We start from the raw sequence: 115,343 nt of genomic DNA, 5'->3' as shown, positions 1-115,343 counted from the left end.
CGGGAATCTTTGGGATGTTGAAATGGGTCCCAGAGGTGGAGATGAAATTAATCTTATTGAGCCTGGAAAAAATTATGGTTGGGGAGATGTAACCTATGGGATTGAATATTCCGGAGATAAAGTAGGACAAGGGATTACTCAGAAAAAAGGTACGGAGCAACCGGTTTATTACTGGGATCCTGTAATATCTCCTAGCGGGGTTACTTTCTACACCGGAAATATTGATGAATGGAAAGGAAATCTTTTCATTGGCTGCTTAAGCGGTGAGCATATTAACAGAATCGTAATGAAAGATAATAAGGTTGTAGGTGAGGAACGTCTTCTGACAGATCAAAATGAGCGCTTTAGGGATGTACTGAACGGATTGGATGGTAATTTATACGCTGTTACAGACAGTGGAAAATTGTATAGAATTTCAAAAAAATAAAAACAAAAACTCCTGAAAATATCTTCGGGAGTTTTTTGTAGAGATGTGGGAAAGAGAATGATCTTTCCATTTGATTAAAATTTAAAATTAAGTCTGGCAAAGACTTGTCTTCCTGCAAATCCCATTTGTACAGGATCGAAAATTCCTCCGGATTCTGTGTTTCCAGTAGTTACCTGTGTTGTCTGCAGTGTTGGGTATCTGTTAAATACATTTTTGCTTCCAAGTGTTAAGTTAAGATTCTTTGAAAACTCATATCCAAAAGAGATGTCGGTGGTTACTTTTGGGTTGTAGATCTGTTCTGCATCGTCGTATCCAATCAGTGTAACTTTGTCAAACCTCACAAGTTGCAGATTGACATTGAATCTGCTGATCTTGTAATTAAGATTTAGATTGATCTTTGTCTTAGGAGCAGATGCAAGAATAAATCCTCTTTCTCTTTGGCTTAAATATATATTTTCTTTTCCGGCCAATTGTTCTGAAGTATTCACTTTTGTGATCTCCATATCATTGTAATTTCCAGCTAAAGTGGCGGTCAGTTTTCCAGAGCCTAAAGTCTCATTGTAGCTTAGGATAACATCAATTCCCTTTGTTCGGGTGTCGATGGCATTGGAAAAGAACTGTGCCTGATCAATGTATGGATAATCAGCTTGAACACCAAGAGGAAGTTCATCCCTTGAAAAATTTCCTGTGAGTACAATCCTGTTTTTTACACTGATATAATATCCATCTATTGTCGCTGTAAATTTTCCTGTATTAAAAGTGAATCCTGCACTTCCGTTGACGGATGTTTCCTGTTTTAGCTGATCAATTCCCACTCTTTTTGCCAGATCACTGTCATTAGAAGCTAATTGAATGGTTACCAGCTGGCCGCCCTGGAAATTGGTAAATTGCTGAGCGTAATATTTCTGAGCAAGAGAAGGGGCCCTAAAGCCGGTAGAAACAGATCCGCGGAAAGCCAATTGTGGAGTAATGGCATATCGCGTGGCAAACTTACCATTTAAGGTGCTTCCAAAATCATTGTAATTTTCAAACCTTCCTGCTATACTGATCATCCATTTTTTTGTAATATCCAGTTCGGTATCTACATAAGCTGCAAAATTATTTCTGCTCTTACCAATATCTGTAGAATAGCCCGGGAATCCCTGGGAGCCTCCCGGTCTTACTTCGCCACTTAAAGGATTTTTAACTAATAGGCTTTCCGGTGTGCCAGGTGTTACCGGGTTTCCATTGATGTCATACATGGTATAAGAAGCTTCTTCTCCTTTGATAATTTCAAATTTTTCATATCTGAATTCTGAACCAAAGGCAACATTAAGCCCCTCCAGGACTTTAAATTGTCTGACAGCATTAAAGCCTGTTGTATTTTGAAGCAAGCTGTGTCCTCCTGCATAGAAGTTAGTAGGAGATTTTGTTCCTAGAGTGGCATTGACTGTGTTATTAATATCATAGGTAAATCTATTATTACCAAATGCATTGTAAAAATCAACATCCCAATTGGCAACCTTAAACTTCAAGCCATTGTCAAAGGTAAAATCTGTAATGCTCGTGTCCTCAATGGGATTGAAACCTGTAGGATAGATTTCGGGGATATTTCCATCTGCGTCAGCTGTTCTGGTCCACGCATAGGCTTTGGTATTTCTATGGGAGAACCCTTGACGGGAATAGAAAGTAAGCCCATCAGACAATGGCAACTCAATATTTCCGAAAAAGTAAACATTTTGAGCTTTTGCATCTCCAAAGCGTTGTCTGGGGCCTAATGTCGGCTGATTGTAAATATCAGGATTAGCATTTCTTATCGCATAATCTTTATTAATAAATTCTGCAGTGAAGTTTCCGAATCCTCCTTTTGATCCTATTTTTGTTCCCAGATTTCCATTGAAGTTAAAGGTCATCCCGTCTACTTTATGATCAGATACAATATCATTGTTTCCTGGACTTTTAAAAAGGTTCATTCCATAAAAAGCATTTCCCTCAAAGCCTTTATCCCGATCATTAAGAATAACATTGATTACCCCGGCTATGGCATCAGACCCATATTGAGCAGAGGCTCCATCACGCAGAACTTCCACCCTTTTAATGGCCCCAATCGGAATGGTATTCATGTCGTAACCTGTATTCCCTCTTCCTTTGGTGCCAAAGAGGTTAATTAATGAAGATTGATGGTATCTTTTTCCGTTAAGTAAAAGCAGGGTTTGATCCGGCCCTAATCCTCGTAATGTAGCTGGATCTACAGCGTCAGCACCATCTGATCCCGACTGTTTATTAGAATTAAAAGAAGGGGCGGCAAACTGCAAGAGCTGGTTTACTTCCACTTGTCCGGTTGCCTGGCTTACCTGCTTGATGTCAATAACATCAATAGGTACGGGAGTGTTGATAACCGTTCTTTTTTTGTTCCTGCTTCCGGTAATGGCGACTTCCTCTATTTTTGATTCTTTTGCAAGGGTATCCTTTACCTGTTGTGCATACGATAGAGTAGAAACGCCAAGGAAAATGATGCTTATGTATTTTACCTTCATATTGATAATTTTGTGTGGTGGTTAACTCAAAATTATCAATATTTATTCTTAAATCATCATTAAAATTAATTAATTGTTATGGATATCTTAATTTTATATCATTTTTAATGAATGAAAGAAAAATAATAATCAATCATCATATTTTAATGAAAATTATAAATTTAAAAGCTGGTAATGATTCTGTTAAGGCCTTCCTCTAAAATTTCCTGTGAAGTAGAGAAGCAGATTCTGATATGTCCCTCGGCCCCTTTTCCGAACCATCTTTCTGACCCGGGAACAATGGCCACTTTTCCTTGCTGTAAAACATGCTGTGTAAATTGGTCGCTAGACATTCCGTTTTCAATCTTCGGGAATAATACGAAGGTGGCTTCTGGGAGATTGGGAGTTACTATTTCTGAGCGGCTCAGTATTTTAAAGGCAAGATCACGGTTATGCTGCAGATGATTCAAAAACTCTTTATACCATGGTTTTGCTTTTTCCAATGCTACACTTCCTGCAATCTGTGATAAGGTAGAAACTCCCTCTATGGTAGAATTGAAATTTGATTTCTCTATAAAGTCCTCAAGGATTTCCTGGTCATTACACAGAACGGCACCAATCCTCAATCCTGCAATTCCAAATGATTTTGAAAATCCGTAGACGGTAAAGCTCTTTTTCTTTGCTTCATCAGAAACAGATGAATAGGTATAAAAATCTTTGTTATCATAAATAATATCACTCCATATCTCATCACTCATCACCCATAAATCATGAGTAGAAGCAATTTCAGAGACCTTTTTCAGTGTTTCTTTAGAATAAACCTTGCCGAGTGGATTATGTGGATTGCATATGCTGATAAGTTTGGTTTTTGGAGTAATTAACGAAACCAGTTTTTCAAAATCAATCTCTCCTGTTGTAGTATCAACAGGGCATAACCTTACTGTACCACCAGCCGTTTCCACAGACTTTTTAAACAAGAAATCTACAGGATCAAGAATAATGGCTTCGTCACCAGGTTGTAAAACATAGGATGCAATCAGAAACATTCCTTGTGCTGCGCTATTCACGGCAAGGACATTGTCAGGAGAAAAGGTTCCCTGTTTTTCCTTATTGAAATAGTCTGAAACACTTTTTTTAAATTCCGGAAGACCGGAAAATGGCCCGTAGCTTAAATAGCCGTCTTTAATATATTCAATGATTCCCTGTTCTATCTCCGGAGCTGTCCTGAAATCCGGATCGGCGGCAGTTAAGGGAATAATGCCGTCTTCAAGTGTAGCCCATCTTCCATTGTAGGCTTTTCTTTTTAATGCTTCAAAGTTGATATCGTTATTGGTGAACATTTTATTTATAAGATATGGGTAAAATATTATCTGTATGTTGATCCATCGGGAGCAAAAACTGTTTCAGTAATGCTCTGCCATTTTTGATGTGAGTTTCAATTTCCGGTTTTCTTTCTGCCTCATATTTTTTGAAAGCTTCCGTTGTATTATCTTCTTCAACTAAATATTTAGTTAGTGTATAAGAGTCCTTTAGCGCTGAGGTTACACCCTGGCTTGTAAATGGTATAAGAGGGTGTGCTGCATCACCAATGAATACAATGTTATCTATATGAAATGGATTGAGTTCTTCCAATTCATATACACACCATAAATGTACGTTTTCGTAACTGGATTTTTGTATGATTGATGATACTAATGGATGCCAATCTTCAAAAATATCAAGCATGTATTTCTTTAAATTATCGGAAGAGCATTCATTGACCTTGTATTTTTCATTATCAAATTGAGAATACCAGAGAATGGTGTCATGAGAAAGTTTAAGGATTCCAAAAGTAAGTCCTCCTTGATCATGATGGAATTTCATAAAGTCATTCTCTATGCTGTCTGCTATTTCCTTATCCTGAATAATGTTGACAACCTCGTTTTCTCTTACTGTTCTCATCTTTTCATCTTTAAAGAGGCTTCTTCTGATCCTGCTTCTGGAACCATCAGAAATAATAGCAATGTCAACTTCAATATAAGTTCCGTCAGACTGCTTCAGACTTCCTTTTTGTCGATCGCAGAGAATTACTGTTTTTTCATATGTTATTTTTTCTGGCGAGATCTTCCGGGATAAAAGATTAATTAATGAATGTCTTGAAATTGCAAAAACATTGTTGAGGTCTTTTTCTGCGAGTTTCTTTCCTTTATGAGAGTATTGTATATACTTTTTCAGAAAACTTCCATGTTCAAAAAGAAGGGCACGGTCAATAATCTGGGTTAGATATTCTATTCCCTCTTGTGGAATGAGAAAACCATGACCTGCAAGATCTTCCTTTTTTCTTCTTTCGTAGATGTGGTAGTCCATCTTATGTTTTTCGAGATAATTCGCTATGCTTAAGCCGGAAATACCAGCGCCTACGACAGCAACTTTGTTCATTTTCAGAATAATAGTTTTTTTCAGGTTAGTGTTTAAGTTATTTTTTAATCTGCATTTAGATCGGCACAAAATTAAAGTAAAAACATTCACTATTTTGAAAAAATAAATTATTTTGATTGCGGATTTTTGAAATGTTGGATAAAAAGCATAAGATGCAAAAAAAAAAATAAAGTAATATTTTGAAGATGATAACTATTCAGAAGATGAGGTCATGAGAATCTATTTATCATAAAGCTTTAATATAAAAAAACCGGAAAAAATTCCGGTTTTGCTTTATCATTATGCTTTTTCAAGCTGAACAGTAAAGTGTCTTAAAATCTCTGGCTCCCAAGTGATTTTATAACCTTTAGCTATTTCTTCGCGTCTTTCATATACGTTCTTTATGGCTGCTGCAATATAGTCCATATGGTTATTGGTATACGTTCTTCTAGGAATAGCAAGGCGTACCAATTCTAGCTTCGGATAACGGTTTTGTCTTGTTTCCGGGTCCCTGTCTGCTAATAATGTTCCGATTTCAACAGTTCTGATTCCTGCTTCTTTATAAATTTCAAGACCCAAAGTCTGAGCAGGATATTCCTCGCGTGAAACATTTGGAAGGAAATTTAATGAATCAATGAAAACAGCATGTCCTCCAATTGGTTTTTGAACAGGAATTCCATATTCAATCAATTTGTTACCAAGATATTCAACCTGGGAGATTCTGCTTTCAAGATAAGCGAATTCAGTTGCCTCATCAAGTCCTACAGCCAATGCTGCCATATCTCTTCCTGCCATTCCGCCATAGGTAATAAACCCTTCGTAGATGATCGTGAAATTAGATGCTTTTCTAAAGATTTCCTCACTGTTTAGAGCGATAAATCCACCGATATTTACCAATCCATCCTTTTTAGAACTCATAGTCATCCCGTCACCATAGGAGAAGATTTCCTTGCAAATTTCCTTGATAGTTCTGTTCTCCTGACCCTTTTCTCTTTTTTTAATGAAATAGGCATTTTCTGCAAATCTTGCTGAATCAAAGAATACAGGAATTCCATATTGATCAGAAAGTTCTTTTACGGCTTTCATGTTCTCTAAAGAAACAGGCTGGCCTCCTGAAGAATTACAGGTAATGGTAATCAGACAGAAAGGGATGTTTTCCTTAGGATGACTTTTATAAACCTCCTCCAGCTTTTCAAGGTTGATATTTCCTTTGAATGGATGCAAATCATTAATATCAAAAGCTTCGTCTATTGTACAGTCGATGGCATGTGCCTTTCTGATTTCAATGTGTCCCTTTGTGGTATCGAAGTGAGAGTTACCCGGAACTACACTTCCTTCTTTTACCAATACAGAGAAAAGAACATTTTCAGCAGCTCTTCCCTGATGGGTTGGTAATAGGTATTTGAATCCGGTAATTCTTTCAACTGTATTCTGTAATTGTTCAAAAGAGCGTGATCCCGCATAGCTTTCATCTCCGGTCATCAAGGCACCCCATTGTCTGTCAGACATTGCTCCGGTTCCTGAATCTGTCAGCAGATCAATATATACGTGTGAAGATTTTAAATTGAAGAGATTATAATTGGCTTCTTTAAGCCATTGTTCTCTTTCTTCTCTGGTGGATTGATAGATTTCTTCCACCATTTTAATGCGGAAAGGCTCCGCGTACGGTAATTTCATGAGTTAATTATGTTTTAAATTGTTTGTAAAGAAAATGTGTTTGAAAATAATTTTCAAATTCATCAAAGTATAGATAAGGTAATAGAGTTTACTCCGGAGCCTTAAATATATTTTCATCAGAATGGAATCCTGCTACACCACCGCTTACTGCAAACTTCATTGCAGAGGCAGCTGTCATTCCCACTACAGGTTTGATGTTTTTTTCTTCCGTAACAATTACCCACCCCGAAATTGCGTACGAGTGGGGTAAATATACCGCAACGTAATTATGTTTGTCAACGTCCGACATTTCTTTTTGGGTTAAAAAACCAATCCTCCAGATCTCCGGATTTTCGTTGGTTTTTACCCATACAGGATCGTTGAATTTTTTCTTGTCACCCACAAATGAAGACATGACGTCTTTAGTAGGAGTATAAATGTGTTTTACTCCGGGAGTCTTTTCCAATAAACTATCCATAGTGTCGAAGAAAAATCTTCCCACCACAAATTTATTTCCAAGAAACCCTAAAATAGCAGTAAATAATATGGTTGATACGAAAACAAGCCCAGGAACCTGTTTTGCAAGCGAAGGAACAAGATTGTCAATAGCGCTGACAATATACCAGATTACAAAAATGGTCAGCCCAATAGGTCCAATAATAACCAGTCCCTGAAAAAAGTTTTTCAGAAAAAAATTGGTAATGCTTTCAAAGCTTGGTTTCTTCAACGTTTATTTTTTACTATTTATATATTAACCGTGTATAGTTTCTTTATTACCGTAGGATTTAATGATACTGGCTTCATATTCCAGCCATTCTTCCCAACGCTTGTTTACCTTTTCAATATCGCCCAACTGTCTTGCGAAACCAATGAAAGTCGTATAGTGATTAGCTTCTGAGATCATTAATTCTTTATAAAAAATTTTAAGTTCTTCATCCTTAATATTTTCGGTAAGAACTTTGAACCTTTCACAACTTCTTGCTTCAATCATGGCTGCGAAAAGCAGTTTGTCAACAATCAGATCTTCTCTGCTTCCCTGAACAACAAACTTAGCCAGTTCATTGACGTAATCATCTTTTCTGGCTTTTCCGAAAACAAATCCCCTCTTTTTGATAATCTCATGAACCTGGCTGAAATGGTCAAGTTCTTCCTGCGCAATGGCAATAAGTTCTGTGATGATTTCCGGGTGTTCGGGGAGCATATTGATTAAACTGATGGCATTTGTAGTAGCTTTCTGTTCACACCACGCATGATCCGTTAAAATTTCTCCTATGTTTCCTTCTGCAATATTTGCCCACCTGGGATCGGTAGGAAGTTTCAACTTAAACATGTTTTGAATTTTTTGTAAAAATAAAATAAATTGCGATAATAAAGATCATTTTATTTCAATTTGACCGGTAAAATATCAAGAAGCGGTCTTTCTTCTTAGGAATTCCAAAATATTCCATCCCAGACTGTCTACTTTTTTCAATCCTGTAGAAATGATGAATGCCAGAATGATATTAATACCATAAATAAGCACCATCAAAAGCCACCAAGGCATATTTTCCTTTAGTGGGACAACTAGAAAATAAACCAATGAAGAGCTTATTCCCTGTGCAAAATAGAAGAAAATAGCATTTTTACCGATGTAGGTGATAAAGTTTTCTTTCGTGACCTTTAATCTGTTGTATAGAACAAATAGAGTTACCAATGAGAACTGAGCCCAGATGATATAAGGGATTTTGGGTGGAAATTTATTCTTGTTGATCTTGTAGAAAATTTCATTTCCATAGTACCAGAACATCCACGTTAAGGCTATGGCAACAATCGCATATAAAGCAGGAATTACTTTGGTGGGAATTCTTCTTCCACGCATTTTGTTTCCTACTAAAAATACAGCAAGATAGAATGCTACATAACCTACCTGTCCTGCCGGATAGTATTCGGGGAATAAATTGAATAATAAGGTTAAGGCAATACAAAGGCCAATGAACCAGTTAATGTGCCTTGGAAAAAACCTTAGGATTAATACACCAAAAACGGTTAGAATAAAATACACCTTCAGGTACCAAAAGCTTCCCATGACCACCGGAAATGTATCTGCGTTGGTATATTGATGGAGATACCAGTTACCAAGATTTTGCCATTGAGGGATTGCTGATATTTCAGTAGCAGAATATTTTGATCCAAAGGTTGAATAAAAACTCTGTAACCATTCCAGGGAAAAGAAAGTAAGTCCAAAAACCTTAAATAAATAATCTAACAAGAAAAGAAACGTTACAAAGATCATATAGGTGATCTGTAGTTTCAATAATCTGTAAAAGGTTTTCTCAATATTTGCACCTGATGTGATTCCGCTTAATGCATAGAAGAGGGCTACATCAAAAACAAGGGAAAATACCCTTACTTCTGCAGGAATATAAAACTGCCCCGACCAAAAAGCTGTATGGATAAAGATAATGGATAGGGTAGCCAGTCCTTTCGCGAAGTCAATGTAGAGATCTCTGTTCATTATTATGGGATATGGCTCAAAAGTAAATAAACTTCTGTTATTTTTCAAATCAAATAAAAAGAGGCAGAACATGATCGTCTACCTCCTTTCTTAAATATGCTAAAATGAATGTTTCGATTATTGAAGGTGCTTAAATTCTTCTGCAGAAATTTCACCAGACTGAATTTTTCTCAACTCATCTATATACTGACTCATGTAAGCGTCAATTTCAGGATTAACAGTGTTTTTTGCTAATTTATAAGTTCCGTTCAGAACTCCCTGATAATAATAGAAGAAGTTATAGTCAAAATTTGAAGCATTAAGGTCATACTGTCCTAAAAGAAATCCTAAACGAACTGCAGATCTTCTTTGTGCAGGTGTTCCGTGGTGTCCCGGGCTTGATGTTTGGTAATCTCCAATACTTTGTGCGAACTCATAGGCTGCTGCGATCTCAGAGAAGTTGGTTTTGTTGTAGCCGTTTGGTCTTCTTAGATAATATCCTGCAAATCCATCTGCTTCCAATTCATTAGGTCGTGCTGTGTTTTCTGTTACAGACGGAAGTCCAAAGATGTATTGTAGCTGGTGGCCATATTCATGGGCTAGGATCATTGCATTAACGATATCTCCGCCTTTGGCCTTTGCATCATAGTAGATCGCATAGCCATAATAGATCTTTCCTGTAGAATAAGAAATCGCATTATACGTTGAATTGAAATTGGATGGATCATTCACAAATCTCAACGTAGGATTGCTTCTTCCCCATAAGCTTGCAATTTTAGTCATTTGAGAATTCATAAAATTAGTGTCTGTTGAGTTTTGAAGTCCAGTCACTAATACTGAATTGTTACTCCAGTAGTTGTCTACATAGTAACATACTTTTTCAAGTTCACTAGGTTGTTCAACCTTTGCGCTAAGTGTTTCTTGCTGTGGCAGAGCGGTGTCTTCCATTTTGTCATCACTACATGCTGTCAGGAATGATCCAGCAATGGCGCCTGCTAATAAGCAGAGATTAAAGTTTCTTTTCATATAATAATTTAGTTGGTGAAACGAAGTTATAAAATTATCTCTTATGTATGAGCATATTATTATGAAAAATTATTCAAAACATAGTGAATTTGTTTTTTATTTAAAAAACATTGCTTTGATTGTAAGCTATTTAGAAATTTAATTGTATATTTGCACCTCGAAATAACTAAAAATTTTATAAACAATGTTTGCAATTGTAGAAATAGCAGGGCTTCAATACAAAGTTGAGCAAGACCAGAAGTTGTTTGTAAACCGTTTAAAAGGAGATAAAGGAGGAAAAGTTTCTTTCGATAAAGTTCTTCTTACTGTAAACGGAGCAATCACTGTAGGCGCCCCAGCTGTAAGCGGTATCACTGTGGAAGCAGAGATCCTAGACCACGTAAAAGCTGATAAAGTAATCGTTTTCAAAAAGAAAAGAAGAAAAGGTTACAAAGTGAAAAACGGTCACAGACAATCTTTAACTCAAATCGTAATCACTGGTATTACTGGTTTTGAAGGTGGAGCTAAGAAAGCTGCTAAAAAAGAAACTGTGAAAGCAGAGGTTCTTTCTGACCACGCAACTGTTAACTTTGGTGAAGATCACGAGTTGAACTACCACTTAAAGAAAAACAACTTGTCTCAGTCTAAAGAGAACAGAGAAACTTTGATTACTTTAGGTAAAGCAGTTAAAGTTGAATTAGAAAAGAATATTCTTACTCATGAAGAAGTAGATGCTGCTATCATTAAGAATATCGATCAATTTAAAGCACTTAATAAATAATCCAGTAATAAAATGGCACACAAGAAAGGAGTCGGTAGTTCCAAGAACGGTAGAGAGTCTCACTCTAAAAGATTAGGTGTGAAGATTTTCGGAGGACAAGCAGCTATTGCCGGAAATATTATTGTTAGACAAAGAGGTACTCAACATCACCCAGGTGATAACGTTGGTATCGGTAAAGACCACACTTTGTTTGCATTAGTAGATGGTAAAGTAGTTTTCAGAAAGAAAGCAAACAACAGATCTTTCGTATCTGTAGAACCAAACGCATAATTTTAAGCGTTTTATAAAGATTAAAGCCTCGGTAAATACCGAGGCTTTTTTTGTTTTCAATAGAAAGACAACCCATTTTTCATTCATTAGTGAAAAATGTATATATTTGTTAACTATCAAATAAAAAATCACCAAAAAAACAGTTGAAATCAATTAAAGCAGGAAAATGATTATAGATGTCCTGACTTTCTGCAACGACATGTATAGAATGATGTTGATTGACCGCATGGCAGCAGCAACACTGCTTAAATGCTGTTGTTGATCCTATGCCTTGTAATTGTTAAGATTTATAATATTTTCCAACGATTAGTATAATATCCGAAAGTTCTAATATTAGGATAGGTGTTGGTTGAGATTAGAAAATAGAATGGGCGGCTTCAAAGAAGCCGCCCATTATCATATCTTATATTTATTTAGAATCCTACTTGAATTCCAGCTTTAACACCAAACTTTGAAATGTCAGGTCTGTCCAGATAATTACCTCGCCAGTTGAAATCCACCCTAAATAATCTAAGATTACCAATACCTATGTTTTCGATTCCGAATCCATATTCATAGTAGATATGCTCGTTAGGAGCGGAATACTTAAATCCTTCTACATTGATGGCCTTAGAGGCGTCACTTAATGTTCCATATGCCGCTCTGATAAAGGCAACTTCTCTAAACTTTAATTTTTTTATCAATGGGATATAAGAAAGTATCTTACCATTAAAATGATGCTCTAAATGAAGTGTAGTATAGGCATCCGTTACAAACTCATAATAGTTAAGCTGAGAGAATGAATTTGGAACTAAGCCATAGGAAAGGTTTGCCGGAATGATATTCTGTAACGCCAGAGGAACTGTATTAAAGTTCTTTCCAGCTTCAAAGTTTACAACTGTCTTACCAATGGTTCCAATTAAGAATGGCTTAGAGAACATAAACTGAAGCTTGTTGTAGTTGAAGTCTGCGTTGAAAAGCCCCTCAATACCTCTGGTATATCTTAAAACAATCGTAGGGGCCAAATTTCGGGCTTGGTATCTGTCTATACCAGTTTGAGAGAATTTTGCTCCCGGTTTTGCTATTAAGCTTATGGTAACATGCGAATCATTAACTGTTTTTCTCAATTGACCATCCTGATAATACATAAGGTTGAATTTCTCGGGGATAGCAGATTTAATACTCTGCATCACTCCATCTACCCTTATCTGGATGTTCTTCCAAGGTTCAATGGCAGCAAAAACACTAGTTTGATTTACAGAACTTAAAGAAATGTTTTCTCCTCTTGCAAAAAATGTACTTGAAGATAGAGAGCGGGATGCAACCCCATCACCTGAAGTAAGCTGCCCTCCAAGCTGAACAATATCCCTACTTGTTCCGGCACCAATCATAAATCTGTTGAGCCTATTGAACATATATCTTGCTTCAACACCATATTTTACCTGCTGATCCTTAAATCCATAAGCGGTATAAAACTGAACTCTCCAAGGGTCATTTAAGCCAAAATAGGTTCTTGCTCCTAATCTTATTCTGTCTCCTTCTACATCGTTTCTTCCATATATTGAGAATATAGGGCCAATATCTATACCTTTAAAGGCGTTATAGTAACGTGAACCAAGGGTTTCAAACAGTTTTACCATTCTATTGAATTTAGGGGTCTGTTGTAGCTGATCCAGCATTTGATAAACTCCTTGTTCTGATTTGGATAAGGTGTCAGGTCTTGCCTTAGTCCAATAAGCATCGTCTTTATCAGTAAACTTATCCTCGTATTCCTCTTCTTTTCTTTTAAAGACACTTGGGTCCAGAGGTTTGTTGAATTCATAATTAGAATAATCAACAGATCTCTTGGCTATAATGCTTTTAGATCCTTTCTTTTTCGAAAAAGGACTTATTTCAAACTCGGTAACGAGTTTTTTAGGCAAGAATGTTGTCTCATCAGGGTTATCATATTCCAATTGAGTATAAACACTATTAATAAAGTTAACATTGATTTTTTGTGTTGACTTTAAGGTGGCCCCTATAACAGCATAGGTATCTGTGTCTATATAAAGGTTCCCCTGGAATGCCAGTACATCTTTTCTTTTGGGTTGGTATCTTATCTGAAAGGCTTTTTCTCCTCGAATAGAAATAGTATCTACTAAATTATAATCATAAGTTCCAAACCCATCAGTTCCTGCGGGACTTTGAAACCCTATATCAAAGTAATTTAGGGTGTTGTCGTAAATATTGATATCCCGATACAGGTTCTTGGCTGAAACAGTAATTACTTGGTTATCCTGAAAACCTGAAGTTTTTTGAGCAATCAGAGTTCTTTTGCTGTCTGTACTCGGTTTGTTTTTACCATAGTTTTCATAAACGGCTTCATTTAAGAAGATCGGGAGTCCAAGTCTTCCGCTTGCGGTAGAATCTGCATAACTGAATATGAAGTCAAGCTTATTAAAGATCTTTTTCTTCATAAACGCACTGTCTATGTTGTTGAGGTCATATTGAATCTTCTCGTATTCTTTGTACGAATACGTGTCAAATTTTTCTAGCCCGTTATTCCTTTTCTGTGCCCATACTTTTTGCATGATGGCATACGCAGGATTTTCCTTTTTGTTTTTGTATTTGGTCTTCCCTGCCTGAATAACTACCTCCTGAATACTGCTTACCTTAGCCTGAGACAGTTGAACGAAAATATTCTCTGCATTTTCAGGGGTAATCTCTAGGGTCTCCGCAGTATAGTTTTTTCTGGAAAACTTTAGTTTGTGAATAAGGCTGTCAGACTGAACAGTAAAGCTTCCAGAGGTTGTAGTAAGGGTAGGGGTTTTGTCATCGTTGATGAAAATATCAACTTTGCTGAGTTCTTTATTATTTTTTTCATCAACTATTTTACCGCTGGCCTTGTTTTGGGCACATACGAAACTGGTAAGAGTCAAGAAAAAAAATAAAAAATAGTGTTTTTTGGAGTTATTGTTTAACATCATTCGTTTCTTCAGGCAATTAGCACAAACAAAAAGTATGCAGTTTTTTAAAAAATATATAAAAAAGTAAAATATTTTTACTGTTCTACATAAAACAGCAAATTTAATGAAAATAGTACTATGGTATGCTAAAAAATTCAGGGTAAATATTTAGGCTTAAATTCTAAAGAATCAGGGATTTAATAAAGAAGCGAAAAGTCATTATATTGATGAAATATTTTGCTCATAAAATACTGTTTTTACAGTAAAATGAAATAGAGAATCGATAAGCATCTCTATCAAAAAATGTATTATTTCAAATATGTAGGGTTCAGATAGAACTGATTGTTTTCTAACAGATAATATTTTAATGGAAGCAGGGAATACATCAGCAGCTTTAAAATGAAAAAGACTTACATTTCTGTAAGTCTTTTTGCTCCTCCTGCTGGGCTCGAACCAGCGACCCTCTGATTAACAGTCAGATGCTCTAACCAACTGAGCTAAGGAGGAATGTCCTTTGTTTTAAGTGGTGCAAATATAATATGAATATCCGTACCAAGCAAGTTTTTGCCTCTTAATATTTAATGAAAATTGCTATCGATTTATTTTTCAATAAATTAAAATTACATAAATTTTCATAATGATTAAAAGGTAGGATGGGAAAATCACTTTTTTATCCTTTTGAGAAGCTTTTTTTGAGCATTCTCTCCTCTTGTGACAAGGGTTTTCTAACTAAATAAAATAGAATTGCTCGACTTCTTAATGGATATAATATAATTAAAATCCTGCGATATGTTTGTTGGCTTAAATTTATTCGGGTGATTTATGGGGCCTGTGTTTCTGAGACGAGGGTCTTTAATAATCCATCTTAACTTTTCATATCATTAAACAAAATAATAGCACTCATTGGGCCGTCAATTTTGATTCAGAATCCCGCATTTCGTTGTGCTATTGTATACGGGAAATTTACTGCTATTGTCGTTATGGTAGGGGGTAAATGTTTCTTCTTAGAAAAAGAGCAAAATAAATGACCCGCTTGCGATTTAATGCAAAAAAGAGAGGCTGTAGAGTGTGTGCATAAAAAAAGACCTACATTTCTGTAAGTCTTTTTTGGCTCCTCCTGCTGGGCTCGAACCAGCGACCCTCTGATTAACAGTCAGATGCTCTAACCAACTGAGCTAAGGAGGAATGTCCTTTGTTTTAAGTGGTGCAAATATAGGACGAATATTTATACCCTACAAATATTTTTAAGAAAAATTTTCAAAAAAATTATAAAGTTCCTGAAAGCCACTTAAATATATCGCTTCCGAAGATCAGTAACATTAAACCTAATAGGAAAAGTACCCCAACCATTTGAGCATTTTCCAATACTTTTTGAGGGACAGGTTTTCCTACAATCATCTCATACAGCGTAAATAAAACGTGCCCACCATCAAGTCCTGGAATTGGAATAAGATTTAGGAATGCCAACCATACGGAGAACATTGCCGTAAAGCCCCAGAACGCCGTCCAGTCAATTGAAACATGACCTGCAGCATCTTTATTTACAGGCATATTCTTTACGATGGCAATAGGCCCACCTACTTTTTTGTATCCCTGAACTTTCTTGTTGAAAATTAATTTAAACTGCTTAATCTGATAGGTTAAACTCTCAATAGTAAGGGTAAATCCTCTCTTAATAGAGCTAAAGAAACCATAGTCACTATGAACCATGTATTTTTGAATTTCCTTAAAAGAAAGAATTCCGATGGTTCCCTCTTTGGAAACAGGAATCTTTAGGTCTTCAATCTGGTTGTTTCTTGATACTTTAAAGTCAACTACTTTCCCAGCATTAGGAACTACCAAAGGCTTCAGTTCGTCATAATAACTAATAGGCGTTCCGTTGATAGCTAGTATTTTATCACCAACCTCTAATCCTGCGTCAAGAGTTGACTTTGTAACAATAGTATCAACAATTGGAGTCATTCTTGGTGTTAAGAATGATCTTGGTTCAGGATCATGAAATGCCATTACCTTTCCATCATCATTGGTAGGGAAAGTAACTTCTTTTCCGTTTCTTGAAACCGTAATTTCGTCACTTAATAAAACGTCTAATGCTAGTTTCTTAAAGTCCTTTTGAACTTTTCCGTCAACTTTTAGTATTTTGTCTCCATCCTGGAAGCCCATTTTCTTAGCGGCTTCAGTATAATGAAGTGGAGTTGTTATTTTATCTGCTTCAAAGATGGTTTCTCCATTCTTGCCAACTAATGCAGAGAAGATTAACCATGCAAGGAAAAAGTTTACCGTAACACCACCCAACATGATGATTAGTCTTTGCCAAGCGGGCTTAGATCTGAATTCCCATGATTCAGCCGGTTTTTTCATTTGAGCAATATCCATGCTTTCATCTACCATTCCGGCAATTTTCACATAACCTCCGAAAGGAAGCCATCCAATTCCGTATTTGGTTTGTTCAGGATACTTTCTCCAGTCAGTATCTGGAAGTTTAGATATATCGATAGGAACTTCTTCCTTCTTTCCGTTTACCTCTGTGACTTCAGTATCCGGAAGGTTTTGAGAGAAGAATTTATACTTCCACTTTCCGTTGATTTTCTTCATTGAGAAAATTGAAAAATAAGGATCAAAGAAGAGGAAGAATTTTTCGGCTCTTGTTTTAAACCATATGGCCGGTAAGAAGTGCCCAAGCTCATGAAGAACTACCAGTATAGAGATACTCAGAATGAACTGAAAGAGTTTGATTGCTATTTCCATTAATAGATTTTAGATTTTAATTTGCAAAGGTAACAATTATCAAAACTATGCCAAACAAAAAAGCCCCCCGAAACGAGAAGCTTTGTCATATTTAAGGACTATTTGATTATAAATTGAATGAAACGCCGAGACTTCCATTGTTTCCTACCTCTGCAAATACACCAATTCTTTCCGTAAAGAAGTAGCGCGCACCAATATGGGCGCCTATTCCAAAATCTTTACCAACCACTCCTACGTCAACACCGGGGTAGATATCCAATTTAGCCGGTAAGCTTAGAGCTTCTTGAAGATGAAAGTTTAGCCTTCCAAAAACAAACACACGATTGTCCTTATCATTGTTTTTATAATTGCTAAAATAACCGTTAAGACCGGCTCCTACTGATATAAGTTTATTAAGCCCGTAGTCGTAGGTCCCCGTTATACCGGTTCCATACCCCCATGCACTTAAACCCAACTGAACCTTTTGATCTCCTTTTCCTGTCCATGCCTGAGCATTAGCTGTGGCCCCGAAAAAGAATATCATCATCATAAAAACCAATTTCTTCATAAATTTTTTAATGTTTAATGATATTAATAAAAAATAGCTGTATCAAAAATGAAACCGAAAGATATTGAATACTATGAAAATAGCAGACTTTAATAAATATTAAGAAATAGGATTCCTCTTTCCATGGTAATTATAAAAGCTGTATTTTTATAAAGGAGATATTGAAATAATTTAAAAATAAAGAAATGAAGATTGTAGCACTCAATTTGGATATTGTATGGAAAAATAAAGCTGAAAATTTTAAAATAATAGAGAAAGAACTTCAAAGCCTTGAAGCCGATCTGTTTCTTCTTCCTGAAATGTTTTCAACAGGTTTCTGCATGGATGCGGCAGAAGTCTCTGACAGAAATGAAGAATCCCTGGATTTTTTAAAAAAAATGTCAAAAGAGAAAAATGCTGCATTCTGTGGAAGTGCTCCGGTGGAGGAAAATGGTAATTTCTATAATAGGATGTACTTTGTAAAACCGGATGGTGAAGTATCTTTTTATGATAAAAGACATTTGTTTTCCTTTTCTGGTGAAGATAAAGTATATACTCCTGGTAAAAAGAGAAAAATCGTTGAATATAATGGCGTAAGATTCTTGCTTCAGATCTGCTATGATCTTCGATTTCCGGTGTTTGCAAGAAATAATGATGATTATGATGCTATTTTATATGTTGCAAACTGGCCTGAGAAAAGAGTAGGGGCATGGGAACACCTTTTAAAAGCAAGGGCTATTGAAAACCTGTCTTTTGTATTTGGCTTAAACAGGATAGGAACTGATGGAAATAGTCTGTTGTATCAGGAAAGTTCTCATTGTTTCTTTGCTGATGGAAAAGAAATCTCACATAAAAACGGAAATATTGTTTCAGCAGAACTGGATATGAATGAACTGAAAGATTTTAGAACGCACTTTCAGTTTTTAAATGATCGGGATAGTTTTTCAATCCACTGATAAAATTACTAAAATAAGGCTGGGTTTTACGAAAACCCAGCCTTATTTTTAATCTTAAGTATATTGTTGTAGAAGTTGAGTCAATGTATTGACATCATGCACACCGCTTTCTTTCCAAAGAAGTTCTCCATCTTTAAAGATTGCTAAAGTTGGAACTCCTCGAACTCCATATTGTGCTGCCAGAGCAGGGTATTGGTCTACATCTACCTTTATAATTCTAGCTCCCTCACCAATATTTTCCTTTACAGTATTTAAAACTGACGATTGAACCTTACAAGGTTGGCACCATGTGGCAAAAAAGTCAATAAGTACAGGCCTATCGGAATTGATGATTTCCTGAAATTTTTGTGACATAATCTTGGGTTATTAATTTACTTTTTATCAGCTTGATCCTGGATACCTTTTACATTCTTCCAACTCGTTCCATCATAGGCTTCCACTCCATTTTTCTTTAAAATTTCCATCGCCTGATCTGCCTGTACTCCCTTATTACAGAAAACAACAACTTTTTTACCTTTAAGAGTTTCAATGTTGTTCTGAATTTCAGCTAAAGGAATATTGATGGCATTCTTCGCCGTTCCCGCAGCATATTGTTCTGGAATTCTCACGTCTACCAATGTTACCTCTGAACTGGTTACCACTTCCTTGATGTTAGCTTTGGAAACTCCTGCTGTGTGAGCTGTTTTACAAGCGCTTAGCATTAAAATAGATGTCAGAGCAAATCCAAAAAAATTAATCTTCATAAGGCTAAGATGTTTTGGATTGACATACAAAATCCGTAGTGGGAAGTTTTTCAGTTTTTTTGATCCCATTAAAACCACCTTCAATTTCAGTAAAGTTTCTGATTCCGTGTGAATTAAGGATGCTTGCAGCAATCATGCTTCTATATCCTCCAGCACAGTGAAGAAAGAAATGTTCAGAACTATCAAGATTACGAGCCCAGTCGCTTATCGAGTCCAAAGGTTTGTTGTACGCGTTATCGATATGTTCGGCAGAATATTCTGTCAGTTTTCTTACATCAATTACTGTTGAAGCTGCTGTAAACTGCTCTGCAAACTCAGCAGGAGAAATTCTTTTTACTTCATCTATTTCCTTGCCTGCATTTTTCCATGCTTCAAAACCTCCTTTCAGATATCCAACCACATTATCAAAGCCTACTCTGCTTAATCTGATAATCACTTCCTCTTCAGTACCCTCATCTGTGATCAGTAATAGAGGATGCTTTACATCCACAATCAGAGTTCCTACCCAAGGGGCAAAATCACCTTTTAATCCAATATTAATGGCATTGGGAACAAAACCTTTATGAAATTCTGCAGCACCTCTAGTGTCCAGAATTAAGGCTCCGGTTTCTTCTGCCAATGCCTCGAAATCTTTAGGAGAAACAGGTTGTAATCCTTTATTCATGACTACATCCAGACTTTCGTAACCGTTTTTGTTCATGGCCACATTCATTCCGAAGTATTTAGGAGGAGCAGTTAATCCGTCAAGTACTTCCTTAACGAAAGATTCTTTATCAGGTTGGTTAAGTGCGTAATTTGTTCTTTTTTGATTTCCTAAAATATCTACTGTTTCCTTTTGCATATTTTTTCCACATGCAGAACCTGCACCATGGGCAGGATAAACGGTAATGCTGTCATCCAGTGGCATGATTTTGCTCTGAAGACTATCATAAAGAATGCCTGCAAGATCTTCCTGAGTAAGGTTTGTAGCCTTTTGAGCAAGATCTGGTCTTCCCACATCCCCTAAAAATAAGGTGTCTCCTGTGAAAATTGCAGTTTCGATACCGTTTTCGTCAATTAATAGATAGGTGCTGCTTTCCATGGTGTGACCAGGAGTGTGCAATACTTTGATTTTTATTTTTCCAATCTCAAAAACCTGATGGTCTTCTGCAATAATGGCCTCAAATTCAGGTGCTGCAGTGGGGCCATACACAATAGGAGCTCCGGTTTTCTTACTCAGATCCAAATGTCCCGATACAAAATCTGCATGGAAATGAGTTTCAAAAATATATTTTAAAGTAACATTGTCCTTTTCCAGACGATCCAGGTAGGGTTTTACCTCTCTTAGCGGATCGATAATGACAGCTTCATTTTCTGATACAATATAATAGGCACCCTGAGCCAGACAGCCCGTATATATTTGTTCAATTTTCATTGGGTATTTTTTTAATAGTTAAAGATACAAAGTATTAGATAAATTCTAAATGAAATGTTAAATCCCATTGATAGTTTCTTTCAATACCAAGTTAAACGATTGTTTAAAGTTGTCTGTTTTTCAGCAAAAAGAATGCCTTATATAAGGTTAATGTGTAAATGCTGTTTTTTATCATGTTTGATTTATAAAATAACTATGTGATCCGGATAATTTATATTTTTTTTCGTCGTGGTTTGAAATTTGCTTAAATTGAGGCAAAGCTGTTTCCCTAGGCGGTTAATGGAAGTTTGGTGGGAAATATCATTAAATATTTTATAAAAACTTTTATATTTATAAGTTTAAAAAAGTGATCAAATGGCAGACAAAGCACAATTTATTGAAGAATTAAATACTAAATACACTCCCAAGGGAGAGCATATTATATTAGGAAAAGGAATGCTGGATGGTGAAGTCGTTTCTGAAGTGAATGTAACCATTCCTTTGAAAACAATCAACCGCCATGGTCTTATTGCCGGAGCAACCGGAACTGGTAAGACCAAAACATTGCAAGTATTTGCAGAGCAGCTTTCTCATGCAGGAATCCCATCTTTGGTATTGGATATCAAAGGAGATTTCTCCGGAATTGCAGAAGCCGGCCAGATGAATTCTATTATTGAGGAGAGATATGCGAAAACCCAGCTTCCTTACACTCCACAGGGGTTTCCTGTAGAATTGATGAGCATTTCAGGAGGAAAAGGAGTGAAGCTAAGAGCAACAGTAACAGAATTTGGACCCGTTTTATTAAGTAAGATCCTTGAACTTAATGACACTCAGCAAAGTATCATGTCTATTGTTTTCAAGTATTGTGATGATAAAGGACTGCCATTGATTGACCTGAATGATCTGAAGAAAGTATTGCAATATGTAACAGATAATGCTCAGGGAAAAGCTGAACTTGCAGCCAATTACGGTTCAATAGCACCGGCTTCTTTAGGTGCAATTTTAAGATCTATTGTTGCTTTGGAGCAGCAAGGAGCCGCAGATTTCTTCGGAGAATTAAGCTTTGATGTTCAGGACCTACTGGAAACCAGAGATGGAAAAGGAGTAGTGAATATATTAAGGGTTGCTGATATACAGAATAAGCCACAATTATTTTCCACATTTATGCTTTCACTTTTTGCGGAAATTTATATGACATTCCCTGAAGAGGGTGATAGCGGAAAGCCAAAATTAGTGTTATTTATAGATGAAGCTCACTTACTTTTTGATGAAGCATCAAAGGCTCTTCTTTCGCAGATTGAAACCATGGTAAAGCTGATTCGTTCCAAAGGAGTGGGGATCTATTTTATTACACAGATTCCGGGTGATGTCCCAGAAAATGTGCTTTCTCAGTTAGGTTTGAAGATTCAGCACGCCCTTAGAGGGTTTACCGCAAAAGATAAAAAAGAAATTTCCAAGGCAGTAGAGAACTATCCTATTACGGAGTACTACAATGCCTCCAGCCTTATTCAGAATCTGGGAATTGGAGAAGCTTTTGTAACCGCTTTGGATGAAAAGGGGATTCCAACACCTTTGGTTCACACCTATCTTATCTCACCGGAATCCAGAATGGATGTCCTTAGTGAGGCTGAGATTTCAGAACTGACTGCACAGTCGGCCTTGGTAGCTAAGTATGAAGAGCCAATAGATAGAGAGTCAGCTTATGAAATATTAACCAACAGAATGGAACAGGCTGCCCAAAATCCAACATCTACTCAAAGAACAAGACCCGTAAAAGAAGAGCCGGGAATGTTTGAACAGGTATTACAGAGCTCAGCAGGAAGAACTTTTACAAATACCTTAATGCGTGAAGGGGCAAAAGCAATTCTTGGAATGTTTGGCTTGGGAGGCAGAAGAAGATAGTTCTGACGTATAATCTATGATGACCTGCTATGATTTGATATATTTTTTGTTATTTTAGCAGGTTATCTTCACCTATGAGAAAATATTGTCAGGGTAAAGAAATTAGCATTTTAATAAATTAGAAATAGCAGTTAAAGGGAAAAACAATGTATTCGATTATAGATATAGAAAGTAATGGTGCAGGTTATAGACATGAATGCATTATAGATATTGCCATCTACAGATACGATGGTCAGAAAATTACTGACCAGTTTATATCCCTTGTCAATCCTGAGGGTGATATTACTCCCTTTGTACAGAAACTGACCAATATTACCCCTAAAATGGTAAAAACGGCCCCAAAGTTTCACGAAATAGCAAAAAGAGTAATCGAAATCACGGAAAATACAACCCTTGTAGGACATAACATCGATTTTGATTACAGGATGCTTCGGCAATCGTTCAATCGATTGGGTTATGATTTTAAAATCAATACTTTAGATACAATTCCATTGGCGAAAAAGCTGATACCTGATGAAGTAAGCTACTCATTGGGAAAGCTTGTAAAATCATTGGGGATTCCATTGACTAATCACCACCGTGCTGATGGAGATGCCAGAGCGACTCTGGAATTGTTTAAGCTTTTGATATCGAAAGACATCGAAAACGAAATTATTCAGAAGCAGCATGATGAAACCAATGCCAAAACATACATCAATAAGATTAAACAACTGACACAGGATCTTCCTAACGATAAAGGTTTTGTCTATTTCCAGGATGAGGCGGGAAGAATTATCTTCTCTGATTATGCACAGGATATCAATAAATTTTCAAAAAAGGTTTTCAATTCCAAATCAAAAAAATGGGAACAGATCCAGAAAAGTGTAGAACAAATCAATTTTGAGCTTACCGGAACGGATATTATTGCAAAACTGATTCTTAATTCCAAGAATATTAAGAAAAAAGAAGTTTTACCTTTTGGTCTGTATTTTAGAAACAATAAATATGTTGTTGAGAAGAATATACTCAATAAAACGGAAAAGCCTATTCTCAAATTCAGGTCATTTACTCAGGGAACAAAAGCCGTTCAGTTTATGGATGCCATAGAAGAATATAATGATGTAGCTGTATTAAAGCAAAAAATAGAATTTAGAAAAAGAAATGAACTCTGGCTGGGTACAGGAAGAAAACTAGGAGAAAAATTATTTTTAATTATTGAAAACGGAAAGGTGATGTCCTTTGGTTTTTATGATTTATTTACGCAGATTCAGACACTAAGTAAACTTGCTAAACTGAAAATTGATCTCCCTTTGTCTTCTGCTGATTTGAACAATGAATTGCAGCTAGCACTTCTCCGTGGAGATTTTGAGACCTTACCGTTACCAAAATAATAGAGAAATTTATACTTTACAAGTTTTTATTAGAAAGAAGGTGCTTTTCAAATCATTTTTCTTAAAATAAAAAATAAATAGTATTTTTGCACAAATAAAAATAAAGCAATGCAAAATTTTAAACAAATAAAAACTGGAAAAAAGGGAGCTGTAAAGTTCTCTAAGGTTTGGAATATTTAAAAGACTTGTCTTGCATAAAAATAATTAATGTGGCAGGCTCTTTTTTCGAAGGATCTGCCTTTTTTTATGTTAAAATGAAATTATGAATTCAAAAGAATTATTAAAGATTGCCAATGAGTTTGGCACCCCGGTGTATGTTTATGATGCTGAGTCCATCAAAGTTCAATACGAAAAGCTTACATCTTCTTTTTTAAAACACACAAAGTTTTTCTATGCAGCAAAGGCGTTGACAAACATCAATATCCTTAAGTATGTCAAGAACTTGGGTGCTTCTTTGGATTGTGTATCTATTAATGAAGTTAAACTTGGATTAAAGGCAGGGTTTTCGAAAGAAAAAATATTGTTTACTCCAAATTGTGTTGACCTAGCAGAAATAGAGGAAGCCATGGCTTTTGGAGTTCATATAAACATTGATAACATTTCTATTCTTGAGCAATTCGGGAATAAATACGGAAATACCTATCCAATCTTAGTAAGAATCAATCCTCATATTTTCGCCGGAGGGAACTATAAAATTTCAACGGGGCATATCGACAGTAAATTCGGTATTTCTATTCATCAGGTTCGTCATATTGAAAGAGTGATGAAAAGCACAAACCTGAATGTAGAAGGACTTCATATGCATACAGGAAGTGAAATCAAAGACCCGGATGTGTTTCTACAGGCTTTGGATATTATGCTGGAACTTTCTGAACATTTTCCTAATCTGAAATATCTGGATATGGGAAGCGGTTTCAAAATCCCTTACCAGGACAGTGAAGAAGAGACTGATGTTAGAACATTGGGTAAAAAAGTAGAAAAAGTAATTTCTGAGTTTTCAAAAACAACAGGAAAGAAATTCGAACTGTGGTTCGAGCCAGGGAAATTTTTGGTTGGAAAAAGTGGATATTTATTGGTGAAAGCTAATGTGATCAAGCAGACTACAGCTACTGTTTTCGTTGGGGTAAATTCTGGATTTAATCATTTGATTCGTCCAATGTTTTATGATTCTTACCATATGATTGAGAATTTATCTAATCCAAAAGGAGCGGAAAGAATTTATACCGTTGTGGGAAATATCTGCGAAACAGATACCTTTGCTTGGGATAGAAAATTAAATGAAGTAAGAGAAGGAGATATCCTTGCATTCCATAATGCCGGAGCCTATGGTTTTGAAATGAGTTCAAATTTTAACTCAAGATTAAAGCCGGCAGAAGTTTTATTCCTGGATGGGAAAGCCCATTTGATCCGTAAAAGAGATGAGTTTGAAGATTTACTGAGAAACCAGATTGAAGTGGTTGTCTAAGCCAGATCAAATAATATTGAATCGGTCGCCCATAAGGGCGGCCGATTTGTTTTTAGAACGCATACCATAGACTGCTGTAAACTTTTAAAACCAGCTGGATTTCAATAAAAATAACAAAGTTTTAATACTCAAACTGTCTGGAAGTTCCAATTAATTGGCTAAATTTGATAGGGTTAGGAGGATTTATATCCTGTCATTACCATTCTTCACAAAGAGAAAATAACTACCAAATCTATTAATTATGGCCAAAAATATAGCAGAGCAAATTGTTGAAATGCTCGAAAATGCCAATGTAAAAAGAATTTATGCAGTAACAGGAGACAGCCTTAATCATCTCAATATTGCAGTCAAGAAAAGCAACATCCAGTGGATTCATGTGCGGCATGAAGAAGTAGGAGCCTACGCTGCCGCCGCTGAAGCAGAACTTGATGGCTTTGCGGTATGTGCTGGAAGTTGTGGGCCGGGGCATGTTCATCTTATCAATGGAGTGTATGAAGCACACAGATCCCATATTCCCATGTTAGTTATTGCTTCCACTATTCCCAGTGACGAAATGGGAATGGATTATTTTCAGGAAACAAATACCATAAAGCTGTTCGATGACTGTAGCTATTACAATCAGATGATTACGAGACCTGAACAGGTGCAAAGAACAATGCAGACTGCCATTCAGCATGCCATTTCAAAGAAAGGTGTTGCTGTAATAGGGCTTCCGGGTGATGTTTCCGAGCTCAATGCAGAAGAAGCTCCTACTTCAACTCAAATATTTAAGACCAATCCCATTATCAGACCATCGGATGATGAGTTAAAAGATCTGGCAACACTTATCAATGAAAATAAGAAAGTAACCCTTTACTGTGGGATAGGCGCCTCGGAAGCCAGTGCAGAGGTTATAGAATTATCCAAGCTCCTAAAAGCACCAGTGGGATATTCATTTCGTGGGAAAATGGCCATTCAGCCTAATAATCCCAATGAAATTGGACTTACAGGGTTGTTAGGCTTTCCGTCTGCTTATCATGCCATGCACGAAGCTGACCTGGTTATTCTTCTTGGAACCGATTTCCCGTACCAAAAATTCATGCCTGTAAAAAATAAAATTGTTCAGGTAGATGAAAGCCCTGAAAGATTAGGAAGACGAGCTAAGCTTGAATTGGGACTTGCCGGAGATATTAAACAAACCATTATGGCTTTGCTGCCAATGCTGAAAGAAAAAACAGATGCTGACTTCCTGAATGAACAGTTGGCATTTTATGAAAAAGTAAAGGAAAACCAGCTCGAATATGTCAAAGACTTTGGTAAAGAAGATGCTATACAGCCGGAATATGTAGCACATACCTTAGACCGATTGGCCCAAAAAGATGCTATTTTTACTGTAGATACAGGAATGTGTTGTGTTTGGGGTGCCAGATTTATTACAGGAACCGGAGAAAGAAAGATGTTGGGTTCTTTTAATCATGGATCTATGGCTAATGCAATGCCAATGGCCATCGGAGCTTCCTTGGCACATCCAGATAAACAGATTATTGCGATGTGTGGAGATGGAGGTCTGTCTATGCTATTAGGAGATATGGCTACAATTTTTCAGTATAAATTACCCATAAAGTTGATTGTCTTTAATAACAGAACCCTGGGAATGGTAAAATTGGAAATGGAAGTAGGAGGGATGCCGGATAATGAAACCGACATGATTAATCCTGATTTTGGATTAGTCGCTCAGGCAATGGGGTATCCTGGGAAAAACGTACATAAACCAGAAGATGTGGAAAATGCTATTAAGGAATGCTTCAATCATAATGGTCCTTACCTGTTGAATATTTTTACCAACCCTAACGCCCTGGCACTTCCTCCAAAAATTGAATTTGATCAGGTGCTGGGAATGACAAAATCTATGGCACAGCTCATGCTCGGCGGAAAAATGGATGAGGTTCTTGAAACAGTGAAATCCAATTATAAGCATATCAAAGGAATGTTATAGCCAGATTATAACCCTATTTTGAGAGGGAATACTTTTAAAACTTCATATTCGTATGAAGTTTTTGTTTTTTATAAGACCTCTAAATATTTACCTTTGCTTAATAATTTAAGAATAAAATCCGCTATGAAAACGATACTTGTATTTTTTGCTCTTTGTGTTGCAAACTTTGCATTTGCACAGGAACTTGAAGATAGAGATGATTCATTTATTGTAGAAAACAATAAAAATCTTTTTAAAATAGATATAAAAGAGCCATTCCTACAGGTTGCTGCGAAGTGTAATGATTTTAAGCCAGCGTCTTTCGAGGGAGGTGCTTCAGCCTACAAGAACATATTGAGTAAATATATGTATACTTATCTGAATGCAGACTTTTATACGTTGAGTGGAGATTTTATATTTTCATTGATTATAGATGATAAGGGAAAAGTTATTGATGCGCTTGGTTCACCAAAAGTTCTTCACAGTGAGGCTTTCTTTGATGATATGCAGTATGTGGTAAGACGAATCAAGAAAACCTGGAGCCCTGCAACCTGCAATGGCCAGCCGGTAAAATCTGAAATGAGAGTAAGAATGAACTTCTCGTCCTTATCTGTGGATATGTAATGTACATTATGATGAAAAAATATTTTTTACTCCTGTTTCTGTTCTTTAGCTTTATGGGATACTCACAAAAATCCCAGACTAATAATGAAAATGCAGAAACTTATCAAAATGCAGAATTCCTTGGTGGTGATGGAGCCTTCACCAAAGAATTTTTTACAAATGATATACTCTTATATTGATCTTAAAAAGTACGCTGTCAATGGAAAGTTTGTTCTTGTATTTGATGTAAATACAGCCGGTAAGGTTGAAAATCTTGATGTTTTACCAAAAGTAAAGAATAGCGAAATGTTTATTGATGATATGCGTTTCGCGATGAAGAAGGTAAAAAAGAAATGGATGCCAGCTATGAAAGACGGAAGCCCTGTGGTTTCCAAGAAAATCATTAAAATAAATTTTACATCAGATCATTTTGATCATGGAGATTAAAAAAAGTCTTTTGATTGTAAAATAAGCCATACAAAAAAGCCCTGGAATCCCATAGAGATATAATTTTCTAGAAAATAAGGATTGTACTTCCTTTATATTTTTCAATAATTTTTACTGAAAGATAGCCCTGACATTCTGTCACAATATTTTGTATCTTTGCAAACTTATCTGTTCGTAGATTAAAATTCACGGAATAATTCCCTTGGATTTTAAATACAGAACCTTAAATAGATTATCGTGCAGGAAAAATATATAGACGAGACAAAACAGGGTGAAGCTTTTGCAATTGCTGAAAGACCCGAGAATTCTAAAAAATTGTTTTTAGAAAGCTATGGTTGTCAGATGAATTTCTCTGACTCTGAGATTGTTGCATCCATCCTTAATGAACAGGGGTATAATACGACGATGAAAGTTGAAGAAGCAGATTTGATCCTGTTGAATACATGCTCCATTCGTGAAAAGGCAGAACAAACAGTAAGAATGCGTCTTTCCCAGTTCAAAAACCTTAAGAAAGAAAAACCTAACATGACAGTAGGAGTTCTGGGTTGTATGGCGGAAAGATTAAAAACCAAATTCTTAGAAGAAGAACAATTGGTAGATCTTGTTGTAGGCCCGGATGCTTATAGAGACTTGCCTAATCTGTTGAAAGAAACAGATGATGGAAGAGATGCTATCAATGTAATTCTTTCAAAAGAAGAGACCTATGCAGATATCAATCCGGTACGCTTAGGTGGAAATGGAGTTACAGCTTTTGTTACCATCACCAGAGGTTGTGATAATATGTGTACATTCTGTGTAGTTCCTTTTACCAGAGGAAGAGAAAGAAGCCGTGATCCGTACTCCATTATAGATGAATGTAAAGACCTTGCCAATAACGGATATAAGGAAATTACCCTTTTAGGTCAGAATGTAGACTCTTACCTGTGGTATGGTGGAGGTCCTAAAAAAGACTTTGCCAAAGCATCTGAAATGCAGAAAGCTACAGCAGTTAACTTTGCTCAATTGCTTGATCTGGTAGCCAAGGCTATTCCTGAAATGAGAATCAGATTTTCTACATCTAACCCGCAGGATATGAGTCTGGATGTATTCAAGATGATGGCAAAACACGATAATATCTGTAAATATGTACACCTTCCTGTACAGAGCGGAAGCAATAATATGCTTGAAGCCATGAACAGACAGCATACCCGTGAAGAATATCTTGAGCTCATTAAAAAAGCCAAGGAAATTGTTCCTGAAGTAGCTTTCTCTCAGGATATGATTGTAGGATTCTGTAACGAAACAGAGGAAGATCACCAGGATACACTAAGCCTGATGAAAGAAGTGGAATATGACTACGGTTATATGTTTGCCTATTCAGAAAGACCGGGAACGCCTGCGCACAAAAAAATGGAAGATAATATTCCTGCTGATGTTAAGCAGAGACGTCTTGCTGAGGTTATTGACCTACAGAGAGAACTTTCCAGACAAAGAATGAAATCTTATGTGGGAAGAGAGCATCAAATTCTGATCGAAGGAATTTCCAGAAAGAACGAAAACCAATGGAAAGGAAGGAACTCCCAAAATGCAGTATGTGTCTTTGATAAGACGGAAGGACAGAAAATAGGTGACATTGTGGATGTTTTTGTTTACGATAACACCCAGGGCACGCTTTTAGGAAGAATCACAGAATAAATTTAGGTTTTGATAAAAGCGGTTTACCTTTTTACTCTATTTTCCTTTGCCCTGATCTCCTGTCAGGCAGAGAAAAATACCGGTAAATATCCGGATACCGTTGGTGATGTTATATTTGATGAAAAACTGGATGACGCAGGTTTTAAAAAATGCGGAGCAGGTAAAAATAGACCTTTCAGTTTTCAGTATTATCACGGTCAACAGCCTGTTGATTATAAAGGAGAAAAGATCGCTATTGTTGAGAAACTAAAAAAAGAAAATATATACGCTGAAAAAGAGATTAATGGTTATGTGACCGTTAGATTTTTAGTAAATTGTGAGGGAAAGACAGGATGGTTCAGGCTGAAGCACATGGATTCAGAATTGAAAGATGCTGTCTTGGATGAAGCATTAGAAAATAAGCTTTTAAAATTCACAAAATCACTCAATGGCTGGATGCCCAAAGAGGTACAAGGTTTAAAAATAGACTATTATCAGTATTTAACCTATAAAATTGAAAATGGACAAGTTTCAGAGGTATTACCTTAGCTTTTTGTTACTTATAGTGTACACCAATACTATTGCACAGGTCAACTGTAATGCAGTAGAGGGTGAGGACTGCAAAAAAGCGTGCGAGTTATACAACTGGGCTTCAGATTTACAAGGTTCCTGGGAGTCTCAGGAAGGATTTGATAAAGCCATTGAACTTTGTCCGAGTTTCTCCAATGCCTATATGGAGAAAGCGGTTCCTTATCTTAAGAATGGAGACTTTGCAACCTGGAAAATCTTAATTGATAAAGCCGTTGCTTTAGACCCTAAAATGCATCTTGGATACAGAGGCTGGTGCAAATTCCAGTTTTTGAGAGATTATAAAGGCGCTATTCGGGATCTGGAGGAGTTAAAAAAATATTATCCTGAAGATTTAGGAAGATCCTTAAACGGAGATTATAATCTGGATGTAGTGAAAGCTATGTCCTACAGTGCTTTAGGGCAGAAAGAAAAGGCTGCTGGGATTATAGAAAGATTGCTGGCCACAAGAGGTTACATGAAAGGAATGTTTGATCATTACCAATTGGGAGTAACCTATTTCGAGCTGGGAAGATATGACAAAGCACTGGAGAATTTTGAAAAACAAAGCAAGGAAAACGACTTTGCTGAGAACATATACTTTAAAAGTAAAGTTTCTAAGATTAGAAACAAGGATTATTTGGATTTGAAAATGTTAGCATTAAAAACGTATGATGATGGAAAGACGATGAAAGACGTCTACACTCAGCATTTCAACAAAGTCTACAGAACACAGATAGAAGAACTGTAGAAGATTAACATTGAATCAATAATCAAAAATTTACTTATGAGCAACGAGTTACAAAACATAAAAAACCGCTTTGGAATTATCGGGAATTTTCCGGCACTTAATAGGGCCTTGGAAAAGTCTATCCAGGTTGCCCCTACAGACATCTCCGTTCTTGTTATTGGAGAAAGCGGGGTAGGGAAAGAATTCATTCCAAAGATTATCCATTCAGAATCCAAAAGAAAACATCAGCCTTATATCGTAGTAAACTGTGGGGCAATTCCTGAGGGAACCATAGATTCCGAATTATTCGGACATGAAAAGGGAGCTTTTACAGGAGCTACGGCAACCAGAAAAGGATACTTTGAGGTAGCTGATGGTGGAACGATTTTTTTGGATGAGGTGGGAGAGCTTCCCCTACAGACGCAGGTTCGTCTTTTGAGAGTCCTGGAAAGCGGTGAATTTATGAAAGTAGGATCTTCACAGGTTCAAAAAACCAATGTGAGGATCGTAGCTGCTACTAACGTCAACATGATGAAGGCCATTCATGACGGGAGATTCCGTGAGGATTTATACTACCGTTTGAATACCGTTCAGATCGATATGCCACCTTTAAGAGAGAGAAAAGGCGATATCCATTTGCTATTCAGGAAGTTTGCTATAGATTTTGCAGAAAAATACAGAATGCCTGAACTGGAGTTGGAACCTAATGCCGTTCATTATATAGACAACTACTCTTTTCCGGGAAATATCCGTCAGCTCAGAAATCTTGTAGAGCAGATGACCGTTGTGGAGAGAAACAGAAATATAACGGCAGAAAAGCTTGCAGAATACATTCCAATGGAGACCCATCTTCCAATGGTGGTTAATAATCAGAGTACACCAAAGCAAAATGATTTTGGAAGTGAAAGAGAAATTATGTATAAAATTCTCTTTGATATGAGGAATGATATTAATGATTTAAAATCCTTAACTTCGGAATTGATAAAGAACAGAGGAACGACAGACTTAAGTAATCATGAAAAAAATCTGATCAATAGAATTTATACTCCGGAAAGTCAACCACAAATTAACTCTGGATCTTTATTGTATTTTGAAAATAATAAAGATACGCCAACTGTTCAGACGCCAACCATTATTTCAAGTCCTGAAGATAGCTATGAAGACTTTGAAGACATTGAAGTAGAGGAGAATAGGCCAGAATCGCTTTCTCTTCAAAACAATGAAAAAGATTTAATTATCAAGGCATTGGAGAAGCATAAAGGACGACGAAACAGAGCTGCAGATGAGCTGGGAATTTCACAGAGAACTTTATACAGAAAAATAAAACAATATAACCTGGAAGATTAAACACAATATAAATAATGAAAGTAATTTTAACACCTAAACCAATTAATTTTAAGCTCGGAGAATATATTAATAAAGGGTTTGAACTTTTAAAGAAAGACTTCGGTAATATTTTTGTAGCATTTTTAGTATGCTGTATCATGTCAATTATTCCTTTTTGTGGCCTATTAGCAATGGGTAATTTATATAAATACCTTCAAAAGCTTAATAGAAATCAGGCAGCAAGTCCTGGAGATATTTTTGACTTTAAAGACTTTATGCCTTATTTTATTTTGCAGTTAATTGTTTTTGGAGGTGTTCTGCTACTTTACATTCCTTTGATTATTGTGATGGCCATAACCGGTGGAATGTCAAATAATAATGAAAACCCGGTTGCCGTGATTTTTATGATTCCTTATATGTTTTTAATAATAGTGGCTATCTATTACTTTGTATTGAGAGGCTTCTATATTATCCCGTTAGTCAGTCTTAAAGGAATTAAAGAGATAAAAGAAGCTTGGAATATTTCAAAAGTAATGAGTAAAGGAAATTTAATGTCAATTTTTCTTTTCTCAATAGTAGTGGGTATTTTAGCTCAGATTGGTATTATTGCTTGTGGAATAGGAGTTTTTCTTACGATGCCATTCTTATACACTGCAAATTATTTTGCCTATGAAGATGCTATTCAACAAATTGAGCATGATGAAATTACTGAAATTGGATCTAAAAATGAATTTTAAAAATAAAAATATTAGTCTGAAACAGCCAATACTGGTTGGAGTTCTTTTTGCTTTGCTGGGAGTACTAAATTCTTGCTACAGCTTTACAGGATCATCCCTTACAGATGAAAAGACTGTTCAGATCAATGAGTTTCCCAACAATGCAACCCTTGTAAACCCTGCATTATCACAGCAGTTCTCAACAGATATTCAGAATAGATTTGTGCAGAGAACAACCCTGAAAGGGACTAAAGAGAATCCTGATATCTTGATTGAAGGAGAAATTACAGATTATACCATTACGCCAACTACGATCAGCTCTACCACATCGCAAACTCCAGCGGGCGGAGTGATACAGCAGGCACAGAATAAGCTTACAATTACCGTAAAGGTACATTATGAAAATAAAGTACACCCGGATTCTAGTTTTGATAGAACTTATACTGATGAAGCAGCTTTTAACAGCAACTTGTCACAATCCGATATCGAAGCTTCACAGGTGAAAATTGTAACAGAGAGAATTATTAACAAGATTTTTAACGACATTGTAGCGAATTGGTAAGATGAATCCCAGAGTTTTAGAATTAATAAAAAATCCGAAAAATATTCAATCAGAAGACCTTGGTCTTTTGAAAGAAGAGATTCACACTTTTCCCTATATTCAAAATATAAGGGCGCTTCATTTATATGGAGTACACCTGTATGAAAAAGAAAATTATCAGAGAGAGCTTTCCACAACAGCGGCTTATACTACTGATAAAAAAATTCTTTATCAACTGATCAATGGGAAGATTCAACAGGAACCTAAATCTCCGGTTGTAGAAGAAAAGCAGTCCACCAAGATTGTTGAGAAATCTCGATATGCCTATAAAGAAAAAGGCTTTCCAATAAAAAGAGAAGATGCTGTTCCTGAGAAGAATGAAGAAGAGGTAAAAGAGTCATGCATATTGCAGACCCCACAAGAAGTCAATCATATCTTCGTTAATGGAGAAAGAAACAGGATTTTATTTGAAGGAGAAGAAAATTTTCTTAATGAAGAGAATACTGAAACCATTGATCTTGAATCTACATTAGAATCAGGAACCCTGGTTACTCAAAAGCTAGAAGCCATATCAGAAGAAACGGCTCACAATAAAGAAGAGGAAGTACAGGCTGAAATTGAAGAAAATGCAGGTGAAAATTTCACTCCAACAGCAGTTATTGATGAAGATGTGATCACCTCAGAAACTGAAGAAGAAAAAGTTGAAGAAGAGGAAAATCTAAGCTTTGAAGAAACAGAAAGCTTATTGCCGGCAGAAAATAAAGAGGTAGAATCGGTAGAACCTGAAGCTATTATTGAAAACGAAAATAGTTCAGTTTCTATATCCGAAGATGAGCCAAAAGAATCAGGAGCTGAACTAAGCTTCCACGGAACTGAAGCGTTTATGCCTGATGTAAAAATACAGGCAAATAATGAAGAAGTAACAGAAATTGCTGATATTTCCCAGCCCCATGTAAATAAGCATGAAGAGGAAATGAGACGTCTGATCGAGGAGGTAGAGAAAAAAATGAAAGAGACAAAGTCGGCTCCACAACCTGAGAAAGAAGAGCTGGCGGCTACTGAAGATCACGAGATCAGCTTTGCAGAAACTCAGAATTTCCATTTTTGGTCTACAAATCAAGACAATCCAGAATCGGAAGAAATAAAATCAGAACCTATACAACAAGACGAAATTGTAGAAAATACAAAACCTGTTGAAGTTGTTGCCCAGGAAGAGATTATAGAAGAAAAAGAAGACGAAACCCCTGAAGTTCAAACCTCTTGGAGGCCAATGAGCCTTGAATCTAATATGCTGGATTCTCTAATCAAGAAGCCAGTAGAAACAGCAGCCCCTGTAAAGGAAGAGTTGCCTGTTACAGAGTCTGAAAAAATTGAAAGTACAGAACTTATTAATAAGCCGGAGCCCGTAAATGAAGAGGTTGTGCCGGTTGTAGAAGAAATTTCTGAGCTAATAGAAGATCAGCAAGAAAGCAAGGAGGATTCAAAAGAAATTGAAAGTAAAGTAACTCCAAAAGAAGAAGCACCTGTAATGAATGTTTCATTCTTTGGATCAGATATTTCAAGTTTAAGTGTGGAAGAAGCACAGAAAGGAAATAAAGAAAGATCTATAAACGAAGAAACAATGCAGAAGGCTGTGGTAGAGAATACCCCTCAATCTTCTATCAATAGTAATGTCCCAGGGTTTATCAATACCTGGCAAAGTTGGCTGAAAATAGATAGACCAGAAGAGGCAGAAAAGGAAAAAGTTGAGGTCAAAGAGAAAGCAATTGAAGCTTTTATTGAAAATAATCCTAGAATCAGTCAGCTAAGAGAAGAAAGCTCCTACGTTGTGAAAGAAAAGAATGATGATATCTCACATTTGATGACAGAAACGTTAGCGAACCTTTATTTTGAACAAAAGCTATATACTAAGGCGATAAAAGCATTTGAAATATTAATCAAGAAGAATCCTGATAAGAAAGAGTATTTTCAAACCAAAATCAAGGACATAAAAGATTTTAGAAGTAAAAACTAAATAAAAAAAGTACAGCTGTAAAGGCTGTACTTTTTTGTATATTAATTTTCAGATGCGCTTTTACTGCCCCGCAATTTTTTCCAGGCCCTTCGTCCAAAGATAATCACAACAATTAATAAGATAATCGCTAAAATAGCTGCAATAATAGGGGCTGCCATGGCGAGAACAGACATAATGCCCGCGCCAGCCGTTTCTGTGGTTCCTACAACAGAATTTCCCAGTCCTCCTGTAGTGGCGGTAGAAGTGGCCCGTATTCCCGCAAAACCGGAACTGATCGTGGCCGCAGTTCCTCCACCCGCAATTAAAGCCAATGCCCATTGTGGAAATGTTCCAAGCTCAGCAAACTGACTGGCAAATAAAATAGAACCAGCAACGGTAGCCATAGGAATAGTGACCGTATCCAATAGGTGATCAATAAAGGGGATATAATACGCAAGAATCTCAGCAACCGTTGCAATTCCTGTTGTAATAAGCGTTGGTAGGCCCGCAAGCCACTCAAATTGCTCATTCATTGGGATCCAGTGGAAGTAGGAGGCCAAGCTCACAATAAACATAGGCAGAAAGACTCTGAAGCCCGTAGCAGCAGCCAATCCAATGCCGATAAAGGCACTGATTACATAGGAAAGGTAGGGAATATTGTCTAACATATTCGTTTTCAGATTTAATGTTTTCTATAAAATTACAAAAACTATCTGAGATTTGATATGTTATGAAATTTGGGTTACTACAGGAAAAAATGAAAATTTGTAAAATCTGTGAACGAAAAATCACAGATATTCATAAATCTCTATATGGGATTAGCCATTGAGAAGCTATGATAGCATCATATTGTTACGGTAAAGAGTATTACTTTTTCTGTGCCTCACACAATTTTATAAACTGTGCTTCTACGTCCTGAAACTTTTGAGGCATTTCGGAAGAAACCCAAAATAACATCGCAATAGTTTTTTCTCCAAAAGCATTCTTAAATAAATCCTTATTCAGGCGGTAACATTCTCGGAGAAGCCTTTTAATACGATTTCTATGGACAGCTCTTTTGAAATATCTCTTTGAAACAGAAACGCCAAACCTGGTAGTTTCTACCGAAAGAGTAGGCTTGTCTTTCAAAATGATAATTCTTAGATTTCCAGAAGTTCTCCATTTACCCTTTTCAAAGAGTAAACCGATCTCTGTATTCATTTTGAGCTTTTCTGCTCTGGGATATTTGGTGTTCTGCATTAATCTTGTTTCACTAAATGGTTGATGACTTCAGCAGCAGTATACAAACCGAAAATTGCTGGCATATAGCTTATTGTTCCGTAAAAAGATCTTTTATAGTTGGTTCCGTCAGTCATTTTCAAACTTTCTTCATCCTGAATATCATTGGCAAAAACACAACGAACTCCTTTGTCTATTTTTACTTTTTTCAGTCTTTTTCTTACTTGTCTTGCGAGGTGGCAATGTTCGGTTTTACTAATGTCTCTAACCAATACTTTGCTTGGATCGGTTTTTCCGCCGGCTCCCATTGAACTTACAATTTTTATCCTTCTTCTTTTGGCGGCGATAATCAAACAAAGTTTTGGAGTAACGCTGTCGATGCAGTCCAAAACATAATCAAATTTTGCAGAATCCAAAACTTCATCCATCCTTTCAGGGTTTAGAAACTCATTGATTTTGATTAAATTAAGATCAGGGTTAATATCTAAAAGTCTTTCTGCAACAACTTCTACCTTATGTTTTCCAACAGTAGAACGTAAAGCTGGTAACTGTCTGTTGATATTGGTAATATCCACTGTGTCACCATCCACGATCGTCATATTTCCTACTCCGGCTCTTGCAAGAAATTCAGCAGCGAAAGAACCAACCCCGCCTAAACCAACAACCAAAACAGTAGCTTTATTCAATTTTTCCAAACCTTCCTCTTTTACCAGAAGTTCCGTTCTTTCCAACCAGTATTTATCCATTTCTTATCGTGTGTAAATTTTCTAAAATTTGTTCGTTGAGTTGTTCCAAAGAAATTTCTTTTATCTCCGAAACTTTTAGGTACAATTCTTCGATCTTAAAATCCTCATTGTCAGTCTCTAAAAAAAGTTTGTCCAATGGGGTGTTTTTTAAAATATTCTGCAAAGATAAATTATACAAAACAGCTTTTCCAAAACTCAGGTAAAAATTATTGGTAAGAAGATCCGTAGCAATTTGCTGTTTCTTATTAAAACCATGAATGATCATGGCCTGACTGGACTTTTTCCTAAAAGAGATTACCTCATAGAATTTTCTCACGCAGTGAATAATAATAGGTTTTTTTACCTCATTGGCTATTTTTATCTGCTTTAAAAAAACATCCTCCTGTATGTTTTGATCAATCGGAACCCTGGAATCCAGGCCACATTCACCAATTGCAAAGCAATTTGGGAACATCATGTTTTTCATCCTGCTAAGTTGTAGGTTGATATTAATAACATCAATGTCATTGGGATGAATACCTATTGAATAAGGAAAATCAGGCGGAATCCCTTCAATGTCCAAATTGTAAATTCCGTCTCTAATGTTTTTTTTATGATGGTGAAAATCAAAAAATTCCATTTTCAAAAATACTATTATTTAGATTTAATGAAAAATTATTAAACAATCGTTTATAAATGTGTTAAAAATTTCTTAACTTTACTCAAAGTACACTTCATGAAAAAAAAATTTACAGAAAAACAGATTCACATACTGGATATTGCAGAAGAGCTGATTGCAAAAAAAGGATACGAGGGAACTTCTGTGAGAGATATCTGTTCTAAGGCAAATATAAACGTCGCCATGATCTCTTATTACTTTGGTTCCAAGGAGAAAATGATGTCTTATCTCTATCAGTACAGAGTATTGAAGACCCGGGAAAATTTCTCAGAATTTGCAGACACCATCAAGGAAGGAAAACCTGAAATGCAGATGCGTGAAATGATAAAATATATCGTTTCCCAACTATTTAAATACAATTATTTTCATGGGTTTGTTACCCAGGAGCTTCGTCATACGGAGAACTTAAAAGATGAATTACTGGACTTCTACCAGCTTTTTGTAAAGAAACTGGATGAAGTGATTAAAAAAGGAGTCGCTTCAGGGGTTTTTACTTTTACTCCAAAGCCAGAAGATATTCTTACCATGATTATTGGTTCTACATTGTTCGTGATCCGAAACAAAAATTTTTATGAACTTTATGTGCCAAGCAAAAATGAAGAAGCCTACGCAAAAGAGGCCGAGAAAAAGGTGAGAATGAATCTTTTATTGAGCGTTTTTGCTATTTTGGGATACGCTGCAGACTAAATTTACGTTAAATATTCATAAAAAAAAATCTATTGACAAAAAAGTTATATTTTTGCAAATTAGTAAATCGGCTGTGTAATCCGAAAACTGTTGAATTTTTTATATGAAAAAATATATTTTAGGTCTTTTTGCTGTAGCAGTAATTGCCTCATGTGTAAGCCAGCAGGAAAGAGCAATGAAAAGCGCTGATAAAGAGTTTATCTTAAAGGCGGCTAATGAAAACTTCGCGAAGAAAAAGTGGAAAAATGCATTGGCTCTTTACGACAGACTTGCCAATCTTGTGGCAGGAACAGATGACTTTCCTAACGTAGGTTTCAATACAGCTTATGCTAACTACTATGACAAGAGTTATAAGCTGGCAGGTCATCAGTTTAAAAACTTTGCAATCAACTTTCCAAAAGATCCAAGAGCAGAAGAAGCAGCTTACATGTCTGCATTGTGCTACTATGAGGGGTCTATGGATTATAACCTGGATCAATCGAGTACAGAATTGGCAATCAACGAGCTTCAGGATTTCCTGAACAATTATCCAAATTCTGAAAGATCAAAAAATATTTCTCAGCTTATTGATGAGCTGTCTTACAAATTGGAGTTCAAAGCTTATGAAAACGGAAGGCAGTATTTCAAAATGGGACAGTATAAAGCTGCCAATGTAGCATTGGAAAACGTATTGGAGGATTTCCCAAGTACAAAGCTTCGTTCAAAAATTTATGATTATATCATGAAGTCACGTTATGAATTAGCAACAAAATCCGTTTATGATCTTAAGGATGAGCGTATTGAAAGTGCTTTAACGTATGCGAAAATGGTAGAAAAAGAACTTCCTAATACAGAATATTCCAAAACCGCAGCTGATCTTAGAGCAAAGCTGGAGAAGGAAAAACAAAATTTTGTTGTTGTTAAAAAGCAAACTGAAGAAAGAATAGCAGTTTTAACAGCAAGACAGAAAAAAGAAGCAGATAAGCTGGCTAACCAAAATAAAGCTGACCAGCAAATTAAAGATCAGATTAGCAATGAAAAGCAAGCAAAGCAGATGCAGAGGGACAGTGCAGCCCTTCAGACCCCTCCGCCTGCAGCGACTTTCAAAATTCAAAGATAATTCGTAAATTTGCCATCTTAAAATAAAAATAATTTTCTCAAAATGAGTGTAAAAGATACAAAAGCAGAAGTAAATACTATCACTTACGATAAGGATAAGATTGAAGATAAAGTAGGTTCAATCTATGAAGCTATTGTTATCATGGGAAAGAGAGCAGAGCAAATCAATGCGGAGATCCGTACGGAGCTTCACAACAAATTAGATGAATTTGCTGTTCACAATTCTACATTAGAAGAGGTTTTCGAAAACAGAGAACAAATTGAGATCTCTAAGCATTACGAAAAGCTTCCAAAGCCAACTTCAATTGCTATTGAAGAATGGTTAAATGACGATGTGTATTTCAGAAAAACAGAAGAGAGAAAATAATCATCTGTGTTTTTTATAAACGAAGGTCATAAAAGAATTCTGTTCTTTTATGACCTTTATTGTTTTAAACCCTTATTATGGGAAAAAATAAGTATTTTAGTGTTTCAAAAAAAATTAAAGCTAAATGAGTGTTTCCGGTAAAAAGATACTTATCGCCGTTTCAGGAGGAATTGCAGCTTATAAAGTTCATTTTCTGATAAGGGACTTTATAAAGAAAGGGGCTGAAGTACAGGTAATAATGACTCCCGATGCAGAGCATTTCGTCACCAAATTAAGTCTGTCAACATTATCCAAGAAACCTGTTTATTCTGATTTTTATAGTGATAACGGAACCTGGAATAGTCATGTGGAATTAGCCTTATGGGCAGATGTCATGATTGTGGCTCCCTGTACAGCAAATACATTAGCTAAAATGACTCATGGGATGTGTGATAATCTAGTTATTGCAACTTACATGTCGGCAAAATGTCCGGTGTTTATTGCTCCTGCAATGGATTTGGATATGTACATCCACCCATCCACGAAGAAAAATTTGGAACTCGCTGAAAGCTTTGGTCATACAATCATTCCTGCAGAAAATGGTGAACTGGCGAGCGGGTTGATAGGACAGGGGAGAATGGCGGAGCCCGGTACTGTTTTTAATGCTATTGAAGATTATTTTACAATCAATACGACGTCAAACAGTCTTGAGGGAAAAACAGTCCTGATTACTGCCGGACCTACTTATGAAGCCCTTGATCCGGTAAGGTTTATAGGCAATCACTCTTCAGGGAAAATGGGATTCTCTCTGGCTGAAGAAGCTTCAAGAAGAGGAGCAAGGGTAATCCTGATCTCTGGTCCAAGCTCTCAAACTCTTCATGATAAAAAGGTAGAACTCCATAAAGTAACTTCAGCCAAGGAAATGTTGGCTAAGGTATTTGAGTTCTATGATAAAATAGACATTGGTATTGCAAGTGCTGCAGTTGCAGATTATGCTCCAAAAGAGATTGCCAAGGAGAAAATCAAGAAAAATGATGAAAATCTCACCATTGAGCTGGTTAAAAATCCGGATATCCTTAAAACAATGGGAGAAAAGAAAACCCACCAGTTTTTGGTAGGCTTTGCCTTGGAGACTCAAAATGAAGAAGAGAATGCAAAAGGAAAGCTGGAAAAGAAAAACCTTGATATGATTGTTTTGAACTCTCTGCGTGATGAGGGAGCCGGCTTTAAGAATGATACCAATAAAATCAAGATATTTACCAAGACAGAGAAAAGAGAATTTGACCTGAAGTCGAAAGGGGAAGTTGCAAAGGATATTCTCAACTTTATGGAATCTCAGCTTTTAAAATAATTTTAATAAATTTCCGTTCTCAATTTTTAATAGACAATGAAAAAAATTATAAGTTTATTTTTTCTGTTTTTTATATGTAACCTTGGTTTTTCTCAGGAATTACTCGCTACGGTTCAGGTAAATTCCCAACAGATAGGAGGAAGTAACCAGCAGGCATTTAAGTCACTGGAAAAAAGCCTTAGAGACTTTATTAATAATACCAGCTGGACAGGAAAGAAGCTGCAGAATTTTGAAAAGATTAAATGTGGCTTTGCCATTGTGATTTCAGAAAGAGATGTAAATAAATTCAAGGGAACGATTGTAGTGCAGGCTGTACGTCCGGTTTATAACACAACCTATGAATCTCCTTTACTCAATCTTCAGGATCAAAGATTCGGTTTTGAATATATTGAGAATGAAAATCTTATTTTTAATGAAAGACAGTTTTCCGGCAAAAACCTTACAGATGTCATCAGTTTCTATATTTACCTTATTTTGGGATATGATGCAGACAGCTTTCAGTCAATGGGAGGAAACCCATGGTTTGCAAAAGCTCAGCAGATTGCTCAAAATTCTCAAAACAGGAACTATGACGGATGGAATACCATTAATGAACCAAGAAGCCGTACAATACTAATCAATGAAATTATCAATCCTAACTGGAGCCAGTTGCGTTCTACAATGTATACGTATCACAGATCAGGAATGGATAACCTGTTCAACCAGGATCAAACCGCAGGCAAGAAAGTGATTTTCGATGCCCTGATGCAGCTTAAAAGATACGAAAACTCATTCCAGCAGGGGTTTTACTTCAACCTGTTTATGGATACTAAAAGTGATGAGATCTTCAATATTTTCAATTCCGGAAATAATGGTGGGCTTATTCTGAATGATTTAAAACAAAACATGATTATTCTTTCACCGAAAAATGCTGATAATAAGTGGAATAAGTGGAAATAATGGGCAATCGGGGAAAGATTGAAGATATTATTGACAAAACACTTAATCTTTGGATTGAGAATGGTCTCAATATGCTTCCTTGTAATATTGAAGAAGAAATGCTTGCCCCAGACAGTCTGATGAAGAATGGAAATCATGGCTTCCTGTTAAAAGTTCCATTACTGAAACTGAACTTCAGGAATTTGAAGCTGAGAACAGATTTATTTTTTCCGAAGATTTTAGAGTATTTATAAAACATAAACATTTTTACGAGCTTCATATTTCAGAAGTTTCGTTTTGTTCACTACCGATCAATAGCTGGAGAACTTCTCTCCGTGAAATGATGTTTGATACCTATCCAAGAGAATTTCTTTTTGACAAAGGATACGCACCCTTTGCCGTCTTCAGTGATTGGGGGCTTTTGAGTATCAATACAAAAACTTCTATGAACTGCTTATTGAAATTTCAAAAAGTATAAGTACACATATTAATCGACATTTGCCATTTCTGCTTTCATTAAAAAAACTTATTTTTACCATTCAAACTCCAATTGGATTATAACCGGATTATCAATGCTTTCGAGAATTTACATTAAAAACTTTGCCTTAATTGATACCTTAGAAGTATCATTGAAAAATGGTTTACAGGTAATAACCGGTGAAACAGGAGCTGGGAAATCCATTATTCTGGGAGCGCTGCGACTTATTTTGGGAGAAAGGGCGGATGTAAAATCCATTGCCAAGACCGAAGAGAAAAGTATTGTAGAAACAGAGTTTGATCTTAACAATCAGTTTAAAAAGTTTTTCATTGAAAATGATCTGGATTATGAACATCAGACCATTATCAGAAGAGAAATTCTTCCATCTGGAAAATCCCGTGCATTTATCAATGACGTCCCCGTGACGCTGGATGTCCTTAAGGGGCTTTCTTCCCAACTGATTGATATTCATTCCCAGTTTGAAACATCCAATCTTTTTACGTCAGAATATCAATTTAAAATTATCGATGGACTTTCTGAAAACAAAAAGATGATAGAAGAATATCAGCAGGAGTTTTTGGATTTTCAGAATCTGAAGATGCTGCTTAAAAAATTGAAGACACGGCTTTCAGAATCTACCAAAGAAAGTGATTATAAAGAGTTCTTACTTAACGAACTGGAAGAATTAAAATTGGATGATGTAGACTTTGAAGATGTTCAGAATCAGTTGTCTATTCAGGAAAATGCAGGGATGATTTCTGAAAATGTGGGACAGATTCTATCAAGGTTTCATCAGGAGGAAATTGGGATTCTGTCTTTCTTTAATGAAGCAAAAGCGAAGCTTTCCAGAATCGCTGAAGTCTCTACAGGTTTTGCAGAGCTTGACCAAAGACTTGAAACATCTTTTGTAGAGCTGAAAGATATTATTTCTGAGCTTGAGCATGAGGCAGAGAAAGTAGAAATCAATCCTGAAAATCTTGTATCCCTTACAGAACTGAACAATAAGATCAATGCGTTATTCCTTAAGCATAATGTTTCAGATCTTAATGAACTGATAGAAATAAGAAACGAATTAGCAGGGGACCAGAAAGGAGCTTCAGAATTGGAGTCACAGATTGCTGAAACGGAGGAAAATATTTCTAAAAAAGAAAAAACACTTCAGACACTTGCTGAAAAACTTTCTAAGAATAGAAAAAAAAATGTTCCTGTCTTTATTAAAAAAGCAGAAAGTCTTCTTAAAAAATTGGGTCTTGAAAAAGCAAAAGTTGATATAGAATTGCAGGATGCTATAGAATTTAATCAATTTGGAAAAGAAAATATCCAGCTTCTATTTCAGGCCAACTCAGGTTTTCCATTAAAGCCGATCCAAACAGCAATTTCAGGAGGTGAAAGATCAAGGGTAATGCTTGCTGTGAAGAAAATTATTGCAGAAAGTGACGAATTACCTACCTTGATCTTAGACGAGATTGATACCGGAGTTTCAGGAAAAGTAGCTGAGGAAATCGGAAATCTTATGCGTGAAATGTCTGAAGATATGCAGCTGATCGTGATCTCCCACCTTGCACAGGTTGCTGCTAAAGGAAATGATAACTATAAGGTCGTAAAGCAGGATATTGCCGGAAAAACCCAGTCTACCATTATCCCTTTAAGTGATGAAGATAAACTGAACGAAATTGCTCAATTGCTTTCAGGAAGCAAGATTACAGAGGCAGCCCTTGCACAGGCAAAAGAGCTGATTGGCTAATGATGTAATATTCTCTGTCCAAAATTATTCTGAGAGTCATTTTAAAATTTAAAAATCTACGGAAGAAAGCATACTCTTTAGCTCCCGAAATACATTTACGTTTTGGAAGCAGCCCTATTTTTAAGCATTAAAAATTAAAGTTTTTTTATCGTACACCCTTGAATTCTCTGATAAGTTTAAATAACTTTACTACAAAAAGATAGATGAGTACGATAGAATCACAAAATGTAACTGATTATCCTAACAGTAATACCATCTTTATGGTCTGGAAACTTCATGATAGCCTCCAGCTAAAAGATGCTTTTCAGAATCTATGTGCTTTGGTGCTAAACCTTAATAATTCGGGTTTCAACAGATTTCCGGACAGCAGGGTAAGTTGTGTGATGGGAATAGGCGCTGAAGCCTGGAAAAAACTGGAACTTCCGACGCCATTACCGAAAGAGCTGGTAAATTTTGAAGAAATAAAAGGCGAAAAACATACTGCTGTTTCCACATCGGGAGATCTTCATTTTCATTTAAGAGCAGACAACAAAAGCCTGATCTTTGATATGGCCATTGAAATATCAAAGGTATTGGGTTCAGTGGCGGAAAGTATCTTGGAAATTCATGGATTTAAATATTGGGATGCAAGATCTATCCTTGGTTTTGTGGATGGTACAGAAAACCCCCACGGAGATGATCGTGATTATTTTGCAAAGATCGGAGACGAGGATCTTCCATATAAAGGAGGAAGCTATCTGTTCGTTCAGAAATATCTTCACAATATGGACGCCTGGAAAAGCCTTTCCACAGAAGATCAGGAAAAAGTAATAGGAAGATCCAAGGAAAATGATATTGAAATGTCTGATGGTGTAAAACCATCCAATTCCCACATTGCCTTGGCTAATATTGAAGGTGAAAATGGGGAAGAGTTAAAGATTGTAAGAGACAATATGCCTTTTGGAAATCCTTCCACCAATGAGTTTGGCACTTATTTTATCTCCTATGCAAGTACGTTTACCACTACAAACAAAATGCTGACGAATATGTTTATTGGAAATCCTCCTGGAAACTATGACAGAATATTGGATTTCAGTACAGCAGTTACAGGATCACTTTTCTTTGTTCCTACCAGAAATATGCTGGATGATTTCTCAGGATAAATATAAATGATAAAATAGAGGTACTGTTACATCATTCTAGAAACTCTGACTGATATAAAAAGCCCCGAAACTTTCGGGGCTTTCTACTATTTAATCTATATTCTAAAATTATTTTAAACTCCCAACCATATCTTCCGGTTTTACCCATTCATCAAATTGTTCAGCTGTTAAAAGCCCCAGATTGATGGCTTCTTCTTTTAACGTTGTACCGTTTTTATGGGCTGTTTTTGCAATTTTTGCAGCATTTTCATATCCAATGTGAGGATTTAAAGCTGTTACAAGCATTAATGATTTGTCAACAAGCTCTTTAATTCTCTCATGGTTTGGTTCAATACCTACTGCACAGTGGTCGTTAAATGAAATACACGCATCAGCAATTAATTGTGCAGATTGCAGGAAGTTATAAGCCATTACCGGTTTGAAGACATTCAATTCGTAATTTCCTTGAGTTCCTGCAAATGAAATGGTAGTATCATTTCCCAGAACCTGAGCACAAACCATTGTTAAGGCCTCATTTTGAGTAGGATTTACTTTTCCGGGCATAATGGAAGATCCCGGTTCATTTTCAGGAATATGAATTTCTCCGATTCCGGAACGTGGTCCTGATGCCAGCAATCTGATATCCTGAGCAATTTTAAATAACGAAACAGCAAGTTGCTTTAATGCACCATGACTTTCAACAATGGCATCATGCGCTGCCAATGCCTCAAATTTATTCTCTGCTGTTATAAACGGATGATTGGTAAATTGGGCAATATATTCAGCCACCTTTACATCATAACCATTGGGAGTATTTAATCCTGTCCCCACAGCCGTGCCTCCAAGAGCAAGTTCAGCAAGGTGCGGCAAGGTATTTCTTAAGGCTCTTAAGCCAAATTCCAATTGAGCTACGTAACCCGAAAACTCTTGTCCCAATGTAAGCGGAGTCGCATCCATTAGGTGGGTTCTTCCGATTTTTACCACATCCTTGAACGCTTTGGATTTTTCAGAAAGGGTATTTTTCAATTTCTCAACCGCAGGAATGGTTGTCTCCACTACTTTTTTGTAGGCAGCAATATGCATTGCAGTAGGATAAGTATCATTAGATGACTGAGATTTATTGACATCATCGTTGGGATGAATTTCAGATTTATCACCTAACGTTCCCCCATTATTAACGTGTGCTCTGTTGGAAACAACTTCATTAACGTTCATGTTTGACTGCGTTCCGGAACCCGTCTGCCAGATCACCAAAGGAAATTGATCGTTAAGTTTTCCCTCCAGGATTTCATCACAAACCTTGGCGATCATATCCCTTTTTTCAGGAGGAAGTACACCCAGGTCAGCATTGGTATAAGCTGCTGCTTTTTTTAGAAAGGCAAAAGCTTCAATGATTTCATGAGGCATTGATCCCTCAGGGCCAATTTTAAAATTGTTTCTTGAACGCTCTGTTTGTGCACCCCAAAGCTTGTCTGCAGGTACTTGCACCTCTCCCATGGTGTCTTTTTCTATTCTGTAATTCATTGTGATTGAAATTTTTATAAAGTTACTGATAACCGAAGAAATTCACAATTTATAATCATTATAAATATCAATCTTAATGACTGATTTTGCTCATATTTTTTAAGAGGAGCCGTATTTTTGTACAAACAAAAAATTGAATGGATTTTAGATATCAGGATCCGTATCCGATTCAGAAGGATGATACGGTGTATAAAAAACTTACATCAGATTATGTAAAGGTTGAAAAACTGGGTGACAGAGAAATTTTGACAGTTGACCCAAAAGGATTGGAATTATTGGCTGAAGAAGCTATGGCAGACGTTTCCTTTATGTTACGTTCTTCACACTTGGAGAGCCTTAAAAGAATCATTGATGATCCTGAAGCTACAGATAACGATAGATTTGTTGCCTACAATTTACTACAGAATGCTGCCGTAGCCGCAGAAGGAGCTCTTCCTTCTTGCCAGGATACTGGAACAGCTATTGTAATGGGTAAGAAAGGTGAAAACGTATACACCGGAGTAGATGATGGTGAATTCTTAAGCCGTGGGATCTTTAATACATACCAGAAAAGAAATCTAAGATATTCTCAGGTAGTGCCTTTAACAATGTTTGACGAGAAGAATTCAGGATCAAACCTTCCGGCACAGATCGATATTTATGCTAAAAAAGGAGATTATTATGAATTCCTTTTCCTTACAAAAGGAGGAGGTTCTGCGAATAAAACATTCCTATACCAAAAGACAAAATCCTTATTGAATGAAAAATCTCTTGAAGAATTTATCAAAGAGAAAATTTCAGATTTAGGTACTGCAGCTTGTCCGCCTTATCACTTAGCATTGGTGATCGGAGGTACTTCAGCAGAAGCCAACCTTGCTGCAGTGAAGAAAGCTTCAGCAAAATATTATGATAACCTTCCTACAGAAGGAAATGAAGCGGGGCAGGCTTTCAGAGATCTTGAATGGGAAGCTAAAGTTCAGAAAATATGTCAGGAAAGTGCCATCGGAGCACAATTTGGAGGAAAATATCTTACTCATGACGTAAGAGTAATCAGACTTCCGAGACATGCTGCTTCTTGTCCTGTAGGAATGGGTGTTTCTTGTTCGGCAGATAGAAATATCAAAGGAAAAATTACAAAAGAAGGAATTTTCCTTGAGCAATTGGAACAAGATCCAAAGAGATTCTTACCTGCTACGCCACCACATTTGGAAGAAGCTGTTGAAGTTAACCTGAATAAGCCAATGCCTGAGATTTTGGCTGAGCTTTCAAAATACCCAATCAAAACAAGATTAAAACTAAACGGAACATTGATCGTAGCAAGAGATATTGCTCACGCTAAGATCAAGGAAATTATTGATAGCGGTCAACCAATGCCGGAATATTTCAAAAATCACCCAATCTATTATGCAGGACCTGCAAAAACACCGGAGGGGATGGCTTCAGGAAGTTTCGGACCTACCACAGCAGGAAGAATGGACGTTTATGTTGATGAGTTCCAGAGCCACGGTGGAAGTATGATTATGCTGGCGAAAGGAAACAGAAGCAAAGACGTTGCTGATGCTTGCAATAAATACGGAGGTTTCTACCTTGGATCAATCGGAGGACCGGCTGCCATTCTTGCGAAAGACAATATAGTGTCTGTAGATGTAGTAGATTTCCCGGAATTAGGAATGGAAGCCGTAAGAAAAATTGAGGTAAAAGACTTCCCTGCATTCATCATTACCGATGATAAAGGAAACGATTTCTTTGCCAATCTTGCCCACTAATTAGTTTAAAATTAAAATAAATTAGAAAATAGAGTCTCTATCTTTTGTGTAAACAGGAAAAAAGTTCTATTTTTGCCTAAAATCTTTAAGAGATATGATAACGATTTTATCAGCATTTTGGCCGTTTTACCAGTTCCTATGGACTGTATTCTTCATTACTATGTTCTTAGTGGGGTTCTGGTGTATTTTTATGTTCTTCGGATTAGTAATTCCAATGTGGCTAACTGAAGGTTTGAAAGAGTACTTCGGAAAAGTGAAGCCTTTCGATCCTGAAGATATCAGAAGAAAACTTGTTTCTGAGCAGGAGGGGGTAGAAGTAATCTACAGCCAGCCTAAAGGAAACGGACCTTTCATTCACGATCACGGACATCATCATTAATTGATTGTCATTGCTTTTTCACCTTAATTCTGAAAAAGTAATATCAAAGCAAAACAACATATATAAACCGCTTAATTTTTTAGGCGGTTTTTCTATTTATTATTTCTCAAGTGTTCCAGAGATACTCCAAACTTCTTTTTAAATGCGCGGGTAAAGTTTTGGATGTACTCATAGCCGCATTCAATGGCAATTTCCTTAATCATAATCTTCTTGTCGGTGATTAATTTTTTTGCCCTCAGCATTCTGAGTTCTGAAATATAGTGGGAAATGGTGGTGTGATATTCTGCCTTAAACTCCTTTCTGATCATATTCTGATTAACCCCCATGAGCTTCCCAATTTCTTCTGCCTTAATATTTCTGTGGTAATTTTCATCAATAAACTTTTTAACCATTTCAGGATTCTTAGAAGTTGATTCCATGATGTTTTTTTCATTGAACTGTTCGAAAATAAGAATCAGAAGTTTGATGATCTTGGCCTCAATAAATAATTTCTGCATCACTCCTTTTTTAGTATAACCTAATATTTCCTTTAATATCATATGCATTTCTACAGTCATATTCGGGGGAGTGGCTTTTTGGAGGAAAACAAAATTATTATGGATCATACTTTTCAATATTTCAGCTCCTTCGTCATTGGATTCAGAGTGAATTAGATTTGAAACATACCGATAGTTGAGCTGAATGTGTAAATATTTTAAGCTTTCCTGGTCCTCAGTCCATAGTTCGAAATTCCTTTGCAGAGCTGAATAATGAAGAATATATTGATTTTTTTTAAATATTAATTGTGTACCACAGTCATTAGCTTTCATATTGATGTTCGAACTCAATAAAAAAAGAAGATTAAAGCTAGATTGATCTTCATGAATAGATGATCTCGAAATCCTTTCAGAATCGGGGTCTTCCTGTATTACAATCTCGATGTTATCGGATTTGAACACTACTACACTTCTCATACAAGAAAATTTACGGTTACGGTACAACTTAAAGCAAATCCTCAATAGGATAACTAAAAGTTGGGAAATGATAACCCGGAATTAATTACGAGGAGTACTTTTGCGCAAAATTAAATTAAATTTAGAATAATTAAAAATAATATTTATGATCGGAGATTTATATTTTGCAGTAAGAAAACTGGGAGCAGGGATAATATTAATACTCATCACAGGAAGTACACTATATGCACAGCAGGGATCGGGAGTTCCCCAGAGCTGTAATAATACAGATCCTGGAAGTAATACCGGAGATGTTGGTTGTGTTACATTTACATATCAGGGTCAGCCCGTAACTTATACTACGGTACGTGGAGGAGACGGAAAAGTTTGGCTTAGACAAAACCTTGGAAGCTCAAGGGTTGCCAATGCAATCAATGATGCCGAAGCCTATGGAGACCTATTTCAATGGGGAAGATGGGATGACGGACATCAGTTGAGAAATTCATCTACAACATCATCTCCCATTATTAATAATCCAAAAGGGCTACAGGGAATAAATTCTTATATTACTGGTACTCCTGCTTGGTGGGAAACAAATGGAGCTGGAGATAAATGGATAGGATCCAACTCAACAGATGTGTCAGAGACCGTTGGTATTGATCCCTGCAAGGCAATAGACCCAGAATGGATATTACCCACACAGGCTGATTGGGCAAATATTCTCCCAATTGAGGGGATTACCAATCCTACAAAAGCTTTTGAAGGAAGTCTAAAATTGCCGATGGGAGGATTTAGAGGTTCTGAGGGAGGATTTACATTTGTAGGACAAAGAGGCTATTTTTGGAGCTCTAATGCTACAGGAACAGGTGGCAAATATCTATATATAGGAGCCACAATTACCAATGCTGCCGCAGGTGCACCAAAAGGGCAGGGAGCGTCAGTAAGATGTATTAAAACAACTGCCGGATTAGGTACCTCAGAAACTCATGTCAATCGTTCAGCCACTGATGTTTACCCAAATCCTACCAATGGAATTCTTATGGTAAAGACTGATTCTGGAATTGAAGGAGTAAAGGTTGTAAGTGCCGTTGGGCAAAGAGTTGCGGTATTGTTTTCAGATAATCAAATCAATATGAACGGACTTTCGCAAGGATTATATATGATTGAGCTAAAATTAAAGAATGGTCAATCTGTGTTTAAAAAAATCATGAAGAAATAATATTTTTTCAGGATCAAAATCAATAGTCTTTAGAATTTTCGTTCATACAAGATAGTTCATTACAATTACTTTTATTGAAAGGCTCATGAAATTTTTCATGGGCCTTTTTTCTTATCAGGCTGCACGTGCCTTTTTTGGATATTTAAAAAAATAGTCTACCTTTGCAGTAGATTTATCAAGAAAGGTGGAGGGATTTGGCCCAAAGAAACCTTAGCAACCAACACGATTCCAGAAGTGTAAAGGTGCTAATTCCAACCCGATGGGGGAGATAAGTGAAGTCAATATTCTTAATATGAATTCCATTTCTTGAAGTCTTGTGTATCTGCAGAATGTTCTGTGGAGAATAGTATTAATTGGCAAGAATAAAGATGAAAAAACTAAGTATAGCTGTAGTACTGCTTGGGACAATTTTAGTTGCAGCCCAGGAGCAGGAAGAAAAAGGAAAACAAATTGAGGATATTATTATCGTAGGAAACCGTAGTGCTAAAAGAACAAAACTGGATACTCCGGTTCCCGTAGATGTTATCAATATAGATAAAATTCAAAAATCATCACCGCAAATGACAGCTCAGGATCTCCTGAATTATGTTATTCCTTCCTTTAATTCTGTAAGACAGTCTGCTTCCGATGGTACAGAGCATATTGATCCTGTGACCTTAAGAGGAATGGGGCCAGATCAGGTTTTGGTATTGCTTAATGGGAAAAGAAGACATACCACCTCTTTGGTGAACTACCAGAATACAGTTGGGAACGGTTCTGTAGGAACAGACTTAAGTACTATTCCTATTATTGGCATTGAAAAAATTGAAGTTTTAAGGGATGGGGCTGCGGCACAATATGGTTCAGATGCCATTGCAGGAGTTATCAATATCATCCTTAAAAAAAATACCGGAGCTTCAGCAAGCTTAACCTATGGATTAAGTGGAAGAAATGATGGAGATACCTATCAGGCAGGTATCAACTATGGCGCTTCTTTAGGGAAAAATGATGGTTTTGTGAACCTTTCATTACAGTTAAGCCACCGCGGAAAAACAACAAGAACTCAAAATCATGACCTTGATATTTTCGGAAACAATTTTGCGTATGAATTTGCTGATAACCCAGATGTTGCAAGAAAAAATGATGATGACATCATCAGAGAAAGAGGGTTGACACGAGATGATTTTAATTTTCAGGTTGGAGATGCACAAATCAGGCAGGGGCAGCTGTTTTTTAATTCAGAATACCCTTTGAATGATCAATTTAAATTGTATTCATTTGGAGGTTTCAGTATCAAGGAAGGAAATGGATATGGTTTCAGAAGACTTCCGAGTGAAACCTCTAATGTCGTTTCATCTATCTATCCCAATGGTTTTCAGGCAGTCTTGGGATCTCAGATCTATGATATTTCCTACGCTGTAGGGGCAAAATATAATGTGAACAATTGGCTGCTTGATCTGAGTAATACATTTGGCAGCAACACATTCAACTATAATATTAGTAATACCAATAATGCTTCCTTAGGAACAAAATCACCAACTCGTTTTTACGCTGGTGCACATAGTTTCCTGCAAAATACAGTTAATCTGGATGTTTCCAAAAATATAAAGAATTTCAATATAGCATTTGGTGGAGAATTCAGGTTTGAACAATACCAGATTAAGGCTGGAGATGAAGCTTCTTATGCCCAATATGATGTCAACGGAAACATTGCTGCGGATGGATCTACGGTGAGCGGAGTAGGAGGAGCACAATCTTTTATTGGCTTTTCTCCACGTAACGTATTGAAAAAGGACAGGCATTCAACAGCGGTATATGCTGATTTTTCATATGATGTAGATAAAAAATTAAATATAGATGTTGCTGGAAGATTTGAAAATTATTCAGACTTTGGAAATAGCCTGAACGGAAAACTGGCAATAAGATATGAATTTGTGAAAAACTATGCCGTAAGGGCTGCTGTAGGAACAGGATTTAGAGCACCATCACTTCAACAGCAGTATTTTAACAATTCCTATGCAGATATTTCTCCCACCGGATTGAAGATTGTTACCAAAGGAATTTTTAATAATGACAGTAGAGCTGCTGATGTTCTTAATTTTGATCGTTTGAAGCAGGAAACCTCACTTAACGGAAGCGCAGGATTTACATTAAAACCAGCAAAAGGACTATTCATTACAGTAGATGGGTATATTATTAAAGTAAAAGACCGAATCGTTATTACAGGGAATATTACAGATCCAATACTATCTGATCCGAATGTAGTAGGGAAGGGAAATGAGGTAGAAAGCGGACGATTTTTCGCCAATGCCATAGACACAGAAACCAAAGGGGTAGATGTTGTGGTTTCCTATGATTGGAAATTGGGTGGTGGAAATTTGAATGTAAACCTTGCCGGAAATTATACAGAAACAAAGATTACAGACTTCCATTTTCCTGAAAATATAAATACCCCAAGAGATCAATATTTTGGTCCAGATCAGATTAATATTATTGAAACCCTTTCCCCAAAGACCAAAGCATCATTAGGTTTGAACTACGGAATAGGAAAATTTAATTTTCTCGTGAGAAATACCTACTTTGGTAAAGTTATAAGAGATGGTTTCCCTTTTGGAGAAGTTCAGGAATTTTCCCCAAAGGTAGTTACTGATATTAGTGTGGGATATGATATCACAAAAAATATCAACTTTACCGTAGGGGCTAATAATGTATTGGATGTTTTTCCGGATCTTCAGGTCTATAAAAATTCATATTATGGAGTATTCAAATATGCGCCGGTACAAATGGGAACGTTGGGAAGCTATTTCTTCGGAAGACTTAATTTTAACTTTTAATCATTAAATGAGCACTGCTTCACATCAGATCGGCTGGAAAACAGCTGCAGCCATCGTAGTTTCCAATATGATAGGAACGGGAATCTTTACTACCTTGGGATTTCAGCTCTCCGATATTACCAATACCTACAGTATTTTTCTGTTATGGAGTATCGGGGGAATTCTCGCTTTGTTCGGAGCTTTTTGTTATGCGGAATTAGGCTCCCACTTTAAGGGAAATGGTGGAGATTTCATCTATCTTAAAGAAACATATCATCCTTTATTTGGATATTTAATAAGCTGGATTTCCCTGATCATTGGGTTTTCAGCACCCGTTGCGCTGGCGGCATTGGCAATGTCGAAATACCTCTCCGTATTTGATTTTTCCTTTGGAAACGGTTTTGCCATTGTAGCAATTTTTTTGGTAGCCATTTCCTTGTCATTCAGTTTAAAAACCTCAAGCCGATTTCATAATTTCTTCACGTTTATTAAAATAGCCTTTATTATTGTACTGGTTATTTTGGGGGTTGGGCTTTCAGAATCCCCTCAGATTGGAAACAGCCTGAATTTTAGTGATAGTTGGCAGAACGAAATCATGCTTCCTGCCTTTGCAACTTCGCTGGTTTTTGTTACCTATTCCTATACCGGCTGGAACTCTGCTTCTTATATTGCCGGAGAAATAAAAGATGTTCAAAAAAGCCTTCCTAAGTCCTTGATCATAGGAACCGTATTTGTGACAGGAAGCTATATCCTTGTCAATTATATTATGCTGAAACATGCGCCCATAAGCCAGTTGGCAGGAAAAGAAGATGTAATGGGAGAAGCGGCTGTGAATATGCTTGGACTTTCCTTTGGGAAAATTGTTAATATTTTCATTGCGTTACAGCTTATTGCCACCATCAGTGGTTACTTATGGGTAGGGTCAAGACTTACACAAGCCTTTGCAAGAGATACTTACCTTTGGAAGCCTCTTTCGGCAGGAAATAAAAAAGGAATTCCGGTAAGAGCTATTTTTGCCCATGCTGTGATTGCTGCCGTTATTATTTTAACAGGAAGCTTTAAAGAGATCTTTGTTTATACGGCATTTATTCTTCAGTTATTTGCAAGTCTGGCAATCTCTACAGTATATTTCCTTAAAAAGAAAGACCGAAAAATCTTTAAATCCAATGCCTTTTATATTTTTCCAACCGTTTTTTTACTGTTCAGTGGGTATATTCTCTATTTTACATTTATCCATAATCCAAAGGAAAGTTTAATAGGACTGGCCATTATAGCTGTAGGGATTATTTTATATTTAATAGATAGAAAGCTTTCCAGAGGAGGTAAAGAAGAAATTGATAACATCAAAAGTGAATAAGCTCCCTATTTTATACTTTTAGCCTATTGTTCAAAAATTTATACTTTAATTTTGAATTAATAATTCTTATCTTTGCCCCCACAAAAATTCCATAATGTCTAAATCATTAATTCCAAAATTAGAAGCTATAAAACAAAGATATAATGAGGTTGCAGATCTTATTATACAGCCTGATGTTATTTCAGACCAAAAAAGATATTCTTCTTTGAACAAAGAATATAGTGATTTGGGAAAAATTGTTAGAGTTTACGATCAGTACAAAGGTGCCTTAGACAGCATCGAAGAATCTGATGAAATCATTGCTGACGGATCAGACAGAGACTTGGTAGATTTGGCTAAAGAAGAAAAGCTGGAAGCACAATCCAAAATTCCAGGACTTGAAGAAGAGCTTAAAGTTCTTTTGATTCCTAAAGACCCTGCAGATGACAAAAACGTTATCGTAGAACTACGTGCCGGAACCGGAGGTGATGAAGCTGCAATTTTCGTGGAAGATGTTTACAGAATGTATACCATGTACTTTAAGACTAAAGGATGGAGACATGAAGTGACAGATTCCAATGAAGCTGCAAAAGGCTACAAGGAATTGATCATGAAAGTAGAAGGAGAAGGTGTTTATGGAGTCATGAAGTTTGAATCAGGAGTTCACCGTGTACAGCGTGTACCTGAAACAGAATCTCAAGGAAGAGTTCATACTTCAGCTATCACAATTGCCGTTCTTCCGGAAGCAGAAGAAGTAGACTTCGAACTGAATCCTGCAGATATTGAAATGCAGACTTCACGTTCAGGAGGAGCTGGTGGTCAGAACGTAAACAAGGTTGAAACTAAGGTTCAGCTTACTCACAAACCTTCAGGGCTTGTAGTAGTTTGTCAGCAGGCACGTTCTCAGTTAGCAAACCGTGAATTGGCAATGGAGATGCTAAGAACAAAACTATACGATATCGAATTACAAAAAGTACAGGGAGATATTGCTGCACAACGTAAATCGATGGTTTCTACAGGAGACCGTTCTGCAAAGATCAAAACCTACAATTATCCGCAAGGAAGAGTAACAGATCACAGAATCAATAAATCCATGTATAATCTGGATGCTTACATGAATGGGGATATTTCTGAAATGATTGACGCAGTGATCATGGCAGAGAATGCAGAAAAAATGAAAGGAGAAGAAGAAAACTACTAAAGTTTTTTAAAAATAAAAATAAAGCCTCTGATTCTTTCAGGGGCTTTTCTTTTAAACCACATCATAATTAATTAAAATATAAACTATGAAAAACTACAAAATTATTTTATTGTTGTTGCTTACCATGATGGGGCAGTACCTTACAGCACAAACAGAAGTCAAGAAGCCTAAAGAAGTTTTTGAACTGTTTTTTGGGTCTTTTTTGAATAATGATGAACCTACACATTTAAAACTTAATGATTACCTAAGACCAACAGTAGAGGGTAAAGATGCTTTTCAGGTAGATTTTAAAGAAACCTCTGAGAGCGTGATTAAAAGCAGTGCAGAAGCTTTCTTATCAATATTTCCCAAAGCTGCTGCTAATGCATGTAAAAAAGAAGCTGAAGACTATTTTACCGTTTTATTTTCAAACTTCAGAAATGGAAAACTTAATATTAAAGAGGTAAAGGTGGTTCCTAATGAATATGTTGAAGGTCAGAAAATTGCTGAGGTAACCTATTCTGTAAGCTTTAAGGTGCCCGCAAATATAACACCACAACCGGCAACAGATCCGAAAAAAGTAAAGGCCGATGAGCTGAAAAAATATCTGGAACAATTGACTCAGGATTTTAAAACTGCAGACAAAACAGTAACTGTAGATCAGGAATTTAGCTTATATGAATTGAAAGAGGGTGACAAAATATATTACTGGAATGGCAGCCCTGATCAGATTGTAACGAACCTTACCGATTTCTATTTCGATAATTTTTAATCAATAAACCGTTGATTAATATTCGATTAAATAATAAAAAGCTCTGATTTTTCAGGGCTTTTTTTATTTCACTTACTTTACGTATTTTTGAGAAAACCGTTCAGTATGAATTTTAAACCTATGTTATTAACTGCTGGAGTATTGTTTTCAGCATCTTTTTATTCTCAGACAATGAATTATCCAAAAGCATTAAAAGGGAGTCAATCCGATACCTATTTTGGAACTGCTGTTTCCGACCCGTTCAGGGATCTGGAACATGACTCTGATGCTACCAAAAAATGGGTAGATGAAGAAGTAGCTTATAGCCAGAATTATCTTTCAAAAATTCCTTTCAGGGATAAAATAAAAAATCAACTGAAGGATATTTGGAATTACGAGAAAATATCAGCTCCATTCAAGGAAGGAGACTATACGTATTACTATAAAAATGATGGCTTACAGGCACAATCTGTTTTGTACAGAACAAACAGTAAGACCAAGGCTACAGAAGTGTTTTTAGATCCGAATAAATTTTCAGAAAAAGGAACTACATCACTTTCTAATCTTTCATTCAACAAAAAAGGAAACCTTGCAGCTTACTCTATCTCTGAGGGTGGAAGTGACTGGAATAAAATTATCATCATTGATGCCATTACCAAAAAGCAGATTGATGAGACTTTACTGGATGTAAAATTCAGCGGAATTTCTTGGCAAGGAGATGAAGGTTTCTACTACTCAAGCTATGACAAGCCGAAAGAAGGAACTGTACTTTCCGGAATGACAGATAAGCATAAAGTTTATTTTCATAAGCTGGGAACAAAACAATCTGAAGATAAATTGATCTTTGGAGGAGAAAAAACACCAAGAAGATATCTGGGAGCTTACGTTTCAGAAGATCAGAGATACCTGATCGTTTCAGCGGCTAATGCAACCAATGGTAATGAGTTGTACATAAAGGATTTGAAAAAAGGAGGAGACTTTGTACAGATTGTAAAAGGATTTGATATCAATGCAGGAATTGTAGATACGGAAGGAGATGATCTTTTCATTTCTACCGATAAAGATGCTCCCAATATGCGTCTTGTAAAAACAACCATCAGTAATCCTACTCCTGAAACATGGAAAGACGTCATTCCACAAACGGAAAACGTATTGGGAATCTCTTCTGGAGGAGGATACTTCTTCGCAACGTATATGGTTGATGCAATAGACAAGGTGAAACAGTTCGACAAAACAGGAAAATTGATCAGAGAAATCAGCCTTCCTGGGAAAGGGAATGTTTCAGGGTTTGGAGGAAAGGAAAAAGAAAAAGATATTTATTATTCTTTCAGTAACTATATCACACCGGGAACTACCTATAAGTTTAATGTAGATTCCGGAAAATCAGAAGTATACCAAAAGCCAAAAGTGAAATTTAATCCGGATGATTATGTTTCTGAGCAGGTATTCTATACTTCAAAAGACGGAACAAAGGTTCCTATGATGATCAATTATAAAAAAGGGACTAAGCTTAATGGTAAAAACCCTACCATTCTTTACTCTTACGGAGGATTCAATATTAGCTTACAACCGTCTTTCTCAGTAGTCAATGCGATCTGGATGGAAAATGGCGGGATCTATGCCGTTCCAAACATCCGTGGAGGAGGTGAATATGGTAAAAAATGGCATGATGCAGGAACAAAAATGCAGAAAAGAAATGTTTTTGAAGACTTCATCGCGGCAGGGGAATATTTGCAAAGTAAAGGCTATACTTCAAAAGAATATATGGCACTTTCAGGAAGATCAAACGGGGGTCTATTGGTAGGAGCTACCATGACTTTACGTCCGGATTTGGCAAGAGTTGCTTTCCCAGGAGTTGGAGTATTGGATATGCTAAGATATAACAAGTTCACTGCAGGAGCAGGTTGGTCTTATGACTACGGAACAGCAGAAGACAGCAAGGAAATGTTTGAATACCTGAAATCATATTCTCCGGTACACAACGTAAAAGCAGGAACATGCTATCCATCCACAATGATCATTACCAGTGATCATGATGACAGGGTAGTTCCGGCTCACTCATTCAAATTTGGAGCAGAACTTCAGGAAAAACAAGCATGTAAAAATCCTATCTTATTAAGAATTGAGAAAAATGCAGGACACGGTGCCGGAAGAGCAACGGATCAGGTAATTGGTGAAAACGCAGATCTTCTGTCGTTTGCATTGTATGAAATGGGGGTAAAACTTTAAGCATAAAAGGTAAAAATCTGACTTGTCTAAAAAGATAAGCAGACCCAATAAATTGAATAAAGGCCGGGCATTTGTCCGGCCTTTTTCTTTTGCTAAAATTCAGAGAAACTGAATGTTAACAGAAGTTTCATGTTTCGTTCAAAAAAATTAACTTTACGGAGACAAAAATTATTGGAATGCGAAAGACAATTTCTGTGAAAAAGCCTGATTTTAATGTATTACCTCTGGAAAGAGAAATTTACAATTTTGAAAAAGACGGGCTGGAACTTAAATCATCTTATGAAAAAAAGGATGTAAAAGACGAATCATTAACACAGACTTCTCCAGGAATTGAACCCTACCTGAGAGGACCGTATTCCACCATGTATGTTCAAAAACCGTGGACGATCCGCCAGTATGCAGGTTTCTCCACAGCAGAAGAATCTAATGCCTTTTACAGAAGAAACCTTGCTGCAGGACAAAAAGGACTTTCAGTAGCATTTGACCTTGCCACGCACAGGGGATATGATTCTGACCACGCGAGGGTAATGGGTGACGTAGGAAAAGCCGGGGTTGCTATTGATTCTGTAGAAGACATGAAAATCCTGTTCAACGAAATACCGTTAGATCAGATCTCGGTTTCCATGACCATGAATGGGGCTGTACTTCCTATTTTGTCTTTCTATATCGTAGCAGCAGAAGAACAGGGTGTAAAGCAGGAATTGCTTTCAGGAACCATTCAAAATGATATTCTGAAAGAGTTTATGGTAAGAAATACCTACATCTATCCACCTGCACCATCCATGAAGATCATTGCAGATATTTTTGAATATACTTCACAGAACATTCCAAAATTTAACTCTATTTCCATTTCAGGATACCATATGCAGGAAGCGGGAGCTACTCCGGTACTGGAAATGGCTTATACCTTGGCAGACGGTTTAGAGTACGTAAGAACGGGAATTAAAGCAGGAATGAACGTAGATGACTTTGCCCCAAGATTATCATTTTTCTGGGCCATCGGAATGAATCACTTCATGGAAATTGCCAAAATGCGTGCGGCAAGATATATCTGGGCAACCCTTTTAAAGCAATTCAACCCACAGAATCAAAAATCTCTGGCATTAAGGACCCATTCTCAGACTTCGGGATGGTCATTAACAGAGCAGGAGCCTTTTAATAATATCACAAGGACTGCCATTGAAGCTTTGTCTTCAGCGCTAGGCGGAACACAATCACTGCACACCAATGCATTGGATGAAGCCATTGCACTTCCTACAGATTATTCAGCAAAAATTGCAAGGAATACACAGATCATTCTTCAGCAGGAAAGCGGAATATGTGATGTAGTAGATCCTATGGGAGGAAGTAACCTGGTAGAAAGCCTTACCCAGCAGATGATTGAAGAGGCGATGAGGTATATTGATGAGGTAGAGCAGGAAGGAGGAATGACTAAAGCCATTGAAGCGGGGATTCCAAAGATGAGAATAGAAGAAGCTGCCGCTAAAAAACAAGCTAAAATTGATAGTGGAGAAGAATTCATTATCGGAGTTAATTCATTCAAATCATCATTAAAACAGGATGCAATAGAGATCCTTGATATTGATAACACAGAAGTTCGCAGAAAGCAAATCGAAAGACTGAACCACATAAAGACCGAAAGAAATGGAGAAGCTGTAGAGCAAATCTTAAATGAGATCCGTGAAGGTGCAAAAACAGGAAAAGGAAACCTATTGGCATTATGCATAGAAGCTGCACGAAGAAGAGTGACCCTTGGGGAAATGAGTGATGCCATGGAAGAAACTTTCGGTAGATATAAAGCAAACATTAAAACAATCTCTGGTGTATATGCTATGAATGCAGGCAAAAATGAATACTTTGAAAAAGCCCTTAATCTTACTCAGAAATTTGAAGAAGAAGAAGGACGCCGCCCAAGAATCATGGTCGCCAAAATGGGGCAGGATGGGCACGACAGAGGCGCCAAAGTAGTAGCCACAGCATTTGCAGACATGGGATTTGACGTGGATGTAGCACCATTATTTCAAACTCCGGAAGAAGTTGCAAAACAGGCCGTTGAAAATGATATTCACATCTTGGGAGTATCTTCCCTTGCTGCGGGACACAAAACATTGGTTCCTCAGGTAGTGGAAGAATTGAAAAAACTAGGTGCAGATGACATTACGATTGTAGTAGGCGGAGTTATTCCACAACAGGATTATGAATTCCTTTATGCAAACGGAGCTGACTTTATTTTCGGTCCCGGAACCAATCTTCCAAAGTGTGCCGTGGAAATCTTAGAGAGATTTTTAGAAAACTAATCCCAAAAAGCTTTAATTTTCAGTAAAGAAACTAAAAGCTTATCCTATGGATTTTAAAAATATAATAAAGCCTACGAAGAAGAAGTTGATTCTTTTCGTAGGCTTATTTTTTATAGGTGTTTTTCTCTTTAGCTCAGGAAAAAAAGATGGACCTGTACAAAAATCTCCCGTTCCAGCTAATATAGAATTGGTAAAAAAGCACTTAACAGCGCTTACCCAAACTCCACAGTTCAGAAATCATAACAATGTAGATCAGCTGAATGCCGTTGCAGATTATATTCATCAAACCTTTACTACATACAGTGACAGTACAGCCTTTCAGGAGTATAAGGTAGATGGAAAAGTGTATAAAAACGTAATAACCTCTTTTGGTACAGAAAATAAGAAAAGAATTATCATAGGCGCCCATTATGACGTTTGTGGAGATCAGCAGGGAGCAGACGACAATGCCACCGGGGTCACAGCCCTTTTGGAGCTGGCAAGAATGTTTAAAGGTCAAAAACTGAACTACAGAATAGACCTTGTTGCCTACACATTGGAAGAACCACCCTATTTCAGGACCGAAAATATGGGCAGCTACATCCATGCAAAATATCTAAAGGATAACAATATTGATGTTTACGGTATGGCAAGTGTAGAAATGATCGGATATTTCAAGGACGAAAAAGGGTCTCAGGATTTTCCTATGGGTATTCTTTCCTGTATTTATGGTGATAAAGGAGACTTTATTACAATGGTTAAAAAATTAAGCGGAGCAGGACCGTTTGTGGGAGACTTTATAGATCATTTTAAAGACTCAAACCAGATAAAAACAGAAACATTTCCAGCACCGAAGTTTATAGGAGGTGTTGACTATTCCGATCATTTAAACTATTGGAAATTTGATTTCCCCGCTCTTATGATTACCGATACTTCCTTCTTTAGAAACAAAAATTATCATCAATCTACAGATACTTTAGAAACATTGGATATCCAACGGATGACAAAAGTTATTGATGCTGTTTTTCTAAGCATTATTCACCTCAAGTGAAAAAACAAAGGCTGTTTCAACTTCTGAAACAGCCTTTGCTTTATTTTTTCTGAACGATTTTACCATCATCCATAATTTGATAATGCGTTTTAGTTATCTTTTGGCTATTTCCATCAATCTTATGATCTGTTGTCACAATGATTTCTCCTGCTTTATTGATTTCATAGCTGCTGAACTCTTCCTTCTTATCCTCCTTTCCGGGATCAAACCAAATCCCTTCTACATAGGCTTCGCCAACGATGCTGTTATTCAGTACAGTAAGCAGATAATATCGGTAGTCAAAATCTCCGCAATCCATCGGAACAAGAATTAGTTCAACATCCTTATATCGAGCTAAAGGAAAATATCGGAATGTAGGTTCTCCACAGCTGTACTTTTCTGAACCTTCCACTGTAAAATCTGTTTCTATAAACTTTACATCTACCTGAGAAAGACTTTCAATAGGTAAGCTATAAAGCCCTGTTTTTAATAAAGATTCCATTGGGGTAGGAGTATCTTTATTTTTTCTCCACTCCTCAAGAGAAATATATTCTCCGGACGGAGGGTCTAAAATGGTTAAGGTATTACACTGATCACTTGATGCATGAAAAATATGATAGGTTTCAAAACGATCCGGACCATTATATCCAACAGAAATAGAATAATCCCAGCCATTATTTACTTTTGTACTGTCTACAAGAAAACCGATCTTACCTTTTCCTTTGGTCTCTGATTCGAGAAACTTAGCCTGGTTTTTCATTTCTTCCAAATCCAGAATTTTTTCCATGAAATGGGAAGAAAAACAACCTTTCTCTACTACTTTTACCTCTTCTTTTTTTACAGGTTCCTCTTTCTTACAATCTATTAAAAGTAATGGAAGTAAGGCCAATAAAAATTTATGCATAAAACTCTTTTTTCACAAAAATAAGATTTAAATAATAGATGATTAAAAAAATAATTCTATATTTGCACCTGAAAATCAAGTTTAACCAATAAAAAACAACGAAGCAATGTTCAGAACTAATCAGAATTCTACAGTTGGATTACCCCTTATGGTGGTAAGGCTTCGCGGTTTGGTACATTCTTAGAATAATAGTACAATACAATATCAAAACCCGAAGTCGTAGAGATTTCGGGTTTTTTATTGCGCAATATTTCAAACTCACGTTTTCCCGAAATCTTTTTTAGTGTCATTAAGGACAAAAAGTTCATAGGCTTTTTAAGTTTAAAAAACTATTTTGTCATTATTACCAACCCTTTCAACTATTGTTTTAGTTGATAAAGAAAATAGATAAAGAGCAAATTCCATTTTAGAATTTTGTATCTGATATCTTGTGTCTTACATGGAAAATGATAACCTCCTATTCTCACGTCTGAGAAGCGTTAGAAGCAGAAAAAGAATAATTAAAAAAGATGTAGAAAAGCAGATAAGAAAAAAGTATAAACGTAGTAAGGAGCTCTCAGAAATAAGAAGAACCCAACCGCTGATTCCTCTTGAAGAACCCTATCAATTAGGATTTGTAAGATTCTTTGTGGTAAGGGATGATGTGATGAGAAGCAGCGATGGAGAATTCTTTAAGGGAATTTTGAAGAAAATAAATAGCTATATGTATTCCCCAAGCCGACAGTTTCTGAAAAAGAAAAGAAAATTCGGACGGAAAATATATGTAGAAAAAGAGCAGAAGCTCAACTGTATTTCTTTATACTCCTGGAGTAACCCCAAATTTGGACTTACGCCTAGAGAAAGGCAGTATTTTTTAAAGCATGAAGAATATTGTCCTCTACGTAAAACTCAAAAAACTTATTACGAATTCATTGAACCATGGAGATTTATCCTTAGGACTAGAACCCATATGATTACCCACTACAAACCCATAGATGCAGAACTTGAAAAAGAAAATGCAGAGTTGGAATCTTATCTGGGACAACATAAAACCGTAGGAATTCTTCAGAAAAAATTTCATGGAAAATCCAATCCATGGAAGATGGAATATGAAACAGATCTTATCAAAAGCAGGAAATATGTTACCTGTACAATGTCTGCAACAGAGATTGCAGAATGTTTTGAGGACTTGTAGGTCCACTATTATTTAAAACAAAAACAATGGGAAATTTAAAACTAAAAGGAAAAGATATATTAAAACTGGGCTATCCCAATAACCAAAGTGTAAACGTAGCCTTGGAAGTCATGAAAAGAAATTTTGCAACCAAAAATATCCATTATGTAAAATCTCTTTTAAAGGAAATTCTGATTCATCCGGAGAATTTTGAGAAAGATTTAACCTTCGGACAGATTGCAGAGACCTTACTTTCATCCAAGAAAACAGAAAAAAGAATGTTGAATTCACAACGTGCGGCTTTTCAGGTCTTCGGAAATAATATTTCGGATGAAGCTAAAAATCAGCTGTACACTGCGTTGAAATTACCAATCTCTATTCAGGGAGCCTTAATGCCGGACGCACACAGCGGCTATGGACTTCCGATAGGTGGGGTTCTTGCGGTAGAAAATGCTGTGATTCCCTATGGAGTGGGAATGGATATTGGTTGTAGAATGAGCTTAAGTATTTTGGATACACCGGTTTCATATCTTAACGGAGCCAGGGATAAATATGAAAAAGCCCTTGCCGAGCATACAAAATTTGGAATGTATGAGACACACAAATCTCATATAGACCATGAAATCTTTGATAGGGATACATTTGATTTGATCCCGATTCTTAGAAGATTAAAAGGAAAAGCCATCAAGCAGATGGGGTCATCAGGAGGCGGAAATCATTTTGTTGAATTCGGAGAAGTGGAAATCACAGAAGAAGATGAACAAATTGGTTTGCCAAAAGGAAAATACCTGGGAATCCTTTCACATAGCGGTTCCAGAGGAATGGGAGCAGAAATTGCCCAGTATTACTCAAGGGTAGCGGTAGAACAATGTCCGTTACCAAAAGAAGCACAGCAATTTGCATGGCTTGATTTGAGCACTCATCTTGGTTTGGAATACTGGACGGCCATGAACCTTGCGGGAGACTATGCTTCAGCGTGTCATGATGATATTCATAGAAGATTGGTGAAAGCCGTTGGTGGAAGAGTAAAAGCCAGAATTGAAAACCATCACAATTTTGCATGGAAAGAAACTCACAACGGAAAAGAAGTAATCGTTCACAGAAAAGGAGCCACTCCAGCCAATGAAAATGAGTTGGGAATGATTCCGGGATCCATGACGGCAAAAGGATTTATCGTCCGCGGAAAAGGAAATGCCGAATCTCTTAACTCTGCATCACACGGAGCTGGAAGAGCACACTCAAGAGGTGAATGTAGAAATCTTTTCACCGAGCATGATGTCAAAAAAGAACTGAAACTTAAAAATGTTACCCTAATGGGCGGCAATACGGAAGAAGCACCAATGGCCTATAAGGATATTCATGAGGTGATGAATGCACAAAGTGAATTGGTAGACATTTTGGGAACATTTCAGCCAAGAATTGTAAGAATGGATAGATAAATTAAGTTGGTAGTTTATAGTTACGGATTGAGAACATGTAATTCGCAGCTATAAATATCCAACACCCAATTAAAAATCAAAAAAATGGGAGCACCACATAACATCAAAAGATATGGAGAAGTCTGGCCGGAATTTAGAATCCGTTTCGGACTTGAAATATTAAATAAATTAAAAGATAAAGTAATCATATCCGGCGGTTGGGCATGGCATTTTATGTCAGAAACAGGGCATACAGAATATAAACATGCACATGATCACAAGGATATTGATGTATTTGTAAGAAAAGAAAACGTAGCAGAGGTTGTGATGATTCTTCAGCAGGAAGGATTTCAGAAAGTCTGGACACGTTATGATCATCTGTCCAGTGAAGAAAATTTCCGCAGATATGAAAAAACAGTAGAATTGGAAAATGAGAGATTCCACAGAATTACCATTGATTTTTTTGAAAAAGATAATCTTGAAACGATAATAGCCAATGGATTTACTATTGTGAAACCTGATGTTTTACTTTCATTCTACAGAAATATTCACTCCAGTGATAAATGCTGGGCAGTAATGGCTGCAAAAGATTTAATACAAAAGGGAATTGATCCGGTGGGACATTCCTTACTAAGCGAAATGCCAAAATAACAATGGAAAAATTGATACAAATAACTTCAGGAAGAGGTCCTTTAGAATGCCAGTGGGTTGTTTCCAAGGTTCTGAAAACCTTTCTTGAAGAAATAAAAGAAAATAATATAGAGTATGAGATCATTCATCGTGAAAACGGTGATGAAAATCTGACATTGAAATCTGTAACCCTGCTTTTAAAGGGAAAAGATGTAAAGGAATTCTTACAAACATGGCTAGGAAGTATTTGTTGGGTAGGCAAAAGTACATTCAGGAAGCTGCATAAAAGAAGCAACTGGTTTATTGGGATCTTCGAATTAGAAAATTTGAAAACCATAGACTTCAAGGAAAGAGATATCAAGTTTCAGACTGCCAGAAGTCAGGGAAGTGGCGGGCAGAATGTCAACAAAGTGAATACAGCCGTTCGGGCGACTCACTTTCCAAGTAAACAGTCTGTGTTTGTGCAGGATTCAAGATCACAATTGGAAAATAAGAAACTTTCCATTATCAGATTAAAGGAAAAGGTAATGGGAGTCTATATTGAACAACTGGAAGATAAAATGAAAGAAACATGGAGCCTTAATCTTCAGGTAGAGCGTGGAAACCCTATTCGTACATTTACCGGAACAGATTTTAAGAAAAATTATCAGGATAAATCCTATAAAAGACAAAGGAATGTCCTTAAAAATGAAATAAAAAATTACAGGAATGACCTTAACTAAAAATAAATACTATTTTGAAGCCCTGGACAATTTTCCATATAATATGGCCGAGTGTCTGGATGCTCTGAATTATGCGCTTTCTTACGAGCCAGAAGACGCAGACAGTCTGTGTCTGATGGGTAGAGTATATTCAGAAGTTTTAAAAGACTATGAAACCGGGAAAAAATATTTCGAAGAAGCTATGCAAAGCAATATAGGAAACGTCAATACACCCAGGTATTATATTGAATGTCTTTTAAGCAATGAAGATTATGAAGAAGCAGAAAAACTGATTGGATATGCTTTAAGAATGAAAGGTATCGATAAATCAGAGATTCTAAACTGTAAATCTCTTTTAATGGAAAGAAATGGAGAATATAAGCAAGCTTTGGAGCAACTTAAAGAAGCCAGAAAGTTCAGCTACTGCAGAAGTTCCCTAGAGATACTGGAAGATCGGGAAAAACTGATTAAGGATAAAATGCCTGTACCAAGAACCCGGAAAAAGATAACTGCTTAATCAATGTATAATTAAAAAAATAAGCTTTCAAATGAAAGCTTATTTTTTATTGACTGAGATCAGATAATCATACACCATTTGATGTTGGTCATCATTAAGTTTAGCCTTGGGAGCCATTCTGCTTAAAGTATTAATCCAGCCCTGATTGTCGTGCTTTGTAGGTTCCGGCAGTTTATGGCATTTTGCACAGGAATTTTCAAAGATGGTCTTTCCTTGAGCCAACTGTTCAGATGAGGTATACTTCGGCCCTGTTACAGCCGTACTTTTGGGACCACAAGACACCAGAAATGCTGATGCTGCTATGCCACTTAAGATTAACTTTTTCATACCCATATTTTTGTTTGTTGATTACTTCTTCACAGAAACAATATAATCATAAACCCACTTATGCTGGTCATCCGTAAGTTTCGCTTTTGGAGCCATTGCATTCATAATTCCTACCCATTGTGCAGAATTGTGTGACGTAGGATCCGGGAGTTTATGGCACTTTCCACAAGAATTCTCAAAAATAGTTTTCCCCTGAGCGATCTCTTCAGCAGTAGATGTAGCACTCCCTGGTGCAGCAGTAGATGTTGAAGCTTTCGGAGTACAGGAAACTAAAAGGATAGCAGTGAATGATGCCGCAGCAATGAGTTTTTTCATGTTTCTTATTTTGATAGATAACAAATGTAATAAATTCCGGAAGCCTTTGATACAGTGGGTTCTAGTTTTAATTTAGAAGAAATAAAAATTAAAATACAGCGAATAATAATATGTGAAATAGTCCATAATCAATCTTTTGTGTTGACATTGATACTGAACTCTTGACCATTCATTTTTTAATTATTATTTTTGAATCAATGAAATTTTCTACAGAAGAACTAATTGAGGGAATACAATCAGGAAACAAACGCCTGATTGCAAAGGCGATTACCTTAGTTGAAAGTAAAAAGGCAGAACATAGAATACAGGCGGAGGAACTTTTGAAAAGGATTATGCCCTTTACAGGAAACTCAATAAGAGTAGGAGTTACAGGAGTTCCGGGTGCCGGAAAATCTACTTTTATTGAAAGCTTTGGAAGACTGGCTATTGCTCAAGGGAAAAAAGTGGCTGTTCTTGCTATTGATCCTAGTTCTTCAATTAATAAAGGGAGTATTTTGGGAGATAAAACCCGTATGGAAGAATTGGCCAAAGAAGAAAATGCTTTCATACGTCCCTCCCCAAGTTCAGGATTTTTAGGAGGGGTTGCCAATACCACCTTTGAAACCATGATGATCTGTGAAGCGGCAGGTTATGACTATATTTTGATTGAGACTGTTGGAGTAGGACAGTCTGAAGTGCTGGTTGCAGATATTACAGATGTTTTTCTATTTCTTAAAATTATTGGTGGTGGAGATGAACTTCAGGGAATAAAACGAGGTATCATGGAAATGGTAGACGTTATATTCATTAATAAAGTAGATCAGGATAACTTCCAAAAGGCAAAAAATACAAGACTGGAGTTAAAAAGAGCTCTGGATTTTATTCCACCTAAAGAAAAAGGATGGAAAATCCCTGTATTATTAGGATCAGCTTTACATAATGAGGGGCTGCAGGAAATCTATGATAAGATCTCTGAATTTATTGACCTGAAAAAGAATGCCGGACGTTTCGAGGAGATTCGTAACCAGCAGGGAGAAAAACGCTTCGAGTATTGGGTGCAGGAATATATTTTATCTTTGATGAAAAAGAGTAATGCTGTAGAAGAAGCCTATCTTATGCACAAAAAAAATGCTTCAGAAATGGTTTCTAATCCAAGTACTGAAGCAAAATTATTTGTTGAAAAATTTTTATTGGGAGGAAAAGAGAATTAAAGTTTTTCCTTTTCCTGTTTTACTTCACTTTTAGAAACATATCCGTCATAAGTGATCGGTTGTCTGTCATTACTTCTCATAGAAACGAATGCCTTTCCATTTTTAAAGATCTCAATATTAATCTCATCCACAGTTTTTACATCATTAGGCTTGATCTTCAATACCCAGGTTCCCTTTTTATTTTGAGACTTATCAATGCTAAAGTCCTTTGAAGTAAACCTATAGCTGTTATTATCTGTATTTCCGTACGTTGGATTGAATAATCTTCCAAAATAAGGCAATACTACTTCCACACTGCTTTTCTTTACATCAATGGTGTAATCTCCGTCCAGATTTAACATTCTGGTAGATGTGGTGTTGGGCAGCGAATTCATGACATTTATAACATCATAATTCGTGGGATTGGCTCTTTGTGCATGGAAAGTAAACTCCTGAGAATCCACCAACATATTCACTATTTTTGGATCTGATGAGCCCTGTGATGCACAGCTCTGAAAGAAGAACAAAAATCCAAAGATCATCAGAAAAGAAATATACTTTTTCATAATAAAGATAATTATTACATTTAAACAGCAAAATGTATGCAAATATATTCCTTCTTCAATATTTTGGAATAAAAATTGTTAAGGTTGAATTATTAACACTCAAACTATGAAAGTTACACATCTATTTGGAATTGGAGCAATCGCTCTGTCGATCACAGCTTGTACGACAAACCCGATTACGGGGAGGTCATCTTTACAGCTGGCCAATAATTCAGAAATTTTAACAATGTCTGCACAAGAGTACAAAACGACATTGTCTAAGGGTAAGGTAATTGCCGGAACATCAGATGCTAAGAGAGTGGTAAATGTAGGAAACAGAATAAAAAATGCAGCAGAAAGGTATTATCAAAATATAGGAAGATCAGCAGATCTTGCCAGCTATAGTTGGGAATTCAATCTTCTGCAAAGTAATGAGCTGAATGCTTGGTGTATGCCTGGAGGTAAGGTGGCTGTTTATACAGGGATCCTACCGGTTACAAAGGATGATAACGGACTCGCTGTAGTATTGGGACATGAGGTTTCCCATGCACTGGCGGGCCATGGAAACGAAAGAATTTCTCAAGCTATGATGGCTCAGTATGGAGGAGCTATTCTTGGAGGGGCAATTTCAAATGCACAATGGGCAAATGTTTTCCAGAAAGTATATCCTATTGGTTCCCAGGTAGCATTATTGAAGTATGGAAGAGGGCAAGAATCAGAAGCTGATGAAATGGGGCTTTATCTGATGTCTATGGCCGGATATGACCCAAGAGCAGCTATTCCTTTCTGGAATAGAATGGAAGGAGCTTCTTCAGGAGCGAGACAACCTGAGTTTTTATCCACTCACCCAAATCCTGAGACAAGAATCTCAGATATTAATAAAGATTTACCAAAAGCTTTAGAATATTATAAGGCTGCAGGAGGAAAAATGTAATTAGAATTTTAATCTTGAATAGAGCCTTATTAAATTTTTAGTAAATTTGGTAAGGCTTTTTTATGTAACCACCTAAACACAATATTATGAAGAGTTTATCAATTACCGGACTTATTCTATTAGCAGTTTCTGCTTTACTTTTTTATCTTACCACTGATTTTGCTGTAGAACAGATTAAAATCTCTCATATCATGGGAATGATGGCTGGAGTAGGCATAGGACTAATCATCGGCGGAATGGTAGGATACCTAAGCAAAGGGAGTGCGATGAAAGCAGAGCAAAAGAAAAAAGAATTTAAGCAGCTTCAAAAGGAAAAAGAAGAACTTGAAAAGCAGGCTGCAGAAATTGCAAAACGCCAGGCGGAGCTTGAAAATCAAAATAAAAATCCTCAAATATAATATTTGAGGATTTTAAGTTGTTATTCTAATCGTTGATTAAAATTTATATCCTAAACCTACCATAAATAAGTTAGGTCTGTTGTCATATCTGATCTCAGAACCGGAAACTTTGTTGATGAAATTTCTTTCATCCTTACTGAAGGCTCCTTCATATTTTGCATTCACAATAAGCTTTTTAATTTCAAGCTGTGCCCCGAATTGATATCCTACTGTAAAATTATTTTTAGCATTTTCCTTGAAGTCATTATAGGTATTGTCTTTGCTCAGATTAAAGCTTCCGACAGGTCCTACGAAAACCCCCAGCATATTACCCAAAACATTGTATCCTAAAAGAACCGGAACATCAATACGGTTACTTTTAACATCAAAAGTAGTGTTCTCTGTAGTAAACTCATTTTTGAAGTGAGTATAGTAAATTTCCGGCATCAAAAAAAATGCAGTAGGTAACCCTACCTTTAAGGAAAGTCCTGCATTGAATCCTACATTGTTTTTTCCTGTTCCTTCAATAGCATCATTCACAGTGCCTTTAATGTTTGACCATGATGGTGAGCCTGTAGGAAATATTAAGTTAGCTTTAGCTGCCAGTGATATCTGCGCAGAAGCCCACATTGAAAACCCTACTAACGCTATACTAAGTACCTTTTTCATTATCGTCTATTTTTGTATTTTCAATCGTTTTATTATTCTCAAGTAAATATTCTCTCAGCTCTTTAAATAGTTCTGAAGAATAAACGAAATCAATCAGATTTTTATTGCCTGCAGTAATCAGAATGTCCTTATTACCCTCCCATTCTTTGATTCCGAGTCTTAGGTATACAATTTTCTCGCCAATCGTCATTACAGAGTTCATGTCGTGAGTATTGATGATGGTTGTCGTATTATACTCTTTGGTGATTTCATAAAGAAGATCATCAATTACCTTTGATGTATATGGGTCAAGTCCGGAGTTCGGTTCATCACAGAACAAATATTTAGGATTGTTCACAATTGCTCTTGCAATGGCAACTCTTTTCTGCATTCCTCCTGAAATCTCAGAGGGATACTTTTTGTCGGCCTTGTCAAGGTGAACTCTTCCTATTACTTCGAAAACTCTTTTCTTCTTTTCTCTGTAGGTAAGATTGGTGAACATATCCAGGGGGAACATAATATTTTCCTCTACTGTTAATGAGTCAAACAAAGCACTTCCCTGAAATACCGTTCCGATTTCTGAGCGGAGATGTTGTTTCTCTTCCCTGTTCATCGTATTTACATCTCTACCGTCAAACAGGATTTCTCCTGATGATGGCATATAAACATTCAATAAACTTTTAAGAAAAACGGTTTTCCCAGAGCCACTCTGGCCAATGATTAAGTTTACTTTTCCTTTATCAAATGAAGTTGAAATTCCCTTAAGTACTTCAACATCATCAAAACTTTTCTTAAGATCCTTTACCTCAATCATTAGCTTAATATTAATTGGGTTAAAATTAATTCAGAAATGATAATAAATACCATTGTCCATACCACGGCCTGTGTACTGGCTCTACCTACTTCAAGAGATCCACCTTTTACAAAGTATCCGAAATAAGATGGAACTGTTGCAATGATGAATGCAAAAACAGTGGTTTTGGTAAATGCATAATAGATAAATATATTAGGCATATACATTTGAATACCAGTGATATAATCGTTAGGTGTCCAGTTTCCCGTTACAAGTCCCGCAATATAACCACCGCCAATACCAAATACAATACTGATAGCGATCAGAAGAGGATTGAAAAGCATACAGGCGATAATTTTTGGAAATATCAGAAAGTTGGGTGAATTTACGCCCATAATATCCAAGGCATCAATCTGTTCGGAAACCCTCATTGTTCCAATACTGGAGGCAATATAGGAACCTACTTTACCGGCTAAAATTAAACTGATAATAGTAGGAGCAAATTCCAGAATAAGTACTGCTTTTGTGGCATACCCTACGAATGCAGGAGGAATAGGAAAAGAAGAAGCATCAAAGTTATTGAACATTTGAATGGCTACAACTGCTCCTACGAATATAGACGTGAAGATGACAAGTCCGAAAGAATTTACTCCCAAATCATTAATTTCTCTCATGAACAGCTTCCAAAAAACTTTCATTTTTTGGGGTTTCTGCAGGGATTTTCCTAGAAGGATCATATATTCCCCGACTGCTGTGAAAAACTTTTTTAACATGCTGCTAAATTAGACTTTTTTATTGAATTAGGCTAGGGTTGAAGTGAAGACTAAAGTCTAGAAAATGTTAAAATTATCCCCACCTTAAGCTCAGCTTTATTTTGCATTTTTATCACCGCCAATGACTAATAAAACGGTTTTTAAAATAATAACCAGATCCAGTACAAAACTCCAGTTTCTTACATAAAATGCATCAGCCAGAATCCTTTTTTTCATTTCTACTTCTACATCGCCAGAATCTCCTCGTAATCCATTTACCTGTGCCAGGCCTGTAATTCCGGGGTTTACCATACTTCTTAAACTATATCTTCCAATTTTGGGCTTATAGTAATTATCTACAGCCAGCATATGAGGGCGTGGGCCCACCACAGACATTTCTCCTTTTAATACATTCAAAAATTGTGGAAGCTCATCAAGACTTGTTTTCCTTAGGAATTTACCTATTTTGGTAATTCTCGAATCATTTTCCTTGGTAGTTTGGGTTGTCGATTCGTCATTTACAACCATAGTTCTGAATTTGATACAGTTAAATACTTCCTCATGGAAACCATATCTTTTTTGAAGGAAAAAAACAGGTCCTTTGGATGTAGTCTTAATTAATATTGCTATAATCGGAAATACCCATGAGCAAATAGTAATTAATACAATGATTGAAAAAACAATATCAAATGCTCTTTTCATCAGGAAGTTGGAATAATAGTCCAGTGGATACCTTGCCTGATTAAGAACGGGCTGGGTCTGTATATATCCAAGATCATATAAGAAGAAATCACTTTGTTTGATACTTGGTATCAAAGAAATATGAACCTTGTTTTCCTCTGCAAGTTTGAATATTTTAGACTCTGCCTCTTCGGTGTAGGAGTTTTCTGTAGATAAAAATAAGGTATGAATTCCATTACTTTTCCAAAAGTCAACTAGTTCACCAGCATTGATATCTCTGCTATTATATTCAAACATTTTGTACCCATAGTCTTTACGGTCTTTAAATATATTCTTCAGGATCTCAGTAGAATCATTATCTCCTAAAAACATTACATTTCTGTAGTTGGCCCCCAAAGACCTGAAGTACTTAATGGAAAAATAAATAAGTGATTTTGCCAAAAAGATAAATGCAAACAAATAGAAAGACAACCAATAAATATCCGAATTGAAGAATACATTTTTACTTACCTTTCCAATAAGCAGAACACCAAGTATAAAAGATATAAAATGAATTAAAAGGCGTTCCAGAAATAAGGTATAGGTAAGGTTCCTCGGGATATTGTATATTTTTGTTCTACCACTAAGCAGCACCCAGAACAAAAATATCAAAGTCAGGGAGAAAGCGTTTTGATACCAGGTTTCCCTATGATATTTTAAATCTTCATTTCTGCTTATAAAAAAGAATATAAAGATAGATGCAATAACCATAAGGTCAAGCAAAATGATAATCGATTTCAGGTATCTAGAGTATCGAATTCTCTGCATCTATCGGGGTTATATCGGATACGGCTAGCTAATGTACGTATTTTTAAGGGATATTCAGATATTTATGTGTCTGAACGGATGCCTGCCATTCCGGATGCTCCAGAATGAAATCCGTAATCTTAGGATACATATCATCTCGTTTGCTCCATTCGCTTTGAAGATAAAGCTTACAATTTTCGGAGACTTTTGCTGCCTGTTCCTGTGCAAATTCAAAGTCATGATTGTTGAAAACGATCACTTTAAGTTCGTTTGCCTTTTGATAAATTTCTTCTTTTGGCAGTCCTGTTTTCTTTGGTGAAAGGGTGATCCAGTCCAAATGTCCACTCATAGGATAAGCTCCCGAAGTTTCAATGTGAATCGTACATCCAAGTTCTTTTAGTTTGGACGTTAGTATTTCCAGATTCCAGGTTAGAGGTTCTCCCCCTGTAAGAACTATTGTTTTACAATGTTTAGCTGCTGTTTCCGCAATTTCTGCTGCATCCATTAGCGGATGAAGTTCCGGGTCCCAGCTTTCCTTTACATCACACCAGTGGCATCCTACGTCGCAACCACCCAACCTGATAAAGTAAGCGGCTTTTCCGGTATGTGCTCCTTCTCCTTGTAAAGTGTAAAAATGCTCCATTACAGGGAGCATTTTACCTTCTTTTAATAAAATATCTTGTTCTTTATTCATTTTAAAATTAGTCGTTATAGACCGAAGTTTTATAAGCAATAATGGTGTTTTTCATCAACATTGCTCTTGTCATTGGGCCTACTCCTCCGGGAACCGGTGTAATCCAGCTTGCCTTTGCTGCGCAGCTATCAAAATCTACGTCACCAGCAAGGTAATATCCTTTTGGAGAATCATTATCTACTCTTGTAATACCCACATCAACAATTACAGCGCCTTCCTTGATCATTTCACCTTTCAAAAAGTGAGGATCTCCTAAAGCAGTAATCACAATGTCGGCTTTTTTAGTATATTCTTCGATGTCTTTAGTGTAAGAGTGGGTAAGAGTTACGGTAGAGTTTCCAGGGAAATCTTTTCTTCCCATTAGGATACTCATTGGTCTTCCTACAATTTTACTTCTTCCAATAATTACACAGTCTTTTCCTTTCGTCTCAATATTATATCTTTCCAATAATGTTAAGATTCCAAAAGGAGTAGCTGGTAAGAATGTGTCCATTTCTAATGCCATTTTTCCGAAGTTTTCAGGGTGGAAACCATCCACGTCTTTTCTTGGATCAATAGCATTAATAATTTTTTCCTGATCAACCTGATCCGGTAGAGGCAACTGAACAATAAATCCATCTACAGATTTAGATTTGTTTAGTTCGTCAATTTTCTCCAATAATTCAGATTCAGAAACAGTGCTTGGGAATTTAATTAAGCTGGATTGAAATCCTACTTCCTCACAATCTTTTACCTTAGCATTTACATAGGCCTTGCTAGCTCCATTATTTCCCACAAGAATAGCCACCAAATGCGGTGCTCTTCTTTTGTTTGCAAGGATTTTTTCCACTTCAACCTTGATCTCTGCCTTTATTTCCTTGGATACTTTAAGTCCGTCAAGAATTTCTGCCATTTTTACTTTTTTTACTTTTATTTAGATTTAGATTTTTTCGAATACAACAATATCCTGAAACTCGTCGGCGTTTTCTTTTTCTACATCATTTCTCCAGAATCCTCCTTGTATGGTGGCTACTTTCAAGCCTGCATCATGAGCCATTTGGTTCAGTAGCGGAATGCTTACGGCAATATTTGCAGCCGTTACCTTATCGTCCATCAGCCTGTATCCATCATACAGATGTGGGAAACTCATGTTGCCACCTTCTGTTTTAGATTCATCATACAGAAAAAAAGTAGCCAGACATTGTCCGTTACCTTTTAATACCCTGCTGATTTCATTCAGATACTGCTTGATCTCAGGGATTTGCATATGCGTAAATACTGAGAATAGAAATGCCTTGTCAAATTGAGCATTATTATAAGGAAATGTAAAGCTTTCAGCTTTTTGGCTGAAGGTATTGTACAGGTCATTATAAATAGGCGTAAACTTAAAATTGAAGTTCGGATATTTTTGATGGATGTGCTTGTCGCACCACTTAATGCCTTTCTCCACAGCATCAAAGCCGTCATAGGTTCCTTTATCTATGAATCCGGATAGGGCAACGGCTGTTCTCCCGATTCCGCATCCTACATCCAGAACTTGATCTGTGTTTTTAAGAGCGACGTATTTTTTCAGAACGTTCATCTGGCGAATCCCATGAGGGATAAAGTCACTGCTGCCCACATAGATATCCCCCTTTTTAGGTTCATTTTTAGCTCTTTTGCCGGTAAGTCCTTCATACAGATCTATAGGAAAATAATAAATTTTTCTTCCTAAAAGACGAAGTCCGGGTGGCAGTTTATAATAATATGATCTTAATGCAGACATCTGCTATTTGTTTCCTTTATAGTAATTAATCAATCCATTGGTAGAGCTGTCGTGAGAGCTTACCACTTCCTTGTTTTCAAGTTCCGGTAAGATTTTATTGGCTAAAACCTTTCCTAGCTCCACCCCAAATTGGTCAAAACTGAAGATATTCCAGATAACGCCCTGAACAAAGATTTTATGCTCATACATAGCAATTAACTGTCCTAATGAAAAAGGGGTTAATTCTTTGAATATCATTGAATTAGTAGGTGTGTTTCCGTGGAAGACTTTATAGTTTAATAATCTGTCGATTTCCTCATCAGATTTTCCTGCATTTGTAAGTTCTTCCTCAACTTCTTCTTCAGATTTCCCAAAGGCAAGTGCTTCAGTCTGAGCAAAGAAGTTGGCTAATAATTTATCCTGATGGTCAGAAACTTCATTACAGCTTTTTGCATATGCAATAAAGTCTGCAGGAATCAATTCTGTACCCTGATGAATTAGTTGGTAAAAGGCGTGTTGTCCATTAGTACCTGGTTCTCCCCAAATAATTGGTCCTGTTTCGTATTCTACAAATTCACCATTTCTATCTACACATTTTCCGTTGCTTTCCATATCTCCTTGTTGAAGATAAGCTGCAAATCGGTCTAAATATTGAGAGTATGGAAGAATTGCATAGCTTGTTGCAGCATAGAAATTACGATACCAAATTCCTAAAAGACCCATTAGTACAGGAACGTTTTCAGAGAAGTCTTCAGTCTGGAAGTGTTGATCTGTATCAAAGGCACCTCTTAACAGTTGTTCAAAATTTTCATATCCTACTGCTAATACGATACTTAGCCCGATAGCACTCCAAAGGGAGTATCTTCCACCAACCCAGTCCCAGAATTCGAAAATGTTTTCTTCTGCGATTCCGAAGCCTTTAACTGCTTCAATATTAGTAGATAAAGCCACAAAGTGTTTGGCTACATCTTCCTGTTTTCCAGCTTTAAGGAACCAGTCTTTTGCTGAATTTGCATTCGTCATGGTTTCCTGAGTTGTAAACGTCTTGGAAGCAATAATGAATAATGTAGTTTCAGGATTTAGGTTTTTAACAACTTCTGCAATATGATTTCCGTCCACGTTGGAAACAAAGTGAACATTTAATCTTGTTTTAAAATGCTTTAAAGCCGAACAAACCATTACAGGTCCTAAATCTGAACCTCCGATTCCAATGTTGACCACGTCTGTGATCTCTTTCCCGCTGAATCCTTTATGATTTCCTGAAATGATTTCTTCAGAAAATGATTTCATATGATCAAGAACACTTTTGATTTGTGGCTTGATGTTTTCTCCGTCCACAAGAATTTCACGATCAGAAAAATCTCTCAAAGCAGTATGTAGCACTGCTCTTCCCTCTGTTTCATTGATTTTGTCACCGGAAAACATTTTGGAAATAGCATCTTTTAACTGACACTCTTCTGCCAATTGTAATAAAAGAGCCTTTGTTTTGGAATCGATTAGGTTTTTAGAATAATCAAAAAGAAAATTGTCCCTTTGTAAAGAGAATTCTTCAAAACGGTTAGGGTTATACTGGAAGAGACTTCTTAAGTCAAGATCTGTTGATGCGAAATGTTCGTCAAGGGCTTTCCAGCTATTGGTTTGTATAGGATTTATTTTTGCTAGCATGCTTAGAGGGTTATATGATTCAGAAAATAATGGCTAGGATCAAAATTTTAGAAATCCATAACGCTTTATTTCTGATCTGCAAATTTAAGGAAAAATAAAACCTCAAATAAATTTGAAGATGATAAATAACAATTTTTTAAAAACAAAACCTCAGAAATGCTCTGAGGTTCATTTTTTATGTCTGTAAAAGATGCTTTTAAATGTTATTCATCCATTTGGTTTAATATGTTTTCCAGTTGCTTGGCATGGCGTCCATAGATGTACTTTGTCCATAAAACTATACTTACCACGAATAAAAGTGTCCCGATCAAAACAACAATTATTAAAGAGGCTTGATTGGTGGTGGTAAGTTCGGATAGATCCTGTCCTTTCTGTTCCAAAGTATCATAGATAAATAATCCAATAGTGATAAGGAAGTGAGGTAATAGTAAAAAGCTAAATGACTGATACCTTTCCATATTTAATCTAAGTTCATGATAGATTTTCCAAAGACTGTTCTTGGTATTTCCTGTATAAAGTTCCGTTTGTTTGTAGAATTTATAAAATCCAGACAGATAATAGGAAGATATTACGACCATCATTGTATAGGATATATAATAAATAATGTATTGTGAAGTTGGAAATCCAAACAGAAGAGGAAAGAATCCGATAAGAATGATGGCAAGAATCTGCATTGAAAACTCTTTCTTCATGTTCTTTTGGATTTTTTCTATAGGATGTCTGCTTTCCTTTAATTGTTCTATGTTGTCAGGAATATTGACGTTACCGTCTTCATTATTCCACTGTTCCTTTAATTGATCAAAGTTCATAACCTGATTTTTTTATGATTTGTTGTATTTTTTCTTTTGTTCTGTTCAGTTTTACACGAGCATTGCCTTCACTAAGGCCGAGGTTGTTTCCTATTTCTTTGTGTGACATTCCTTCCATGAAATAAAATATGATAGCTTTCTCCAGCGCGTTTAATTCTTGGACAGCATTGTAAAAAACTTCTAACTGCTTGTCTTTTGTTGGGTTATAATCTTCCTGCTGTACCTCAAAATGATGTGGAGGATCTGTTTGATTGCCAGATCTTTGCTTTTCCTTTTTCAAATAAGTGATAGCAGTATTAATAGCAACACGGTACATCCAGGTAGAAAACTCACTGTTTCCTTTGAAATTCTGATAAGATTTCCAGAGCTGGATGAGGATTTCTTGCTGAAGATCCTCCCGATCCTCTATAGAGTCCGCGTAGATCCGGGAAGCTTTGTATAAAATACCTTTATGCTGGTTGACAAGCTTTAAAAAGGTTGTTTCAGTTGGATTACTCACAATCGGTTCATGGTTTTGTTATCGCTATAAGCTTGATACCGGTTTTACGGTGTATCCTTTTTTTTGCAAAAGATTGATTAGTCCATTCTTTCCCCAAAGATGGCCGCTTCCAACGGCAAAGAAAGAACTTTGTTTCTTCATTATCTCGGGCATTTTTTCTGCCCATTTTGTATTTCGGTCAGTCAGCATTAATTTTTCCTGTTTTTCATTCATGAATTTTGGGTCCTTAATAAGCTGATCCAGATTTTTTAAATTTTCATTTTTAAAGGCTTCAGTCATTTTTTTTGATGCAATGGCATATTCATCACCTAATTTCAGTTGGGATATTACTTCTTTCAGGTTGTATGCCTCCCCAATTGCATAGGCTTGATCATCAACCTTTTCTAAGCCATTTATACTTTTCTTGTTTTCTAAAGCTGTCTTAAGCAGTTCAATTTCATACATCTTTACCTCATTCGGAGGGCAAGGGATTGCCTTTGTCGCAACAAGAGCGTAAAGAGCTTGTGGGCTATAGCTGTTCACTTTTTTCAAATCGGTCCCATAGTCGGAAAGTACTTTATTCAGTTCTTTTGTTTCCTCGGAAGTTAGTTGTTCAGATATTTTTTTATCTGCAGACATCATTTTTTGCATAGCACCCATTTCGTTTTGATCTGTGTAATTGATCTCCATAACAAAATTCTCCGATTGGTTAAGTGCATTCCAAACCTTAGGCTTTATATCAAAATCTTTGCTGCATAAGATATGAAATGTTCCGGCAATATAAGATGGCTTAGAAAGTCCATTTCCGGATATTTCCCACAGTAGGCTGTTGTCATTGTCTGTGTTTTTATTCTGCGCTGCTACAGTCATGAAATTCATTGATAATAATGCTGCGAACCCAAGTTTTACTAAATTTTTCATATTATTTATTTTTTTTGATTTTCTCTTCTTTAAACAGTAGGTAAGGGCAGTATGATAATCGTTACAGTTTTTTTCAAAAAAATAAAAACCTCCCATAAACAGGAGGTTGTAAAATCTAAAATTATGATGATAACCAGTTGGTTAGGTGTGTGTTTTTATTCCTGAGTTTTAGGTTGGTCAGGTCTTGTGGCTTTTCTTTTTCTAAAAAAATAGATCAGTCCGCCGGCAATTAATAAAAGCGGCCAGATGTTAATAAGGGCAACAAAGATTCTTTGAATCAGGTAGAATCCATACACGAAGCCATCTTTCGCATCGTAGATAAAATTGTATCTGTATTTATTGTCAATGCTGTTCGTGTTGGTAACCGCAATTTCTGCAACACGTAATTTAGGCTCCTTGATGTAGATATCGACAGTGCTGTATTTCAGATTGTCTGCCATGTTCATTGTGGTTAGCTTTTGAAAGTTTCCCTCGGACATATTCTTATCTCCCAATGCTACTTTGTCTTTATTAGCCTTTATATTATCTATACTTTCAGAAGTTTTTTGGTTTCTTTTTGCCTCAAGTTCAGAATATTTAATAGTAGCCGTTACATCTTCTGCGTTAATGGTTCTTGAGTTGAGAAATAACTTGTTTGTATTGATTGATATCAAAAACTCTCCCAACTTTTCAGTAGGTACCCGTACCTGTATTGTGTTTTCACTCTTGTATTTTTTAATAAGCATGGCTTCCGTGTCAGAAGTGTTGTAGGTGTCTTCAGAAGTAACATTGCTTTGAAGATTGCTCTTGGTAACAAAACCTCCAAATTCCTGAACCGATTTTTCAATGGCAATGGTCGCATTATACACATCTTTTACATCCATATTGACATCTGCAGTTTTAATAAACTGTTTGTCCTTTACTTCCATGCTGGCAGCTGATGAAACACTGTCTGATGCTGTAACTGCTGCAGAATCTGCAACTGCATAACTGCTAAGTTCATTGGCGCTGGCTTCTCCTTTTTTACATGAGTAAATTCCTAATAGAAGAACTGCAGATAATGATAATTTAATGTAAGTCGTTTTCATAGCGTAAGATTTTTGTGGTTTTGCTTGAGTCAAAGTTCTGGAAGGATCCTTTGTAATGCTTGAAAATTAAAAGTAAAAAGCTTGTAAAGGAAATATTCTGTTGTAATTTGCTGAATATTAATATTTTGTAAAATACTGTGATAGTGGGTGACTTGGTTTCGGAGTAATTTTTGCTTATCTTTTTACAAACCAAACTATAATATATCATTATGTCAAATACCTTTTCCAAAATCAGAAATGCAATAGGACTGTTTACATCCATAGATTTTGATCAGTTAAGTACCATCTCTAAAAAAGTAGATCTGCCCAAACTGATGCATAATTTTTCAAAATTAGATGATAAACAGCTTTCAGGACTTATGAAAATGCTTGATCCTGATAAGAAAAAGAAAGAACTTCCTCCCATTGATGGAGATTTTTATGACATCTACCATACCTTATCTCCTGAGCAGAGAGAAATTCAGCTTAAGGTGAGAGCCTTTATGGAAAAAGAAGTAAAACCCTTGGTGAATCATTATTGGCTAAGGGATGAATTTCCATTTGAATTAATTCCAAAATTTCAAAAACTGGATATTTGTGGTGTTACTTACGAAGGGTATGGGTGTCCGGGGATGCCTTTCCTGATGGAGGGAGTCATTGCTATGGAAATGGCGAGGATTGATGCTTCCATTGCTACCTTTTTTGGGGTACAGTCTGGATTGGCGATGGGATCCATATACATTTGTGGCTCAGAAGAGCAAAAACAGAAATGGCTTCCACAGATGCAGAAGTTTGAAAAAATAGGAGCATTTGGATTAACAGAACCAGAAGTTGGCTCCGGAGCTGCGGGAGGTTTAACGGTAACCTGCAAAAAAACAGACGAAGGCTGGGTCTTGAATGGACAAAAAAAATGGATTGGAAATGCAACCTTTGCAGATCTTGTTATTATATGGGCAAGAGATTTAGATAGTGGAGAAGTAAAGGGGTTTATTGTAGAAAAAGATAATCCCGGATATTCTGTAGAAAAAATCAAGGGGAAAATGGCACTCAGAATAGTTCAGAACGGATTAATTACATTGAAAGACTGCCTGATTACAGAAGAAAACCGCTTGCAGAATGCCAATTCATTTAAAGATACAGGAAAAGTACTGCGAATGACGAGAGCTGGAGTAGCTTGGATGGCAACGGGTTGTGCAAGAGGTGCCTATGAAAGTGCATTGGCTTATACCAGAACAAGAGAGCAGTTCGGGAAGCCTATTGCTTCATTTCAAATGATTCAGGGGCATTTGGTGGAAATGTTATCCAATCTTACGGCCATGCAGACTATGGTTTTCAGATTGTCTGAAATGCAGGATGAGGGAATCTTAAAGGACGAACATGCTTCACTGGCCAAGGTTTTTTGTACCCTAAGAACAAGAGATATTGTTTCCAGAGCAAGAGAAGTAATGGGAGGTAATGGTATTCTGCTGGAATATGACGTGGCCCGTTTCGTAGCAGATGCTGAAGCAATTTATTCTTACGAAGGAACAAAAGAAATCAATTCGCTCATCGTGGGACGATCGATTACAGGGTTTAGTGCGTTTGTGTAAATAGTTGTAGAATAGGAAGTGATATCCTTTATCCCACTAGATTTTTATACTTCTCTTTATTGTCAATAATCATCCAGATATTAATAATGAACAATACAGTAGAAATTGTAATGCCTACAGTAGATGGATCCCTGAATAAGTTATGGATTAAAATTCCCACTAATACCGGAAGTATAATGATGGCGGCTAAAGTTCTTGTTTTGGGAAAGATGAATAATAGACCTCCAATTACTTCTACCGCTCCCACTAAAGGGAGTAGCCAGCCTATTTCTCCAAAGGCTGCATAGATTTTTATCTGGGCATCGGTGAGTTGCGGGGTGGGGTTGTAATGGAAAAACTTGTCTAATCCTGCATTAATAAACAAAATGCCAAATAAGAGGCAAAGGATGAGTTTTACGGCTTTCATAATTGAATATTTTATATCTAATTTAAAATAAAAATATGACTTTATTATTTATTCTCAATTAAAGATGAATAAAACTCTATTTATGGTAGGCTAATTTTAAGTTTTGTGTAATTTTATTTTTTTTATATTTGAAATACAAATTAAACTAATAATAGTATGTTGAAAAATCACAAAAAATTAAACCGTACGGCTTTAAGAGAAATTCAAGGTGGAGTAGGTATTGGAAAATGCGATATTGGCCCTGTAGGCTGCCCATGTAAAATTCCCCCTGGTGATCCTTGTTTAGGTGGAGATCCCGGAGGTGGACAAGATTATGGATATTGTCCGGATATACAATCTAATATTCTTTGCACAGAAACCTGTCCAAACGGAATGAGTCCCTATTGTGCTCTTCCTTAATAATAAAATAAAAAAGACTGTCTTATCTCAAGGCAGTCTTTTTTTATTTAAAGTTTATGATAATGATTTCAACTGAATAAGTGTTTTAATCATTTATTGCCCTATTGCTCATTACTTATGATTCATGATCAGTCCATTTCTTTCAGGGTAATATTCTTTGAAATTTTATAACTTTTCTTCTTTTTATTGGGTTTTTCTTCTTCGCCAAGCAATTTGCCCCAAGGTCTCAGATCCTCCACTCTTTCGCAGATAATCTTAATAATGGCAATGGCCGGAATGCAAAGAAACATTCCTGCAATACCCCAAAGATGTTCACCCAAAAGAATTCCCACAAATGAAAATAAAGCATTGATTTTTACTTTAGAACCAACAACGAATGGCAGAACAATATTTCCATCCACGGCATGTACGGCAATATAGCCTATTGCTACATAAATACAAGTTGACGGGCTGGAGGTAGCAAATGCAATGAAACACGAGATTACTAAAGAGATAAAAATTCCCAAATAAGGAATAACATTCAGCAAACCTGTTAAAACAGCCAGAAGAATAGCATATTTTACTCCTAAAACAGTAAGAACGATTGACGTAAGAATGGATACAATAATAACCTGAAGAAAAAGTCCGAAAATATATTTCTTGGTCATAATACGGATTTCATTCACTGCTTCTCGTACACTTGATTTGTGTCTTTCATTAAAAACCGTAACAATAAAATTGTTTAAAAGTCTTCTGTAATTTAAAATAAAGATGAAAAATATGGTGAAGAATATAATAAAACCAAATCCCGTGGAAAATATTCCGAATGTAAAGCCTAGAATTGCTCCTGAGGAAGAAAGAAGTTTATTCAAACCCTGGTTGATATAATCCACCTGTTCATTCACCTTTACATTAAATGTCTTCGAAATCCAGTGTTGAAATCCATTGAATACCGTGGTAAACTGCTCTCTGAGATGGGGAAGATCCTTACTAAAGTCTGATAATTGTGAGCTGAAGAAATAAATTAACCCGCTTAAAATCATCAACATGATAAAAACAGAGGTCATTGTTGACATAGATCTTGGGAATCTTAGTTTTCTCTCCATAAATGTTGCTGCCGGTAAAAATAGCATTGCCATTAGGAAAGCAAGAAAAAACGGAGCTAAAATGCTCTGTCCTAATGCCAAAAGATAACCAAGGCCGATGATGGAAATAACCACGAGCGTAAGCTTGACAAGGAAAGGTAATCTAAGAAAATTCATAATTTAAAATATGCAGTATGGAATAAAAATAAGAAAAACCCATTGAATTAAAGAAATTTTTATTCAATCATTGTGGATTTTTTCTTTCTGCATATCAAATTTCATTCCACCAGATGAAGAAAAGAACGCTTTGATATACAAAAACAGAAACACGTTCCAATGATCAGAACGTGTTTCCTTATTGAGAAGTTAATATGTTATATTGATAAGTTGTCTTATTTTTCAATGGCGATGTCAATGACTTCCTCCATTCTGTTTACATAGTGAACTTTCAGGTTCTTCAAGTAGTCTTTTTTGATCTCCTCTACGTCTTTTCTGTTGGCCTCACAAAGAATTACTTCCTTTACACCGGCTCTGGTTGCGGCAAGAAGTTTTTCCTTGATTCCACCTACCGGAAGAACTTTTCCTCTTAAAGTAATTTCTCCAGTCATGGCAAGGTGAGGTTTTATCTTTTTGTTTTTAAAAGAAGAAACCATAGAAGAAAGCATTGCGATACCTGCTGATGGCCCGTCTTTAGGAGTTGCTCCTTCAGGAACGTGAACGTGAATGTTTTTCTTATCCAGGTCTTCCTGAGCAATCCCCAATTCGTCATGCTTGGCTTTAATATATTCTAAGGCAATGGTAGCAGACTCTTTCATAACGGTTCCCAGATTTCCGGTCATCGTAAGCATTCCTTTTCCGTTGCTTAAAATACTTTCAATATACAGAATATCCCCACCTACACTTGTCCAGGCTAAACCTGTTACTACGCCGGGAACTCCTGTAATTTCAGATAAGCTCTTTGGTCTTGGAACTCCAAGGATTTCATCTACCTTTTCAAGAGATATTTTCGGCTCATATTCCTTTACTAAAGCAGTTTGTAATGCTACCCATCTTGCAACGGAAGCAATCCTTTTCTCCAGAGACCTCACTCCGCTTTCCGAAGTGTGAGCTTCGATAATATGCTTAAGCTCAGGATTTCCAAGCTTGAATGACTTCGTATCCAAACCATTTTCCTCTTGCTGTTTCCTGATTAAGTGTCTTTTAGCAATTTCAATCTTTTCCTCAAGGGTATATCCCGCAATTTGAATAACTTCTGTTCTATCCAAAAGAGGCGTTTGAATGGTTGAAAGAGAATTGGCTGTCGCAATAAACATTACTCTTGACAAATCGTATCCCATTTCAAGGAAGTTGTCATAAAATGATTTATTTTGTTCAGGATCAAGAACTTCGAGTAGTGCGGAGCTTGGATCCCCGTGTAGTCCCTGTCCTATTTTATCAATTTCATCCAAAACAATTACCGGATTAGAGGTTCCTGATTTTTTAATAGACTGCAGGATTCTTCCGGCCATTGCACCAATATATGTTTTTCGGTGTCCGCGGATTTCACTTTCATCATGAAGTCCTCCCAGAGATAATCTCACGTATTTTCTGCCTAAAGAGTCCGCAATAGATTTGCCTAAAGATGTTTTACCTACTCCCGGAGGACCTACCAACAATAAGATAGGAGATTTCATGTTGTTCTTTAGTTTTAAAACAGCCATGTGCTCCAAGATTCTTTTTTTAATGTCTTCCAGTCCGAAGTGCGCTTTATCTAATACTTTTTCAGCTTTTGCAATATCGAAAATATCTTTGGTATAGGTGTCCCATGGAAGGTCTGTAAAGAAATCCAGATAGTTTCTCTGTACGTTGTAATCCGGAGAATTAGGATTTTGACGCTGTAGCCTGCCAATTTCCTTTTGGAAATGTTCTTCTACTTCCTTGCTCCATTTTTTTGTTTTTGCTTTGGCAATAAGATCTTCCACATCACTCTCAGGACCACCGCCTAATTCTTCCTGGATGGTTCTGATTTGCTGATTCAGAAAATATTCTCTTTGCTGCTTGTCAAGATCCTTGGAGGTTTTCTGATGAATTTGGTTTCTAAGCTCAAGCTTTCTGAAGTCCTCATGCATCATTTCATAGCATTTGTTGGCTCTCTCCATCATGCTTCTTTCCTCTAGTAATCTCTGTTTTTCAAGAGAGGGGAAGCTTGCATTGGTACAGATGAAGTTCAGAAGATCATCATTGTTGTTGATGTTCTTGATGGCAAAATTTGCTGCATTAGGAATATTAGGGTCAAGTTCAATGATTTTTAAAGCCAGATCCTTAATGTTTTCCAATAAGGCATCATATTCCTCTCCATTTTTAGGCTTTGTATCCTTTAATTTTGAAATTTCAGCTTTGAAATAAGGCTGATTATCAGTGATTTTTTTGATTTTGAACCTGTGGAACCCTTTTGTAATTGCTGTGATATTACCCTCAGGAAGTTTGATGATCTTAATGATCTTTGCCAGGGTACCAGTGGTGTAAATATCTTTCTCAGTAGGCTGTTCAAGATCAGAATTTTTCTGGCTTATAATTCCAATAAAATCCCCGTTCTTTTGCGCTTCTTCAATAAGCTGTATTGATGTTTTTCTTCCAGCAGTAATAGGAATCACCACATTCGGGAACATAACCATATTTCTTACGGGAAGTATCGGGAATATTTTCTGTTCGGAATTCTTATCAGTTTCTGCAAAGTCGGAAAGATTGATTTCCTCAGCCACAATGTCAAAACCGTCGCTGATCATTTCCTCTAAACTCATATCTTCAAATTCTGTCATAATGAATCAAATGACAAATTGTCATTTTCGTTTTTAATCGTTAAATAGATTTTTTATAATATCGCCTGAAAACGTGCAGTATATTATAATGTTCTAAAATGCACAATACTTATGCCATTTGTTTTTTGCTAAAAAATATGGTCAAAATTTCCTTTTTTATGTAATCTTTACGATTTAAAGTTAAAATAAGGAACTTCTATTTCTGTAATTTCTTAAAAATGTGTATTTTCGCAAACTGATAAAAAACTATAATTTATAAAATGGCAATTTTAGGACAGATTAGGAGTAAGCCTTGGCTTTTGATGGGAGTAATAGCCTTAGCGCTTTTGGCGTTCTTGGTAAACCCCGATAGTATCGACAAGGTTTTTGGAAAGAATCCTGACGTTTTAGGAAAAGTAAACGGTGAAAAAGTTACCCGCGAAGAGTTCAATGATCAACTTTTCGTGCTGCAACAACAGGCAGAGCAACAAGGTCGTCCGAAAAGCGGTCTTGAAGAGCAGGCTTGGCAGTTACTTGTACAATCTAAGCTTATCAAGCAACAGTTTGAGAAATTGGGCTTTGAAATGACTGATGATTATTTCTGGAACCAGATCCAGTATGATCAGATGTTTGCCCAAAACCAACAGTTCTTTGATGAGAAAGGTAATTTTAAAACTCAGGAGCTTAAAAAAGAAATTGAAACATTACAAAGCACCAATCCTCAAGGATATGCTCAATGGTTAAAAACAAAAAAAACAATTGAGTACAGATTGATGGCTAGACAGGTGTTTTCCAATATTTCAGCAGGGATCACTACTGGTAAAAAAGAAGCTGAGGAATTGATGAAGCAAAGAGATCAGCTTGCTGATATCGACTTCGTAAAGGTAGACTATGCAGCATATCTTCAGAAAACGAAGATCAATGTTTCTACAGAAGATCTTGCGAACTACATCAAACAGCATCCGGTAATGTTCAAGGCAGAGCCTAGCAGAAATATAGGAGTTGTATATTTCCCTTCCAAACCAAGTGCAGCAGATGATGCGGCAGCTTTAAAGGAAATTACAAAACTATACTCTGGAGGTACAGATGCTAGTGGAGGTGCAGAAAACTTCCAGAATACAAAGAACGATTCTATGTTTGTGATGGCAAACTCAGATTCTCCTTTCAATCCTCAGTATGTAAAGCCTACACAATTGCCTGCAACTATACAAGGTCAGATCGCAACAGCTGCGGTAGGACAAACATTTGGTCCTTACAAGGAGCAAAATTTCTATGTAGTTTCTAAGCTTGTAGGTAAAAAGACTTCGGACTCTACATTGTCAAGACATATCCTGATTGCTTTCAAAGGAAGCCCTGCAGGAGAAGGAGTGACAAGATCTAAAGAGCAGGCTAAAAAAATGGCAGACTCTATTGGAGCAATCGTAAAAGCAACACCAGCTAAATTTACAGAGTTCCTTAAGCTTTCAAGCGATCCTAACTCTGCTGCTCAAGGTGGTAGTTTAGGTTGGACAACTCCAGAAACACCTTTCGTTCCTGAGTTTCTTGCTTACTTAGCCAGCAATCCTAAAGGAGCAACAGGGGTTGTGGAAACACAATTCGGTTATCATATCATCAATATTGAAGATAAAAAATCAGGATCAATGGGGTATCAGGTTGCTAATCTTGTAAAAGAGATCAAGCCTTCAGATGCAACAGAAGCTGATACAGACAAAAAGGCTAGAAAATTCATTCAGCAGGTTCAAGGAAAATCATTCAATGATTTTGTGAATATTGCTAAAAAAGATAACTATCAGTTCTCTAACCCTAAGGCGGCAAAGAGATTTGAAGGTCAGCTTCAGGGCTTAGGCACAGAAAAAGATGGAGATATCTTATCTTGGGCTTTTGATAAAAAAAGATCCAAAGGAGATACAGAATTCTTTACTGTAGACGGAACGGGTGATAAAATTGTAGTTTATCTAAACGGAAAACAAGAAGCAGGTCTTGCTGATCCGGAATCTGTAAGAGATCAAATAGAAATTCTTGTTAAAAATAAATTGGCTGCAAAACAAATTTCTGATAAAATTGCAGGAGCGAAAGCTTCAAACTTAGATCAGATTGCTAAATTATTTGCTACTTCAAAACAAGCTGCTCAAGTAAATCTACTGAACCCTTCAATTGCTGGTTCAATGGAACCTAAAGTTGCCGGGGCTGCATTTGGTGTGGCAAAAGGAAAACTTTCTAACCCAGTTGAAGGAGGAACAGGAGTTTATGTATTGATCAAAAAATCAGAAACAGTAAACAAACAACCTGGTGACCTTAAGCAGTTCACAGAATCTATTACTCAGAGAAATGCAGGGATGTTCGGAGAGGCTTGGTTAAAGAGTCTTCAGAATAATTCTGATATTGAGGATTACAGAATTGAGATCTGGAACAAGGTAGGAAACCAACAATAATAGGAAACTCATCTTATCAATATAAAAGCGACAAAATTTTTTGTCGCTTTTTTTTGTATTTAACGCAGAATAATAAAGGAAAAGATTTATTTAAAATGTACTATATTTGCTTATTAGAAAAAATTTAGCAAGTGAAGTTCAGTAAAGAATTAAAAGCTGGTGTGATCACACTTCTAGCTATCGTAGGCTTTGTGTTGTTGTTTCAATTTATGAAAGGGAAGAGCCTTTTTACTACCGACAATATATTTTACGCAAAATATGACAATGTAGAGGGCCTTGCGCAATCTTCAGCAGTCTCAATTAACGGTCTTAAAGTAGGGCAGGTTGATAAGATTATTCCTAGAACTGCAAAGGATGGTAAAATTAGTTTTATCGTTAAAATTACAGTTGACAATAAATTTGAATTTTCAAAAAACTCAACCCTTGAAATTTTTGAACCTGGATTAATGTCAGGGAAGGAAATGAGAGTAAACCTTGTGTATGGAGGAACTCAAGCAAAAGACGGTGACACTCTTATGGGGGCGTTTAAGCTAGGAATGATGGGAAGTCTTTCTTCTCAGGTAGGCCCGGTTAAGGATCAATTACAGGTTGTATTGCACAGAGTAGACTCCTTAATGACGAATGCCAATCAACTCGTTGATGCACAAAATAGAGCAGAAATTAAAGCTTTATTATCGAACCTTAATAAAACAGTAGGAGCATTAGAGGCCACAGCGGGAAGTGTAAACAGCCTGGTAGGACACAATGACCCTAAGCTTCAAAAGGTCTTAGATGATGCAAGTCTTACAATGCAAAGTGGTAAAGTAACGTTGGATAAATATGGAAACCTGGCACAGAGTATTGATACCAAACAATTGAATTCAACCATTGCAAATTTAGATGCTACCGTTGGAAAACTGAATCAGGTAATTGGTGGAATAGATAAAGGACAGGGTAGTTTAGGTAAACTAATGAAGGATGAGCAACTTTACAATAATCTGAATTCAGCATCTTCAAACTTGAATTCATTGATTGAAGATATGAAAGCGAACCCTAAGAGATATATTAATTTCTCTGTTTTCGGTAAAAACAATAAAGACTAATACGCCTTATGCAGTACATCGATAACATTATTTTCCTGATTTTATTAGTGGCAGGATTTGGACTGTTTGCCAAAAGCCTGCTAAAGATCTATAGAAATATCAGACTAGGTCACGAGATCAATAGAAACGACAGAAAAGGAGAACGTTGGGAAACGATGGCTCGTGTAGCCATGGGACAGAGTAAAATGACAGCACGTCCTGTTGCAGGAGTTTTACACCTTTTTGTATACGTAGGTTTTGTGATTATTAATATTGAATTAATAGAAATTGTTGTTGATGGAATATTTGGTACACACCGTTTTTTATCAAGCATTTTCGGGCATACATTTTATAATTTCTTTACTGCAACCTTAGAAGTTCTGGCACTTTTAGTGGTGATTGGGGTTGTCATTTTCTTTATTCGTAGAAATTTTTACGGAGTGAAGAGATTGACAATGAAAGAGCTTTTCGGTTGGCCAAAAAATGATGCCAATTGGATTTTGATTATTGAATTCGCCTTAATGATGGCTTTCTTTAAAATGAATGCTTCAGATTTTATTTTACAGACAAGAGGAGTTTTACCAATGCACGGAAGCTTTCCCATCAGTGAAATGACATTTGTTCCATTCTTAGAAATCTTCAATTTTGATAACGGATTTTTGATGTTCACAGAGAAAGCTGCATGGTGGTTTCACTTTGTAGGAATTCTTTTCTTCATGAATTATCTTTATTACTCAAAACACTTACATATTATCCTTGCATTTCCAAGTACATGGTATGCCAACCTTGATAAAAAAGGAAAATTCAATAACCTTGATTCGGTAACCAAGGAAATCAAATTAATGATGGATCCTAACGCTGATCCTTATGCCGCTCCGGCAGAAGGAAGTGAGGCCGATACTCCTTCCAAATTTGGTGCAGAAGATATTTTTGACCTTAACCAGGTGCAATTGCTCAATGCCTATTCATGTACAGAATGTGGACGTTGTACCTCGGTTTGTCCGGCTAATATTACCGGTAAACAGCTTTCTCCGAGACTCATCCTGATGAAAACCAGAGATAGATTGGAAGAAGTGGGCAGAAATATTGATAAAAACGGAAAATTTGTTGATGACGGCAAAAAGCTGTTGAACGATTATATCACAAAAGAAGAACTTTGGGCTTGTACTACATGTAACGCATGTACAGATGCCTGTCCGGTATTACTAGATCCACTATCTATTATCTTCGAAATGAGAAGATTCCTGGTAATGGAACAGTCTGCCGCACCACAAGAGCTGAACCTAATGATGACAAACGTGGAAAACAATGCTGCCCCTTGGCAGTATAACCAAGCTGACCGTTTGAATTGGGCCTCAGAAAACTAGGTCAGAATTTCTAACGAACTTGATGAATAGAAACAGTGCAGAGAGCAGTAATGATAACCGCTATCTCACTTACCTGAATTATATTACTCCAATTATTTTGTGATAAAGTGATTAGTAAAAAGAATGAAGATAACCCTGTAGAAAAAAACATTGAACCCGCTGATTTGAAATGAAAAATATATTTTTTGCTTTTTTATTGATATGCTCTGGTTTCTTGATGGCACAATCTGCAGATCAGAAAAAAATACTTGAGGATTCAAAAGCTTTCATGTCTTTATTTGAAAAGAAAGACTACGAGGGAATGCTGGATCTTACCCATCCTGCAATTTTTGAAAAAGTGGACAGAAAGATGCTGGCTGATAGTTTCAACAGTGTGTTTGAGGGTAATGATGAATTCAAAATGGAACTGGTAGAAACTGATAAGAACATATTTAGTGTTTCAGATGTTTTTACCACTCAGGATAATACCAAATATGCATTCAGTACCTATCTGATGAAGATGAAAATGATCTTTCTGAAAGAGAGTTTTGATGAAGAAAAAAAGAAAATGATGTTGGGATTGATGGAGGCGCAAGGCATGAATGCCAAATTTTTAAACGATACAACCTTGGAAATGAGTAAGCAGAGTATGATTCTTGCCCTCAATGATAAATCAACAGGAAATACCTGGAAGTATCTCAATTATGACGAAGCTAATCCTTTATATGTTTCCATAGTACCTGTGGAGGTCATGAAAAAGGCAAAGGAATATTATGCTAATTTATTAATTAAACAAAAAGAAAATGCAAATTAAAACAATGGCAGAATATGCTGCCGAAGGAAGATCCCCGGAAGTTTTATTTTGGGTTGGATGTGCTGGAAGTTTCGATGACCGCGCCAAAAAAATTACAAAAGCATTTTGCAAGATATTAAATAAAATAGGTGTTGAATTTGCAGTTCTGGGACAGGAAGAAAGCTGTACCGGAGATCCTGCAAAAAGAGCTGGAAATGAATTTGTCTTCCAGATGATGGCCCTTACTAATATTGAAGTTCTGAATGCTTATGAAGTAAAGAAGATTGTGACAGCTTGTCCACACTGCTTCAATACCCTTAAAAATGAATATCCAAGTCTGGGTGGGCACTTTGATGTAGTACACCATACACAATTCCTTAAAACCTTAATGGAAGAAGGAAGGTTAAAAATTGAGGGCGGAGCTTTCAAAGGGAAGAAGATCACATTCCATGATCCATGTTACCTTGGAAGAGCTAATGATGAATATGAAGCTCCAAGATTACTGCTAGAAAAACTGGACGCAGAGCTTGTAGAAATGAAGCGTTGCAAAACAAATGGTCTTTGTTGTGGAGCAGGGGGAGCACAGATGTTTAAAGAACCAGAAAAAGGAAATAAAGACATTAATATTGAAAGAACAGAGGAAGCACTGTCTTTTGAACCTAAAGTGATTGCTACCGGATGTCCTTTCTGTAACACGATGATGACAGATGGAGTAAAACACTTCAATAAAAATACTGAGGTTGCTGTAAAAGATATTGTAGAACTTCTTGCTGAAGCGGAAGATTTATAAAGAGTAATCTATATAAAATTATAAAACTCAGGAAGCTCTTCCTGAGTTTTGTTATTTTTGTTTAAAATTACAGCATCTTACAACCTATAAAAACTAATATGAGAAGTTTTTTAGCCTCATTTTTTAAATTTATTTTAAGTTTTCATTTTTTTGGACAGAAGTATTTTGCCTTTCATAAATATATTTTCAAGCCATATCACCTTTTTCGAGGGGTACAGAAAAATATTATTTATAGAGGATCAATTCAACTTGACTTAAATCTGGATGACTGGATTCAGCAGCAATTGTATTTCTTGGGTGATTATGAAAAAACCGAAATAGATTATTTATATTCCACCTTAAAGAAAGGAGATGTCTTTATTGATGTAGGAGGAAATATTGGTTTGTTTTCCCTAAATGCCTCCGGAATTGTTGGAAATGGCGGGAAAGTGTATGCTTTTGAAGCTTTTAAGCCTAATTATGAGAAGTTCTCCAGGCATCTTACCCTAAATAATTTTAAAAATGTTACTTTGGAACATCTGGCGATTTCTGAGGAAAGAGGATATCTTGAAATTCTATACAATGATCATTATGATAATGTAGGAATGGCGTCATCCTATCTAAAAGATTTTACAGCTAAGGAAAAAGTTGAAAGTATAAGCTTGGACGAATATGCTAAGACTCATCAAGTAGCAAAAATTGATATGATTAAAATAGACATTGAAGGCGGTGAGTTTTCAGCCTTAAAAGGAATGGCAGAGATTTTAACGAACTATCAGCCTAAAATAATTATTGAAGTCAATAATATAGCGTTAAAGAGTTCTGGTCATAGTGAAGAAGACCTGATACAAATATTGCAGGAAAAAGGCTACACAAAAACGAAAATACTAAGTAAGAATGAAGGTTCTTATAATGCTGTATTTGAAAGTATTTAATCTTTAGTAATTTTCTTGAAAGATATTCTTCATCCACTTTCTGAAGAAAAAATCGTAATTTTATACTTTAAATAGAAAGGATATGAAAATTGAAGAATCCAATATTGTAGAAACCAGCGACTATAGAGTTATTATATATCCGGCGTCAAGGCCATTTGAAACAAAAGAAGCAAAGACCATTACTGAAAAGTTATTCGATTTTTTAGCAACTTGGGCTGCTCATGGAAAACCTCTTTCCTCATCCTTTAAAATTGAGAAAAATCAATTTATTGTTATATGTGTAGATGAGGAGAAAGAAATGGCTTCAGGATGTAGTATTGATGCTCTTGGAAAAATAATGAGAGAGATTGATGAAGAATACCAATTGGGCTTATTCGATAGAATGAAAGCTAGTTTTATTGAAAATGGAGAAGTGAAAACTCTGAAACTTATTGATTTTAAAACAAAAATAAGAAACGGGGAATTGTCAAAAGATATTCAGGTCTTTGATTTTTCTAAAAATACCTACCTGGATTTCTTAAGTCATTTTGTTTTGCCATTTGAAAAAAGCTGGGCTTCTTCCATAAAATAATCTCCATTGAAAATTCTGTTTATTTCCTCATGGTTTCCGAACAAGCTGGAGCCTACTAATGGCAACTTTGTACAGCGTCACGCAGAAGCCGTAGCATCGTTACATGAGGTAGAAATATTACACGCTATAGGAGATCCTGCCCAAGATCAGGAATTTATCTTCGATGATCAGAAGATCAACGGAATAAGAACTCTTATTGTGTATTATAAAAGCTCTAAAAATCCGGTACTGAATTTTAGAAATAGAATGCAGGCCTACCAAAAAGGATTTTTAGAGTTGCAGAAACCAGATCTGGTACACGCAAATATCTTACACAACTCCATGTTTTTTGCTGTTTATTTAAAGGAGAAATACAGGATTCCCTTTGTGGTTTCAGAGCATTGGTCCGGTTTTCTTCCCATAAACAGATCTAAACTCTCCTTTATAGGAATTCTTACGGCACGATACGTTGCCCGCAGAGCCTCTTGTTTACTTCCTGTAAGTGCTATTCTGATGGATAACCTCAAGGAGCTGAAAATTGGTAAAAACTTTAAGGTAATTGGAAATGTAGTCAATACAGAACTTTTTTCGCCAGAGAAAAAGGAAAATAAAACCTTTACATTTCTTCATGTTTCAAACCTTATTCCTCTTAAAAATCCGGATGCTATTATTGATGCTGTGGTTCGGCTTAGAAAAGATTTTAAGAACTTTGATCTCCAAATTGGAGGTGACGGAGATGTAGAGCGATTAAATAAGCTCATTGAAAAGCATGATGGAAAGAGCTACATCAAAACATTTGGTGAAATTTCACATGCTGAAGTTGCTGAAAAAATGAAAAAAAGTGATTGCTTTGTTCTTTTCAGTGACTATGAAAGCTTTTCGTGTGTCTTATTAGAATCTCTTTCTTCAGGTGTTCCGGTGATTGCAACTCGTGTAGGAGCAATTCCTGAAATTATTGGAGAAAATTATGGAATCGTGATCGAAAAGTCTGAGGAAGAGCTCTATACAGCAATGAAGAATATGCTGAATGGAAACTACAAGGCAGATTCTCCGGAAGAACTCCATCAATATGTTGTTGAAAAATTTTCAGTATCAGCAATCGCAAATGAATTTAATCAGGTATATAAAAATATAATATAAGGGTCTTAAGGTTTTAATGCTCCATTGATCAGATCGAAATGAACAGTTTAAAAGATTTTATCAGGGCTTTTTTTGCCAATAAAGGACAGCATGTATTTTTATCTTTGCTGATTACAAAGATATGTGCCTTTTCAGGGTCTCTCTTTATGATCAGAATCTTGCCGGAAAAGGACTTTGGACTGTTAAGTATTGTAGCTTCTGTTTTTGCGATTTTTGCACCCTTTAGTGGATTGGGAAGTTCTCAAAGCCTTATCAGATTCGGATCACTAAGAGGTTCTGATGATGAAAAAAAAGAATTGTCGGCTTACCTTTTTAGACAAGGATTTTTATATCACCTTATCCTAAGTGCTGTATTTTTTTTATTGTCCTTTTTTTATGTAACTCACTATTCATACATCTTTTATATCTTTTTTTTCTTTACCATTCGTTTGATTGGAGTTTACTTTCTGAGCCATATTCAGGCTGAACGTCGTATTTATTTAAAGAATAAGGAATTTGCAATGGTAAATAACGTTGTCAATATTTCAGGATTATTGATGATGATTGTTTTCTCACTATTTTGGGGTTTGTACGGATATCTGATTGCCAATGCAATAGCTCCGTTTCTTTCTCTTTTTTGGCTTAAAGGACCACTGCCAAAAGTTTCAAGCCTATCATTAAAATTTACAAAAAAAGAAATCTGGAGCTTTGCATTACATGCTTCCATAACTGCTTTATTGTCAGATGCTTTTTTTTCGGCGGACATTCTCTTACTGAATTTTTTCAAAAATGAAAATGTGGTAGCCAATTATAAGGTAGCATTGCTTATACCCGCAAATATTACTTTTTTAGCTCTTTCTTTTATGCAGAGTGATTATCCGGTTCTTGCCAAAAATCACCGTGATAAATCATTTCTGAAGAATTATATCATCAACTACTATAAAATTTTTATCCCTATATCCTTATTGATATTAATGGTGGGATGCTTCTTCAGCAGTTTCATCATCCGTATTTTCTTTGGAGAACAATACACTGACAACTCATTTGTTTTCTCACTTCTTCTAGGGGTATTTTGTGGTAGCATGTTATTGAGAAACCTATACGGAAATCTATTATCTGCAGTTGGATTAATGAAAATGAATACTTTTTTTTCTATTCTATCCCTGCTGCTTTTAGCTGTTCTTTCATACTTTTTGGTTCCCCAGTCAGGGGTGGTTGGTATGGCTAATTCCTTGGGAGCTACATTAACTTTTGTCGGATTTTTAATGATGTTTTCATTTTTCTCTTATCTTAGAAAGTTGAAATAAAGTATCTTTGCGTTATGAGAAACATTGTTTTTGGAATATTGGTTATTGTTTCTGCACTGATAAGTTGTGGTCAGGATGAAGAATCTTTACAAAGAATTGATCAGATCTTGAATATCTACATGAAGTCAGATACCAATCCGGACTTATTGAACAGTAAAAAAACGGGTTCATACACTTCTTATAGTGTGAATGATATGTTTGGAGCCAGAGATGATTCTCCGGTAAGTATTCCTCTAAAAATGACAACTGATTCTGTGTTTTATATGGAATATATTGCAGGAGCAAAGAGAAGAAGAATGGATTCTGTAAGCCCTAGTAATCCTGGAACCGGGAATTCTTATAATTCAAGAATGACGATTACGCTAAGAAAGACAGTCAATAATACAACAGAAAGTAAGGTTGATACAATGGAAATTCAATACCGTAAGTCCCCTACATTATTTCAGGTTTCAAAGGTTATTTATAATGGAAAAGAAAAATTTTCCAAGGAAGCTGATGCTCCAAATTCAATAAATACCGTAACTATCGTAAAATAATTTTAAATTTGTAAAATTGTTAGCTTATATTAAGCTAAACATCTAATATTTAACATCTAAATAAAATGTTACAAGTCAATTTTTTACGCGACAATAAAGAACGCGTTTTAGAAGGTCTTAAAAAAAGACAATTCAAGAATCTTGAGTTGGTAGACGAAGCTATTGCTACTGACGAAGAAAGAAAAAGAATCCAATTTGAATTAGATTCCCAGCTTTCCGAGATCAACAAAATTTCCAAGGAAATTGGACTTTTGATGAAAGAAGGAAAGAAAGAAGAAGCGGAATCAGCAAAATCTAAAACAGCACAGTACAAAGAGTCGAGTTCAGAATTGAAATCCCAGCTAGAAGTTAAGGAAACAGAATTATTAAATATTCTGTACCAACTTCCAAACATTCCCAATGAATTGGTGAAAAATGGAGCTTCTGCTGATGATAACGAAACTATTTTCCAGTCTCATACAGTGGAGGGTCTTGGTGAAGGTGCTATCCCTCACTGGGAGCTTGCAAAAAAATACAATCTTATTGATTTTGAACTAGGAGTGAAGATTGCTGGTGCCGGATTCCCTGTTTATTTAGGAAAAGGAGCAAGATTGCAGAGAGCTTTGGTTCAATATTTCCTGGATAAAAATGTGGAAAAAGGATATACAGAAGTAAACCCGCCTCACGTTGTCAATGAAGCATCCGGTTTTGGAACAGGTCAGCTGCCTGATAAAGAAGGACAAATGTATTATATCAACGAAGATAAACTATATCTGATCCCTACAGCAGAGGTTCCTGTAACCAACCTTTACCGTGATGTATTGCTAGAGGAAAAAGATCTTCCCATTAAGAATACAGCTTTTTCTCAGTGCTACAGAAGAGAAGCTGGAAGTTATGGTGCCCACGTAAGAGGATTAAACCGTCTTCACCAGTTTGAAAAAGTAGAAATTGTAAGAATTGAAAAGCCGGAAAACTCTTATGCTGTTTTAGAGGAAATGGTAGAGCACATCAAGGAAATCCTTACTGATCTTGAGCTTCCTTTCAGAGTCCTAAGACTTTGTGGTGGTGATACTGGTTTTGCTGCGGCTATGACGTATGACTTTGAGGTTTGGAGTGCTGCACAAGAAATGTGGCTAGAAGTAAGTTCTGTATCTAACTTTGAAACATTCCAGGCTAACAGGCTTAAATGTCGTTACAAGGCAGATGGAAAGTCTCAGTTGGTTCATACCTTAAACGGATCTGCAATGGCATTACCAAGAATTATGGCTGCATTGCTGGAAAATAATCAAACTGCGGAGGGAATTAAGCTTCCAAAGAAGATTGCAGAATATGCAAGATTTGATGTTATAAACTAATCTATTTAGTCTCAAATAAAAACCCACCGAATTTCGGTGGGTTTTGTTATTCTGTTATGATAATTATTTTTTTATCAGCATTTTTAAGCTTAGGATCCTTTTCGTACATGGTTTTCAGATCGTATTGTATCCTTAGGGAGTAATCATCAACCTGTTTCAGCCAGTCATGTTTACCGGTGATTGATTTTATTTTATTTTCAAACTTTAAAGTAGTTCCGATATTTTTGAAGAACATCATCATCATCCCCTCCATATTGGCAGTTTCTTCTTTTGATCCTTTCGACTGGAGCGCTTCTTCAATATTTTTAAGATTGAAAACATCGGTATTAATGATGAGTGTTTTTCCATCCCAGGTATTGAGGAAGTTTTGATCAAGGGGTAATTTCTCGTCTTTATTAAAATTTTTAATTAACTCATAGTCATTTGGCGTGAAATGATCCATTTTAAAGGAAAATCCAGCAGGGACAGATTTATTATCTGCTTTTGTAGATTTCAGGAAAAACTTTTTAAGAATTCTAATGGTGTCCTGATTCTCCGTCTTTAGTTTCCCTTCTTTCTGTAGAAGATCATACATGCTTGTCCATATGGTTGGAAATCTATCCATATCCTTAAACTTGTCCTGCTTTAATGAATCAGGTGTCATCGCTTCCATTTCTGCCATAAACTCTCGGGTATCAATATCGGTTATTAGAGATGAAGCCGAGTCTTTATGATAAGTCATTTCAGTATTTATGCTGCAGGATTGCAGGGTGAACAGGCTTATTAAAAATAAGACAATTGTTTTCTTCATGGTTATATTGTTTTAATTTCTAATTAATGGCAATTAACAGCTCCGTTTGGATCTTTAGAAATGGTCATGGATTCAGCCTTTGGAGAAACATAAGGAATTCCAAGTTCTAAACCTCTCAGAATGAACAGACCTCCCAGAATGATCATAATCACAGGTACTGCTTTTAAAACTTTTATTCTAAAAGCCTGATTCATGAGATTTCCGGCCAAAACAACGGCAAACATGAATGGAAGTGTCCCCAATCCGAATAAAGCCATATATAAAGCTCCCTGGCCTATTCCGCCTCCTGCCAGACTTGCTGTAAGAGCCATGTAAACCATTCCACATGGTAAGAAACCATTAAGAATTCCTGTTGTAAATCTAGAGCGGTAATCTGCTTTTTGAAGTAATCTTCCCAAATTTAATTTTACAGAATACAAAAACTTGGATAGAAATGGAATTTTTGAAGCAAAATCTTTCCCTCCAAAAGAAAATACAGCCATGATAATAAGCAGAACCCCTGCAGTAATCGTCAGATATTTCTGAAATCCTGCCATCTCAAATCCTTGTCCAATAATCCCCAAGAGTGCACCCAATAATGAATAAGTGAATATTCTTCCAAATTGATAGGTGAGATTCTGAAGATAAAAATTGGCAGCTTGTTTTTTGGTTAATCCCATCGATAGAGCAATAGGACCACACATTCCGATGCAATGAAAACCGGAAGCAAAGCCTAAAGCAATAGCCGATACAATAAGTCCTATTTCCATATCACATCATAATCCATTCTATAGTCTGTTTTGTCTTTTGTCCAACTTAATCTTAAGGTATAGTTCCCCATTTTTAATACCTGTGCAGGGATCATAAATGTTTGGTTGGCATCAAGCTCTACAGATTTTTTAATGTCTAAATTCTGGTCGTCGGTTCTGTTTAAAACAAATTTTACCGTAGTATTAGAATTATTATATTCTTTTGGAAAAGTGATTTTAATTCCATTAGCTTCCTGGCTGTATACAGGTTTTTCCTGTAACTCGTCAGCTCTTTTCTTGGCATCAATTACATCCTGGTATTGTAGCTCTTCTTCGTAATAGTTATCTGTTACCATTTCTGAGTTCTTCTGCCCGTTCGGGAAAAGAAACATCATGGATAATATAAAAACTATGAATGCAAATAATGCAATTACAACACCGTGTCCCCAACTAAAGTTCTTCATTTTTTCTATTTAAAATTGCAGTTTGAATGGTCCCTCAAAATAAGTCTGGTAAGAATCCACGAGTTTACCTTTCATATCATAAACCCCGATGGTAATATTTTGTTTAGACAGCCTCATTTCATTCTCAGGGAAGCTAATATTGATAGTCCCTTTGGAAATTTTGTCTCTGTCTACCTGTATCTTACTTGAAGCACTATATGTGATTTCTCCATGAGCAGGATCTATTACCTTAATGGTAACGATCTTTTTGTCATTGGTTTTGTTTAAGAATGTATAATTATAGGTATTGATAATTTTTCCTTCTTTTACAAAGAATGTACTACCTGCCGGTTTAATGAATTTAGCTTCCATTTCACCACGGCTGTATAGAAGATATCCCAAGAATCCAACCAATAAGAATAAGAATACTGAGAAACCTTTCATTCTTCCTGTAAACTTAAATTGAGTTTCTTTCTCAATTTCGTTTTCAGATGCATATCTTACAAGTCCTTTTGGAAGGCCTACTTTTTCCATTACTTCATCACAGGCATCAATACATGCTGTACAGTTGATACACTCCAGCTGTTGTCCGTCTCTGATATCAATTCCTGTAGGACATACCACCACACATTGATGACAGTCAATACAATCTCCTTTACCAGCCGCTTTTCTGTCTTCTCCTTTTCTCCATTTTGATCTGTTTTCTCCTCTTTTGAAGTCATAAAAAACATTGATTGTGTCTTTATCTATCAGCACTCCCTGAAGTCTGCCATAAGGGCAAACCAATGTACATACCTGTTCTCTGAACCAGGCAAATACAAAGTAAAATGCCGCGGTAAGAAGAATCATTACGATAAAATTGGTAGGATGTGCAAATGGTCCTTCGGAAACTATTTTAATGACTTCTTCATAGCCCACAATATACATAAACATAAAGTGAGTAATGATTAATGAAATTACAACATAAACAAACCATTTTAAGCTTCTTTTCCAGATTTTTTCACTATTCCATTCCTGTCTGTCCAGCTTCATTTGCTTGTTTCGGTCACCTTCAATCAGATATTCGATTTTACGGAAGATAGATTCCATAAAAATTGTCTGAGGGCATATCCACCCGCAGAAAATTCTTCCGAACGCAATCGTAAAAACAATAATAAAGATTAAGGATGCAATAGCACCTAAAGTAAGGATAAAAAAGTCCTGTGGATAGAAAGGTTGTCCAAAGATGAAAAACTCTCTGTCTATTACATTAAACAATAATAATGGATTGCCATTAATTTTAATGAACGGCAATGCAAAGTAAATAATTAATAAAAGATAGCTTACAAGATTTCTATAGTTGGTATATTTCCCTTTAGGCTTTCTTGGGAATACCCATCTTCTTTTACCGGATTGCTCCATTGTCCCGATAGAATCTCTGTAAGTCTCAGGGTCCAGAACCTGTCCCTGTCCGCCTCGTACTTCTATTTCTTCTATGTCTGACATATTAGTAAGGTGTTTAAAAAAGAAAAAACATAATTCGTTACTATTTTTAAGGTAATAACAAATTATGTTTTTTTCATATGTTTCTAATTTTCTAAATTATTCTTTTTCCCAATGTGCTTCAGTTCCTTGAGGAGCTGCTCCTCCTTGAGCCTGAGTCACTGGTGCTACTTCCTGGTTGATATGGTATACATAAGCTGCAATCTTTTCAATTTCAGCTCCGGAAACTTCTCCGTTTTTACCAAATGCTCTCATCGCAGGGTTAGTAGGAGAACCATTCCAGTCCATATGGAATACATTTTTGAATAAAGTCTTCTCTGGCATATTGATCCAGTAGTTATCAGTAAGGTTTGGACCAATACCTCCACTACCGTCTTCTTTGTGACAAGATGCACAGTTTGTTTTAAATAATTCTTTACCTTCTGTAATGTTATCAGCTGAATACTTAGCTGTTTCAATCGTTACAGGAGGCTGCTCGCTTTCATACTTCGCAATGCTTGCCATTTGCTCCTTGTATTCTTTTTCATACTCGCTTAATGGATGAGCGAAGTCTGTGAAAGAATAAGCTGCAATGTATACAATACAAAAAGCAGTCCCAAAATAGAATAAACCTACCCACCATTTTGGTAATTGGTTATCCAACTCCATGATACCATCGAAACCGTGGTCGATAAGGATATCTTTCTCTTCAGAAGCAGATTGCTTCTTGAATGCAGCATCGTACATTCTTTTTAAGAAAGGAATTTTCTTCTCAGCTAAATAAGCTGCTTTTTCTTCCGGAGATAACGTTTTGAATTTGTTGTTTTCAATCAAATCTCCAATAGCACTGTGGATGTATGCTAGAATACCAGCAATTACCACAGTTCCCCAGAAATAAGGCGAAGCTAGGAACGCGTAGCTCTGTACAAACAAATAATAAAAAACGATTAAAAGTCCGATTATTATTAAGATGTTTACGATAACAGGTGTTCTTTGTTTCATAAAAATAGTTTAATTTTTTAAATTAAAATCGTCATCTTCATCATCCCCAAGTGGTGCTTCTTCTTCTTCTTTGTAATATTTTTTAGGCTTGCTAAAAACATAGATTATCAAAGCTACGAAGAACAGCATAAAGAAAATCAGAGCCAGAGTCTGGTAAAACCCAGCATTTTCAGTATTGGATAATATATCTTTAAAGTTCTGAGGAATCATATGAACCTTTTAATGTTTTTAGTTATTACTTGCTGTTTTGATTTCAGTTGTCTTGATATCAGTTCCCAGTCTCTGAAGATAAGAAATAAGAGCTACAATTTCTTTTTTCTCTAATTCTCCCTGAGGTCTCTTAGCATACGCCTCTTTCAAGTCATTTGCTTCAGAGAAGATATCTTTTACAATTTTTGCCGATTGGTTGTCTGCCCACTTGTCTGCAGAGTCGATTTGAGCCTTTGTATAAGGTACATCAAATGTATTCTTCATCAGTTTCATTTTATCTACCATTTTTGATCTGTCTAGGTTAGTAGCGATCAACCAAGGGTAACGAGGCATGATGGAACCTGCAGAAGTAGATCTTGGGTTATACATGTGTTTGTAGTGCCAAGAACTTGGGTTTTTACCTCCTTCTCTATGTAAATCTGGTCCTGTTCTTTTAGAACCCCATAGGAATGGTCTGTCATATATAAATTCTCCCGCTTTAGAGTATTGTCCGTTCTTACCGTTGAATCTTGTGATCTCATCTCTGAACGGTCTGATCATCTGAGAGTGACATGCATTACACCCTTCACGGATATAGATATCTCTACCCTCTAATTCAAGCGGAGAATAAGGTTTTACTGCGGATATAGTAGGTACACTTTTCTTAAGGGATAGGGTAGGGATAATTTCTACCATACTTCCAATTGAAATTGTACATAATGATAATACTGTTAAAAGCATTGGCATTCTTTCCAACCAAAGGTGGAATCCTTCTCCTTCTTTACGTTTGTTTCCGATGTTAGCTAAAGCTGGTGCTTCTGCAGGAACTTCTTTTTGGAATGATCCTTGTCTTACCGTAGCAATTACGTTTATAATCATTAGGATAGCTCCTGAAATATAGAAGATACCACCTAAGAATCTCATTTTAAAGTAAGGAATAATAGCCGTTACAGTATCCAACCAGTTTTTCCATAATAATGTTCCGTCTGGGTTGAACTGTTTCCACATTAATCCTTGTGTGAATCCAGAAATATACATTGGTACTGCATAGAAAATAATTCCTAATGTCCCTAACCAGAAATGCCAGTTAGCTAATTTTACAGACCACATTTTTGTTCTCCACATAATTGGTACCAGGTAATAGATAACCCCGAATGCCATGAAACCATTCCATCCAAGAGCTCCTAAGTGTACGTGACCAATAACCCAGTCAGTAAAGTGACCAATTTTGTTGATGTTTTTAGTTGCTAAAAGCGGTCCTTCAAACGTTGCCATACCATAACAAGTAACAGCAACTACGAAGAACTTAAGGATAGGATTTTCTCTTACTTTATCCCAAGCTCCTCTTAAGGTAAGAAGACCATTTAACATTCCTCCCCAAGACGGTGCAATAAGCATAATAGAGAAACCTGTTCCTACTGCCTGTGCCCATGCCGGAAGAGCTGTATACTGAAGGTGGTGAGGACCAGCCCAGATATATACGAAAATTAGTGACCAAAAGTGAATAATAGACAGTTTATATGAGAATACCGGTCTGTCTGCTGCTTTTGGTAAGAAATAATACATTAAACCTAAAACTGGAGTTGTCAAAACGAATGCTACTGCATTGTGACCATACCACCATTGTACAATGGCATCTTTTGCTCCTGCATATGCAGAATAAGATTTCCAGCCAGTGAAAGATAATGGAACTTCAAGATTGTTGAAGATATGAAGCATTGCTACTGCAACCCAAGTACCAAGATAGAACCAAATGGCTACATAAAGGTGTCTTACTCTTCTTTTTGAAATGGTTAGAATCATATTAACCCCGAAAATGATCCAAGATATTGCAATTAATATATCAATTGGCCATTCATGCTCAGCATATTCCTTAGAAGTATTGATCCCCATAAAGAATGTAATGAACGTAGCTACGATCATAAACTGCCAAGTCCAAAAATGGATCCAAGATAATGTATCACTATACATTCTTGTTTTTAATAATCTTTGCGTAGAGTAATACACTCCAACATAAACAATATTACACACGAACGCAAAGATCACGGTGTTGGTGTGCAACATCCTGATTCTACCAAAACCAAATGCCCCATGAGTGTTTATTAACCCTTGAATGTTACCTGATGATAAACTATTAATGGTTGTATCATCTGTACCGAATAAGAATTCCGGTAATTCAGGGTAGAAAAGCATTAATGCCGCCGTAAGCCCGAACGTAAATCCTATGAAACCAAAGATGATGGTCGCATAGAGGAACGCACGGACAATACTATTGTCATAACTAAACTTTTGTGTTTCCATATCAACTATTCACTATTTTTCTCAATTTTTATTATTTTCTCCTATCTCTTTTTCGTCTTTATCATTGTCGCCATTTTCATCTTTTTCTTTGACTCTTTCATCATCAAAAAGGATTCTGACAGCAGGAGATTCATCATCTTCAAACTGTCCTTTTCTGGCATACACTATAAATACGACCAAGAAAATGGCAGCTAAAGAAACACTGCAGACGATCATTAAATATAGAATATCCATTGGACAACAAAATTAACCTATTTTCGGGGTTCAAATTTAGTGAAAAATAATGACATTCATCACGAAATGCCGATTTCAGCTAATTTAAAATCAGTCTAAATAAGGGCGTTTAAGCCCGTTTTTTGAAGTATTTGCGACCCAGTATCCAGGTCGAAACTGTGGTGAAGGTAACTACCGTAATAGAACTGACCGGCATGATGATTGCCGCAAAAAGCGGATGCATGTGGCCTGTAACAGCGTAACTTAACCCAACAATATTATAAAGAAAACTGATTATAAATGTCATTTTCACAATGGTGATAGAGCCTTTGCAGACATTCAGGTAGTTGTCCAGGGTGACTACTTTTTCTCCATTCATGATAACATCCGATGAGGGAGTGAAACTGTTGGTGTCATCTGCTATAGCAATACCTACATTGCTTTGCTTTAACGCTCCAGCATCATTGAGACCGTCACCCAGCATGGCTGCTTTCATGCCCTGATCCTGAAGATTTTTGATGTAGTTCAATTTGTCTTCCGGACTTTGGTTAAAGGCCATTCCCTGATAGTTAGGAATAAGTTCCTTAAGCTGGACTTCTTCTGAGGAGTTATCACCACTCAGGATGAATATTTTGTAGTTGGTAAGTTTTTTAAATAGATCCTTTAGTTTAGGACGATATTCATTCTTGAAAATAAATTTACCTAAAAACTGATCATTTTTACTGATATAAACAGCGGTTTCAAGATTCTTTGGTTCCTGGTTATTATAACGGGCAGAACCTATTTTGTAAACATTTCCTCTTATGCTGGCTTCATAACCTTTTCCGGAAATTTCCTGGAAATTCTCCACTGTGAAATAATCATCATTTACTTCTATGAATTCATAGAGTGACTTTGAAAGCGGGTGGTTTGAGTTTTTCAGTAATGTTTTGATATTTAGTAAATCAAACTCCTGAATCTCGGTGCCATTATATTTGATACTTGATTTTTTTCTGTGAGTAATAGTCCCTGTTTTATCAAAGACAATGGTGTCTAATTTGGCGATTTTTTCAATTGTTAAGGTATCTTTTACGTAGAATTTATTTCGACCTAAAATCCTCATAATGTGTCCAAAAGTGAATGGTGCAGACAATGCAAGGGCACATGGGCAGGCGATGATCAGAATAGCTGAAATTACCTGGAACATCTTCTCTAAATCGATAAAAGCCCAATAAATTCCGGAAATAACTGCAATGCCTAAAATGATGAATGTGAAATATTTACTGATGTTATTGGTCAGTGTATCGAGACCTGTCTCATGCTTTTTAAAGGCTTCCTTATTCCAAAGTTGAGTAAGGTAACTCTGATCTACATCTTTGATGACTTCAAGCTCTAAGGATGATCCTATTTGTTTACCTCCTGCGAAAATTTTGTCTCCCGGCTGTTTGCTGATACTTTCACTTTCTCCAGTAATAAAACTGTTATCAATATTCCCTTCCCCGTTGATAAGAATAGCATCTACGGGTATGATTTCCTGGTTTCTAACCAAAATTCTGTCTCCAACTTTTATTTCGGAAAGAAGAATGTTTTCCTGTTTTCCATCAAAGTCTACTTTGGTTACCGCAATAGGGTAAAAAGATTTGTAATCTCGGTCGTAAGAAAGTGCACTATAGGTTCTTTTCTGGAAAAGTTTACCCATCAGCATGAAAAATAACAGGCCGCAAAGGGTATCAAAATAGCCGGGACCATAATCTGTAGCCACTTCATAGATACTTCTTCCAAAAAGAACAAATATTCCCAATACAATAGGGACATCAATATTAACGATCTTATTTTTTAATCCGTACCATGCAGACTTGTAATAATCTGAAGCAGAATAAAAGACAACAGGACAGGCCAGCAAGAACATCAGTACCCTGAAGAGTCCTTTGTAATGCTCCATCCAATAATCTTCTCCTCCCACATATTCAGGAAATGCCAAAAACATCCCGTTTCCGAATGCAAAACCTGCGATGGCAAATTTTACAAGAAGAGACTTATCCAGATGGTCTACATTTTTCTCAGCGGTTTCAAGACTGATAACAGGTCTGTATCCTAAATTGGTTAAAAAATTAGCTAGTTCGCTTAATTTTAAATCGTTATGATTGAATGAGATCTGTAGGGTCTTTCTTGTAAAGTTAACTTGTGAATACTTAATATAAGGATTCAGGGTATGAAGGCTTTCTAATAGCCATATACAAGAAGAACAGTGAATTACGGGGATTTTGAATGTGACAAGACTGGTGTTTCCTTCAGAGAAATCAGTCACCTTATCGAAAATTTCCGGAGTGTCCAGATAATCGAACTGGGTAGAGTTTTCATCACCAGGACGAATTCCTGCCCCTTTATTAAGTTCGTAGAAATTACTTAAATTGTTCGTATTCAGGATTTCATAAACAGACTTGCAGCCATTGCAGCAGAAAGTCTTTTCATCAAACAGAATTCTCTCTTTTTCTATCTCTTGACCACAATGAAAACAGTTCTCGCTCACCCCATAAAATATTGAACTACAAAATTATAACAATTTTTTTTGTTTATCGCGTTAAAAAGTTCTATTTTTGTGATAAATATCATATAAAATGCCGCAGGAACAACAGATAGCAATTGAAGAGAGGTTCGCCAGAGTTTTTAATGATAAATCATTTAAGGAAAGACTTTCTAGCGCAGATTTTGAAAAGTACATTAATGGCAAAAAAAGACTGAGTTTTCAGAAACATGATACCATCTTCGAGGATGGAGAAACTCCTAGAGGAGTTTTTGTTCTGGAAAAAGGGGCTGCCAAACTTTCAAAATCAGGAGCTTTTGGGAAAGATCAGATTTTAAGATTTATCAAAGAGGGGGATATCATCGGCTATCGTTCTTTGCTTTGCGGGGAGAATTTCCAAGCCAAAGCAGAAGCAATGACAGATATAGAATGTGTTTTCTTACCAGCAGATATTTTCATGTATCTTTTGGAAGTAGATCCACAATTATCTTTCGTAATGCTTCAAAAAATTTCATACGAATTAGGAGAATCTTCCAACACCATTACTTTCCTTGCCCAGAAAACGGTAAGAGAAAGACTGGCGGAAATATTACTGCTTTTGGAACAGAAGCTGGGAGTAGATCCTGAGGGCTTTATCAAAATCTCTTTAACAAGAGAGGAAATTGCAAATATTATTGGTACTGCTACTGAAAGTGCCATTCGATTAATCTCCGAGTTCAAACAGGATAGCCTGATTGAAGTCGATGGGAGAAATATCAAGATTCTAAATCACGATAAACTCATGAAACTCGGTCACGTAGTTTTATAAAAATCATACAAAACTTAAGTCGGCCAAAGGCCGACTTTTTAACTTTTAAAAAATAGATAAATTATGTCTGTTCACTCTGAAATTAAAAAAGTTACGACTGAAACCTTGCGTAAAATGAAATTCGACAAGGAAAAAATAACTATGCTTACTGCTTATGATTTTACCACGGCAAAGATGGTAGATGCAGGTGGAGTAGATGCTATTTTGATTGGAGATTCTGCTGCAAATGTAATGGCTGGTTTTGAAACTACATTGCCAATTACACTGGATCAGATGATCTATCATGCTCAAAGTGTGGTAAGAGGAACTGACAGAGCTTTGGTTGTGGCAGACTTACCTTTCGGAACTTATCAGAGTAATCCTGAAAAAGCATTGGAGTCTGCGGTAAGAATGATGAAAGAAGGAGGGGCTCATGCGGTAAAGATTGAAGGAGGAAAAGAAATTTCAAAATCAATCAAAAAAATTATCAATGCCGGAATTCCTGTAATGGGGCACTTGGGGTTAACACCACAGTCTATTTACAAATTCGGAACCTATAAAGTAAGAGCTAAAGAAGAGGCTGAAGCTGAAAAGCTGATCGCTGATGCACAGCTTTTAGAAGAATTGGGTTGTTTTTCTGTTGTCCTGGAAAAAATTCCTGCAGAACTTGCCAAAAGAGTAACAGAAAGTATCTCTATTCCTACTATCGGAATTGGAGCTGGTTCAGACTGTGACGGGCAGGTTTTGGTATATCATGATATGGTAGGAATGAACAAAGGATTCAGTCCGAAGTTCCTAAGAAGATACCTTGATCTTTACACTGAAATTACAGGAGCGGTGGCTCAATATGTGAAAGATGTAAAGACTGTTGAATTTCCAAACGAAAACGAAAGCTACTAATTTATGCAGAATCAACAATCCATCCAAGGGATGCTATCCATTGGAGCACTAATCTGTCTTGCTGTAGGTTGGTTTAATTTATTTTCTCCGGAAATTAATCATTTGCTTTCCAGAAAAGTTTTTTATGTCCTGATAGGAGCCAGTTTCTTTGTTCAGGCACCTTTGCTTACCAATAAAAACTTTATGTATGCAATGTATGCTGCTGCGGGAATTTGTGTAGTGGGAGCGTTTTTACCGGAAGACTCAAAACTTTCTGCACTGAAGACTATTGGTCTTTTGGGGGGTATTATCCTTTCATTGTCTAATAGAAGAAGATAGACTGAAGAATTATGAAGGAGCAGATTGTATATGAAGATAATCATCTTCTGGTGGTTAATAAAAAAGTCGGCCAGCTTGTACAAGGTGACAAGACAGGTGATGAATCACTATTAGAATCAATAAAGAATTTTATAAAAATAAGAGATGCTAAACCGGGAAATGTTTTTCTCGGTTTAGTTCATCGTATAGACCGTCCCACTTCCGGGCTGGTAATTTATGCTAAAACCTCCAAGGCACTTTCACGTGTTACCCAAATGGTAAAAAATAGGGAGGTTAAAAAGACCTATTGGGCTGTTGTGGGAAAAGAAATGATTCCCCAGACTCAGAGGTTGGTTCATTATTTAAAGAAAAATGAAAAGAATAATAAAGCCATCGTTTTTCCTAAGGCTACAGAAGGAGCAAAGGAAGCTATTCTTACTTACAATGTGATAAAGACGCTGGATAATTATTTGCTTCTTGAAATTGACCTTGAAACAGGAAGACACCATCAGATACGAGCTCAGTTATCCAAAACAGGAATTCCGATCAAAGGAGATCTTAAATACGGATCCCCACGTTCTAATCCGGATGGAGGAATTAATCTTCATGCCAGAAAATTGGAATTTATTCATCCTGTCACAAAAGAAAACATTGAAATTATAGCTCCCGTTCCTCAGAATGATGCTATTTGGAGAGCTTGTGAAGAGTAAAAAATTTAAAATATTTTTAAAAACACCTTGTATGGTGTTTTTTTTATGCAGTTAATCTATTTGTGGGTTTGTTTTTTTAATAAAAGTTATATCTTGTAGCGATTAATATAAACACTTTTATGAAAAACCTTTACAGACTGAGAAAAGCTATGCTCAGTTGCGCTTTTTTTCTTGGAATTTGTAACATAGCATATGCACAGGTAAATTCTTACATTTTTTCACAATCATCAGGAACTTATAATCCACTTATTCTTGGGACGGTTATTGGAACACCCTCTGTAATGAATCCATTGGATAGTAGTGTTTTTCCACTGAACCTTCCGTTTGATTTTAACTTTAATGGTGTAAATTATTCGTCACTTTATGTATCAACAAATGGTTTTGTAACATTCGGGATAGCTCCGGGCTCTACTACGTATTGGCCGATTTCCGGTGTAATGGGATATCAGGGCGCTATTTCTGCGTGGGGAAGGGATATTGATGCTGTTTATAATATCAATGGTACGACAGGAAGTCTGACCTGGGATGTTGTAGGAACAGCGCCTAATAGAGAAGTTGTTATTCAGTGGGAGAACTTTAAACCAAAGAAAGAAATATATACTTCTACAACTGTCTATGCATTTTCTTTCCAGATTCGTCTTAAGGAAACAGGAACAATAGCCGTTGTTTATAAAAAAGGAGATTATGTTAGAGGCTCAGGTTTGATTACTGATGAAGCTGGTCCTGAGATAGGTCTAAGAGGAGTTAATACTTCAGACTTTAACAATCGAATCAGTAATGAAACAACAGCTTTTGCA

109 protein-coding genes, 2 tRNA genes and 1 riboswitch (2 of these 112 running past the window's edge) are annotated in these 115,343 nt (G+C 36.3%); of the genes, 61 read left to right on the top strand and 50 right to left on the bottom strand.

Annotated features, from left to right (window positions below; translation table 11 throughout):
• Positions 1–427, top strand: the 3' end of a protein-coding gene (locus SCA31_RS16285; protein WP_410697996.1) for a PQQ-dependent sugar dehydrogenase. 791 nt of this gene lie to the left of the window's left edge; the window shows 427 of its 1,218 coding nt (coding positions 792–1,218); its start codon lies beyond the left edge, outside the window; the stop codon is at positions 425–427.
• Positions 428–501: 74 nt separating this feature from the next.
• Here SCA31_RS16285 and SCA31_RS16280 read toward each other — a convergent pair whose 3' ends face one another.
• The 8 genes from SCA31_RS16280 to SCA31_RS16245 form a co-directional block, all read right to left on the bottom strand.
• On the bottom strand, positions 502–2,943 hold the full coding sequence (locus tag SCA31_RS16280; protein WP_410697995.1) for a TonB-dependent receptor plug domain-containing protein: 2,442 nt from the start codon (positions 2,941–2,943) through the stop codon (positions 502–504).
• A 161-nt stretch (positions 2,944–3,104) separates the two neighbouring features.
• Complete coding sequence (locus tag SCA31_RS16275) at positions 3,105–4,262, bottom strand: pyridoxal phosphate-dependent aminotransferase (protein ID WP_410697994.1); 1,158 nt, start codon at positions 4,260–4,262, stop codon at positions 3,105–3,107.
• A 1-nt stretch (position 4,263) separates the two neighbouring features.
• The gene (locus SCA31_RS16270; protein WP_410697992.1) at positions 4,264–5,340 is read right to left on the bottom strand and encodes an FAD-dependent monooxygenase; all 1,077 of its coding nucleotides are present in this window, start codon (positions 5,338–5,340) and stop codon (positions 4,264–4,266) included.
• Positions 5,341–5,619: 279 nt separating this feature from the next.
• Entirely contained in the window at positions 5,620–6,996 is a 1,377-nt protein-coding gene (locus SCA31_RS16265) for a tryptophanase (RefSeq protein ID WP_410697991.1), read from the bottom strand.
• 88 nt (positions 6,997–7,084) lie between these two features.
• Complete coding sequence (locus SCA31_RS16260; RefSeq protein ID WP_106918085.1) at positions 7,085–7,702, bottom strand: DUF502 domain-containing protein; 618 nt, start codon at positions 7,700–7,702, stop codon at positions 7,085–7,087.
• Between the two features lie 24 nt (positions 7,703–7,726).
• On the bottom strand, positions 7,727–8,305 hold the full coding sequence (locus tag SCA31_RS16255) for a tRNA-(ms[2]io[6]A)-hydroxylase (RefSeq protein WP_109623311.1): 579 nt from the start codon (positions 8,303–8,305) through the stop codon (positions 7,727–7,729).
• 75 nt (positions 8,306–8,380) lie between these two features.
• The gene (locus SCA31_RS16250; RefSeq protein ID WP_410697989.1) at positions 8,381–9,469 is read right to left on the bottom strand and encodes an acyltransferase family protein; all 1,089 of its coding nucleotides are present in this window, start codon (positions 9,467–9,469) and stop codon (positions 8,381–8,383) included.
• 117 nt (positions 9,470–9,586) lie between these two features.
• A complete protein-coding gene (locus SCA31_RS16245) occupies positions 9,587–10,474 on the bottom strand; it encodes a metalloprotease (protein ID WP_410697988.1) in 888 nt (295 codons plus the stop codon).
• 184 nt (positions 10,475–10,658) lie between these two features.
• Here SCA31_RS16245 and rplU point away from each other — a divergent pair, with 184 nt between their 5' ends.
• Entirely contained in the window at positions 10,659–11,234 is a 576-nt protein-coding gene (gene rplU / locus SCA31_RS16240; RefSeq protein WP_076357125.1) for a 50S ribosomal protein L21, read from the top strand.
• A 12-nt stretch (positions 11,235–11,246) separates the two neighbouring features.
• Positions 11,247–11,504, top strand: a complete 258-nt coding sequence (gene rpmA, locus SCA31_RS16235; protein WP_027372929.1) for a 50S ribosomal protein L27 — start codon at positions 11,247–11,249, stop codon at positions 11,502–11,504.
• A gap of 413 nt (positions 11,505–11,917) precedes the next feature.
• Here rpmA and SCA31_RS16230 read toward each other — a convergent pair whose 3' ends face one another.
• From SCA31_RS16230 to SCA31_RS16210, 5 genes are all read right to left on the bottom strand, one after another.
• Complete coding sequence (locus SCA31_RS16230; protein ID WP_410697987.1) at positions 11,918–14,401, bottom strand: DUF5686 family protein; 2,484 nt, start codon at positions 14,399–14,401, stop codon at positions 11,918–11,920.
• 460 nt (positions 14,402–14,861) lie between these two features.
• A tRNA-Asn gene (locus tag SCA31_RS16225) sits at positions 14,862–14,935 on the bottom strand.
• Between the two features lie 601 nt (positions 14,936–15,536).
• Positions 15,537–15,613, bottom strand: a tRNA-Asn gene (locus tag SCA31_RS16220).
• 81 nt (positions 15,614–15,694) lie between these two features.
• Entirely contained in the window at positions 15,695–17,176 is a 1,482-nt protein-coding gene (gene rseP / locus SCA31_RS16215) for an RIP metalloprotease RseP (protein WP_410697986.1), read from the bottom strand.
• Positions 17,177–17,282: 106 nt separating this feature from the next.
• Entirely contained in the window at positions 17,283–17,723 is a 441-nt protein-coding gene (locus SCA31_RS16210; RefSeq protein WP_106918080.1) for a DUF6646 family protein, read from the bottom strand.
• A 185-nt stretch (positions 17,724–17,908) separates the two neighbouring features.
• Between SCA31_RS16210 and SCA31_RS16205 the strand changes: the two genes are divergently transcribed.
• Entirely contained in the window at positions 17,909–18,658 is a 750-nt protein-coding gene (locus tag SCA31_RS16205; RefSeq protein WP_410697985.1) for a nitrilase family protein, read from the top strand.
• Between the two features lie 54 nt (positions 18,659–18,712).
• On the opposite strand, the gene SCA31_RS16200 is transcribed toward SCA31_RS16205, so the two are convergent.
• Genes SCA31_RS16200 through SCA31_RS16190 form a run of 3 tightly spaced genes read right to left on the bottom strand, consistent with a single transcriptional unit; the run spans position 18,713 to position 20,815 of the window.
• Entirely contained in the window at positions 18,713–19,012 is a 300-nt protein-coding gene (locus SCA31_RS16200; protein WP_410697984.1) for a thioredoxin family protein, read from the bottom strand.
• A gap of 17 nt (positions 19,013–19,029) precedes the next feature.
• Positions 19,030–19,401, bottom strand: coding sequence for a rhodanese-like domain-containing protein (locus SCA31_RS16195; protein WP_410697983.1), 372 nt, complete (start codon positions 19,399–19,401; stop codon positions 19,030–19,032).
• 4 nt (positions 19,402–19,405) lie between these two features.
• On the bottom strand, positions 19,406–20,815 hold the full coding sequence (locus SCA31_RS16190; protein ID WP_410697982.1) for an MBL fold metallo-hydrolase: 1,410 nt from the start codon (positions 20,813–20,815) through the stop codon (positions 19,406–19,408).
• 354 nt (positions 20,816–21,169) lie between these two features.
• On the opposite strand from SCA31_RS16190, the gene SCA31_RS16185 reads away from it, so the two are divergent.
• The 13 genes from SCA31_RS16185 (at position 21,170) to SCA31_RS16125 (ending at position 36,082) form a co-directional block, all read left to right on the top strand.
• Positions 21,170–22,696, top strand: coding sequence for a helicase HerA-like domain-containing protein (locus SCA31_RS16185; protein ID WP_076357116.1), 1,527 nt, complete (start codon positions 21,170–21,172; stop codon positions 22,694–22,696).
• Positions 22,697–22,842: 146 nt separating this feature from the next.
• Complete coding sequence (locus SCA31_RS16180) at positions 22,843–24,066, top strand: PolC-type DNA polymerase III (protein ID WP_410697981.1); 1,224 nt, start codon at positions 22,843–22,845, stop codon at positions 24,064–24,066.
• Between the two features lie 262 nt (positions 24,067–24,328).
• On the top strand, positions 24,329–25,531 hold the full coding sequence (lysA, locus tag SCA31_RS16175) for a diaminopimelate decarboxylase (RefSeq protein ID WP_185126717.1): 1,203 nt from the start codon (positions 24,329–24,331) through the stop codon (positions 25,529–25,531).
• Positions 25,532–25,772: 241 nt separating this feature from the next.
• Positions 25,773–27,506 (top strand): thiamine pyrophosphate-dependent enzyme, encoded by a 1,734-nt coding sequence (locus SCA31_RS16170; RefSeq protein ID WP_410697980.1) that lies wholly within the window; start codon positions 25,773–25,775, stop codon positions 27,504–27,506.
• Between the two features lie 123 nt (positions 27,507–27,629).
• Positions 27,630–28,109 (top strand): energy transducer TonB, encoded by a 480-nt coding sequence (locus SCA31_RS16165; protein ID WP_410697979.1) that lies wholly within the window; start codon positions 27,630–27,632, stop codon positions 28,107–28,109.
• A 90-nt stretch (positions 28,110–28,199) separates the two neighbouring features.
• Positions 28,200–28,535 (top strand): energy transducer TonB, encoded by a 336-nt coding sequence (locus SCA31_RS16160; RefSeq protein ID WP_410697978.1) that lies wholly within the window; start codon positions 28,200–28,202, stop codon positions 28,533–28,535.
• A gap of 237 nt (positions 28,536–28,772) precedes the next feature.
• Positions 28,773–30,209: a tRNA (N6-isopentenyl adenosine(37)-C2)-methylthiotransferase MiaB gene (gene miaB / locus SCA31_RS16155; protein WP_410697977.1), complete on the top strand. Its 1,437-nt coding sequence runs from the start codon at positions 28,773–28,775 to the stop codon at positions 30,207–30,209.
• Between the two features lie 9 nt (positions 30,210–30,218).
• Positions 30,219–30,737 carry a hypothetical protein gene (locus SCA31_RS16150; protein WP_410697976.1) on the top strand — a complete coding sequence of 173 codons (519 nt, stop codon included), beginning with the start codon at positions 30,219–30,221 and terminating at the stop codon, positions 30,735–30,737.
• A complete protein-coding gene (locus tag SCA31_RS16145; RefSeq protein ID WP_410697974.1) occupies positions 30,709–31,506 on the top strand; it encodes a tetratricopeptide repeat protein in 798 nt (265 codons plus the stop codon). Before SCA31_RS16150 ends, SCA31_RS16145 begins: the two co-directional genes overlap by 29 nt.
• A 36-nt stretch (positions 31,507–31,542) precedes the next feature.
• Positions 31,543–32,832 carry a sigma-54 interaction domain-containing protein gene (locus SCA31_RS16140; RefSeq protein ID WP_410697972.1) on the top strand — a complete coding sequence of 430 codons (1,290 nt, stop codon included), beginning with the start codon at positions 31,543–31,545 and terminating at the stop codon, positions 32,830–32,832.
• A 14-nt stretch (positions 32,833–32,846) separates the two neighbouring features.
• The gene (locus SCA31_RS16135) at positions 32,847–33,548 is read left to right on the top strand and encodes a hypothetical protein (RefSeq protein WP_410697971.1); all 702 of its coding nucleotides are present in this window, start codon (positions 32,847–32,849) and stop codon (positions 33,546–33,548) included.
• Positions 33,538–34,089: an LPS assembly lipoprotein LptE gene (lptE, locus tag SCA31_RS16130; protein ID WP_410697969.1), complete on the top strand. Its 552-nt coding sequence runs from the start codon at positions 33,538–33,540 to the stop codon at positions 34,087–34,089. Before SCA31_RS16135 ends, lptE begins: the two co-directional genes overlap by 11 nt.
• Position 34,090: 1 nt before the next feature.
• Positions 34,091–36,082, top strand: coding sequence for a tetratricopeptide repeat protein (locus tag SCA31_RS16125; protein ID WP_410697968.1), 1,992 nt, complete (start codon positions 34,091–34,093; stop codon positions 36,080–36,082).
• 41 nt (positions 36,083–36,123) lie between these two features.
• Here SCA31_RS16125 and SCA31_RS16120 read toward each other — a convergent pair whose 3' ends face one another.
• The 4 genes from SCA31_RS16120 to SCA31_RS16105 all read right to left on the bottom strand — a co-directional run bounded on the left by SCA31_RS16120 (position 36,124) and on the right by SCA31_RS16105 (position 38,644).
• Positions 36,124–36,729 (bottom strand): DUF4126 domain-containing protein, encoded by a 606-nt coding sequence (locus SCA31_RS16120; RefSeq protein ID WP_410697967.1) that lies wholly within the window; start codon positions 36,727–36,729, stop codon positions 36,124–36,126.
• Between the two features lie 199 nt (positions 36,730–36,928).
• Complete coding sequence (gene rnpA, locus SCA31_RS16115; RefSeq protein WP_410697966.1) at positions 36,929–37,300, bottom strand: ribonuclease P protein component; 372 nt, start codon at positions 37,298–37,300, stop codon at positions 36,929–36,931.
• Entirely contained in the window at positions 37,300–38,025 is a 726-nt protein-coding gene (locus tag SCA31_RS16110; RefSeq protein ID WP_410697965.1) for a ThiF family adenylyltransferase, read from the bottom strand. The genes rnpA and SCA31_RS16110 overlap by 1 nt, the downstream gene beginning before the upstream one ends.
• A complete protein-coding gene (locus tag SCA31_RS16105; protein ID WP_410698009.1) occupies positions 38,018–38,644 on the bottom strand; it encodes a TatD family hydrolase in 627 nt (208 codons plus the stop codon). The genes SCA31_RS16110 and SCA31_RS16105 overlap by 8 nt, the downstream gene beginning before the upstream one ends.
• Positions 38,645–38,740: 96 nt before the next feature.
• On the opposite strand from SCA31_RS16105, the gene SCA31_RS16100 reads away from it, so the two are divergent.
• The 8 genes from SCA31_RS16100 (at position 38,741) to SCA31_RS16065 (ending at position 46,447) form a co-directional block, all read left to right on the top strand.
• On the top strand, positions 38,741–39,370 hold the full coding sequence (locus SCA31_RS16100) for a TetR/AcrR family transcriptional regulator (protein ID WP_066693165.1): 630 nt from the start codon (positions 38,741–38,743) through the stop codon (positions 39,368–39,370).
• 103 nt (positions 39,371–39,473) lie between these two features.
• Positions 39,474–40,469 carry an outer membrane protein assembly factor BamD gene (locus SCA31_RS16095; RefSeq protein WP_410697964.1) on the top strand — a complete coding sequence of 332 codons (996 nt, stop codon included), beginning with the start codon at positions 39,474–39,476 and terminating at the stop codon, positions 40,467–40,469.
• 42 nt (positions 40,470–40,511) lie between these two features.
• Positions 40,512–40,835: a DNA-directed RNA polymerase subunit omega gene (locus tag SCA31_RS16090; RefSeq protein ID WP_002983982.1), complete on the top strand. Its 324-nt coding sequence runs from the start codon at positions 40,512–40,514 to the stop codon at positions 40,833–40,835.
• Positions 40,836–40,959: 124 nt separating this feature from the next.
• On the top strand, positions 40,960–42,165 hold the full coding sequence (coaBC, locus tag SCA31_RS16085; RefSeq protein ID WP_410697963.1) for a bifunctional phosphopantothenoylcysteine decarboxylase/phosphopantothenate--cysteine ligase CoaBC: 1,206 nt from the start codon (positions 40,960–40,962) through the stop codon (positions 42,163–42,165).
• Positions 42,166–42,201: 36 nt separating this feature from the next.
• Positions 42,202–43,104 carry a DUF4835 family protein gene (locus SCA31_RS16080; RefSeq protein ID WP_410697962.1) on the top strand — a complete coding sequence of 301 codons (903 nt, stop codon included), beginning with the start codon at positions 42,202–42,204 and terminating at the stop codon, positions 43,102–43,104.
• A complete protein-coding gene (locus SCA31_RS16075; RefSeq protein ID WP_410697961.1) occupies positions 43,104–43,337 on the top strand; it encodes a hypothetical protein in 234 nt (77 codons plus the stop codon). Before SCA31_RS16080 ends, SCA31_RS16075 begins: the two co-directional genes overlap by 1 nt.
• Positions 43,338–43,655: 318 nt before the next feature.
• Positions 43,656–45,305: a DNA repair protein RecN gene (locus SCA31_RS16070; protein ID WP_410697960.1), complete on the top strand. Its 1,650-nt coding sequence runs from the start codon at positions 43,656–43,658 to the stop codon at positions 45,303–45,305.
• Positions 45,306–45,508: 203 nt separating this feature from the next.
• Positions 45,509–46,447 carry a Dyp-type peroxidase gene (locus tag SCA31_RS16065; RefSeq protein WP_410697959.1) on the top strand — a complete coding sequence of 313 codons (939 nt, stop codon included), beginning with the start codon at positions 45,509–45,511 and terminating at the stop codon, positions 46,445–46,447.
• Between the two features lie 108 nt (positions 46,448–46,555).
• Here SCA31_RS16065 and fumC read toward each other — a convergent pair whose 3' ends face one another.
• Positions 46,556–47,950: a class II fumarate hydratase gene (fumC, locus tag SCA31_RS16060; protein WP_410697958.1), complete on the bottom strand. Its 1,395-nt coding sequence runs from the start codon at positions 47,948–47,950 to the stop codon at positions 46,556–46,558.
• Between the two features lie 137 nt (positions 47,951–48,087).
• Between fumC and SCA31_RS16055 the strand changes: the two genes are divergently transcribed.
• The gene (locus SCA31_RS16055; RefSeq protein WP_410697957.1) at positions 48,088–49,695 is read left to right on the top strand and encodes a fumarate hydratase; all 1,608 of its coding nucleotides are present in this window, start codon (positions 48,088–48,090) and stop codon (positions 49,693–49,695) included.
• Positions 49,696–49,789: 94 nt separating this feature from the next.
• Positions 49,790–50,074, top strand: a complete 285-nt coding sequence (locus tag SCA31_RS16050) for a hypothetical protein (RefSeq protein WP_185126716.1) — start codon at positions 49,790–49,792, stop codon at positions 50,072–50,074.
• A 92-nt stretch (positions 50,075–50,166) separates the two neighbouring features.
• On the opposite strand, the gene SCA31_RS16045 is transcribed toward SCA31_RS16050, so the two are convergent.
• Entirely contained in the window at positions 50,167–51,027 is an 861-nt protein-coding gene (locus SCA31_RS16045; RefSeq protein ID WP_410697956.1) for a helix-turn-helix domain-containing protein, read from the bottom strand.
• A 145-nt stretch (positions 51,028–51,172) separates the two neighbouring features.
• Between SCA31_RS16045 and SCA31_RS16040 the strand changes: the two genes are divergently transcribed.
• The 8 genes from SCA31_RS16040 (at position 51,173) to SCA31_RS16005 (ending at position 63,840) form a co-directional block, all read left to right on the top strand.
• Positions 51,173–52,225, top strand: a complete 1,053-nt coding sequence (locus SCA31_RS16040; protein ID WP_410697955.1) for a T9SS type A sorting domain-containing protein — start codon at positions 51,173–51,175, stop codon at positions 52,223–52,225.
• 169 nt (positions 52,226–52,394) lie between these two features.
• A riboswitch (SAM riboswitch) is annotated at positions 52,395–52,500 on the top strand.
• A gap of 93 nt (positions 52,501–52,593) precedes the next feature.
• A complete protein-coding gene (locus SCA31_RS16035; protein WP_410697954.1) occupies positions 52,594–55,038 on the top strand; it encodes a TonB-dependent receptor plug domain-containing protein in 2,445 nt (814 codons plus the stop codon).
• Between the two features lie 7 nt (positions 55,039–55,045).
• A complete protein-coding gene (locus SCA31_RS16030; RefSeq protein ID WP_410697953.1) occupies positions 55,046–56,374 on the top strand; it encodes an APC family permease in 1,329 nt (442 codons plus the stop codon).
• A 94-nt stretch (positions 56,375–56,468) separates the two neighbouring features.
• The gene (prfA, locus tag SCA31_RS16025; RefSeq protein ID WP_076357067.1) at positions 56,469–57,554 is read left to right on the top strand and encodes a peptide chain release factor 1; all 1,086 of its coding nucleotides are present in this window, start codon (positions 56,469–56,471) and stop codon (positions 57,552–57,554) included.
• 85 nt (positions 57,555–57,639) lie between these two features.
• Positions 57,640–58,305, top strand: a complete 666-nt coding sequence (locus SCA31_RS16020; protein WP_410697952.1) for a hypothetical protein — start codon at positions 57,640–57,642, stop codon at positions 58,303–58,305.
• Between the two features lie 105 nt (positions 58,306–58,410).
• Complete coding sequence (locus SCA31_RS16015) at positions 58,411–60,513, top strand: prolyl oligopeptidase family serine peptidase (protein WP_410697951.1); 2,103 nt, start codon at positions 58,411–58,413, stop codon at positions 60,511–60,513.
• A gap of 176 nt (positions 60,514–60,689) precedes the next feature.
• A complete protein-coding gene (gene scpA / locus SCA31_RS16010; protein ID WP_410697950.1) occupies positions 60,690–62,810 on the top strand; it encodes a methylmalonyl-CoA mutase in 2,121 nt (706 codons plus the stop codon).
• Between the two features lie 46 nt (positions 62,811–62,856).
• Positions 62,857–63,840: a M28 family peptidase gene (locus tag SCA31_RS16005; RefSeq protein ID WP_410697949.1), complete on the top strand. Its 984-nt coding sequence runs from the start codon at positions 62,857–62,859 to the stop codon at positions 63,838–63,840.
• Between the two features lie 40 nt (positions 63,841–63,880).
• Here the strand turns inward: SCA31_RS16005 and SCA31_RS16000 are convergent, their stop codons facing one another.
• Entirely contained in the window at positions 63,881–64,723 is an 843-nt protein-coding gene (locus SCA31_RS16000) for a hypothetical protein (RefSeq protein WP_410697948.1), read from the bottom strand.
• Between the two features lie 439 nt (positions 64,724–65,162).
• On the opposite strand from SCA31_RS16000, the gene SCA31_RS15995 reads away from it, so the two are divergent.
• From SCA31_RS15995 to SCA31_RS15975, 5 genes are all read left to right on the top strand, one after another.
• Positions 65,163–65,897, top strand: a complete 735-nt coding sequence (locus tag SCA31_RS15995) for a hypothetical protein (protein WP_410697947.1) — start codon at positions 65,163–65,165, stop codon at positions 65,895–65,897.
• A 26-nt stretch (positions 65,898–65,923) separates the two neighbouring features.
• Complete coding sequence (locus tag SCA31_RS15990; protein ID WP_410697946.1) at positions 65,924–67,315, top strand: RtcB family protein; 1,392 nt, start codon at positions 65,924–65,926, stop codon at positions 67,313–67,315.
• 84 nt (positions 67,316–67,399) lie between these two features.
• The gene (locus SCA31_RS15985; protein WP_410697945.1) at positions 67,400–67,945 is read left to right on the top strand and encodes a nucleotidyltransferase domain-containing protein; all 546 of its coding nucleotides are present in this window, start codon (positions 67,400–67,402) and stop codon (positions 67,943–67,945) included.
• A gap of 2 nt (positions 67,946–67,947) precedes the next feature.
• Complete coding sequence (prfH, locus tag SCA31_RS15980; RefSeq protein WP_410697944.1) at positions 67,948–68,646, top strand: peptide chain release factor H; 699 nt, start codon at positions 67,948–67,950, stop codon at positions 68,644–68,646.
• The gene (locus SCA31_RS15975; protein WP_410697943.1) at positions 68,633–69,142 is read left to right on the top strand and encodes a tetratricopeptide repeat protein; all 510 of its coding nucleotides are present in this window, start codon (positions 68,633–68,635) and stop codon (positions 69,140–69,142) included. Before prfH ends, SCA31_RS15975 begins: the two co-directional genes overlap by 14 nt.
• 39 nt (positions 69,143–69,181) lie before the next feature.
• Here the strand turns inward: SCA31_RS15975 and SCA31_RS15970 are convergent, their stop codons facing one another.
• Together SCA31_RS15970 and SCA31_RS15965 are read right to left on the bottom strand one after the other, a co-directional pair.
• Complete coding sequence (locus SCA31_RS15970; RefSeq protein ID WP_106918105.1) at positions 69,182–69,469, bottom strand: c-type cytochrome; 288 nt, start codon at positions 69,467–69,469, stop codon at positions 69,182–69,184.
• A gap of 21 nt (positions 69,470–69,490) precedes the next feature.
• Positions 69,491–69,784 carry a c-type cytochrome gene (locus SCA31_RS15965; protein WP_410697942.1) on the bottom strand — a complete coding sequence of 98 codons (294 nt, stop codon included), beginning with the start codon at positions 69,782–69,784 and terminating at the stop codon, positions 69,491–69,493.
• A 197-nt stretch (positions 69,785–69,981) separates the two neighbouring features.
• On the opposite strand from SCA31_RS15965, the gene meaB reads away from it, so the two are divergent.
• Positions 69,982–70,974 carry a methylmalonyl Co-A mutase-associated GTPase MeaB gene (meaB, locus tag SCA31_RS15960; RefSeq protein ID WP_410697941.1) on the top strand — a complete coding sequence of 331 codons (993 nt, stop codon included), beginning with the start codon at positions 69,982–69,984 and terminating at the stop codon, positions 70,972–70,974.
• On the opposite strand, the gene SCA31_RS15955 is transcribed toward meaB, so the two are convergent.
• A complete protein-coding gene (locus SCA31_RS15955; protein ID WP_410697940.1) occupies positions 70,971–71,519 on the bottom strand; it encodes a DUF4251 domain-containing protein in 549 nt (182 codons plus the stop codon). The genes meaB and SCA31_RS15955 overlap by 4 nt on opposite strands.
• A 106-nt stretch (positions 71,520–71,625) precedes the next feature.
• Here SCA31_RS15955 and SCA31_RS15950 point away from each other — a divergent pair, with 106 nt between their 5' ends.
• Positions 71,626–72,432 (top strand): M48 family metallopeptidase, encoded by an 807-nt coding sequence (locus SCA31_RS15950; RefSeq protein ID WP_410697939.1) that lies wholly within the window; start codon positions 71,626–71,628, stop codon positions 72,430–72,432.
• Positions 72,433–72,518: 86 nt separating this feature from the next.
• Entirely contained in the window at positions 72,519–72,830 is a 312-nt protein-coding gene (locus SCA31_RS15945; RefSeq protein WP_076357043.1) for a hypothetical protein, read from the top strand.
• Positions 72,831–72,866: 36 nt separating this feature from the next.
• Here the strand turns inward: SCA31_RS15945 and SCA31_RS15940 are convergent, their stop codons facing one another.
• From SCA31_RS15940 to SCA31_RS15885, 12 genes are all read right to left on the bottom strand, one after another.
• Positions 72,867–73,478 (bottom strand): outer membrane beta-barrel protein, encoded by a 612-nt coding sequence (locus tag SCA31_RS15940; RefSeq protein ID WP_106918033.1) that lies wholly within the window; start codon positions 73,476–73,478, stop codon positions 72,867–72,869.
• A complete protein-coding gene (locus SCA31_RS15935; RefSeq protein WP_106918032.1) occupies positions 73,462–74,271 on the bottom strand; it encodes an ABC transporter ATP-binding protein in 810 nt (269 codons plus the stop codon). The genes SCA31_RS15940 and SCA31_RS15935 overlap by 17 nt, the downstream gene beginning before the upstream one ends.
• A complete protein-coding gene (locus SCA31_RS15930) occupies positions 74,271–75,023 on the bottom strand; it encodes an MlaE family ABC transporter permease (protein ID WP_410697938.1) in 753 nt (250 codons plus the stop codon). Before SCA31_RS15930 ends, SCA31_RS15935 begins: the two co-directional genes overlap by 1 nt.
• Before the next feature lie 96 nt (positions 75,024–75,119).
• Positions 75,120–76,490 carry an exopolysaccharide biosynthesis polyprenyl glycosylphosphotransferase gene (locus SCA31_RS15925; protein ID WP_410697937.1) on the bottom strand — a complete coding sequence of 457 codons (1,371 nt, stop codon included), beginning with the start codon at positions 76,488–76,490 and terminating at the stop codon, positions 75,120–75,122.
• Positions 76,491–76,533: 43 nt separating this feature from the next.
• Positions 76,534–77,163: a 7-carboxy-7-deazaguanine synthase QueE gene (locus SCA31_RS15920; RefSeq protein WP_106918030.1), complete on the bottom strand. Its 630-nt coding sequence runs from the start codon at positions 77,161–77,163 to the stop codon at positions 76,534–76,536.
• Positions 77,164–77,170: 7 nt separating this feature from the next.
• Complete coding sequence (locus SCA31_RS15915) at positions 77,171–78,055, bottom strand: bifunctional 5,10-methylenetetrahydrofolate dehydrogenase/5,10-methenyltetrahydrofolate cyclohydrolase (RefSeq protein ID WP_410697936.1); 885 nt, start codon at positions 78,053–78,055, stop codon at positions 77,171–77,173.
• Positions 78,056–78,082: 27 nt separating this feature from the next.
• Entirely contained in the window at positions 78,083–78,907 is an 825-nt protein-coding gene (locus SCA31_RS15910) for a class I SAM-dependent methyltransferase (protein WP_410697935.1), read from the bottom strand.
• A 3-nt stretch (positions 78,908–78,910) separates the two neighbouring features.
• Positions 78,911–80,551 carry a glucose-6-phosphate isomerase gene (gene pgi / locus SCA31_RS15905; protein WP_410697934.1) on the bottom strand — a complete coding sequence of 547 codons (1,641 nt, stop codon included), beginning with the start codon at positions 80,549–80,551 and terminating at the stop codon, positions 78,911–78,913.
• Positions 80,552–80,754: 203 nt separating this feature from the next.
• Positions 80,755–81,360, bottom strand: a complete 606-nt coding sequence (locus tag SCA31_RS15900) for a hypothetical protein (protein WP_410697933.1) — start codon at positions 81,358–81,360, stop codon at positions 80,755–80,757.
• Positions 81,350–81,859, bottom strand: a complete 510-nt coding sequence (locus tag SCA31_RS15895) for an RNA polymerase sigma factor (RefSeq protein WP_410697932.1) — start codon at positions 81,857–81,859, stop codon at positions 81,350–81,352. Before SCA31_RS15895 ends, SCA31_RS15900 begins: the two co-directional genes overlap by 11 nt.
• Before the next feature lie 24 nt (positions 81,860–81,883).
• Positions 81,884–82,759, bottom strand: a complete 876-nt coding sequence (locus SCA31_RS15890) for a TraB/GumN family protein (RefSeq protein ID WP_410697931.1) — start codon at positions 82,757–82,759, stop codon at positions 81,884–81,886.
• Positions 82,760–82,914: 155 nt separating this feature from the next.
• Positions 82,915–83,826, bottom strand: coding sequence for a DUF4349 domain-containing protein (locus SCA31_RS15885; protein WP_410697929.1), 912 nt, complete (start codon positions 83,824–83,826; stop codon positions 82,915–82,917).
• Positions 83,827–84,035: 209 nt separating this feature from the next.
• Between SCA31_RS15885 and SCA31_RS15880 the strand changes: the two genes are divergently transcribed.
• Positions 84,036–85,394 (top strand): acyl-CoA dehydrogenase family protein, encoded by a 1,359-nt coding sequence (locus SCA31_RS15880; protein WP_410697927.1) that lies wholly within the window; start codon positions 84,036–84,038, stop codon positions 85,392–85,394.
• 28 nt (positions 85,395–85,422) lie between these two features.
• Here SCA31_RS15880 and SCA31_RS15875 read toward each other — a convergent pair whose 3' ends face one another.
• A complete protein-coding gene (locus SCA31_RS15875) occupies positions 85,423–85,800 on the bottom strand; it encodes a DoxX family protein (protein ID WP_410697926.1) in 378 nt (125 codons plus the stop codon).
• 156 nt (positions 85,801–85,956) lie between these two features.
• Here SCA31_RS15875 and SCA31_RS15870 point away from each other — a divergent pair, with 156 nt between their 5' ends.
• Positions 85,957–86,199, top strand: coding sequence for a hypothetical protein (locus SCA31_RS15870; RefSeq protein ID WP_410697925.1), 243 nt, complete (start codon positions 85,957–85,959; stop codon positions 86,197–86,199).
• 128 nt (positions 86,200–86,327) lie between these two features.
• On the opposite strand, the gene SCA31_RS15865 is transcribed toward SCA31_RS15870, so the two are convergent.
• Together SCA31_RS15865 and lon are read right to left on the bottom strand one after the other, a co-directional pair.
• On the bottom strand, positions 86,328–87,440 hold the full coding sequence (locus SCA31_RS15865; protein ID WP_410697924.1) for an AI-2E family transporter: 1,113 nt from the start codon (positions 87,438–87,440) through the stop codon (positions 86,328–86,330).
• A 215-nt stretch (positions 87,441–87,655) separates the two neighbouring features.
• On the bottom strand, positions 87,656–90,061 hold the full coding sequence (lon, locus tag SCA31_RS15860) for an endopeptidase La (RefSeq protein WP_410697923.1): 2,406 nt from the start codon (positions 90,059–90,061) through the stop codon (positions 87,656–87,658).
• Between the two features lie 260 nt (positions 90,062–90,321).
• Between lon and SCA31_RS15855 the strand changes: the two genes are divergently transcribed.
• From SCA31_RS15855 to serS, 11 genes are all read left to right on the top strand, one after another.
• Positions 90,322–92,472, top strand: coding sequence for a SurA N-terminal domain-containing protein (locus tag SCA31_RS15855; protein ID WP_410697922.1), 2,151 nt, complete (start codon positions 90,322–90,324; stop codon positions 92,470–92,472).
• Between the two features lie 131 nt (positions 92,473–92,603).
• Complete coding sequence (locus SCA31_RS15850) at positions 92,604–93,554, top strand: MlaD family protein (protein ID WP_410697921.1); 951 nt, start codon at positions 92,604–92,606, stop codon at positions 93,552–93,554.
• An 8-nt stretch (positions 93,555–93,562) separates the two neighbouring features.
• Positions 93,563–94,900 carry a (Fe-S)-binding protein gene (locus SCA31_RS15845; protein ID WP_332561478.1) on the top strand — a complete coding sequence of 446 codons (1,338 nt, stop codon included), beginning with the start codon at positions 93,563–93,565 and terminating at the stop codon, positions 94,898–94,900.
• 169 nt (positions 94,901–95,069) lie between these two features.
• Positions 95,070–95,693 carry a hypothetical protein gene (locus tag SCA31_RS15840; protein WP_410697919.1) on the top strand — a complete coding sequence of 208 codons (624 nt, stop codon included), beginning with the start codon at positions 95,070–95,072 and terminating at the stop codon, positions 95,691–95,693.
• On the top strand, positions 95,683–96,462 hold the full coding sequence (locus SCA31_RS15835; RefSeq protein WP_106918014.1) for a (Fe-S)-binding protein: 780 nt from the start codon (positions 95,683–95,685) through the stop codon (positions 96,460–96,462). Before SCA31_RS15840 ends, SCA31_RS15835 begins: the two co-directional genes overlap by 11 nt.
• A gap of 98 nt (positions 96,463–96,560) precedes the next feature.
• Complete coding sequence (locus tag SCA31_RS15830) at positions 96,561–97,376, top strand: FkbM family methyltransferase (RefSeq protein ID WP_410697918.1); 816 nt, start codon at positions 96,561–96,563, stop codon at positions 97,374–97,376.
• 82 nt (positions 97,377–97,458) lie between these two features.
• Entirely contained in the window at positions 97,459–97,947 is a 489-nt protein-coding gene (locus SCA31_RS15825; protein ID WP_410697917.1) for a hypothetical protein, read from the top strand.
• 6 nt (positions 97,948–97,953) lie between these two features.
• A complete protein-coding gene (locus SCA31_RS15820) occupies positions 97,954–99,066 on the top strand; it encodes a glycosyltransferase (protein ID WP_410697916.1) in 1,113 nt (370 codons plus the stop codon).
• 38 nt (positions 99,067–99,104) lie between these two features.
• Complete coding sequence (locus SCA31_RS15815) at positions 99,105–100,352, top strand: oligosaccharide flippase family protein (protein WP_410697915.1); 1,248 nt, start codon at positions 99,105–99,107, stop codon at positions 100,350–100,352.
• A gap of 14 nt (positions 100,353–100,366) precedes the next feature.
• Positions 100,367–100,888 carry a hypothetical protein gene (locus SCA31_RS15810; protein WP_410697914.1) on the top strand — a complete coding sequence of 174 codons (522 nt, stop codon included), beginning with the start codon at positions 100,367–100,369 and terminating at the stop codon, positions 100,886–100,888.
• A 65-nt stretch (positions 100,889–100,953) separates the two neighbouring features.
• The gene (gene serS / locus SCA31_RS15805) at positions 100,954–102,222 is read left to right on the top strand and encodes a serine--tRNA ligase (protein WP_410697913.1); all 1,269 of its coding nucleotides are present in this window, start codon (positions 100,954–100,956) and stop codon (positions 102,220–102,222) included.
• A 46-nt stretch (positions 102,223–102,268) separates the two neighbouring features.
• On the opposite strand, the gene SCA31_RS15800 is transcribed toward serS, so the two are convergent.
• The 9 genes from SCA31_RS15800 to SCA31_RS15760 all read right to left on the bottom strand — a co-directional run bounded on the left by SCA31_RS15800 (position 102,269) and on the right by SCA31_RS15760 (position 111,858).
• On the bottom strand, positions 102,269–103,012 hold the full coding sequence (locus SCA31_RS15800; RefSeq protein WP_410697912.1) for a hypothetical protein: 744 nt from the start codon (positions 103,010–103,012) through the stop codon (positions 102,269–102,271).
• Positions 103,013–103,035: 23 nt separating this feature from the next.
• A complete protein-coding gene (locus SCA31_RS15795; protein WP_410697911.1) occupies positions 103,036–103,761 on the bottom strand; it encodes a sulfite exporter TauE/SafE family protein in 726 nt (241 codons plus the stop codon).
• Positions 103,752–104,204 carry a FixH family protein gene (locus SCA31_RS15790; protein WP_076356985.1) on the bottom strand — a complete coding sequence of 151 codons (453 nt, stop codon included), beginning with the start codon at positions 104,202–104,204 and terminating at the stop codon, positions 103,752–103,754. Before SCA31_RS15790 ends, SCA31_RS15795 begins: the two co-directional genes overlap by 10 nt.
• A 9-nt stretch (positions 104,205–104,213) precedes the next feature.
• Positions 104,214–105,668 carry a cytochrome c oxidase accessory protein CcoG gene (gene ccoG / locus SCA31_RS15785; protein ID WP_410697910.1) on the bottom strand — a complete coding sequence of 485 codons (1,455 nt, stop codon included), beginning with the start codon at positions 105,666–105,668 and terminating at the stop codon, positions 104,214–104,216.
• Between the two features lie 96 nt (positions 105,669–105,764).
• On the bottom strand, positions 105,765–106,646 hold the full coding sequence (locus SCA31_RS15780; protein WP_410697909.1) for a cbb3-type cytochrome c oxidase N-terminal domain-containing protein: 882 nt from the start codon (positions 106,644–106,646) through the stop codon (positions 105,765–105,767).
• Positions 106,647–106,655: 9 nt separating this feature from the next.
• Complete coding sequence (locus tag SCA31_RS15775; RefSeq protein WP_027373015.1) at positions 106,656–106,856, bottom strand: cbb3-type cytochrome oxidase subunit 3; 201 nt, start codon at positions 106,854–106,856, stop codon at positions 106,656–106,658.
• Positions 106,857–106,874: 18 nt separating this feature from the next.
• Positions 106,875–109,136 carry a cytochrome-c oxidase, cbb3-type subunit I gene (gene ccoN / locus SCA31_RS15770; RefSeq protein ID WP_410697907.1) on the bottom strand — a complete coding sequence of 754 codons (2,262 nt, stop codon included), beginning with the start codon at positions 109,134–109,136 and terminating at the stop codon, positions 106,875–106,877.
• 21 nt (positions 109,137–109,157) lie between these two features.
• A complete protein-coding gene (gene ccoS, locus SCA31_RS15765; RefSeq protein ID WP_106918002.1) occupies positions 109,158–109,370 on the bottom strand; it encodes a cbb3-type cytochrome oxidase assembly protein CcoS in 213 nt (70 codons plus the stop codon).
• A 109-nt stretch (positions 109,371–109,479) separates the two neighbouring features.
• Positions 109,480–111,858 (bottom strand): heavy metal translocating P-type ATPase, encoded by a 2,379-nt coding sequence (locus SCA31_RS15760; protein ID WP_410697906.1) that lies wholly within the window; start codon positions 111,856–111,858, stop codon positions 109,480–109,482.
• 88 nt (positions 111,859–111,946) lie between these two features.
• On the opposite strand from SCA31_RS15760, the gene SCA31_RS15755 reads away from it, so the two are divergent.
• The 5 genes from SCA31_RS15755 to SCA31_RS15735 form a co-directional block, all read left to right on the top strand.
• On the top strand, positions 111,947–112,660 hold the full coding sequence (locus SCA31_RS15755) for a Crp/Fnr family transcriptional regulator (RefSeq protein WP_076356973.1): 714 nt from the start codon (positions 111,947–111,949) through the stop codon (positions 112,658–112,660).
• Between the two features lie 63 nt (positions 112,661–112,723).
• Complete coding sequence (gene panB, locus SCA31_RS15750) at positions 112,724–113,539, top strand: 3-methyl-2-oxobutanoate hydroxymethyltransferase (RefSeq protein ID WP_076356971.1); 816 nt, start codon at positions 112,724–112,726, stop codon at positions 113,537–113,539.
• A gap of 3 nt (positions 113,540–113,542) precedes the next feature.
• Positions 113,543–113,857 carry a hypothetical protein gene (locus SCA31_RS15745; protein WP_284463345.1) on the top strand — a complete coding sequence of 105 codons (315 nt, stop codon included), beginning with the start codon at positions 113,543–113,545 and terminating at the stop codon, positions 113,855–113,857.
• A gap of 8 nt (positions 113,858–113,865) precedes the next feature.
• The gene (locus tag SCA31_RS15740; protein ID WP_410698008.1) at positions 113,866–114,546 is read left to right on the top strand and encodes an RluA family pseudouridine synthase; all 681 of its coding nucleotides are present in this window, start codon (positions 113,866–113,868) and stop codon (positions 114,544–114,546) included.
• Positions 114,547–114,665: 119 nt separating this feature from the next.
• Positions 114,666–115,343, top strand: partial view of a T9SS type A sorting domain-containing protein gene (locus SCA31_RS15735; RefSeq protein WP_410697905.1) — the 5' end (the start) only. The gene runs 1,356 nt beyond the window's last position; 678 of the gene's 2,034 nt are visible here — the first part of the coding sequence; the start codon lies at positions 114,666–114,668; its stop codon lies beyond the right edge, outside the window.

Origin of the sequence: Chryseobacterium sp. SIMBA_028, assembly GCF_046535285.1 — a bacterium.
GTDB lineage: Bacteria > Bacteroidota > Bacteroidia > Flavobacteriales > Weeksellaceae > Chryseobacterium.
This window is presented reverse-complemented; position numbering and strand designations above follow the sequence as displayed.

Bases quoted from the DNA above. Each gene is read 5' to 3' on its own strand.
- SCA31_RS16165 (WP_410697979.1), top strand. From the start codon at position 27,630: ATGAAAACGATACTTGTATTTTTTGCTCTTTGTGTTGCAAACTTTGCA.
- SCA31_RS15825 (WP_410697917.1), top strand. From the start codon at position 97,459: ATGAAAATTGAAGAATCCAATATTGTAGAAACCAGCGACTATAGAGTT.
- panB (WP_076356971.1), top strand. From the start codon at position 112,724: ATGTCTGTTCACTCTGAAATTAAAAAAGTTACGACTGAAACCTTGCGT.
- fumC (WP_410697958.1), bottom strand. From the start codon at position 47,950: ATGAATTACAGAATAGAAAAAGACACCATGGGAGAGGTGCAAGTACCT.
- SCA31_RS16245 (WP_410697988.1), bottom strand. From the start codon at position 10,474: ATGAAAAGAAACTTTAATCTCTGCTTATTAGCAGGCGCCATTGCTGGA.
- SCA31_RS15855 (WP_410697922.1), top strand. From the start codon at position 90,322: ATGGCAATTTTAGGACAGATTAGGAGTAAGCCTTGGCTTTTGATGGGA.
- SCA31_RS16035 (WP_410697954.1), top strand. From the start codon at position 52,594: ATGAAAAAACTAAGTATAGCTGTAGTACTGCTTGGGACAATTTTAGTT.
- SCA31_RS16045 (WP_410697956.1), bottom strand. From the start codon at position 51,027: ATGAGAAGTGTAGTAGTGTTCAAATCCGATAACATCGAGATTGTAATA.
- scpA (WP_410697950.1), top strand. From the start codon at position 60,690: ATGCGAAAGACAATTTCTGTGAAAAAGCCTGATTTTAATGTATTACCT.
- SCA31_RS15880 (WP_410697927.1), top strand. From the start codon at position 84,036: ATGTCAAATACCTTTTCCAAAATCAGAAATGCAATAGGACTGTTTACA.
- SCA31_RS15835 (WP_106918014.1), top strand. From the start codon at position 95,683: ATGCAAATTAAAACAATGGCAGAATATGCTGCCGAAGGAAGATCCCCG.
- ccoN (WP_410697907.1), bottom strand. From the start codon at position 109,136: ATGGAAACACAAAAGTTTAGTTATGACAATAGTATTGTCCGTGCGTTC.
- SCA31_RS15815 (WP_410697915.1), top strand. From the start codon at position 99,105: ATGAACAGTTTAAAAGATTTTATCAGGGCTTTTTTTGCCAATAAAGGA.
- SCA31_RS15955 (WP_410697940.1), bottom strand. From the start codon at position 71,519: ATGAAAAAGTATATTTCTTTTCTGATGATCTTTGGATTTTTGTTCTTC.
- SCA31_RS16280 (WP_410697995.1), bottom strand. From the start codon at position 2,943: ATGAAGGTAAAATACATAAGCATCATTTTCCTTGGCGTTTCTACTCTA.
- SCA31_RS15775 (WP_027373015.1), bottom strand. From the start codon at position 106,856: ATGATTCCTCAGAACTTTAAAGATATATTATCCAATACTGAAAATGCT.
- rplU (WP_076357125.1), top strand. From the start codon at position 10,659: ATGTTTGCAATTGTAGAAATAGCAGGGCTTCAATACAAAGTTGAGCAA.
- SCA31_RS15965 (WP_410697942.1), bottom strand. From the start codon at position 69,784: ATGAAAAAACTCATTGCTGCGGCATCATTCACTGCTATCCTTTTAGTT.
- SCA31_RS15780 (WP_410697909.1), bottom strand. From the start codon at position 106,646: ATGAAACAAAGAACACCTGTTATCGTAAACATCTTAATAATAATCGGA.
- SCA31_RS16180 (WP_410697981.1), top strand. From the start codon at position 22,843: ATGTATTCGATTATAGATATAGAAAGTAATGGTGCAGGTTATAGACAT.
- SCA31_RS16095 (WP_410697964.1), top strand. From the start codon at position 39,474: ATGAAAAAATATATTTTAGGTCTTTTTGCTGTAGCAGTAATTGCCTCA.
- SCA31_RS15840 (WP_410697919.1), top strand. From the start codon at position 95,070: ATGAAAAATATATTTTTTGCTTTTTTATTGATATGCTCTGGTTTCTTG.
- prfH (WP_410697944.1), top strand. From the start codon at position 67,948: ATGGAAAAATTGATACAAATAACTTCAGGAAGAGGTCCTTTAGAATGC.
- SCA31_RS15800 (WP_410697912.1), bottom strand. From the start codon at position 103,012: ATGAAGAAAACAATTGTCTTATTTTTAATAAGCCTGTTCACCCTGCAA.
- lptE (WP_410697969.1), top strand. From the start codon at position 33,538: ATGAATTTTAAAAATAAAAATATTAGTCTGAAACAGCCAATACTGGTT.
- SCA31_RS16090 (WP_002983982.1), top strand. From the start codon at position 40,512: ATGAGTGTAAAAGATACAAAAGCAGAAGTAAATACTATCACTTACGAT.
- SCA31_RS16275 (WP_410697994.1), bottom strand. From the start codon at position 4,262: ATGTTCACCAATAACGATATCAACTTTGAAGCATTAAAAAGAAAAGCC.
- SCA31_RS16265 (WP_410697991.1), bottom strand. From the start codon at position 6,996: ATGAAATTACCGTACGCGGAGCCTTTCCGCATTAAAATGGTGGAAGAA.
- SCA31_RS16075 (WP_410697961.1), top strand. From the start codon at position 43,104: ATGGGCAATCGGGGAAAGATTGAAGATATTATTGACAAAACACTTAAT.
- SCA31_RS16040 (WP_410697955.1), top strand. From the start codon at position 51,173: ATGATCGGAGATTTATATTTTGCAGTAAGAAAACTGGGAGCAGGGATA.
- SCA31_RS16080 (WP_410697962.1), top strand. From the start codon at position 42,202: ATGAAAAAAATTATAAGTTTATTTTTTCTGTTTTTTATATGTAACCTT.
- SCA31_RS16000 (WP_410697948.1), bottom strand. From the start codon at position 64,723: ATGCATAAATTTTTATTGGCCTTACTTCCATTACTTTTAATAGATTGT.
- SCA31_RS16050 (WP_185126716.1), top strand. From the start codon at position 49,790: ATGATAACGATTTTATCAGCATTTTGGCCGTTTTACCAGTTCCTATGG.
- coaBC (WP_410697963.1), top strand. From the start codon at position 40,960: ATGAGTGTTTCCGGTAAAAAGATACTTATCGCCGTTTCAGGAGGAATT.
- SCA31_RS16250 (WP_410697989.1), bottom strand. From the start codon at position 9,469: ATGAACAGAGATCTCTACATTGACTTCGCGAAAGGACTGGCTACCCTA.
- SCA31_RS15900 (WP_410697933.1), bottom strand. From the start codon at position 81,360: ATGAACTTTGATCAATTAAAGGAACAGTGGAATAATGAAGACGGTAAC.
- SCA31_RS16185 (WP_076357116.1), top strand. From the start codon at position 21,170: ATGGCAGACAAAGCACAATTTATTGAAGAATTAAATACTAAATACACT.
- lysA (WP_185126717.1), top strand. From the start codon at position 24,329: ATGAATTCAAAAGAATTATTAAAGATTGCCAATGAGTTTGGCACCCCG.
- SCA31_RS15745 (WP_284463345.1), top strand. From the start codon at position 113,543: ATGCAGAATCAACAATCCATCCAAGGGATGCTATCCATTGGAGCACTA.
- SCA31_RS15790 (WP_076356985.1), bottom strand. From the start codon at position 104,204: ATGAAGAACTTTAGTTGGGGACACGGTGTTGTAATTGCATTATTTGCA.
- SCA31_RS15975 (WP_410697943.1), top strand. From the start codon at position 68,633: ATGACCTTAACTAAAAATAAATACTATTTTGAAGCCCTGGACAATTTT.
- meaB (WP_410697941.1), top strand. From the start codon at position 69,982: ATGAAATTTTCTACAGAAGAACTAATTGAGGGAATACAATCAGGAAAC.
- SCA31_RS15870 (WP_410697925.1), top strand. From the start codon at position 85,957: ATGTTGAAAAATCACAAAAAATTAAACCGTACGGCTTTAAGAGAAATT.
- SCA31_RS16070 (WP_410697960.1), top strand. From the start codon at position 43,656: ATGCTTTCGAGAATTTACATTAAAAACTTTGCCTTAATTGATACCTTA.
- SCA31_RS16005 (WP_410697949.1), top strand. From the start codon at position 62,857: ATGGATTTTAAAAATATAATAAAGCCTACGAAGAAGAAGTTGATTCTT.
- prfA (WP_076357067.1), top strand. From the start codon at position 56,469: ATGTCTAAATCATTAATTCCAAAATTAGAAGCTATAAAACAAAGATAT.
- rpmA (WP_027372929.1), top strand. From the start codon at position 11,247: ATGGCACACAAGAAAGGAGTCGGTAGTTCCAAGAACGGTAGAGAGTCT.
- SCA31_RS16135 (WP_410697971.1), top strand. From the start codon at position 32,847: ATGAAAGTAATTTTAACACCTAAACCAATTAATTTTAAGCTCGGAGAA.
- SCA31_RS15985 (WP_410697945.1), top strand. From the start codon at position 67,400: ATGGGAGCACCACATAACATCAAAAGATATGGAGAAGTCTGGCCGGAA.
- SCA31_RS15910 (WP_410697935.1), bottom strand. From the start codon at position 78,907: ATGTCTGCATTAAGATCATATTATTATAAACTGCCACCCGGACTTCGT.
- rseP (WP_410697986.1), bottom strand. From the start codon at position 17,176: ATGGAAATAGCAATCAAACTCTTTCAGTTCATTCTGAGTATCTCTATA.
- SCA31_RS16255 (WP_109623311.1), bottom strand. From the start codon at position 8,305: ATGTTTAAGTTGAAACTTCCTACCGATCCCAGGTGGGCAAATATTGCA.
- SCA31_RS16120 (WP_410697967.1), bottom strand. From the start codon at position 36,729: ATGTTAGACAATATTCCCTACCTTTCCTATGTAATCAGTGCCTTTATC.
- SCA31_RS15875 (WP_410697926.1), bottom strand. From the start codon at position 85,800: ATGAAAGCCGTAAAACTCATCCTTTGCCTCTTATTTGGCATTTTGTTT.
- SCA31_RS15945 (WP_076357043.1), top strand. From the start codon at position 72,519: ATGAAGAGTTTATCAATTACCGGACTTATTCTATTAGCAGTTTCTGCT.
- SCA31_RS15865 (WP_410697924.1), bottom strand. From the start codon at position 87,440: ATGAATTTTCTTAGATTACCTTTCCTTGTCAAGCTTACGCTCGTGGTT.
- SCA31_RS16055 (WP_410697957.1), top strand. From the start codon at position 48,088: ATGGATTTTAGATATCAGGATCCGTATCCGATTCAGAAGGATGATACG.
- SCA31_RS16200 (WP_410697984.1), bottom strand. From the start codon at position 19,012: ATGTCACAAAAATTTCAGGAAATCATCAATTCCGATAGGCCTGTACTT.
- SCA31_RS15925 (WP_410697937.1), bottom strand. From the start codon at position 76,490: ATGCAGAGAATTCGATACTCTAGATACCTGAAATCGATTATCATTTTG.
- SCA31_RS15950 (WP_410697939.1), top strand. From the start codon at position 71,626: ATGAAAGTTACACATCTATTTGGAATTGGAGCAATCGCTCTGTCGATC.
- SCA31_RS15915 (WP_410697936.1), bottom strand. From the start codon at position 78,055: ATGGCAGAAATTCTTGACGGACTTAAAGTATCCAAGGAAATAAAGGCA.
- ccoS (WP_106918002.1), bottom strand. From the start codon at position 109,370: ATGGATATTCTATATTTAATGATCGTCTGCAGTGTTTCTTTAGCTGCC.
- SCA31_RS16145 (WP_410697974.1), top strand. From the start codon at position 30,709: ATGGACAAGTTTCAGAGGTATTACCTTAGCTTTTTGTTACTTATAGTG.
- rnpA (WP_410697966.1), bottom strand. From the start codon at position 37,300: ATGCAGAACACCAAATATCCCAGAGCAGAAAAGCTCAAAATGAATACA.
- SCA31_RS16170 (WP_410697980.1), top strand. From the start codon at position 25,773: ATGGCCAAAAATATAGCAGAGCAAATTGTTGAAATGCTCGAAAATGCC.
- SCA31_RS15995 (WP_410697947.1), top strand. From the start codon at position 65,163: ATGGAAAATGATAACCTCCTATTCTCACGTCTGAGAAGCGTTAGAAGC.
- SCA31_RS15885 (WP_410697929.1), bottom strand. From the start codon at position 83,826: ATGAAAACGACTTACATTAAATTATCATTATCTGCAGTTCTTCTATTA.
- SCA31_RS16105 (WP_410698009.1), bottom strand. From the start codon at position 38,644: ATGGAATTTTTTGATTTTCACCATCATAAAAAAAACATTAGAGACGGA.
- SCA31_RS15830 (WP_410697918.1), top strand. From the start codon at position 96,561: ATGAGAAGTTTTTTAGCCTCATTTTTTAAATTTATTTTAAGTTTTCAT.
- SCA31_RS15845 (WP_332561478.1), top strand. From the start codon at position 93,563: ATGCAGTACATCGATAACATTATTTTCCTGATTTTATTAGTGGCAGGA.
- SCA31_RS15935 (WP_106918032.1), bottom strand. From the start codon at position 74,271: ATGATTGAGGTAAAGGATCTTAAGAAAAGTTTTGATGATGTTGAAGTA.
- SCA31_RS16030 (WP_410697953.1), top strand. From the start codon at position 55,046: ATGAGCACTGCTTCACATCAGATCGGCTGGAAAACAGCTGCAGCCATC.
- SCA31_RS16140 (WP_410697972.1), top strand. From the start codon at position 31,543: ATGAGCAACGAGTTACAAAACATAAAAAACCGCTTTGGAATTATCGGG.
- SCA31_RS15795 (WP_410697911.1), bottom strand. From the start codon at position 103,761: ATGGAAATAGGACTTATTGTATCGGCTATTGCTTTAGGCTTTGCTTCC.
- SCA31_RS15940 (WP_106918033.1), bottom strand. From the start codon at position 73,478: ATGAAAAAGGTACTTAGTATAGCGTTAGTAGGGTTTTCAATGTGGGCT.
- SCA31_RS16210 (WP_106918080.1), bottom strand. From the start codon at position 17,723: ATGAAGAAATTGGTTTTTATGATGATGATATTCTTTTTCGGGGCCACA.
- SCA31_RS16160 (WP_410697978.1), top strand. From the start codon at position 28,200: ATGCAGAAACTTATCAAAATGCAGAATTCCTTGGTGGTGATGGAGCCT.
- SCA31_RS16110 (WP_410697965.1), bottom strand. From the start codon at position 38,025: ATGGATAAATACTGGTTGGAAAGAACGGAACTTCTGGTAAAAGAGGAA.
- ccoG (WP_410697910.1), bottom strand. From the start codon at position 105,668: ATGTCAGACATAGAAGAAATAGAAGTACGAGGCGGACAGGGACAGGTT.
- SCA31_RS15970 (WP_106918105.1), bottom strand. From the start codon at position 69,469: ATGAAAAAGTTAATCTTAAGTGGCATAGCAGCATCAGCATTTCTGGTG.
- SCA31_RS16125 (WP_410697968.1), top strand. From the start codon at position 34,091: ATGAATCCCAGAGTTTTAGAATTAATAAAAAATCCGAAAAATATTCAA.
- SCA31_RS15990 (WP_410697946.1), top strand. From the start codon at position 65,924: ATGGGAAATTTAAAACTAAAAGGAAAAGATATATTAAAACTGGGCTAT.
- lon (WP_410697923.1), bottom strand. From the start codon at position 90,061: ATGACAGAATTTGAAGATATGAGTTTAGAGGAAATGATCAGCGACGGT.
- SCA31_RS15755 (WP_076356973.1), top strand. From the start codon at position 111,947: ATGCCGCAGGAACAACAGATAGCAATTGAAGAGAGGTTCGCCAGAGTT.
- SCA31_RS16100 (WP_066693165.1), top strand. From the start codon at position 38,741: ATGAAAAAAAAATTTACAGAAAAACAGATTCACATACTGGATATTGCA.
- SCA31_RS16190 (WP_410697982.1), bottom strand. From the start codon at position 20,815: ATGAAAATTGAACAAATATATACGGGCTGTCTGGCTCAGGGTGCCTAT.
- SCA31_RS16065 (WP_410697959.1), top strand. From the start codon at position 45,509: ATGAGTACGATAGAATCACAAAATGTAACTGATTATCCTAACAGTAAT.
- SCA31_RS16015 (WP_410697951.1), top strand. From the start codon at position 58,411: ATGAATTTTAAACCTATGTTATTAACTGCTGGAGTATTGTTTTCAGCA.
- serS (WP_410697913.1), top strand. From the start codon at position 100,954: ATGTTACAAGTCAATTTTTTACGCGACAATAAAGAACGCGTTTTAGAA.
- SCA31_RS15890 (WP_410697931.1), bottom strand. From the start codon at position 82,759: ATGAAAAATTTAGTAAAACTTGGGTTCGCAGCATTATTATCAATGAAT.
- SCA31_RS16205 (WP_410697985.1), top strand. From the start codon at position 17,909: ATGAAGATTGTAGCACTCAATTTGGATATTGTATGGAAAAATAAAGCT.
- SCA31_RS15930 (WP_410697938.1), bottom strand. From the start codon at position 75,023: ATGTTAAAAAAGTTTTTCACAGCAGTCGGGGAATATATGATCCTTCTA.
- SCA31_RS15810 (WP_410697914.1), top strand. From the start codon at position 100,367: ATGAGAAACATTGTTTTTGGAATATTGGTTATTGTTTCTGCACTGATA.
- SCA31_RS16195 (WP_410697983.1), bottom strand. From the start codon at position 19,401: ATGAAGATTAATTTTTTTGGATTTGCTCTGACATCTATTTTAATGCTA.
- SCA31_RS16270 (WP_410697992.1), bottom strand. From the start codon at position 5,340: ATGAACAAAGTTGCTGTCGTAGGCGCTGGTATTTCCGGCTTAAGCATA.
- SCA31_RS16020 (WP_410697952.1), top strand. From the start codon at position 57,640: ATGAAAAACTACAAAATTATTTTATTGTTGTTGCTTACCATGATGGGG.
- pgi (WP_410697934.1), bottom strand. From the start codon at position 80,551: ATGCTAGCAAAAATAAATCCTATACAAACCAATAGCTGGAAAGCCCTT.
- SCA31_RS15920 (WP_106918030.1), bottom strand. From the start codon at position 77,163: ATGAATAAAGAACAAGATATTTTATTAAAAGAAGGTAAAATGCTCCCT.